General features: G+C 73.6%; 108 protein-coding genes (2 of these 108 running past the window's edge). 70 read left to right on the forward strand and 38 right to left on the reverse strand.

Annotated features, from left to right (window positions below):
- Positions 1–483 carry the final stretch of an ABC transporter ATP-binding protein gene (locus QWY29_RS02215; RefSeq protein WP_300959021.1) on the forward strand. It extends 597 nt beyond the left edge of the window, so the window shows 483 of its 1,080 coding nt (coding positions 598–1,080); its start codon lies beyond the left edge, outside the window; it ends in the stop codon at positions 481–483.
- Positions 484–506: 23 nt separating this feature from the next.
- A complete protein-coding gene (locus QWY29_RS02220) occupies positions 507–1,205 on the forward strand; it encodes a DUF1707 SHOCT-like domain-containing protein (RefSeq protein ID WP_300959022.1) in 699 nt (232 codons plus the stop codon).
- 99 nt (positions 1,206–1,304) lie between these two features.
- Here the strand turns inward: QWY29_RS02220 and QWY29_RS02225 are convergent, their stop codons facing one another.
- The 4 genes from QWY29_RS02225 to QWY29_RS02240 are packed head-to-tail and all read right to left on the reverse strand — an operon-like array spanning position 1,305 to position 5,672.
- The gene (locus QWY29_RS02225; protein ID WP_300959023.1) at positions 1,305–2,552 is read right to left on the reverse strand and encodes an ABC transporter ATP-binding protein; all 1,248 of its coding nucleotides are present in this window, start codon (positions 2,550–2,552) and stop codon (positions 1,305–1,307) included.
- Positions 2,553–2,558: 6 nt separating this feature from the next.
- Entirely contained in the window at positions 2,559–3,392 is an 834-nt protein-coding gene (locus QWY29_RS02230) for a carbohydrate ABC transporter permease (RefSeq protein WP_300959024.1), read from the reverse strand.
- Positions 3,393–3,396: 4 nt separating this feature from the next.
- Positions 3,397–4,347: a carbohydrate ABC transporter permease gene (locus QWY29_RS02235; protein ID WP_300959025.1), complete on the reverse strand. Its 951-nt coding sequence runs from the start codon at positions 4,345–4,347 to the stop codon at positions 3,397–3,399.
- Complete coding sequence (locus QWY29_RS02240) at positions 4,344–5,672, reverse strand: extracellular solute-binding protein (protein WP_300959026.1); 1,329 nt, start codon at positions 5,670–5,672, stop codon at positions 4,344–4,346. Before QWY29_RS02240 ends, QWY29_RS02235 begins: the two co-directional genes overlap by 4 nt.
- A 248-nt stretch (positions 5,673–5,920) precedes the next feature.
- Between QWY29_RS02240 and QWY29_RS02245 the strand changes: the two genes are divergently transcribed.
- A complete protein-coding gene (locus tag QWY29_RS02245) occupies positions 5,921–7,003 on the forward strand; it encodes an ABC transporter ATP-binding protein (RefSeq protein WP_300959027.1) in 1,083 nt (360 codons plus the stop codon).
- A gap of 152 nt (positions 7,004–7,155) precedes the next feature.
- Here the strand turns inward: QWY29_RS02245 and QWY29_RS02250 are convergent, their stop codons facing one another.
- Complete coding sequence (locus QWY29_RS02250) at positions 7,156–8,091, reverse strand: alpha/beta fold hydrolase (RefSeq protein ID WP_300959028.1); 936 nt, start codon at positions 8,089–8,091, stop codon at positions 7,156–7,158.
- A gap of 84 nt (positions 8,092–8,175) precedes the next feature.
- Here QWY29_RS02250 and QWY29_RS02255 point away from each other — a divergent pair, with 84 nt between their 5' ends.
- On the forward strand, positions 8,176–9,012 hold the full coding sequence (locus tag QWY29_RS02255) for an alpha/beta hydrolase (protein ID WP_300959029.1): 837 nt from the start codon (positions 8,176–8,178) through the stop codon (positions 9,010–9,012).
- Here the strand turns inward: QWY29_RS02255 and glpX are convergent.
- Genes glpX through QWY29_RS02280 form a run of 5 tightly spaced genes read right to left on the reverse strand, consistent with a single transcriptional unit; the run spans position 8,977 to position 13,011 of the window.
- Complete coding sequence (glpX, locus tag QWY29_RS02260) at positions 8,977–9,981, reverse strand: class II fructose-bisphosphatase (RefSeq protein ID WP_300959030.1); 1,005 nt, start codon at positions 9,979–9,981, stop codon at positions 8,977–8,979. The two genes, QWY29_RS02255 and glpX, sit on opposite strands and share 36 nt — an antisense overlap.
- A 52-nt stretch (positions 9,982–10,033) precedes the next feature.
- On the reverse strand, positions 10,034–11,071 hold the full coding sequence (locus tag QWY29_RS02265; protein WP_300959031.1) for a sulfate/molybdate ABC transporter ATP-binding protein: 1,038 nt from the start codon (positions 11,069–11,071) through the stop codon (positions 10,034–10,036).
- Positions 11,068–11,856, reverse strand: coding sequence for an ABC transporter permease (locus tag QWY29_RS02270; protein WP_300959032.1), 789 nt, complete (start codon positions 11,854–11,856; stop codon positions 11,068–11,070). Before QWY29_RS02270 ends, QWY29_RS02265 begins: the two co-directional genes overlap by 4 nt.
- Positions 11,857–11,863: 7 nt before the next feature.
- Complete coding sequence (gene modA, locus QWY29_RS02275) at positions 11,864–12,619, reverse strand: molybdate ABC transporter substrate-binding protein (protein WP_300959033.1); 756 nt, start codon at positions 12,617–12,619, stop codon at positions 11,864–11,866.
- Positions 12,616–13,011: a TOBE domain-containing protein gene (locus QWY29_RS02280; RefSeq protein WP_300959034.1), complete on the reverse strand. Its 396-nt coding sequence runs from the start codon at positions 13,009–13,011 to the stop codon at positions 12,616–12,618. The genes modA and QWY29_RS02280 overlap by 4 nt, the downstream gene beginning before the upstream one ends.
- A gap of 121 nt (positions 13,012–13,132) precedes the next feature.
- Between QWY29_RS02280 and QWY29_RS02285 the strand changes: the two genes are divergently transcribed.
- A complete protein-coding gene (locus QWY29_RS02285; RefSeq protein WP_300959035.1) occupies positions 13,133–13,708 on the forward strand; it encodes a DUF4245 family protein in 576 nt (191 codons plus the stop codon).
- On the opposite strand, the gene QWY29_RS02290 is transcribed toward QWY29_RS02285, so the two are convergent.
- Both QWY29_RS02290 and xseA read right to left on the reverse strand, forming a co-directional pair.
- Complete coding sequence (locus QWY29_RS02290) at positions 13,705–13,938, reverse strand: exodeoxyribonuclease VII small subunit (RefSeq protein ID WP_300959036.1); 234 nt, start codon at positions 13,936–13,938, stop codon at positions 13,705–13,707. The genes QWY29_RS02285 and QWY29_RS02290 overlap by 4 nt on opposite strands.
- A complete protein-coding gene (gene xseA / locus QWY29_RS02295) occupies positions 13,931–15,181 on the reverse strand; it encodes an exodeoxyribonuclease VII large subunit (protein WP_300959037.1) in 1,251 nt (416 codons plus the stop codon). The genes QWY29_RS02290 and xseA overlap by 8 nt, the downstream gene beginning before the upstream one ends.
- A gap of 46 nt (positions 15,182–15,227) precedes the next feature.
- Here xseA and QWY29_RS02300 point away from each other — a divergent pair, with 46 nt between their 5' ends.
- Positions 15,228–16,232 carry a 4-hydroxy-3-methylbut-2-enyl diphosphate reductase gene (locus QWY29_RS02300; protein WP_300959038.1) on the forward strand — a complete coding sequence of 335 codons (1,005 nt, stop codon included), beginning with the start codon at positions 15,228–15,230 and terminating at the stop codon, positions 16,230–16,232.
- Here QWY29_RS02300 and QWY29_RS02305 read toward each other — a convergent pair.
- The gene (locus QWY29_RS02305) at positions 16,207–18,105 is read right to left on the reverse strand and encodes a cellulose biosynthesis cyclic di-GMP-binding regulatory protein BcsB (RefSeq protein WP_300959039.1); all 1,899 of its coding nucleotides are present in this window, start codon (positions 18,103–18,105) and stop codon (positions 16,207–16,209) included. The two genes, QWY29_RS02300 and QWY29_RS02305, sit on opposite strands and share 26 nt — an antisense overlap.
- A gap of 141 nt (positions 18,106–18,246) precedes the next feature.
- On the opposite strand from QWY29_RS02305, the gene QWY29_RS02310 reads away from it, so the two are divergent.
- The gene (locus QWY29_RS02310; protein WP_300959040.1) at positions 18,247–18,870 is read left to right on the forward strand and encodes an L-threonylcarbamoyladenylate synthase; all 624 of its coding nucleotides are present in this window, start codon (positions 18,247–18,249) and stop codon (positions 18,868–18,870) included.
- A gap of 10 nt (positions 18,871–18,880) precedes the next feature.
- Here QWY29_RS02310 and QWY29_RS02315 read toward each other — a convergent pair whose 3' ends face one another.
- Together QWY29_RS02315 and QWY29_RS02320 are read right to left on the reverse strand one after the other, a co-directional pair.
- Positions 18,881–19,309, reverse strand: a complete 429-nt coding sequence (locus QWY29_RS02315) for a DUF6542 domain-containing protein (RefSeq protein WP_300959041.1) — start codon at positions 19,307–19,309, stop codon at positions 18,881–18,883.
- 42 nt (positions 19,310–19,351) lie between these two features.
- Entirely contained in the window at positions 19,352–20,380 is a 1,029-nt protein-coding gene (locus tag QWY29_RS02320; RefSeq protein ID WP_300959042.1) for a DNA recombination protein RmuC, read from the reverse strand.
- 107 nt (positions 20,381–20,487) lie between these two features.
- On the opposite strand from QWY29_RS02320, the gene QWY29_RS02325 reads away from it, so the two are divergent.
- Entirely contained in the window at positions 20,488–21,330 is an 843-nt protein-coding gene (locus QWY29_RS02325; RefSeq protein ID WP_300959043.1) for a formate/nitrite transporter family protein, read from the forward strand.
- An 82-nt stretch (positions 21,331–21,412) separates the two neighbouring features.
- Positions 21,413–21,904, forward strand: coding sequence for a hypothetical protein (locus tag QWY29_RS02330; protein WP_300959044.1), 492 nt, complete (start codon positions 21,413–21,415; stop codon positions 21,902–21,904).
- A 12-nt stretch (positions 21,905–21,916) separates the two neighbouring features.
- Here the strand turns inward: QWY29_RS02330 and QWY29_RS02335 are convergent, their stop codons facing one another.
- Complete coding sequence (locus QWY29_RS02335; protein ID WP_300959045.1) at positions 21,917–22,693, reverse strand: exodeoxyribonuclease III; 777 nt, start codon at positions 22,691–22,693, stop codon at positions 21,917–21,919.
- A gap of 34 nt (positions 22,694–22,727) precedes the next feature.
- Here QWY29_RS02335 and QWY29_RS02340 point away from each other — a divergent pair, with 34 nt between their 5' ends.
- Both QWY29_RS02340 and QWY29_RS02345 read left to right on the forward strand, forming a co-directional pair.
- Positions 22,728–23,444: a CDP-alcohol phosphatidyltransferase family protein gene (locus tag QWY29_RS02340; RefSeq protein WP_300959046.1), complete on the forward strand. Its 717-nt coding sequence runs from the start codon at positions 22,728–22,730 to the stop codon at positions 23,442–23,444.
- The gene (locus tag QWY29_RS02345; RefSeq protein ID WP_300959047.1) at positions 23,441–24,106 is read left to right on the forward strand and encodes an HAD-IA family hydrolase; all 666 of its coding nucleotides are present in this window, start codon (positions 23,441–23,443) and stop codon (positions 24,104–24,106) included. The genes QWY29_RS02340 and QWY29_RS02345 overlap by 4 nt, the downstream gene beginning before the upstream one ends.
- A gap of 16 nt (positions 24,107–24,122) precedes the next feature.
- Here the strand turns inward: QWY29_RS02345 and QWY29_RS02350 are convergent, their stop codons facing one another.
- Positions 24,123–25,478 (reverse strand): SLC13 family permease, encoded by a 1,356-nt coding sequence (locus QWY29_RS02350; protein WP_300959048.1) that lies wholly within the window; start codon positions 25,476–25,478, stop codon positions 24,123–24,125.
- Positions 25,479–25,585: 107 nt separating this feature from the next.
- Between QWY29_RS02350 and QWY29_RS02355 the strand changes: the two genes are divergently transcribed.
- Together QWY29_RS02355 and QWY29_RS02360 are read left to right on the forward strand one after the other, a co-directional pair.
- The gene (locus QWY29_RS02355) at positions 25,586–26,206 is read left to right on the forward strand and encodes a FadR/GntR family transcriptional regulator (protein WP_300959049.1); all 621 of its coding nucleotides are present in this window, start codon (positions 25,586–25,588) and stop codon (positions 26,204–26,206) included.
- Between the two features lie 46 nt (positions 26,207–26,252).
- Positions 26,253–27,020, forward strand: coding sequence for a sulfite exporter TauE/SafE family protein (locus tag QWY29_RS02360; protein ID WP_300959050.1), 768 nt, complete (start codon positions 26,253–26,255; stop codon positions 27,018–27,020).
- Between the two features lie 30 nt (positions 27,021–27,050).
- Here the strand turns inward: QWY29_RS02360 and QWY29_RS02365 are convergent, their stop codons facing one another.
- Entirely contained in the window at positions 27,051–28,241 is a 1,191-nt protein-coding gene (locus QWY29_RS02365) for a cysteine desulfurase-like protein (protein WP_300959051.1), read from the reverse strand.
- Between the two features lie 93 nt (positions 28,242–28,334).
- On the opposite strand from QWY29_RS02365, the gene QWY29_RS02370 reads away from it, so the two are divergent.
- From QWY29_RS02370 to sucB, 5 genes are all read left to right on the forward strand, one after another.
- Positions 28,335–28,517, forward strand: a complete 183-nt coding sequence (locus QWY29_RS02370; RefSeq protein ID WP_300959052.1) for a hypothetical protein — start codon at positions 28,335–28,337, stop codon at positions 28,515–28,517.
- An 83-nt stretch (positions 28,518–28,600) separates the two neighbouring features.
- Complete coding sequence (gene ychF, locus QWY29_RS02375) at positions 28,601–29,677, forward strand: redox-regulated ATPase YchF (protein ID WP_300959053.1); 1,077 nt, start codon at positions 28,601–28,603, stop codon at positions 29,675–29,677.
- A 352-nt stretch (positions 29,678–30,029) separates the two neighbouring features.
- On the forward strand, positions 30,030–30,989 hold the full coding sequence (locus tag QWY29_RS02380; RefSeq protein ID WP_300959054.1) for a thiamine pyrophosphate-dependent dehydrogenase E1 component subunit alpha: 960 nt from the start codon (positions 30,030–30,032) through the stop codon (positions 30,987–30,989).
- On the forward strand, positions 30,986–32,008 hold the full coding sequence (locus QWY29_RS02385) for an alpha-ketoacid dehydrogenase subunit beta (protein ID WP_300959055.1): 1,023 nt from the start codon (positions 30,986–30,988) through the stop codon (positions 32,006–32,008). The genes QWY29_RS02380 and QWY29_RS02385 overlap by 4 nt, the downstream gene beginning before the upstream one ends.
- Positions 32,009–32,018: 10 nt before the next feature.
- Positions 32,019–33,857 (forward strand): 2-oxoglutarate dehydrogenase, E2 component, dihydrolipoamide succinyltransferase, encoded by a 1,839-nt coding sequence (sucB, locus tag QWY29_RS02390; protein WP_300959056.1) that lies wholly within the window; start codon positions 32,019–32,021, stop codon positions 33,855–33,857.
- A 96-nt stretch (positions 33,858–33,953) separates the two neighbouring features.
- Here the strand turns inward: sucB and QWY29_RS02395 are convergent, their stop codons facing one another.
- A complete protein-coding gene (locus QWY29_RS02395) occupies positions 33,954–34,568 on the reverse strand; it encodes a TetR/AcrR family transcriptional regulator (protein WP_300959057.1) in 615 nt (204 codons plus the stop codon).
- Positions 34,569–34,888: 320 nt separating this feature from the next.
- Here QWY29_RS02395 and QWY29_RS02400 point away from each other — a divergent pair, with 320 nt between their 5' ends.
- The 16 genes from QWY29_RS02400 (at position 34,889) to QWY29_RS02475 (ending at position 51,869) form a co-directional block, all read left to right on the forward strand.
- Positions 34,889–35,485, forward strand: coding sequence for a lysophospholipid acyltransferase family protein (locus QWY29_RS02400; protein WP_300959058.1), 597 nt, complete (start codon positions 34,889–34,891; stop codon positions 35,483–35,485).
- 97 nt (positions 35,486–35,582) lie between these two features.
- Positions 35,583–36,596, forward strand: coding sequence for a cyclase family protein (locus tag QWY29_RS02405; protein ID WP_186345662.1), 1,014 nt, complete (start codon positions 35,583–35,585; stop codon positions 36,594–36,596).
- A 99-nt stretch (positions 36,597–36,695) separates the two neighbouring features.
- The gene (locus QWY29_RS02410) at positions 36,696–38,288 is read left to right on the forward strand and encodes an acyl-CoA synthetase (RefSeq protein ID WP_300959059.1); all 1,593 of its coding nucleotides are present in this window, start codon (positions 36,696–36,698) and stop codon (positions 38,286–38,288) included.
- Between the two features lie 8 nt (positions 38,289–38,296).
- Entirely contained in the window at positions 38,297–39,856 is a 1,560-nt protein-coding gene (locus tag QWY29_RS02415; RefSeq protein ID WP_300959060.1) for a class I adenylate-forming enzyme family protein, read from the forward strand.
- 125 nt (positions 39,857–39,981) lie between these two features.
- Entirely contained in the window at positions 39,982–41,022 is a 1,041-nt protein-coding gene (locus tag QWY29_RS02420) for a sugar ABC transporter substrate-binding protein (protein WP_300959061.1), read from the forward strand.
- A 54-nt stretch (positions 41,023–41,076) separates the two neighbouring features.
- Complete coding sequence (locus QWY29_RS02425; protein ID WP_300959062.1) at positions 41,077–42,630, forward strand: sugar ABC transporter ATP-binding protein; 1,554 nt, start codon at positions 41,077–41,079, stop codon at positions 42,628–42,630.
- A 10-nt stretch (positions 42,631–42,640) separates the two neighbouring features.
- On the forward strand, positions 42,641–43,642 hold the full coding sequence (locus QWY29_RS02430) for an ABC transporter permease (RefSeq protein ID WP_300959063.1): 1,002 nt from the start codon (positions 42,641–42,643) through the stop codon (positions 43,640–43,642).
- Positions 43,639–44,472, forward strand: coding sequence for an SDR family NAD(P)-dependent oxidoreductase (locus QWY29_RS02435; RefSeq protein ID WP_300959064.1), 834 nt, complete (start codon positions 43,639–43,641; stop codon positions 44,470–44,472). The genes QWY29_RS02430 and QWY29_RS02435 overlap by 4 nt, the downstream gene beginning before the upstream one ends.
- Position 44,473: 1 nt before the next feature.
- Positions 44,474–45,496, forward strand: coding sequence for a zinc-dependent alcohol dehydrogenase (locus tag QWY29_RS02440; protein ID WP_300959065.1), 1,023 nt, complete (start codon positions 44,474–44,476; stop codon positions 45,494–45,496).
- A 93-nt stretch (positions 45,497–45,589) separates the two neighbouring features.
- On the forward strand, positions 45,590–46,396 hold the full coding sequence (locus QWY29_RS02445; RefSeq protein ID WP_300959066.1) for an SDR family NAD(P)-dependent oxidoreductase: 807 nt from the start codon (positions 45,590–45,592) through the stop codon (positions 46,394–46,396).
- Positions 46,393–47,076: a nitroreductase family protein gene (locus QWY29_RS02450; RefSeq protein ID WP_300959067.1), complete on the forward strand. Its 684-nt coding sequence runs from the start codon at positions 46,393–46,395 to the stop codon at positions 47,074–47,076. The genes QWY29_RS02445 and QWY29_RS02450 overlap by 4 nt, the downstream gene beginning before the upstream one ends.
- Positions 47,073–47,867 (forward strand): acetoacetate decarboxylase family protein, encoded by a 795-nt coding sequence (locus QWY29_RS02455; protein ID WP_300959068.1) that lies wholly within the window; start codon positions 47,073–47,075, stop codon positions 47,865–47,867. Before QWY29_RS02450 ends, QWY29_RS02455 begins: the two co-directional genes overlap by 4 nt.
- A 78-nt stretch (positions 47,868–47,945) precedes the next feature.
- Positions 47,946–48,725, forward strand: coding sequence for an acetoacetate decarboxylase family protein (locus QWY29_RS02460; RefSeq protein WP_300959069.1), 780 nt, complete (start codon positions 47,946–47,948; stop codon positions 48,723–48,725).
- Positions 48,726–48,780: 55 nt separating this feature from the next.
- Entirely contained in the window at positions 48,781–49,386 is a 606-nt protein-coding gene (locus QWY29_RS02465; protein WP_300959070.1) for a TetR/AcrR family transcriptional regulator, read from the forward strand.
- Between the two features lie 246 nt (positions 49,387–49,632).
- Positions 49,633–50,817 (forward strand): acyl-CoA dehydrogenase family protein, encoded by a 1,185-nt coding sequence (locus QWY29_RS02470; protein WP_300959071.1) that lies wholly within the window; start codon positions 49,633–49,635, stop codon positions 50,815–50,817.
- Positions 50,814–51,869, forward strand: a complete 1,056-nt coding sequence (locus QWY29_RS02475) for a phosphotransferase family protein (RefSeq protein WP_300959072.1) — start codon at positions 50,814–50,816, stop codon at positions 51,867–51,869. The genes QWY29_RS02470 and QWY29_RS02475 overlap by 4 nt, the downstream gene beginning before the upstream one ends.
- An 8-nt stretch (positions 51,870–51,877) precedes the next feature.
- Here QWY29_RS02475 and QWY29_RS02480 read toward each other — a convergent pair whose 3' ends face one another.
- On the reverse strand, positions 51,878–53,296 hold the full coding sequence (locus QWY29_RS02480; protein ID WP_300959073.1) for a sensor histidine kinase: 1,419 nt from the start codon (positions 53,294–53,296) through the stop codon (positions 51,878–51,880).
- Positions 53,297–53,500: 204 nt separating this feature from the next.
- Between QWY29_RS02480 and QWY29_RS02485 the strand changes: the two genes are divergently transcribed.
- Both QWY29_RS02485 and QWY29_RS02490 read left to right on the forward strand, forming a co-directional pair.
- Positions 53,501–55,039: a serine/threonine-protein kinase gene (locus tag QWY29_RS02485; protein WP_300959074.1), complete on the forward strand. Its 1,539-nt coding sequence runs from the start codon at positions 53,501–53,503 to the stop codon at positions 55,037–55,039.
- A gap of 56 nt (positions 55,040–55,095) precedes the next feature.
- Positions 55,096–56,352, forward strand: a complete 1,257-nt coding sequence (locus QWY29_RS02490) for a PAS domain-containing sensor histidine kinase (protein ID WP_300959075.1) — start codon at positions 55,096–55,098, stop codon at positions 56,350–56,352.
- A gap of 52 nt (positions 56,353–56,404) precedes the next feature.
- On the opposite strand, the gene QWY29_RS02495 is transcribed toward QWY29_RS02490, so the two are convergent.
- A complete protein-coding gene (locus QWY29_RS02495) occupies positions 56,405–58,915 on the reverse strand; it encodes a hybrid sensor histidine kinase/response regulator (protein ID WP_300959076.1) in 2,511 nt (836 codons plus the stop codon).
- A 322-nt stretch (positions 58,916–59,237) separates the two neighbouring features.
- Between QWY29_RS02495 and QWY29_RS02500 the strand changes: the two genes are divergently transcribed.
- From QWY29_RS02500 to QWY29_RS02515, 4 genes are read left to right on the forward strand one after another with little or no spacing between them, the layout of a single operon-like run.
- On the forward strand, positions 59,238–61,049 hold the full coding sequence (locus QWY29_RS02500; RefSeq protein ID WP_300959077.1) for a molybdopterin-dependent oxidoreductase: 1,812 nt from the start codon (positions 59,238–59,240) through the stop codon (positions 61,047–61,049).
- Between the two features lie 60 nt (positions 61,050–61,109).
- Positions 61,110–61,724: a molybdopterin oxidoreductase family protein gene (locus QWY29_RS02505; protein ID WP_300959078.1), complete on the forward strand. Its 615-nt coding sequence runs from the start codon at positions 61,110–61,112 to the stop codon at positions 61,722–61,724.
- On the forward strand, positions 61,721–62,245 hold the full coding sequence (locus tag QWY29_RS02510; protein WP_300959079.1) for a hypothetical protein: 525 nt from the start codon (positions 61,721–61,723) through the stop codon (positions 62,243–62,245). Before QWY29_RS02505 ends, QWY29_RS02510 begins: the two co-directional genes overlap by 4 nt.
- 10 nt (positions 62,246–62,255) lie before the next feature.
- On the forward strand, positions 62,256–62,924 hold the full coding sequence (locus tag QWY29_RS02515) for an acetate uptake transporter family protein (protein ID WP_300959080.1): 669 nt from the start codon (positions 62,256–62,258) through the stop codon (positions 62,922–62,924).
- Between the two features lie 61 nt (positions 62,925–62,985).
- Here the strand turns inward: QWY29_RS02515 and QWY29_RS02520 are convergent, their stop codons facing one another.
- Positions 62,986–63,327, reverse strand: a complete 342-nt coding sequence (locus QWY29_RS02520; RefSeq protein WP_300959081.1) for a YidH family protein — start codon at positions 63,325–63,327, stop codon at positions 62,986–62,988.
- Positions 63,328–63,385: 58 nt separating this feature from the next.
- Here QWY29_RS02520 and QWY29_RS02525 point away from each other — a divergent pair, with 58 nt between their 5' ends.
- A complete protein-coding gene (locus QWY29_RS02525; protein ID WP_300959082.1) occupies positions 63,386–64,186 on the forward strand; it encodes a thioesterase family protein in 801 nt (266 codons plus the stop codon).
- Between the two features lie 166 nt (positions 64,187–64,352).
- Here the strand turns inward: QWY29_RS02525 and QWY29_RS02530 are convergent, their stop codons facing one another.
- Complete coding sequence (locus tag QWY29_RS02530) at positions 64,353–65,906, reverse strand: amino acid adenylation domain-containing protein (RefSeq protein ID WP_300959083.1); 1,554 nt, start codon at positions 65,904–65,906, stop codon at positions 64,353–64,355.
- A gap of 298 nt (positions 65,907–66,204) precedes the next feature.
- On the opposite strand from QWY29_RS02530, the gene QWY29_RS02535 reads away from it, so the two are divergent.
- The 3 genes from QWY29_RS02535 to QWY29_RS02545 all read left to right on the forward strand — a co-directional run bounded on the left by QWY29_RS02535 (position 66,205) and on the right by QWY29_RS02545 (position 73,884).
- Positions 66,205–68,889, forward strand: coding sequence for a beta strand repeat-containing protein (locus QWY29_RS02535; protein ID WP_300959084.1), 2,685 nt, complete (start codon positions 66,205–66,207; stop codon positions 68,887–68,889).
- 457 nt (positions 68,890–69,346) lie between these two features.
- On the forward strand, positions 69,347–72,268 hold the full coding sequence (locus tag QWY29_RS02540; protein WP_300959085.1) for an Ig-like domain-containing protein: 2,922 nt from the start codon (positions 69,347–69,349) through the stop codon (positions 72,266–72,268).
- A 356-nt stretch (positions 72,269–72,624) separates the two neighbouring features.
- The gene (locus QWY29_RS02545; RefSeq protein WP_300959086.1) at positions 72,625–73,884 is read left to right on the forward strand and encodes an HNH endonuclease signature motif containing protein; all 1,260 of its coding nucleotides are present in this window, start codon (positions 72,625–72,627) and stop codon (positions 73,882–73,884) included.
- A gap of 286 nt (positions 73,885–74,170) precedes the next feature.
- Here QWY29_RS02545 and QWY29_RS02550 read toward each other — a convergent pair whose 3' ends face one another.
- Positions 74,171–75,358: a hypothetical protein gene (locus QWY29_RS02550; protein ID WP_300959087.1), complete on the reverse strand. Its 1,188-nt coding sequence runs from the start codon at positions 75,356–75,358 to the stop codon at positions 74,171–74,173.
- Positions 75,359–75,381: 23 nt separating this feature from the next.
- On the opposite strand from QWY29_RS02550, the gene QWY29_RS02555 reads away from it, so the two are divergent.
- The 6 genes from QWY29_RS02555 to QWY29_RS02580 are packed head-to-tail and all read left to right on the forward strand — an operon-like array spanning position 75,382 to position 80,863.
- Positions 75,382–76,068 (forward strand): (deoxy)nucleoside triphosphate pyrophosphohydrolase, encoded by a 687-nt coding sequence (locus tag QWY29_RS02555; RefSeq protein WP_300959088.1) that lies wholly within the window; start codon positions 75,382–75,384, stop codon positions 76,066–76,068.
- A gap of 25 nt (positions 76,069–76,093) precedes the next feature.
- Positions 76,094–77,026: an N-acetyl-1-D-myo-inositol-2-amino-2-deoxy-alpha-D-glucopyranoside deacetylase gene (gene mshB / locus QWY29_RS02560; RefSeq protein WP_300959089.1), complete on the forward strand. Its 933-nt coding sequence runs from the start codon at positions 76,094–76,096 to the stop codon at positions 77,024–77,026.
- A gap of 13 nt (positions 77,027–77,039) precedes the next feature.
- Positions 77,040–77,396: a hypothetical protein gene (locus QWY29_RS02565; protein ID WP_300959090.1), complete on the forward strand. Its 357-nt coding sequence runs from the start codon at positions 77,040–77,042 to the stop codon at positions 77,394–77,396.
- 25 nt (positions 77,397–77,421) lie between these two features.
- A complete protein-coding gene (locus QWY29_RS02570; RefSeq protein ID WP_300959091.1) occupies positions 77,422–79,143 on the forward strand; it encodes a VanW family protein in 1,722 nt (573 codons plus the stop codon).
- A 47-nt stretch (positions 79,144–79,190) separates the two neighbouring features.
- A complete protein-coding gene (locus QWY29_RS02575) occupies positions 79,191–80,051 on the forward strand; it encodes an esterase/lipase family protein (protein ID WP_300959092.1) in 861 nt (286 codons plus the stop codon).
- Positions 80,045–80,863 carry an esterase/lipase family protein gene (locus QWY29_RS02580; RefSeq protein WP_300959093.1) on the forward strand — a complete coding sequence of 273 codons (819 nt, stop codon included), beginning with the start codon at positions 80,045–80,047 and terminating at the stop codon, positions 80,861–80,863. The genes QWY29_RS02575 and QWY29_RS02580 overlap by 7 nt, the downstream gene beginning before the upstream one ends.
- Here QWY29_RS02580 and QWY29_RS02585 read toward each other — a convergent pair.
- Entirely contained in the window at positions 80,860–81,840 is a 981-nt protein-coding gene (locus tag QWY29_RS02585; RefSeq protein ID WP_300959094.1) for a GNAT family N-acetyltransferase, read from the reverse strand. The genes QWY29_RS02580 and QWY29_RS02585 overlap by 4 nt on opposite strands.
- Before the next feature lie 57 nt (positions 81,841–81,897).
- On the opposite strand from QWY29_RS02585, the gene fdxA reads away from it, so the two are divergent.
- Positions 81,898–82,224 carry a ferredoxin gene (fdxA, locus tag QWY29_RS02590; protein ID WP_300959095.1) on the forward strand — a complete coding sequence of 109 codons (327 nt, stop codon included), beginning with the start codon at positions 81,898–81,900 and terminating at the stop codon, positions 82,222–82,224.
- 8 nt (positions 82,225–82,232) lie between these two features.
- On the forward strand, positions 82,233–83,339 hold the full coding sequence (gene dapC / locus QWY29_RS02595; protein ID WP_300959096.1) for a succinyldiaminopimelate transaminase: 1,107 nt from the start codon (positions 82,233–82,235) through the stop codon (positions 83,337–83,339).
- Here the strand turns inward: dapC and QWY29_RS02600 are convergent.
- Positions 83,336–84,574, reverse strand: a complete 1,239-nt coding sequence (locus tag QWY29_RS02600) for a calcium-binding protein (RefSeq protein WP_300959097.1) — start codon at positions 84,572–84,574, stop codon at positions 83,336–83,338. The two genes, dapC and QWY29_RS02600, sit on opposite strands and share 4 nt — an antisense overlap.
- A 25-nt stretch (positions 84,575–84,599) precedes the next feature.
- Positions 84,600–85,808, reverse strand: a complete 1,209-nt coding sequence (locus tag QWY29_RS02605) for an AI-2E family transporter (RefSeq protein WP_300959098.1) — start codon at positions 85,806–85,808, stop codon at positions 84,600–84,602.
- Positions 85,809–85,933: 125 nt separating this feature from the next.
- Between QWY29_RS02605 and QWY29_RS02610 the strand changes: the two genes are divergently transcribed.
- Positions 85,934–86,671 carry a hypothetical protein gene (locus QWY29_RS02610; protein WP_300959099.1) on the forward strand — a complete coding sequence of 246 codons (738 nt, stop codon included), beginning with the start codon at positions 85,934–85,936 and terminating at the stop codon, positions 86,669–86,671.
- 106 nt (positions 86,672–86,777) lie between these two features.
- Here QWY29_RS02610 and QWY29_RS02615 read toward each other — a convergent pair whose 3' ends face one another.
- The 3 genes from QWY29_RS02615 to QWY29_RS02625 form a co-directional block, all read right to left on the reverse strand.
- Positions 86,778–87,740 carry a VldE C-terminal domain-containing protein gene (locus tag QWY29_RS02615; protein ID WP_300959100.1) on the reverse strand — a complete coding sequence of 321 codons (963 nt, stop codon included), beginning with the start codon at positions 87,738–87,740 and terminating at the stop codon, positions 86,778–86,780.
- 61 nt (positions 87,741–87,801) lie between these two features.
- Positions 87,802–88,743 (reverse strand): 2,3,4,5-tetrahydropyridine-2,6-dicarboxylate N-succinyltransferase, encoded by a 942-nt coding sequence (gene dapD / locus QWY29_RS02620; protein ID WP_300959101.1) that lies wholly within the window; start codon positions 88,741–88,743, stop codon positions 87,802–87,804.
- 33 nt (positions 88,744–88,776) lie between these two features.
- Positions 88,777–89,310 carry a DinB family protein gene (locus QWY29_RS02625; protein WP_300959102.1) on the reverse strand — a complete coding sequence of 178 codons (534 nt, stop codon included), beginning with the start codon at positions 89,308–89,310 and terminating at the stop codon, positions 88,777–88,779.
- 105 nt (positions 89,311–89,415) lie between these two features.
- On the opposite strand from QWY29_RS02625, the gene QWY29_RS02630 reads away from it, so the two are divergent.
- Together QWY29_RS02630 and ileS are read left to right on the forward strand one after the other, a co-directional pair.
- Positions 89,416–90,297: a DUF559 domain-containing protein gene (locus QWY29_RS02630; RefSeq protein WP_300959103.1), complete on the forward strand. Its 882-nt coding sequence runs from the start codon at positions 89,416–89,418 to the stop codon at positions 90,295–90,297.
- 293 nt (positions 90,298–90,590) lie between these two features.
- Positions 90,591–93,812 (forward strand): isoleucine--tRNA ligase, encoded by a 3,222-nt coding sequence (gene ileS / locus QWY29_RS02635; RefSeq protein ID WP_300959104.1) that lies wholly within the window; start codon positions 90,591–90,593, stop codon positions 93,810–93,812.
- Between the two features lie 118 nt (positions 93,813–93,930).
- Here the strand turns inward: ileS and QWY29_RS02640 are convergent, their stop codons facing one another.
- A complete protein-coding gene (locus tag QWY29_RS02640) occupies positions 93,931–94,788 on the reverse strand; it encodes an LLM class F420-dependent oxidoreductase (protein WP_300959105.1) in 858 nt (285 codons plus the stop codon).
- A gap of 97 nt (positions 94,789–94,885) precedes the next feature.
- Between QWY29_RS02640 and dapE the strand changes: the two genes are divergently transcribed.
- The 5 genes from dapE to QWY29_RS02665 are packed head-to-tail and all read left to right on the forward strand — an operon-like array spanning position 94,886 to position 98,223.
- Positions 94,886–95,959 (forward strand): succinyl-diaminopimelate desuccinylase, encoded by a 1,074-nt coding sequence (gene dapE / locus QWY29_RS02645; RefSeq protein ID WP_300959106.1) that lies wholly within the window; start codon positions 94,886–94,888, stop codon positions 95,957–95,959.
- Positions 95,956–96,687: an LOG family protein gene (locus QWY29_RS02650; protein WP_300959107.1), complete on the forward strand. Its 732-nt coding sequence runs from the start codon at positions 95,956–95,958 to the stop codon at positions 96,685–96,687. Before dapE ends, QWY29_RS02650 begins: the two co-directional genes overlap by 4 nt.
- Positions 96,687–96,968, forward strand: coding sequence for a DivIVA domain-containing protein (locus tag QWY29_RS02655; RefSeq protein ID WP_300959590.1), 282 nt, complete (start codon positions 96,687–96,689; stop codon positions 96,966–96,968). The genes QWY29_RS02650 and QWY29_RS02655 overlap by 1 nt, the downstream gene beginning before the upstream one ends.
- Positions 96,969–96,983: 15 nt before the next feature.
- The gene (locus tag QWY29_RS02660) at positions 96,984–97,406 is read left to right on the forward strand and encodes a hypothetical protein (RefSeq protein ID WP_300959108.1); all 423 of its coding nucleotides are present in this window, start codon (positions 96,984–96,986) and stop codon (positions 97,404–97,406) included.
- 19 nt (positions 97,407–97,425) lie between these two features.
- Complete coding sequence (locus QWY29_RS02665; RefSeq protein WP_300959109.1) at positions 97,426–98,223, forward strand: M14 family zinc carboxypeptidase; 798 nt, start codon at positions 97,426–97,428, stop codon at positions 98,221–98,223.
- Positions 98,224–98,275: 52 nt separating this feature from the next.
- On the opposite strand, the gene QWY29_RS02670 is transcribed toward QWY29_RS02665, so the two are convergent.
- On the reverse strand, positions 98,276–99,097 hold the full coding sequence (locus QWY29_RS02670; protein ID WP_300959110.1) for an enoyl-CoA hydratase-related protein: 822 nt from the start codon (positions 99,095–99,097) through the stop codon (positions 98,276–98,278).
- On the reverse strand, positions 99,094–99,888 hold the full coding sequence (locus QWY29_RS02675; protein WP_300959111.1) for a PaaX family transcriptional regulator: 795 nt from the start codon (positions 99,886–99,888) through the stop codon (positions 99,094–99,096). Before QWY29_RS02675 ends, QWY29_RS02670 begins: the two co-directional genes overlap by 4 nt.
- Positions 99,889–100,058: 170 nt before the next feature.
- On the opposite strand from QWY29_RS02675, the gene QWY29_RS02680 reads away from it, so the two are divergent.
- From QWY29_RS02680 to QWY29_RS02690, 3 genes are read left to right on the forward strand one after another with little or no spacing between them, the layout of a single operon-like run.
- Positions 100,059–100,226, forward strand: a complete 168-nt coding sequence (locus QWY29_RS02680; protein WP_194503637.1) for a DUF3117 domain-containing protein — start codon at positions 100,059–100,061, stop codon at positions 100,224–100,226.
- Between the two features lie 31 nt (positions 100,227–100,257).
- Complete coding sequence (locus QWY29_RS02685) at positions 100,258–101,829, forward strand: leucyl aminopeptidase family protein (RefSeq protein ID WP_300959112.1); 1,572 nt, start codon at positions 100,258–100,260, stop codon at positions 101,827–101,829.
- 19 nt (positions 101,830–101,848) lie between these two features.
- Complete coding sequence (locus QWY29_RS02690; protein WP_300959113.1) at positions 101,849–102,187, forward strand: hypothetical protein; 339 nt, start codon at positions 101,849–101,851, stop codon at positions 102,185–102,187.
- Here the strand turns inward: QWY29_RS02690 and QWY29_RS02695 are convergent.
- Positions 102,117–102,605: a MarR family winged helix-turn-helix transcriptional regulator gene (locus QWY29_RS02695; protein ID WP_300959114.1), complete on the reverse strand. Its 489-nt coding sequence runs from the start codon at positions 102,603–102,605 to the stop codon at positions 102,117–102,119. The two genes, QWY29_RS02690 and QWY29_RS02695, sit on opposite strands and share 71 nt — an antisense overlap.
- A gap of 62 nt (positions 102,606–102,667) precedes the next feature.
- Between QWY29_RS02695 and QWY29_RS02700 the strand changes: the two genes are divergently transcribed.
- Positions 102,668–104,710, forward strand: coding sequence for an MMPL family transporter (locus tag QWY29_RS02700; RefSeq protein WP_300959115.1), 2,043 nt, complete (start codon positions 102,668–102,670; stop codon positions 104,708–104,710).
- A gap of 117 nt (positions 104,711–104,827) precedes the next feature.
- Here QWY29_RS02700 and QWY29_RS02705 read toward each other — a convergent pair whose 3' ends face one another.
- On the reverse strand, positions 104,828–105,484 hold the full coding sequence (locus QWY29_RS02705; protein WP_300959116.1) for an O-methyltransferase: 657 nt from the start codon (positions 105,482–105,484) through the stop codon (positions 104,828–104,830).
- A 165-nt stretch (positions 105,485–105,649) separates the two neighbouring features.
- Here QWY29_RS02705 and sigE point away from each other — a divergent pair, with 165 nt between their 5' ends.
- Genes sigE through QWY29_RS02720 form a run of 3 tightly spaced genes read left to right on the forward strand, consistent with a single transcriptional unit; the run spans position 105,650 to position 108,192 of the window.
- Positions 105,650–106,267: an RNA polymerase sigma factor SigE gene (gene sigE / locus QWY29_RS02710; RefSeq protein ID WP_300959117.1), complete on the forward strand. Its 618-nt coding sequence runs from the start codon at positions 105,650–105,652 to the stop codon at positions 106,265–106,267.
- A gap of 11 nt (positions 106,268–106,278) precedes the next feature.
- On the forward strand, positions 106,279–106,770 hold the full coding sequence (locus QWY29_RS02715; protein WP_300959118.1) for an anti-sigma factor: 492 nt from the start codon (positions 106,279–106,281) through the stop codon (positions 106,768–106,770).
- Between the two features lie 42 nt (positions 106,771–106,812).
- Positions 106,813–108,192: a S1C family serine protease gene (locus tag QWY29_RS02720; protein ID WP_300959119.1), complete on the forward strand. Its 1,380-nt coding sequence runs from the start codon at positions 106,813–106,815 to the stop codon at positions 108,190–108,192.
- Between the two features lie 25 nt (positions 108,193–108,217).
- On the opposite strand, the gene QWY29_RS02725 is transcribed toward QWY29_RS02720, so the two are convergent.
- Positions 108,218–108,457 carry a helix-turn-helix domain-containing protein gene (locus QWY29_RS02725; RefSeq protein WP_300959120.1) on the reverse strand — a complete coding sequence of 80 codons (240 nt, stop codon included), beginning with the start codon at positions 108,455–108,457 and terminating at the stop codon, positions 108,218–108,220.
- Positions 108,458–108,573: 116 nt separating this feature from the next.
- On the opposite strand from QWY29_RS02725, the gene QWY29_RS02730 reads away from it, so the two are divergent.
- On the forward strand, positions 108,574–109,209 hold the full coding sequence (locus tag QWY29_RS02730) for a hypothetical protein (RefSeq protein ID WP_300959121.1): 636 nt from the start codon (positions 108,574–108,576) through the stop codon (positions 109,207–109,209).
- Positions 109,206–110,561: a CpaE/TadZ family protein gene (locus QWY29_RS02735; RefSeq protein ID WP_300959122.1), complete on the forward strand. Its 1,356-nt coding sequence runs from the start codon at positions 109,206–109,208 to the stop codon at positions 110,559–110,561. The genes QWY29_RS02730 and QWY29_RS02735 overlap by 4 nt, the downstream gene beginning before the upstream one ends.
- Here QWY29_RS02735 and QWY29_RS02740 read toward each other — a convergent pair.
- On the reverse strand, positions 110,524–111,849 hold the full coding sequence (locus tag QWY29_RS02740) for a hypothetical protein (RefSeq protein ID WP_300959123.1): 1,326 nt from the start codon (positions 111,847–111,849) through the stop codon (positions 110,524–110,526). The genes QWY29_RS02735 and QWY29_RS02740 overlap by 38 nt on opposite strands.
- Positions 111,846–112,211, reverse strand: a complete 366-nt coding sequence (locus QWY29_RS02745) for a hypothetical protein (protein WP_300959124.1) — start codon at positions 112,209–112,211, stop codon at positions 111,846–111,848. Before QWY29_RS02745 ends, QWY29_RS02740 begins: the two co-directional genes overlap by 4 nt.
- Positions 112,212–112,342: 131 nt before the next feature.
- Between QWY29_RS02745 and QWY29_RS02750 the strand changes: the two genes are divergently transcribed.
- Positions 112,343–113,117: the 5' portion of a WS/DGAT/MGAT family O-acyltransferase gene (locus QWY29_RS02750; RefSeq protein ID WP_300959125.1), read on the forward strand. The gene runs 725 nt beyond the window's last position; 775 of the gene's 1,500 nt are visible here — the first part of the coding sequence; the start codon lies at positions 112,343–112,345; the stop codon falls past the right edge of the window.

Consider the following 113,117-nt stretch of genomic DNA (forward strand, 5'->3'; position numbering starts at 1 on the left):
GTCGGCACGACCACGCTGTTCGTCACCCACGACCAGGAGGAGGCGCTCGCCGTCGCCGACCGGGTCGGCGTGATGAACGCCGGTCGGCTCGAGCAGATCGCCCCGCCCGCCGAGCTGTACGACGCCCCGGCCACACCCTTCGTCGGCTCGTTCGTCGGGCTGAGCAACCGGCTGCCGGCGCAGGTCGTCGACGGCCGGGCGCGGGTGCTCGAGGCCACCGTCGACGTGCTGCCCGGCTCCGCCACCGGCAACGGCACCGCGCTCGTGCGGCCCGAGGCCGTCCGCCTGGTCGCCGATCCCGCGGGCACGGCCACGGTCGCCTCCGTCGCGTTCCTCGGACCGGTCTCGCGCGCCAGCGTCACCCTGACCGACGGCACGCTGGTCACCGCCCAGCTGCCGAGCTCGGAGGCCGTCGCCCTCCGGGTCGGCGAGCGGGTGCGGGTCGACGTCGAGCAGGTGCCGGTCCTGGTGGTCGCGGACTGACCTCGCGGCCTAGGGTGGCGCCCATGGAGGGCAGCCACACACCCGGGACGCCGGACCCCACGCGGCTGCGCGTCTCCGACGCCGACCGCCACCGCACCGCCGAGGTGCTGCGCGAGGCGGCGGGGGAGGGCCGGCTGGACCTCGACGAGCTCTCGGAGCGGCTCGAGGCCGCCTACGCCGCCAAGGTGTACGCCGACCTCGTCCCGCTCGTCAGCGACCTGCCCGCCACGCCCGGCGCGGCCCCCGGCCTGCCGACCCCGGTCGCGCACGCCTCGACGCCCGCCCCGGCGCCGGCCCCCGGCGGGCCGCCCGTGGCCGGTCGCCGGCACGACACCTCGATCGCGATCATGAGCGGCTGCGACCGCAAGGGCGTGTGGGAGGTCGGGCCCAGCCACGCGGCGTACGCGCTCATGGGTGGGATCGTCATCGACCTGCGCCAGGCCGTCTTCACCAGCCGCGAGGTCGTCATCACCTGCGCCGCCTTCTGGGCCGGCATCGACGTCATCGTCGACGAGCGCACCCAGGTCGTCCTCGAGGGCATCGGGATCATGGGCGCCTTCGAGCAGGGCCGCGACAAGGTCGAGGCCCGCATCGACGCCGACTCCCCGGTGGTCCGGGTCAAGGGCGTCGCGATCATGGCCGGTGTCACCGTCATCCGGAAGGGCCCGGACAAGCCCCGCCGGGGCCTGCGCCGCGGCCCGGACCGCCCGCAGCTGCCCTGACCTGACCCGCTGGTCGAGCAGCGAGCGCCGCCCTGCGCCCCTCACCGGGTTTCGACACGTTCGGCGCCGGGGCGCCTCACGGCTCAACCAGCGATGTCGTCAGTGGGCGGCGGCGTCCTCGGCGGCGTGCTCGGCGGCGGCTGCGGCTTCCGGGTCCTCCTTGGCGGGGACCCGGCCGGCGCGGTCGAGGTCGATGGTGAGGTTGTCGCCGGTCTCGGGGTCGAAGAGGTGCATGGCACGGGCGTCGACCCAGATCTCGGCGTCGTCGCCCTCGGCGATCTGGCTGGAGCCGTCGAGGGAGACGACGAGCTGGCTGCGCATCGTGTCGCCGTCCAGGTCGCGCTCGAGCTGGGTGAGCTGCTCGCGGACCGCGTCGTCGGCCTCGAACGGGATGTAGGCGTAGGCCTCGTTGCCGAGCCACTCCACGACGTCGACCTTGGTGGTGAAGGTCGAGCCGAGGTCGCGCTTGGCGTCGTCGACGACGGCGGCGTCCTCGAAGTGCTCGGGACGGATGCCGGCGATCAGCAGCTTGCCCTCCGGCACCCGGCCGGCCTTGTCCTCGGGCAGCCGCACGGTGCCGAAGGGCAGCTCGACCGAGCCGCCTTGGACCGTGGCGGGCAAGAAGTTCATCGGCGGCGAGCCGATGAAGCCGGCGACGAAGAGGTTGGCGGGGTTGGTGTAGAGCTCGCGGGGCGAGGCGAGCTGCTGGAGCACGCCGCGCTTGAGCACCGCGACGCGGTCGCCGAGCGTCATCGCCTCGGTCTGGTCGTGGGTGACGTAGACGGTGGTGATGCCCAGCCGCTTCTGCAGGCGGGCGATCTCGGTGCGCATCTGGCCGCGCAGCTTGGCGTCGAGGTTCGACAGCGGCTCGTCGAAGAGGAACGCGTCGGCGTCCCGGACGATCGCGCGGCCCATGGCGACGCGCTGGCGCTGGCCGCCGGAGAGGTTGCCGGGCTTGCGCTCGAGGTGCTCGTCGAGCTCGAGGGTCTTCGAGGCGTCGCGGACCTTCTGGTCGACCTCCTCGTCGGAGGCGCCGGCCAGGCGGAGCGGGAAGGCGATGTTCTCGTAGACGGTCAGGTGCGGGTAGAGCGCGTAGTTCTGGAAGACCATCGCCAGGTTGCGCTCGCGCGGGGCGAGGTCGTTGACCCGGCGCTCACCGATGACCATGTCGCCGTCGGTGATGTCCTCCAGGCCGACGATCATCCGCAGCAGCGTGGACTTCCCGCAGCCCGACGGGCCGACGAGGATCATGAACTCGCCGTCCTGCACGTCGATGGAGACGTCGTTGACGGCCGGGAACCCGTCGCCGTACTTCTTGACGATGTTCTTCATGGTGATGGCAGCCATGGCGGGTCAACCCTTCACTGCGCCGGAGGTGAGGCCGGCGACGATCTTGCGCTGGAACAGCAGGACGATGATCACGATCGGGATGGTGGCGACGACGGCCCCGGCGGCCAGCAGGGACGCGGGCCGGCTGAACGGGTCGGGGCCGACGAAGAACGACAGCGCCGCGGGGATCGGCCGGGCGGTCTCGGTCGAGGTGAGCGAGATGCCGAAGACGAAGTCGTTCCACGCGAAGAAGAAGGTCAGGATCGCCGCGGTGAAGACGCCCGGCGCGGCGAGCGGCACGATCACCTTGCGGAACGCCTGCCAGGAGGTCGCGCCGTCGACCTGCGCGGCCTGCTCCATCTCCCACGGGATCTCACGGAAGAACGCCGACAGCGTCCAGATCGCCAGCGGGAGCGTGAAGGACATGTAGGGGATGATCAGGCCGAGCCAGGTGTCGTAGATCCCGATCGTGCGCCACATGTCGAACAGCGGGCCCACCAGCGAGACGACGGGGAACATCGCGATCACCAGCGCGGTGGTGAGCACGAAGCGCTTGCCGCGGAACTCCAGGCGGGCGATGGCGTACGCCGCCAGCGTGGCGATCACGACCGAGAGCAGCGTCGCGATGAGCGAGATGCCGATCGAGTTGAGGATCGCGCGGCGGAACTGGTCGTCCCCGATGACGTCGGAGTAGTTCTGCCAGCCCGCGCCACCGCCGGGCTGTGGGAGGAACCCCTCGCTGCCGTTGCTGACGGCGTCCTGGGACTTGAAGGACAGCGAGATGATCCACGCGACCGGCAGCAGGCACCAGACGAGGATCGCGGCGAGCCCGACGCCGAGGCCGATCTTCTGCTTCATGGGCTCATCCCTCCTGCCGGGCCGAGGCCAGGTCGACGCGGAAGATCTTCACGATCAGGTAGGCCACGACCAGCACCGAGAGGAACAGCAGCACCGAGAGCGCGGAGCCGATGCCGAGCTGGAACTGCTCGATCACCTGCCGGTAGGTCAGGAACGAGATCGACTCGGTGCCGTTGGCGCCGGCGGTCATCACGTAGATGTTGTCGAAGATCCGGTAGGCGTCCAGGGCACGGAAGAGCACCGCGACCATGATCGCCGCCCGCATGTTCGGCAGGATCACCTTGAACAGCCGCTGGAACCAGGTCGCCCCGTCGACCTTCGCGGCCTCGATCATGTCCTCGGAGACCTGGGCCAGGCCGGCCAGCAGGAGCAGGGACATGAAGGGCGTGGTCTTCCAGATCTCGGAGACCATGATCGCGACGATCGAGGAGTCGTAGGCCCCGAACCAGTCGAAGGTGTCGTCGAGGAACGGCAGCCAGCCGTTGACGAAGCCGTTGTCGCTGGAGAACGCGAACTGCCAGGCGAAGCCCGAGACGACGGTGATGATGCCGTAGGGGATGAGGATCGAGGTGCGGATCACGCCGCGGGCGAAGATCACGCGGTGCATCACCATCGCGAAGGCGAAGCCGATGACCAGCTCGACGGCGACCGTGACGAGCATGATCATCACGGTGTTCGCGGTGTCCCGCCAGAACAGGCTGTCGGTCAGCGCCGTCACGTAGTTCTGCAGCCCGACGAAGCTGCGCTCGTCGGGGTCGGTGAGGCTGTAGTCGAACAGCGAGAGGTAGAGCGCCCGGATCATCGGGAACGCCGTCACGACCAGCATCAGCACGATCGCCGGGGCCACGAGCTTGCGGCCGAGGCTGTTCTCGGCGCGGGCCCGGTCGGAGTCCGGCGCCTTGGGCGTGGAGCGCGGCTTCTTCGCCGTGGCGGTCTGCACCGTCGAGGTGGTCACAGCAGTGCCTTCCCGTCGAGGACGGCGCGGAGGAAGTCCGCCGACTCCTGCGGGGTGGAATCGGGGTCGACCCCCGTCGGGGAGTGCCAGACCGACTGCACGGCGCTGGAGATCTGGCTGTAGTAGGCGCTCTTGGGGCGCGGCCCGCCGCTGTCGATGCTGTCGCGGTAGAGCTCGAGCAGGTCCGGCGGGTAGGCCTCCTGGAGCTCGGGGGAGTCGTAGACCGAGCCGCGCGAGGGCATCAGCCCGTCGGTGACGGCGAGCTGGGTCTGCGCCTCGGGAGAGGTGATGCAGACCGCGGCCTCCTGGGCGGCGTCGATGTCCGGGGTGAAGGCGCCGACGCCGATGTCGATGCCGCCGATCGGGGGCTTGGACTCCTCGCCCTCGACGGTCTGGGGGTAGCGGGCCCAGCCGAGGTCCTTCAGGGCCTCCTCGTCGGGCGGGCCACCGGGCTTGCCGACGGTGCTCTCGTAGTTCTTGTAGACGAAGGTCCAGTTGGTCATGAACTCGCCCGGTCCCTCGTCGGGGTACATCACGCCGAGGCTGCTGCCCTCGTTGGAGGTCGACAGGCCCGGGATCGTGGCGTCGGAGTCCACGAGCTTCTTGATCACCGCCGCGGCCGCCTCGCCGGCATCGGAGTCGATCGTGACCTCCGCGTCGCGCCCGGCCTCGGTCTTCTCCACGATCGTGCCGCCGGCGCCCTGGATCATCGCGTTGATCCACACGACGTACGCCTCGTAGCGGTCGGCCTGCACGCCGACCTTGCCGCCCTCGGCGTCCGCGGCCTCGATGACCTGGTCCCAGGTCACCGGCTTGCTCATGTCGAGCCCGGCGGCCTCCGCCAGCGACTTGCGGAACCACAGCACCTGGGTGTTGGCCCACTGCGGGGCAGCGACGACCTCGTCCTCCCAGGAGACGGTCTCCGCGGCGCCGGCCAGCACGTCGTCGTCGACCACCTCGTCCGCCAGGTCACCCTCGAAGGGCGCCAGCCAGCCGGCGTTGGCGAACTCCGGCACGAAGACCGGGTCGAGGCTCATCAGGTTCGTCGAGGAGTCCTTGGCCGCGAGCCGGCGCGCGAGCTGCGTGCGCTGGTCGGTCGCGCTGGTGGGCAGCAGCTGGATCTCGATCTTGTAGTCGTCGGTGCTGCACTCCTCGGCGATCTTCGCCAGCGTGGCCTGACCGTCGGGGTTGATGTACCAGTTCAGGGTCGACCTGCCGTCGCCGTCGCCCGAGCAACCCGCCAGCAGCGCCGAGGCGCAGGCCAGCGAGACGAGCCCCGCGGACGCCCGTCGGCGTCGGGACCTCAGTGGTCTCCTCGCATCCATCGTGCCCTCGCTCCCTCGTGATGGGGGTCACGTGCCCGCTTCGGGCGGTGCTGACACACCTGGTGGCACACGTCTGACATTCCCCCTGGCATTCCCCCTGGCATTCCCCTTGGCATTCGCCTTGCGTTCCGGGTGTCTGCTGCGCGGTCCACGGCCCCGCGGGGGCGGCCAGGCACTACTGTGAACGCCGTCACTTCACGACGGATCGTCCGGCACGTACCTGCCGGTGAAGGAACGAGGAAAATTCAATGGCAACAGTGACGTTCGAGGGTGCCCAGCGCTGGTACCCCGGCGCGGACAAGCCCGCTGTCCCGGGCATCGACCTCCACATCGAGGACGGCGAGTTCATGGTGCTCGTCGGTCCCTCCGGCTGCGGCAAGTCCACGACCCTGCGCATGCTCGCGGGGCTCGAGGAGGTCAACGCCGGCAAGATCTTCATCGGGGACCGGGAGATCACCGACACCCCGCCGAAGGACCGGGACATCGCGATGGTGTTCCAGAACTACGCGCTCTACCCGCACATGAGCGTGGCCGACAACATGGGTTTCGCGCTCAAGATGGCCAAGGTGCCGACCGAGGAGCGCCGCAAGCGCGTCGAGGAGGCGGCCCGGATCCTCGGGCTCACCGACTACCTCGACCGCAAGCCCAAGGCCCTGTCCGGCGGCCAGCGCCAGCGCGTCGCGATGGGCCGCGCGATCGTGCGCAGCCCGCAGGTCTTCTGCATGGACGAGCCGCTGTCGAACCTCGACGCCAAGATGCGCGTCCAGACCCGCACCGACATCGCCAAGCTCCAGGCCGACCTCGGCGTCACCACCGTCTACGTCACCCACGACCAGGTCGAGGCGATGACGATGGGCGACCGCGTCGCGGTGATGAAGGAGGGCATCCTCCAGCAGGTCGACAGCCCGCTGCGGCTCTACGACAAGCCGGTCAACCTGTTCGTGGCCGGCTTCATCGGCTCCCCGCAGATGAACCTGATCGAGGCGACCGCCGCCGAGGGCCGGGCCCGGATCGGGGAGTACCTCGTCCCGGTCGACCCGACCGCCGCCAAGACGATGCAGGGCCGGATCACCGTCGGTGTCCGACCCGAGGCGTGGCGCGTGGTCTCCGCGGCCGAGGGTGGCCTGCCGGTGCAGGTGACGGTCGTCGAGGAGCTCGGCGCCGACGCGTTCGTCTACGGCACCAGCGGCGTCGAGGGCACCCCGCACAACATCATCGTGCGGGTCTCCGGGCGCGACAAGGTGCACAAGGGCGACACCATCCACGTCACCACCGACCCCGAGAACGTGCACGTGTTCGACACCGACACCGGTGAGCGACTCTCGGACTGAGCGAGCAGTGCCGCGCGAGGAACGAGCGCGGCGCGTGGGCTCGCGAAGGTCGAGCAAGCCCCGCGGCTGAGGGACGAGGCCGCGGCGGGCGGGTCGAGACCCGGTGGGACGAGGCAGGGCGGTGACCGGAGCGGTCACCGCCCTGCTGCGTCTCAGGAGCGCGGAGCGCCGACCCGGTCCGCCGTACGCCGGATGGCGGCCGCGAACGTCTGGTGCAGCGCGGGCGGCATGTCGTGGCCCATCCCGTCGACGAGCAGCAGCTCGGCGCCCGGGATCGCGCGGGCGGTGGCGCGGCCGCCGGAGACGTGGACCATCCGGTCGGCGAGGCCGTGCACGACGGTGGTCGGGACCCGCACGCTGCGCAGCCGCGCGCTGCGGTCGGGCTGGGTGAGGATCGCCAGCATCTGGCGCATGGTGCCGGCGGCGCTGACGCCGCGGTCCCACGTCTCCTCCGCGCGCCGGCGGGTCTCCTCCTCGGTCTCGGGGTAGCCCGGCGAGCCGATGAGGCGCCACATCTGCCGGCTGCCCTTGACGTAGGCCTCCCGCGAGGCGCGCTTGTTGCCGATGAGCGCGGGCAGCAGGGAGGGGTGCTGCCAGCCGACGGTGCGCCGCCCGGTCGTCGACATGATGCTCGTCATCGACAGGACCCGGCGCGGGTCGGCGATCGCCATGGTCTGGACGATCATCCCGCCCATGGACACACCCGCCACGTGGGCGGCGTCGATGCCGAGGTGGTCGAGCAGGCCGAAGGCGTCGCCGGCGAGGTCGCCGAGGGAGTACGGCGCCCGAACTCGCTGGCGGCTGAAGGCGCGCACCAGCGACGCGCGGGTCACCCGGCCCTCCATCCGCGAGGAGCGGCCGGTGTCGCGGTTGTCGTAGCGCACGACGAAGAAGCCGCGGCCCGCCAGCATCCGGCACAGGCCCTCGTCCCACCAGGTCATCGGCCCGCCGAGGCCCATCACCAGCAGGAGCGGCTCGTCGTCGGGGTCGCCGAAGGTCTGGTAGCACAGCTCGACGTCCGGCCGGACCGGCGCGAACAGCTCGGCCGAGGCGGCCGGCTCGGAGGTCTCGGACGATCGGGCAGACATGCCTGTCAGTCAAGCAGACGGCCCGTGGCCGCGCGTCGTCCGGAAACGACGGTGAGCCAGGTCACTTGTGGGTAACGTCGAGACGTGAGCCAGTCGACCATGGGGGCGTTCCTGCTCCCCGAAGGATTCGCGCCCCCGCCGCTCGTCGCCCTCGTGCGCGAGGGCAGCATCGTGGGCGAGGCCGGCCGCTACGCGCTCCGCAGCCGTGCCGACCGCCGCGCGCGCCGCGCCACGCCGTACGTCGGTCGCGTGCCCGCCCGGCTCGCCGACCCCGTCCTGCTGGTGCCGGGCTTCCTGGCCGGCGACACGTCCCTGTCGTTCATGGGCCGCGCGCTGCGGGCCCAGGGCTTCCGCACCTACCGCTCCACGATCCGCGCCAACATCGGCTGCACCCTGAGCGCGGCCGACCAGCTCGAGGCACGCCTGGAGTCGATCGCGGCCCGCCGCGGGACCCGCGTGCAGGTCGTGGGCCACAGCCTCGGCGGCATGCTCGCCCGCGGCGTCGCCGTCCGCCGCCCCGACCTGGTCTCGGGGATCATCACGATGGGCAGCCCGATGATGGCGCCCGGCGCCCACCACGGCGTCCTGACCCGCAGCGTCGACGTGCTCATCCGCCTCTCCCGGGCCGGCGTGCCCGGGATGATGTCGGAGGACTGCGTGGCAGGCGACTGCGCCCGCCAGTCGTTCGAGGAGAGCCGGCTGCCGCTGGCCGACGACATCGGGTTCACCGCGATCTACTCCCAGCGCGACGGCATCGTCGACTGGCGCGCCTGCGTCGACCCGCTCGCCGAGGCGGTCGAGGTGACCGCCTCCCACGTCGGCATGGCCGTGGACCCGCGGGTCATCGACCACGTCACCGCCGCGCTGCGGCGGCGGACGCTGGGCTCAGCGGTCGAAGTCGATCGCGGAGTAAGCGCGTAGCTTCTCCAGGCGGTGCTCGCTCGTGATCGAGCGGATCGTGCCGCTGCGCGAGCGCATCACCAGCGAGTGGGTGGTCGCGCCGCCGGAGCGGTAGCGCACGCCGCGCAGCAGCTCGCCGTCGGTGATGCCGGTGGCGACGAAGAAGCAGTCGTCGCCGGTGACCAGCTCGTCGGTGGTGAGCACCGCGTCGAGGTCGAGCCCGGCGTCGACCGCCCGCTGCCGCTCGGCGTCGTCGGTCGGCCAGAGCCGGCCCTGGATCGTGCCGCCCAGGCACTTCATCGCGCAGGCGGTGATGATGCCCTCGGGGGTGCCGCCCACGCCGAGGAGCAGGTCGACCCCGGTGTCGGGACGGGCGGCCATGATCGCGCCCGCCACGTCGCCGTCGCTGATGAACTTGATGCGCGCACCCGTCGCCCGGATCTCCTCGACCAGGTCCGCGTGGCGCGGCCGGTCGAGCACGACGACCGTGACGTCGCTGGCGCTGCTGCCCTTGGCCTTCGCGACGGCGTGGACGTTGTCGGCGACCGACTGGCGGATGTCGACCACGCCGGCGGCCTCGGGGCCTGCGACGAGCTTGTCCATGTAGAAGACGGCCGAGGGGTCGTACATCGTGCCGCGCGGCGCCACCGCGAGCACCGACACCGCGTTGGTCATGCCCTTGGCGGTCAGCGTCGTGCCGTCGATCGGGTCGACCGCGACGTCGCACTCCGGCCCGGTGCCGTCGCCGACCTCCTCGCCGTTGTAGAGCATCGGGGCGTTGTCCTTCTCGCCCTCGCCGATGACGACGGTGCCCTGCATGCCGATGGTCGAGATCATCACCCGCATCGCGTTGACCGCGACGCCGTCGGCGCCGTTCTTGTCGCCGCGGCCGACCCAGCGGCCCGCCGCCATCGCGGCCGCCTCCGTCACACGGACCAGCTCGAGGGCGAGGTTGCGGTCGGGCGACTCCGGTGCGACGTCCAGGCTCATGCCCCGAACCCTAGTGGTCCGCTCCACTCCGTCGGCACCCCCGCTCACGCGGTCAGCGGGGGTAGACGTCGACCTCGGTGGCCTTGATGGAGAAGATGACCGGGCTGCCGGGGGCGAGGTCGAGCTCGGCGGCGGCGTGGGCGGTGACGTCGGCGGCCAGGTCCCCGGCGCGCACGCGGACCTGGTCGCCGTGCGGCTCGAGGTCGGTGACGACGACCGGGAGGGCGGTGCGGGGGCTGCCGCCCGGGGCCTCGCGGAAGACCGAGACGGCCCGCGGCCGGAAGACCGCGACGGCCGGGTCGCCCTCGCGCAGGGCGGGGCCCGACGGGGTCCCCGCGACCGCGCGGCCCCCGCCGGAGCGGACGGCCCCGTCGGACCAGCGCCCGGAGACCATGTTCAGCCCCGCGACCCGGGCCGCGAACGGGCTGCGCGGGCGGGCCAGCACCTCCGCGGCGGGCCCCTGCTCCACGACCCGCCCGCGGTCGAGCACCACCACGCGGTCGGCCAGGAGCAGCGCGTCCAGCACGTCGTGGGTCACCACGACGGTGGTGCGGCCCTCGAGCACCCGCCGCAACGTCTGCCGCAGGGCCGGGGTGACCGCGACGTCCAGCGCCGCCATCGGCTCGTCGAGCAGCAGCAGCCGCGGCTCGGCGGCCAGCGCCCGGGCGATCGCCACCCGCTGGGCCTGCCCGCCGCTCAGCTCGCCGGGGCGCCGCCCGGCCAGGTCGGTCGCGTCGACCTCGGCGAGCCAGCCGCGGGCGCGGTCGCGGGCCGCCCCGCGGCGTACTCCTGCGGAGCGGGGACCGAAGGCCACGTTGTCGAGGGCGGTCAGGTGCGGGAAGAGGAGGGGGTCCTGGGCGAGCAGGGCGGTACGCCGTGCGTGCGGCGGCACCACGCGGCGCCCGGTGAGCTCGTGGTCGTCGAGGGTGACCCGGCCGGTGTCGGGCCGCAGCAGGCCCGCGGCGACGCCGAGGACGGTCGACTTGCCGGCCCCGTTGGGCCCGAGCAGCGCGACGGTCTCGCCGTCGGCGACCTCGAGGGAGACGTCGAGACCGCGGGCGGCCACCGTGGCCTCGAGCCGGAGGGTCACGACGGCCCCCGCAGCGGGGCGCGGCGCCGGGTGGCCAGGCCGATGACGAGGACGGCCACGACGACGAGCACGAGGGAGAGCGCCACCGCGCCGTCGACGTCGGTCTCGCGGAGCAGGTAGATCTCGGTCGGCAGCGTGCGCGTGACGCCCTGGAGGCTGCCGGCGAAGGTGACGGTGGCGCCGAACTCCCCGAGGGCCCGGGCGAAGGCGAGGACCGCGCCGGACAGCAGGCCGGGCAGCACCAGCGGGAGCGTGACCCGGCGCAGGACGGTCGTGGGCCGGGCGCCGAGGGTGGCGGCGACCAGCTCGTACCGCTCGCCGGCGGTCCGCAGGGCGCCCTCGAGGCTGACGACGAGGAACGGCAGCGCGACGAAGGTCTGCGCCATCACGACGGCCGCGGTGGAGAAGGCGACCTGCACGCCCAGCACGTCGAGCGTCTCGCCGAGCAGGCCGCGGCGGCCGAAGGTGTAGAGGAGGGCCAGGCCGCCGACGACCGGCGGGAGCACGAGCGGCAGCAGCACCAGGGACCGGACGACCCCCTGGCCGGGGAACGACGTGCGCGCCAGCACCGCCGCCATCGGCACGCCGAGCAGGACGCAGAGCACCGTGCTCGTCGCCGAGGTCCGCAGGCTCAGCAGCAGCGCGTCGCGCGAGGCCTCGGAGGTGACCAGCGCGCCGAGGTCCGACCACGGCACGCGCGCCACGATCGCGACGAGCGGCAGCAGCACGAACGCGGCGCCGAGGGCGGCGGGCGCCAGCAGCCAGCGCGGGACGCCGGGGGTCACGGGTCGCTCACGGGGCGCCGAAGCCCGCGTCGCGGAGCACCTGCCGGCCGAGGTCGCCGAGGACCAGGTCGACGAGCTCCTGGGCGAGGTCCGGCTCGTCGGCGTCGGCGAGCGCCGCGACGGGGTAGTCGTTGACGACGTCGGCGGCCTCCGGGAGCTCGATGCCCTCGACCGCGTCGCCGGCGGCGCGGACATCGGTGACGTAGACCAGCCCGGCGTCGGCCTCGCCGGAGACGACCTTGCCGAGCACGTCGCCGACCGACCGCTCCTCGCTGACCGGTGCCAGCGTCACGCCCTCGGCGCCCGCGACCCGCTGCGCGGCGGCGCCGCACGGCACCTCGGGTGCGCACACGACCAGGGCGACGTCGCGGGCCGGGTCGGCCAGGTCGGCCAGGCCGGTGACGCCCGCCGGGTTGCCCGGCGGGACGGCCAGCTGGAGGACGTTGGTCGCGAAGGTGCGGGGCTCGCCGTCGGTCAGCCCGTCCGCGACGGCGACCTCCATCGTGGTGGTGTCGGCGGTGGCGAGCACGTCGGCGGGCGCGCCCTCCTGGACCTGGGCGACGAGGTCGGTCGAGCCGCCCGTCGACAGCTGCACGTCGACGCCCTCGTGGGTGCGCTCGAATTCCTCGGCGATCTGCTCGAAGGGGCCGGCCAGCGACGACGCCGCCAGCACCCGCAGCACGGTGCCGTCGTCGGCGCCGCCGCACCCGGAGGTGAGCACGGCCGGCAGGAGCACGGCGGCCGCCAGCACGGCGCGTCTCACGGGCGCTCCACGACGACGTTGGTCGACTTCACCGAGGCGATCGCCCGCACGCCCGGCTCGAGCCCGAGCTCGTCGGCGGCCTCGGCGCTCATCAGCGACACCATCCGGTAGGGGCCGCAGACCATCTCGACCTGCGCCATGACCCGGTCGCGGACCACCCGGGTGACGATGCCCGCCAGCCGGTTGCGGGCGCTGACCGACGACGCCCGGGTCTGCTCGCGGTCGGGGTGGTCGGCCAGGGACTCGGCCAGGGCGGCCAGCTCGGGGCCGGGCACCACAGTGCGCCCGCCCTCGCTGGTGGCGGTGAGCCGACCGGCCTCGACCCAGCGCCGCAGCGTGTCGTCGCTGACGCCGAGCAGGGCGGCGGCCTCGGCCACGCGGTACGTCGTCACGCCGATGATCATGCCGCACCTGCGGCTGTTAGCGCCAGGTTCATGCCGCACGTGCGGCGCGCTCGGCTGTCCGGGGCCGCGGGGTGCGGACCGCGCGGGGGTGGCTGAGAGGATGGGCGGCGTGAGTGAGACGGGCACCCCGGGCCGCTACCAGCGCACGACCAACGGCCTCATCGGGTCGATGATCGTCGCGGTGGTCGTCGTCATCGGCGTCGTGGTGTTCCGGTCGGTCTTCCGCAACGACCTCGAGGTCGAGCCCGAGCCGATCGACTACCTCGACCTCGTCGCCGCGGTGCAGACCACCGACCGCGAGGTCGCCTACCCGCCTGCCCTGCCGGCCGGCTGGATCGCCACCAACGTCGAGGCCTCGCAGGCGGGGCAGCCGCCCCGCTTCTTCCTCGCCGTCCTGACCGACGACGGCCGGTTCATCGGGCTGCGCCAGGAGGGCGACAGCGTCGAGGACCTGCTCGAGGAGCACGTCGACGGCAGCACCGACGAGAAGGGCACGGCCGAGGTCGACAGCGAGGTCAGCGGCTCCTGGGACGTCTACACCGACGACGGCGGTGACCGGGCGTACGCCGCCCAGGTCGGCGAGGAGAACCTCCTCGTCTACGGCTCGGCGCCGGCGGAGGACCTCGAGCTGTTCCTCGGCCTGCTCAGCACCGAGCCGGTCGGCGCGACCGCCGCCGGTCGCTAGTCGTCCTGCTCCTGGTCGCCCTCGAGCGCGGCGTCCAGCCGCTCCCGGGCCCCGTCGAGCCACCGCTGGCAGGCGGTCGCGAGCAGCTCGCCGCGCTCCCACAGCGCCAGCGACTCCTCCAGCGTGGTGCCGCCGGCCTCCAGGCGGCGGACGACCTCGACCAGCTCCTCGCGGGCGGCCTCGTAGGACAGCTCCTGCACGTCGGTCGTCCCAGCTGTGGGCTCAGCCATCGTGGCCTCCATCGGTCTCGAGGGGGTCGGCGTCGACCCCGGTGGTCGTGGCGTGCACCCGGCCGTCGGCGACCCGCACGCTGACGGTCGCCCCGGCCGCGACGCCCGCGACCGAGGTCAGGACGTGGCCGTCGGTGTCCTGCAGCACGGCGTAGCCCCGCTGCAGGGTCGCCAGGGGCGAGAGCGCCCGGGCGCGGGCCCGCTGGTGGCCGATGTCGTCGGCGGCGCGGTCGAGCCGGTGACCCAGCGATCGGCGGGCCCGCGCGCGCAGGCCGGCGACCTCCTCGACGCGGGCGTGCACGAGCGAGCGCGGGTCGGCCAGCGCCGGGCGGGACCGGAGCGCGTCGAGCCCCGCCTGCTCGCGGTCGACGCGGCCGGCGACCGCCGCGCGCAGCCGGTCGCGCGCGGCGGCGACGCCGCGGAGCTCGTCGGTGACGTCCGGGACGACGAGCTTGGCGGCGTCGGTCGGGGTCGAGGCGCGGACGTCGGCGACCAGGTCGAGCAGGGGCTGGTCGGGCTCGTGGCCGATCGCGGAGACGACCGGGGTGCGGGTGGCGGCCACGGCGCGGACGAGGGCCTCGTCGGAGAACGGCAGCAGGTCCTCGACCGAGCCGCCCCCGCGGGCCACGACGATCACGTCGACCTCGGGGTGCCGGTCGAGCCGGGCGATCGCCTCCATGACCTCCGCGCACGAGCGGGTGCCCTGCATGGCGGCGTACGCCACCTCGAAGCGGACCGCGGGCCAGCGGCGCCGCGCGTTCTCCAGCACGTCGCGCTCGGCGGCGCTGCCCGGCGCGGTGACCAGGCCGACGCGGGTGGGCAGGAACGGCAGCGGCCGCTTGAGGCTCCGCTCGAAGAGCCCCTCGGCGGCGAGCAGCTGGCGGCGCCGCTCCAGCCGGGCGAGCAGCTCGCCGAGCCCGACCATGCGGATCTCGCGGGCCTGCAGCGAGATGGTGCCGCGGGTGGGGTAGTAGGACGGCTTCGCGTGCACGACGATGCTCGCGCCCTCGACGAGCGGGGCGTCGAGGGAGTCGTAGAGCGAGCGCGCGCAGGTGACCGTCACCGAGATGTCGGCGACCGCGTCGCGCAGCGTCATGAACACCGTGGCCATGCCGGTGCGCCGGGTCACCTGCGTGACCTGGCCCTCCACCCACACCGCGCCGAGGCGGTCGACCCAGCCCGCGATCGCGTTGGCGATCTGCCGCACCGGGGCCGGGGCGGCGGGTGAGGTCTCCAGGGCCATGGCGGCGAGATTAGGGGATGCCACCGACGCCCCTATCCTGGGAAGCATGAGCACCGACATCGGCATGCCCCCGATCCTGTCGCCGGAGGACGCCGAGAAGGCGGTCCTCCTCGCGGCGCCCCGGGGCTACTGCGCCGGTGTCGACCGTGCGGTCGTCACCGTCGAGCAGGCCCTGGACCTGTACGGCGCGCCCGTCTACGTCCGCAAGCAGATCGTCCACAACAAGCACGTGGTGGCCGACCTCGAGCAGCGCGGCGCGATCTTCGTCGAGGAGCTCGACGAGGTCCCGGCCGGCGAGACCGTCGTCTTCTCCGCCCACGGCGTGAGCCCCGAGGTGCACCGCCAGGCGGCCGAGCGCGAGCTGAAGACGATCGACGCGACCTGCCCGCTGGTGACCAAGGTCCACCACGAGGCGAAGCGGTTCGCCGCCGAGGACTACGACATCCTGCTCATCGGCCACGAGGGCCACGAGGAGGTCGAGGGCACCGCCGGCGAGGCCCCCGAGCACATCCAGCTCGTGCAGAGCCCCGCCGACGTCGCGGGCATCGTCGTCCGCGACCCGGCCCGGGTCGCCTGGCTCTCCCAGACCACGCTCAGCGTCGACGAGACGCTGGAGACCGTCGCCGCGATCCGCGAGCGCTTCCCGCTGCTGCTCGACCCGCCGAGCGACGACATCTGCTACGCCACGCAGAACCGCCAGCTCGCGGTCAAGGAGATCGCGCAGGGCGCCGACCTGGTCATCGTGGTCGGCTCCGGCAACTCCTCGAACTCCGTGCGCCTCGTCGAGGTCGCGCTCGAGGCCGGCGCCAAGACCTCCTACCGCGTCGACGACGCCTCCGAGATCGACGAGGCGTGGCTCGAGGGCGTCCGCACGGTCAGCGTCACCTCCGGCGCGAGCGTGCCGGAGTCGCTGGTCGACGGCGTGCTCGCCTACCTCGCTGAGCGCGGCTACCCCGACGCCAAGGCCGTGCACACCGCCGAGGAGAGCCTGATCTTCGCGCTGCCCAAGGAGCTGCGGCGCGACCTCAAGGCCGCGGCGCAGGCCCGCTGACGCCGGTCCCCGCCGACCGGCGGCGGCGCAGCACGAGCAGCGACCGGGCGCCGACCACGAGGACCAGCAGGCCGGCGCCGGCGACCGCCACGGCGGTGTAGGAGCGCTGCTCGGGGTCCTTGTCCGCGGTGGCGGACGGGGTTGCGTCGGCGGACGTGCCGGGCACCGTGGCCGGGTCGAGGCCCGCGAGCGGACGTGCCGCCCCGCCGCTGCTGACCAGCACGTCGCCGGTCAGCGCCTGCCAGCCGTCGCGGACGACCTGGTCGGCGGCCCAGGTGCGCAGCCGGCCGGAGCCCGGGCCGAGCGTGCCGAGCACGAGCAGCGGCCGTCCCGGGCCGCGGGCGGTCTGCAGGGCGGCGCCGGGCGCGCCCTCGGGGTCGGGCCGCAGCCGGGCGTCGGCGGCGTCGAGGTCCTCCGCGCCGGCGCCGACGAGCAGGCCGTGCCCGTCGGCGAGCAGCTCGTCGGGGTCGACCACCCCCACCTCGAGGGGGTACGCCGCGGCGCGCTGCAGGCCCGCGACGACCAGCGCCGCGTCGGCGGCGGCGAGGGTCCGGTCCGGCCCCTCCCCGCGCAGGCCCACCGGCAGCCGGCCCGCGAGGGCCTGGGGCAGCTCGGTGAACCCGCGGCCGTCGGCCCGCGCGTCGAGCTCGGCGGTCAGCACGGACGCGTCGGGGTCGAGCTCGACGGACAGGGGGAGGAGCGTGCCGGACGCGCAGCCGCCCTCGGGCACCGCGGTGAGCACCAGCTCGAGCCGGGTGCTCGCCGCGAGCCGGGAGCCGGGGACCGTCGTGGTGACGGCGAGGTCGCCGCCCTCGTCGAGGGTGGCCGAGTCGACCAGGCGGCCGTCGAGGTAGGTGTCCAGCCGCGCCTGCGTGCCGGCGGGGACGTCGGTGGTGGTCCCGGTCAGCTGCAGGTCGAGCCGGTCGACCGGCCCACCGAAGGCGTCCTGGGGGACCTCGAGCACCGAGGCGGAGCGGCCGTAGCCGCTGAGCACCGTGTCGCGGCCGGTGGCGCCGAGCTCGCGCAGCGTGCGGGTGACCGGCGCTGGGGCGCCGGCGCCGGAGTCGGCTGCGGGTCGTGGGGTGGTGTCACCGGCGGGGGCGAGCACGTCGAGGACCGCCCGCCGCAGGTCGTCGCCCGAGCCGGTGATGCTGAGGTTCGGCAGGCCGAAGCGGACCGCGGCGGTCGTCGTCGGCGCGCTCCCCGCCTCGCCGGGGCCGATGCGCACGACCCGCTGGCCCGCCCCGGTGCGGGGCAGGACCACGTCGGCGGTGGTCAGGGCGACCGGGACGCCGGCGCGGTAGCGCGCCGCCAGCGCACCGACGGCCGCCAGCGCGGCGTCGAGCACGTCGTCGGAGGCGTTGCGGGGGACGACCACGTCGACCCGTGAGGCCGCGGCCGGCAGGAAGCCCGCGGGGTCGAGGTCCACCGCCTCCGCGCCCTGGTGCAGCAGCGCCAGGTTGGTCAGGCGCACCTCGTGCTCCTCGACCGGGCGGCAGCCGGAGCGGTCGCCCTCGGGCCGGAAGCGCACGCCGAGGCTGATCGTCCCGTCGGGTCGCACGTCGTCGCGGCCGACCGGCAGCGCCACCCGCTGCCACGGCCGCGCCGGCACGGAGCGCACGACTCGGCCGTCGACGAGGAGGTTGACGGTTCCCCGGGAACCCTCACCGACCGTCAGCGCGCCGGTCACCCAGCGCGGGTCGACGCCCGCGGGCACCGGCACGGACACCGTCGCCGTCTGCAGCGAGGTCGTGTCCAGGCCGCCCGGCAGGGTCGTGCGCGCGGCGGCGGCCGGCTCGGCCAGCGGGCCCACCAGCGGCCCGGCCAGCGGCACGGCGAGCCCCATCAGCACGGCGGCGACCGACGTCGCCACGGCGTACCCGCTCCTGCGCAGGCTGGTCCCCACGAGCACACACCCCCCAGTCCTGGCTCACGGACCCGCGCAGCCTCCCCGGGGCGGGCGCGGCCCAAACGCCGGAGCGGGTCGAGGTCTGGACGGGTCTAGGCTCGAGGGGTGGCCCGCTTCGTCGACATCCATCCCGACAACCCGCAGCCCCGGCTGCTCCAGCAGGTGGTCGCGGCGCTCAACGACGACGCGCTCATCGCCTACCCGACCGACTCCGGCTACGCCCTGGGCTGCCGGGTCGGCAACCGCGACGGCCGCGACCGGATCCTGAAGATCCGCGGGCTCGACGACCGCCACCACTTCACGCTGGTGTGCCGCGACTTCTCCCAGCTCGGCCAGCTCGTGCACGTCGACAACGCGGCCTTCCGTGCGATCCGTGCGGCGACCCCCGGGCCCTACACGTTCATCCTGCCGGGGATGCCGGAGGTGCCGCGGCGGCTGCTGCACCCGAAGAAGAAGACCGTCGGCGTACGCATCCCCGACCACGTCTTCGTCCAGGCGCTGCTCGCCGAGCTCGGCGAGCCCCTGCTGTCGAGCACGCTGATCCTCCCCGGCGAGACCGAGGCCCGGACGATGGGCTGGGAGATCAAGGAGGACCTCGACCACGAGGTCGACCTCGTCGTCGAGTGCGGGGAGACCCCGTCGGAGCCGACGACGGTCGTCGACTGGTCCGACGGTGTGCCGGAGGTCGTACGCCGCGGTGCCGGCGACCCGGACCGGTTCGAGGCCTGAGCGGCCCGCCTCAGGAACCGAGCAGGTCGGTGGGCCGACCGGCCGCGGTGAGCACGCGCTGGCGCACGAACAGGCAGGCCAGGCAGAGCAGGTAGCCGACCACGAGGGCGGCGCTGTGGGTGGACAGCCCGGAGACGACCGCCTGGACCGCGCCGTCGTGCGGCTGCGCGATCGTGTCGGGGCGGGTGCTGCCGAGCATGGCGAAGACGACCAGCATGAGCAGCGGGGGCAGCACGCCGACGACGAAGAAGTCCGACGGCCGCACCCGCAGGGCCAACGCCACGCACAGGCCGACGAAGCACAGGTCGAAGAGCAACCCGACGTCGCCGAGCAGCCAGACGTCGAGGACCACCGCGGTCAGGGTGACGGCGAGCCCGAGCGCGACGACCTGGAAGGCCGGCTCGCGGCCTTCCTCCCACAGCGTCCTGGCTCGCTCCACGACTCTCCCTCGCCGCACCGGTCCTCGCAGGACCGAGGCCCCTCAGGCCACGGTAGGGCCGCGGTCGGCGTCGTCGGGCGCGGCACGCCGGTCCACCGCCCGCAGCTCGACGGCCCGTGGGGCGGGCAGCTCGGCGTCGGTGACGGCCAGGTCCTGGAACCGGCGGGCCGAGGGCAGCACCCGCGACTCCAGCGACCCGACGGCGGAGTTGTAGTGGCCGACGGCCGCGTTGAGCGAGCGGCCGACCGAGTCGAGGTGGCCCCCGAAGGTGCCGAGCCGGGTGTGCAGGTCGCGCCCGAGCCGGTGGATCTCGCGGGCCTGGTCGGCCAGCGCCTCGTGCGTCCAGCCGTGCGCGACGGTGCGGAGCAGCGCGATGAGCGTGGTCGGTGAGGCGAGCACGACCTGCTTGGCGGCCGCGTGCTCCAGCAGACCGCCGTCGGTCTCCAGCGCCGCGGCCAGGAACGACTCGGCCGGCACGAACAGCACGACGAACTCGGGCGTCTCCGGCAGCGAGCGCCAGTAGGCCTTGGACCCCAGCTGGTCGACGTGGGTGCGCAGCTGCCGGGCGTGCCGGACGAGGTGGTGGCCGCGCTGGGTGTCGTCGTCGGCGGAGGTCGCGTCGAGGTAGGCGTCCAGCGGCACCTTCGCGTCGACGACGACGCGCCGCCCGCCGACCAGGTTCACCACCAGGTCGGGTCGCAGCGCGCCGTCGTCGAGGCGGACCTGCTCGGCGAAGTCGCAGCGGTCGACCAGGCCGGCCAGCTCGACCGCGCGACGCAGGTGCAGCTCGCCCCACCGGCCCCGCACCTGCGGCTTGCGCAGGGCGGTCGCCAGCGACTGGGTCTCGCGGCGCAGGTCGTCGACCTGCTGGTGGAGCCGGCCGGTCCAGCCCTCGCGCTGGAGGTCGAGGTGGCGCAGCTGGTCGCTGAGCCGGTCCAGCCCCTGCATCACCTCGGCGGACTCCAGCGCGCCCTCGACCGCCGCCGGCCGCGAGCGCACCCACAGCACCCCCAGCACGGCACCGAGGGCGAGGCCGATCGCGAGGGCGAGGAGGAACGTCACCGTCTGCATGCGCGACAGCATGACGCCGCCCGCCGACAGTGCGGTTCGGCCCGCGCCGGAGCGGGCACCGTCCGGCGACCCGCACCACCCCCGCACCCCGGAAGGGACGAGGCCCCGTGAGCGAGGAGCCGGACAAGGCCACCGACGAGCGCCACGAGCTCGGCGACACCGACGGGCCGATGGAGGACGCCCTCGAGGAGTCCTTCACCCGCCAGGTCGAGGAGGGGACGCAGCGGCTGAGCCGACCCTGGCGCGAGGTGCTCGTCACCGGCTTCGTCGGCGGCACCGAGGTGGCGCTCGGCGTGCTGGCGCTGCTCGTGGTGCTGCACGAGACCGGCAACCAGCTGCTCGCCGGGCTGGCGTTCTCGATCGGGTTCGTCGCCCTGCTGCTGGGCCGCTCGGAGCTGTTCACCGAGGGCTTCCTCGTCCCGGTGGTCACGGTGGCGGCCAAGCGGGCCAAGCTGCGGCAGCTCGCCAAGCTGTGGTCCGGCACGCTCGTGGCCAACCTCGCCGGTGGCTGGGTCATCATGTGGCTCGTCGTGTGGGGGTTCCCGTCCCTGCACGGCCAGCTGGTCGAGTCGGCGACCCACTTCGCCACCGCACCGGTCAACGCGGAGACCATCTCGCTGTCGGTCCTCGGCGGCGCGGTCATGACGCTGCTGACCCGCATGCAGCACGGCACCGAGGACATGCCGGCGAAGATCGTCGCGGCCGTCGCCGCGGCCTTCCTGCTGGCCGGGACCGAGATGTTCCACTCGATCCTCGACTCGCTGCTGATCTTCGGCGCCCTGCACACCGGCGACGCGACGTTCGGGTACGGCGACTGGGCGGGCTTCCTCGCGCTGAGCGTGGTCGGCAACATGGTCGGCGGCCTGGGGCTGGTGACGTTGCTGCGGCTGCTGCGCAGCAAGGAGCGGCTGGAGGACGAGCGCCAGACCCGCGACGAGCACGGCGGGTGAGCACCCGGACGATTGGCCGGGGCGGGCCGTGGCTACTGGCGGGGGAGACCCGTTCCCCGCGCACCACCACCGAGGAGTCCCCGTGCACCTGACCCATGTCCCGCTCCGTGTCGCCACCGGCGCCTTCATCCTCAACTCCGGCATCGGGAAGCTCGGCGCCGACGAGGGGACCGCCCAGTTCCTGCACGGCGCCGCGGCCTCGACGTACCCCGGTGCGTTCAAGGACATGAAGCCCACGACCTTCACCAAGGTCCTCGCCTGCAGCGAGATCGCCGTGGGCGCCGCCCTGCTCACCCCCAAGGTGTCGGCGACCGTCGCCGGCGGCGCACTGACCGCGTTCGGCGCCGGCCTGATGGGGATGTACCTCAAGACCCCGTCGATGACGCTGGACGACGGCATCCGCCCCAGCCAGGAGGGCACGGCGGTCGCCAAGGACGTCTGGCTCGTCGGCGCCGGCCTCACCCTCCTGACCCAGGGCATCACCGGCGCGGCGAAGTCCGGGGTCAAGTCCGGCCGCAAGGCGGCCCGGAAGGCGACGAAGAAGGCGGCGAAGGCCTCCCCGATCGGTCGCTGACGCCCCTCGGCCTCAGTCGAGGTCGACGACCACCGGAGCGTGGTCGGAGGCGCCCTGGCCGGCGCGTTCGTCGCGGTCGATGAACGCGCCGGTCACCCGCTCGGCGAACGGCGCCGAGCCGAGCACGAAGTCGATCCGCAGCCCGCGGTTCCGCTCGAACCGCTGCCGGTAGTAGTCCCAGTAGGTGTAGACCTCCGGCCCCGGCGTGTGCGGCCGCACCACCTCGACGTACCCGTCGTCCAGGAAGGCCTGGAACGCCGCGCGCTCCCGCGGCGTCACGTGCGTCGACGTGGCGAACTGCTTCGGGTCGAAGACGTCCTCGTCGGTCGGCGCGATGTTCCAGTCGCCCACCAGCGCGGTCGGCGTCGACCGCCACTCCTGGGCGGCCTCCCGCAGCCGGGCCAGCCAGTCGAGCTTGTAGACGTAGTGCGGGTCGTCGACCTTGCGGCCGTTGGGCACGTAGAGCGACCAGACACGCACCCCGCCGCAGGTCGCACCCACGGCGCGGGCCTCGGACTCCGCCGGGTCGCCCCAGCCGGGCTGGCCGGGGAAGCCGACCTCGACGTCCTCGAGGCCCACGCGGCTGAGCACCGCGACGCCGTTCCACTGGTTGGTGCCGGCGTACGCCACCTCGTAGCCCATCGACTGCAGCCCCATCAGCGGGACCTGCTCCTCGCGGGCCTTGGTCTCCTGCAGCGCGAGCACGTCGACGTCGTGCCGCTCGAGGAAGGCCTCGACGCGAGCGATGCGGGAGCGGAGGGAATTGACGTTCCACGTGGCGATGCGCACGCGCTCCACCCTAGGCAGCGCCTAGGGTCACGGCATGGCCCGGGCTGCTGCGTGGATGGTGCACGCCTACACGATGACCGGGGCCGTGCTGGGCCTGCTGATGGTGCACCTGTCCTACCAGGGTGAGGTCGAGGCGGTGCTGTGGCTGTTCCTGGCCGCGATGCTCGTCGACGGCACCGACGGGTTCCTGGCCCGGCGGTTCCGCGTCAAGGAGGTCGTGCCCGAGCTCGACGGGGCGCTGCTGGACAACATCGTCGACTACCTGACCTACGCGTTCGCGCCGATGGTGCTGCTGTGGGCCAGCGGGCGGCTGCCCGACGGCGCCTGGGGCGGCGTGGTCGCGGCCGTGCCGCTGGTGGCCTCCTGCTACCAGTTCTGCCGCAGCGACGCGAAGACCGAGGACCACTTCTTCCTCGGCTTCCCGAGCTACTGGAACATCGTCGCCTTCCACGTCTTCGTGCTCGACCTGTCGGCGGCCGCGACCGTCGTGCTGCTGCTCGTGCTCGCCGTGCTGGTCTTCGTGCCGGTCCGCTACGTCTACCCCTCGCGCACCGAGGCGCTGTGGGGGCTGAACATGACGTTCGCGACCGCCTGGCTCGGCGTCTACGCGCTGCTCGTCGTCGACCTGCCCGACCCCTCGCCGCTGCTGGTGGCCGCCTCGCTGGCCTACGTGGCCTACTACACGGCCGTCAGCGGCTGGCTGACGGTCTCCGGGCGGCGTCGGACCGCGGCGGTAGCGTCGACGGCGTGATCGTCACCTTCGACCTGTTCAGCGCCCTGACCGACAGCCGCACCGGCGCCTCGCGGGTGCTGGGCGACCTGGCCGGCACGCGCGGCTGGTCCCAGTCGGGCGAGGAGCTCTACGACCGCTGGGACGGCCACAACAAGGCGCTCCAGCGCACCGCCACCACGCCCACGACCTTCCACGACGTCTCGCTCGAGGCGCTGCACCGCGCCTGGCGCGACCTCGGCCACGACGAGTCGTACGCCGCCGGCGACCTGAGCCTGCTCGAGGAGTCGGTCGCCGACTGGCCGCTGTGGCCGGACGTCGCCGCGGGGATCGCCGACGTGGCCGCGGACCACCGCGTCGGGCTGCTGTCCAACGTCGACGACGACCTGGCCCGGCGCACCCGTGCGCACGCGCTGGTCGACCCCGCGCTGGTGCTGACCAGCCAGCGGCTCGGCGCCTACAAGCCCAGCCGCGAGATCTACGCCCGCGCCGCGGCCGAGGTCGCCCCGGAGCGGCTGGTCCACGTGGCGGCGTCCGCACGCGACGTACGCGGGGCGCTCGAGGCGGGCCTGGCGACGGTGCGCCTGGTGCGGCCCGGCCACGTGCTGGACGAGACAGGGCCGCGGTCGTCGGTCGAGGTGACCGACGCCGCGACCCTGGCCGAGGCGGTCGCCGGGGTCTGACCCCGGCCGGTGGGGGTCAGGCGGTGGTGACCACCAGCAGGCCCCACGCGACGATCGGCGCGACCACGACGATCGACATGCCCCACTGCATGAGCCGCTTGAAGACCAGCTCGCGGTCGGCGGCGTCGGCGTTGGCGACGACGAGCGCGCCGTTGGTGGAGAACGGGCTGCAGTCGACGACCGAGCTGGAGATCGCGAGCGCGGCGATCAGGCCGACCGCGTTGACCTGGTCGGTCAGCAGGAACGGCACGGCCAGCGGGATGAGCGCGCCGATGATGCCGGTGGTGGAGGCGAAGGCCGACACGACGGCGGCGATGAAGCAGATGAGCAGCGCGGCGACGAGCGGCGCGCCGACCTCGGCGACCTGCTCGCCGACCCAGTCGACGACGCCCTGGTCCTGGAGCAGGTTGACGTAGGTGACGATGCCGCCGATGAGCAGCACGGTGCCCCAGCTGATCTTCTCCACGGCGCCCTTGGCGGAGTCGGGGAAGGCCAGGGTGAGCACGACCGCAATGGTCAGCGCGGTGAAGCCCACGTCGAGGTCGAAGCCGAGCGCGCCGACCATGAGGGCGGCGAGGCCGACGAGCGTGACGATGCGCTGGGCGTCGAGGGTGTGGTGCGGCTCGGGGTCGCCGGCCGGGGCGGTGCTGCGCGAGGCCTCGACGGCGGAGTGCGGCGTGCTCGTGCCACCGGAGCGCATGACGGCGTGGCTGGCGGCCTCCGCCTCGGCGCCCATCGCGGTGACGGTCTCGGTCTCCTTGCCGCGGGCCAGCAGCGCCCGGCCGCCGAAGGCGACGTAGGTGATCGCGGCGATGAGCGCGGCGGCGGTGAAGGTGGTGAGGAAGAGGACCAGCTGGTTGCCCGGCAGGTCGTTCTGGTCGACCACGCCGTTGGTGATCGAGCCGAAGATGCCGATGGGGGAGAAGGAGCCGGCGGTCGCGCCCTGCACGACCATCATCCCCATCATCATCGGGTTGATGGAGTAGCGCAGCGCGAAGCCCATCGCCACCGGCGCGACGATCGCGACCGCGGCCGGGCTGACCGCGCCGATCGAGGTCACGGCCGCGCAGACGAGGAACATCGCCCACGGCACGAGCGCCACGCGGCCGCCCACCGCACGCACGGCGGCGTGGACGATCCAGTCGACGGTGCCGTTGTTCTTCGCCAGCGCGAAGAGGTAGGTGACCCCGACGAGGATGACGAACAGGTCGCTGGGGAAGCCCGCGAGCACCCCGTCGACCTCGAGGTCGTAGACGGTCAGGCCGACGACGAACGCGGCCACCAGCGCGAGCGCGCCCATGTTGACGCCGCGGACGGTCGCCACGAGGAACACGACCACGAGGACCGCGAGCGAGATGAGTTCGGTGGACACAGGAGCTTTCCCATCGGTTGTGATGCGCGTCATGCGCCGAGGGCACGACAGTAATCAGTGGCTAGGCCACCTGACAACCGGGCCACCGGGTCACTAGGATCTGTGGCATGTCCGAGGAGCCGTCCCCGCGCCGCCTGACGCCCCTGCGGCGCGAGCGGCTGTACGAGAGCCTCGCCGCCCACATCTCCGACTTCATCGAGGCCCAGGGGCTCGTCGGCGGCGATCGGCTGCCCCCCGAGCGGCAGCTCGCCGCCGAGCTCGGCGTCAGCCGCGCGACGCTCTCCCGCGCACTCGCCTCGCTCGAGACGCGGGGCCGCATCGAGGTGCGCCACGGGGTCGGGGCCCTCGTCCGCGAGCCGCAGCCCGCCGGCGGCGTACCCACCTGGGAGGCGGGGCTGGCGCAGCGCCCGCGCTCGGAGGTGCTCGTCGCCCGCGAGGCCGTGCTCGCCGGTCTCGCCCGGACCGCGGCCGGCGCCGACAGCTCCCTGCGGGTGGCGATGCTGGCGCCCGACGGACGGCCACGCACGTTCGACCACACCTGGCGGTGCGTGCGCCGCCTGGCCGGCGACGGGCTCCTGGCCGAGCTCGACGACGCCCTCGCCGAGCACGCGCCGGGCCCGGGGGACACGGCCGGCGTGCGCGAGCGGCTCGACGCCCTCGCCGACGCCGTGCTCCGCGGGGACGCGGCCGCCGCGGCGACGACGTGCCAAGGCATGCTGGGCGGCTGACCGCTCGACGACACGGCCCGGGAGGGCCAGGAGAGGGACGCACGTGGTGGACGGCCTGCTCGAGCACGTCTGGGTGGTGCTCGCCGGCTTCGGCGCGGGGCTGCTGACCTCGACGGTCGGGGTCGCCAGCCTGCTGAGCTTCCCGGTGCTGCTGGCCGTCGGGCTGCCGCCGGTCGTCGCGAACGTGTCCAACACCCTTGGCCTCATCCCCGCCGGCGCCGGCGGCGCGGTGGGCTTCCGCGACGAGCTGCGCGTCGAGCCGCGCCTCACGCGCCAGGTCATCGCGCTGTCGGCCGTCGGCGGCCTGGGCGGTGCGGCGCTCCTCCTCGCGCTGCCCTCCAGCGTCTTCGAGGCGGTCGTGCCCTGGCTCATCCTCGGCACGTGCGTCCTGGTCGCCGCCCAGCCACGGATCTCCGCCGCGCTGCGCTCGCGCCACGGCTCCGACGACCGGCCGCCGCGGCTGCGGCTGACCCCGGTCGCGACGCTCTTCGTGGTGCTGACCGGCGTCTACGGCGGCTACTTCGGCGCCGGCGCGGGCGTCATGATGATCGCCGTCCTCGCGCTCAGCCTCGACCTCGACTTCGGCGTGGTCGCCGGCATCCGCACCACCTCGCTGATGGCCTCCAACATCGTCGCCGGTGTCGTCTTCACCCTCGTCGCCGACGTGGACTGGACGGTCGTGGGGCTGATGGCCCTCAGCTCGGTCGCCGGCGGCTACCTCGGCGCGCGGATCGCCCGCCGGCTGCCCGCGGCCGTGCTGCGCACCGGCGTGCTGGTCGCCGGCGTCGTCACCGTCGTGACCATGCTGGCCTGATGCTGCCCCTCTTACGGCTCGCCTGACGGCTCAGCCGCGGGCGAGGCTCCCGACCGCCTCGACGAGCCGGTCGACGTCCTCGACGGTGGTGTACGCCGCCAGGCCGGCCCGCACGCCGCCGGTGTCCCCGAGCCCGATGTGCCGCGAGGCCTCGATCGCGTAGAAGTGGCCCGCCGGGGCGTTGACGCCCTCCGCGGCCAGGTGCCGGGCGACCTCGACCGGCGTGCGGCCGGCGAGGGTGAACAGCACGGTCGGCGTCCGGTGCGTCGGCGCCCCGTGCAGCGTCACGCCGTCGACCTCGCGCAGACCCTCGACGAGGTGCGCGAGCAGGTCGTCCTCCTGCTGCGCGGCCGCCGCCATCGACCGCTCCAGCCGCTCGCGGCGCGTGCCCGGCCCGGGCTCGAGGCCGGCCATGAAGTCGACGGCCGCGGTCACGCCCGCCAGGAGCTCGTGGGGGAGCGTGCCGAGCTCGAAGCGCTCCGGCACCACGTCGGTCGAGGGCAGCAGCTTGTCCGGGTGCAGGGTCTCCAGGAACGCCGGGTCGCCGGCGAGCACCCCGAGGTGCGGGCCGAAGAACTTGTACGGCGAGCACGCGACCAGGTCCGCCCCCAGCGCCGACCGGTCGACAGGGGCGTGCGGGGCCAGGTGCACCGCGTCGACGTACACCAGGGCGCCGGCGGCGTGGGCCGCGTCCGCCACGCGGCGTACGTCCGGGCGGGTGCCGAGCAGGTTGGACGCCGCCGTCAGCGCCACGACCCGGGTGCGGTCGGTCAGCAGCGGCTCGACGTCGTCGAGCTCGGCGGTCGCCGGGTCGAAGTCCAGCCAGCGCACGGTCGCGCCGGCGCGCTCGGCGGCGATCACCCACGGGCGGATGTTGGCGTCGTGGTCGAGCCGGGTCACCACGACCTCGTCGCCGGGGTCCCAGCCCTGCGCCAGCGTCCGGGCCATGTCCATCGTCAGCTGCGTCATCGAGCGTCCGAGGACGACGCCACGCGGGTCGGTGGCGAGCAGGTCGCCGGCCGCGGCCCGGGCCTCGGACACGACGCGCTCGGTGCGCGCCTCGGCCTCGGTGGTGGTGCCGCGGTTGCCGAGGCCGGCGGTCATCGCGGCCGCGACGGCGTCGGCGACCTGCCGGGGAGTCTGCGAGCCACCCGGCCCGTCGAAGTGGGCGACCCCGAGGTCGAGGGCGGGGAAGCAGGCACGGATGCGTTCGACGTCCACGCGGCGATGCTGCCACCCCGGGCGTGCCGCGGGTTGCGGTGGCCCGCCGACGGGCACCGGGAAACCTCCAGCACCTCGAGGGAGGAGAACGAGATGGGCATGTTGAGCCAGGTCGTGGGCAAGGTCGCCGGCGGAGCACGTCGTACGCCGCGGACGGGCGGGGTCGGAGGCGGCGGCCTCGGCGCCGGACGGGCCACGCCGGGCGGCACCGGACGCCGTACGCAGGACGAGGCGATCGGCCGCGGCGTCCGCGGGCTGCTGCGCCGCTTCCGCTGAGCCGCCGCTCGGGCGGCCCCGAGCATCGAGGGACCCGGTCGTGATTCGGCCGGGTCCCTCGCCGCTCCGTAGAGTGGCCGCCCGTGGCTCTCACCATCGGCATCGTCGGGCTCCCCAACGCGGGCAAGTCCACCCTCTTCAACGCCCTGACCAAGAACGACGTCCTCGCGGCGAACTACCCGTTCGCCACCATCGAGCCCAACGTCGGCGTCGTGGGCGTGCCGGACGAGCGGCTGCCGGTGCTCGCGGAGATCTTCGGCAGCGCCAAGATCCTCCCCGCGACCGTGGAGTTCGTCGACATCGCCGGCATCGTGCGGGGTGCGTCGGAGGGCGAGGGCCTGGGCAACAAGTTCCTCTCCCACATCCGCGAGTCCGCCGCGATCTGCCAGGTCACCCGCGTCTTCCGCGACGAGGACGTCACCCACGTCGACGGCGAGGTCAACCCCGCCAACGACATCTCCACCATCCAGACCGAGCTGATCCTGGCCGACCTGCAGACCGTCGAGAAGGCGATCCCGCGGCTGGAGAAGGAGGCGCGCGGCAACAAGTCGCTCGTCGCCAACCTCGACGCCGCCAAGGAGGCCCTCGGCCACCTCGAGGCCGGCACCCCGGTCATCGCGACCTCCGTCGACCGCGAGCTGGTCCGTGAGCTGTCGCTGCTGACCGCCAAGCCGTTCATCTACGTCTTCAACTGCGACGCCGACGAGCTCGCCGACGAGGCGCTCAAGGACCGGATGCGCGAGATCGTCGCCCCCTCGGAGGCGATCTTCCTCGACGCGAAGTTCGAGTCCGAGCTGGTCGAGCTCGGCGACGACGACGAGGCCCGCGCGATGCTCGCCGAGATGGGCGTCGAGGAGCCCGGCCTGGACGTGCTCGCCCGCGTCGGCTTCGACACCCTCGGCCTGCAGACCTACCTGACCGCCGGCCCCAAGGAGACGCGGGCCTGGACGATCAAGAAGGGCGCCACCGCCCCCGAGGCCGCCGGCGTCATCCACACCGACTTCCAGCGCGGCTTCATCAAGGCCGAGATCGTCTCCTTCGCCGACCTCGTCGAGGCCGGCTCCATGCAGAAGGCCAAGGAGGCCGGCAAGGTCCGCATGGAGGGCAAGGACTACGTCATGGCCGACGGCGACGTGGTGGAGTTCCGCTTCAACGTCTGACCCCGCCCGCCTCGTGCTGCCCAGCGTGCGCTGGGGCGCACGCCCAGCAGCACGAGGCCGGCGCGGGCACGGTCCGGTCCGCGCCCGCGGCGGAGCTCCGCGCTTGACCCCTCCGCCTCGTGCTGCTCAGCGTGCGCTGGGCCGCACGCCCAGCAGCACGAGGCGGACGGCGGGCTGCTGCCACCTCGGTCGCCCCCCATGCCCACCCGACCACCAGGTCGGACGGCGTCGCGCGAGGACCAGGCAGAACTTTCCCCGCCATCCGTTGTCACGACGGTCACGTTGTGGCACGCTGCTCGAAGCGAACCGACCGAGCGGTCGGTCTGTAACCGCCGAGCCGAGGAGCCGCGCCGTGACGAACGATCCCGGGCCCGACCGCGAGCAGCTGGAGCGGGAGGTCTACCGCAAGGTCGTGACCATCCGCTTCGCCGAGCTGCGCATCCGCGACCACGTGGAGAAGGAGGGGTTCGGCGGATTCTGGCACCCCGGGATCGGCCAGGAGGGCCTGCAGGTCGGCGCGGTCAGCGCCATGCAGGACGACGACTACCTCTACTACGCCCACCGCGGCCTGGGCTACGCCTTCGCCAAGGGCATGCCCCTCGAGCCGCTCTTCGGCGACCTCCTGGGCCGCGCCAGCGGCAGCACCCGCGGCAAGGGCGGCGGCACGGTGCACTTCGCCGACGCCTCGCGCCACGTGCTCGGCCAGGGCGGGACGCTCGGCTCGAGCTTCGTCATGGGCGCCGGGACGGCAGCCGCCTCCCAGCTGCTCGGCGACGGCCGGGTGACCGTGGTGTTCTTCGGCGACGGCGCCTCCGGTCGCGGCACGTGGCACGAGGCCGCGCTGCAGGCGTCGGTCTGGAAGCTGCCGGTCGTGTGGATCTGCGAGAACAACGGCTGGGCCCTCTCGGCGCGGTTCACCGAGCAGAGCCCGACCGAGCACGTCGCCGACCGCGCCCCGGCGTACGGCATGCCCGGCGTCATCGTCGACGGCCAGGACGCCATGGCGGTGCACGACGCCACCGCCGAGGCGATCGACCGCGCCCGTCGCGGCGAGGGCCCGACCCTGATCGAGGCCAAGACGCTGCGCATCCGCGGCCACTACGAGGGGGACCGCCAGCCCTACCGGGACGACCCGGTCCTGGGCGACGAGATCCCCAACGACCCGGTGCACCGCCTCGGCGAGAGCATCCCCGACGACGTGCGCCGCGGCATCGACGCCGAGGCGCGCACCCAGGTCGAGCAGGCCTTCGACGCAGCGCTGGCCGCGCCGCGTGCAGACCGCTCGGTGATCTTCGAGGACGTGTGGGCATGACGACGACACCTGTGACGACCGGGACGACGGGCGCGACGGACCGCGTCATCGGCTACTCCCGTGCCATCAACGAGGCGCTGGCCGAGGAGATGCGGCGCGACGAGCGGGTCTGGATGATGGGCCAGGACATCGGCCGCCTCGGCGGCGTGTTCGGCCTGACCCGCGGCCTCCAGGAGGAGTTCGGGCCGATGCGGGTCCGCGACACCGCCATCAACGAGACCTTCATCGTCGGCGGCGCCGCCGGCGCGGCGCTGGCCGGCACCATCCCCGTGGTCGAGCTGCAGTTCGCGGACTTCCTCTTCACCGCGGCCGACGAGATCTTCCACAAGCTCGCGAAGTGGCGCTACATGCACGGCGGGCAGTTCACCCTGCCGGTCGTCGTCCGGCTGCCCAGCGGTGTGGTGGGCGGCGCCGGCGCCGAGCACTCCCAGAGCCTCGAGACCATCGCCATGCACGTCCCCGGCCTCAAGGTCGCGGTCCCGGCGACCCCCTCGGACGCGAAGGGTCTGCTCAAGGCGGCGATCCGCGACCCCGACCCGGTGCTGTTCTTCGAGCACAAGGGCCTCTACCGGGTCAAGGGCCCGGTGCCGGAGTCCGACGAGCACGTGGTGCCGTTCGGCTCCGCGCGCGTCGCCCGCGCCGGCAACGACCTCACGGTCGTCGCCACCGGCCTCATGGTGGACCGGGCCCTGGCCGCGGCCGAGCAGCTCGCCCCGCAGGGGATCGACGTCGAGGTGATCGACCCGCGCACGCTGGTCCCCCTCGACATCGACACCATCGTGGCCTCCGTCGAGCGCACCCACCGGCTGATGGTCGTCCACGAGGCGTCGCGCACGGCCGGCTTCGGGGCCGAGATCGCCACCCAGGTGCAGGAGCGCGCGTTCTTCTCCCTCGACGCGCCGGTCTGGCGGGTGTGCGGCACCGACACCCCGCTGCCCCAGGACCCCGAGCTCGAGCAGGCCTGCATCCCTTCCACGGACGAGATCGTCGCCGCGGCGCGTGCGCTCGCGGCCATCTAGGAGTCACGCAATGGCGCACGTCCTGATGCCCCGGCTGGGCGTCTCGGTCACCGAGGGCACGGTCTCGGCGTGGCTGAAGCAGGTCGGTGACCCGGTCGAGGTCGGCGAGCCGATCTGCGAGGTCGCCACCGACAAGGTGGACACCGAGATCGAGAGCACGGTCGCCGGCGTGCTGACCGAGCAGCTGTACGCCGTCGACGAGGTCGTCGAGGTCGGCGCACCGCTCGCGACGGTCGCCACCGCCGACGACGCAGCGGCTCCCGCAGCCCCGGCCGCTCCCGCAGCCCCGGCCGCACCTGCTCCACCCGCCGCACCGGAGCCGACGCCCTCGATCGTGCCGGACCCGGCGAGCTACGGCGACGAGCCCGACGCGGCACCGGCGGCCCCGCCCGCCGACGCGGCCCCGCCTGCCGACGACGGCCGGTACGCCGTCGTCATGCCGCGCCTGGGCGTCTCGGTCACCGAGGGCACGGTCTCGACCTGGCTCAAGCAGGTCGGCGACCCGGTCGAGCTGGGTGAGCCGATCTGCGAGGTCGCCACCGACAAGGTGGACACCGAGATCGAGAGCACCGTCGCGGGCGTCCTCGCCGAGCAGCGCCACGCCGAGGGCGACGTCGTCCTGGTGGGGGAGCCGCTCGCGCTGGTGACGCCGGACGGCGCGCTGCCGAGCGCGAGCGCCGCCGCGCCTCCGCCGCCGGTCGCGCAACCCGCTCCGACGTCGACCGCCGTCCCGGTGGCAGCTGCGCCGGCACCCTCGGCACCCCCCGCGGTGCCGGCGGGTCCGACGGTCCCCGGCGCCCCGGCCGAGCTGCGGCCCGGACCGTTCGACCACACCGCCGCCGTCGAGCGGCTCCTCGCGACCGTGGCCCGCGCCGGACGCCCGGTGGCCGCGCCCTCGGCGCGCCGCCTCGCCGCCGACCTCGGCGTCGACCTGGCGGGCCTGACCGGCACCGGCGGAGGTGGGCACGTCACGCGCGCCGACGTCCAGCGGGCTGCCGAGAGGCCACCCGCGGCAGCGGCAGCGCCTGCCGCTCCGGCAGCGTCCGTGGCGCCTCCGGCCCCGGCGGCAGCGCCCGCCGCGCCGGAGCCGACCGGTCACCCCATGGGCTCCGACGGGCTGCCGCTGGGCTACGAGGACGTGCCGTACGACGCCGTCCCCACCAGCCGCATCCGGCGGGTGACGGCCGAGCACATGACGCGCTCGCGCCGCACGGCGGCGCACATGACGACCGAGGTCGACGTCGACCTCGGGCTGCTCACCGACGTGCGTGCCCGGCTCAACGCCCACCGGGCGACCCAGGGACGCGGCAAGCTGTCGTTCCTGCCGTTCGTCGCGCGGGCGACCTGCGCCGCCCTGCTCGAGCACCCGGACCTCAACGCGACCTTCGAGACCGAGCGGCTGCTGCGGTGGGGCGAGATCAACCTCGGCATCGCCGTCGACACGCCCCGGGGCCTCATGGTGCCGGTGCTGCGCGGCGCCGAGCGGATGACCGTCGAGACCCTGGGCGAGGGCATCACCGACCTCGCCGCGCGGCTGCGCGACGGCAAGCCAGGCCCGGACGACTTCCGGGCCGGGACGTTCACGATCTCCAACCCCGGCTCGGTCGGCGCGGTCTCGGCGCCGGCGATCATCAACCAGCCGCAGGTGGCGATCCTGGGCATGCCGACCATCCAGCGGCGTCCTTGGGTCGTGCGGCTGGCCGACGGACAGGAGACCATCGCGATCCGGCCGATCCTCCGGCTCGCGCTGACCTTCGACCACCGTGCGCTCGACGGCGCGGACGCGACCCGCTGCCTGGTCGACATCGGCCGACGGCTCGAGACCTGGGACGTCGACGACTACCGCTGAGCGCCGTCCGGGAACGACGACGCCCCACCGTCCGCGGACGGTGGGGCGTCGTCGTGCTGAGTGGGCCGGCGGGGCCGGCGGGGCCGTGGCGCCCGGTCAGGCCGGGGGGACGGCGCGCGCGGTCGCGGGCGTCAGCTGGTCGGTGCCGAGCCCGTAGACGAGGTAGTTCCAGAACTGGTAGGCGAGCTCCCGCGACCGCAGGGCGCCGCCCGGGCGGTACCACTGGTAGGCCCAGTTGCACATGCCGAAGGTCGCCAGTGCGGCCAGGTGCGGGTCCGCCTGGCGGAAGACCCCGGACTCGACGCCGGCGGCGATGAGGTCCTCGACGATGCGCTCGTAGCGGTCGCGCTTGGCCTTGATCGGTCCGCGCGCCTCCGCCGGCAGCTCCCGGTGGTGCTCGAAGAACACCCGGACGTGCCCGCGGTGGGTCTCCATCAGCTCGAGGATGTCCGCCATGACCTCGAGGAGCAGCTGCTCGGCACGCAGGCCGGTCTCGCTCCGTGCCTCGTGGCGGTCGATCAGCAGGTCGATGAACTCCTCGTGGATGGCGTGGAGGATGTCGTCCTTGCTCGGGAAGTAGTGGTACAGGGTCGGTTTGGCGACCCCGACCTCCTTGGCGATGTCGTCCATCGTCGTGCTCGAGTAGCCGGTCTTGTCGAAGAGCCCGGCGGCCCGGCTGACGATCTGCTGACGCCGTTCGGTCGACGACATCCGACGTCGTGCTGCTCTGTCCACTGTCTTCACGTGCAGGCGTCCTTCCATGGCTGACGGGGGGACTCTAGTGCCCGAACCCGAGAAAACCGACCCACTGGTCGGGAAATTCCTCGACGAGTTGCGACGTCGGCCGACCGGTCGGCCGGTCTAGAACCGCGCCCTGGCCCCGGAACAGCCCAGCGATGGCGCGGTTTACCAGGCGAAAGATGGTGAAATGTGAGGGCAGTCACCGCGAACCCCTTGACACTGTGACCGGGGTTACCTAGCGTCCTCGCCATGCGAACCGACCGACGAGTCGGGTGGAAGGAGGCCTGCAGATGACCGAGCTCACGAGCTCGTTCGGCGTTGACACCGTCGGCACCGAGGCGCTGCTGGCCGACCGCTCGTGCGGCACCTGCGAGCCCTGCGCCGCCGGCGCCTCGCTGTGGTGCCGGAGCCCGCGCAGCACCGCCCGGACCTCGAGCCCCGCGCTTCCCGGCGACGTCGCGCCGGCGCTGCGGTCGGCCGTGCTCGCCGTGGCCGCCCTGCTCGACGCGCCGGCCGCCCGCACCACGCTCGTGGTCGGTCACGAGGGGTCCGCGACGCTCGTGCTGGCGCGGCTGCTCGTCGACGGCGCGGTCCTCGCAGCCCCGTCCCTGACCGACCCCGCCCTCAAGGCGCAGGTCGCCGCTCGCGAGGCCTCCGGCCGCGCCGCGGTGGTCGTGGCCGGTGACGACGTCCGCTCGGCCGTGCGGGCCGTCCGCCGCGGCGGGCACGTCTGCGTGCCCGGCCAGGGCGCCGAGATGCCGAGCGTGACCGAGCTGGTCCAGCGCGAGGTCACCCTGCTCGCACCGCAGGACGTGAGCCGCGTCCTGGAGCGACTGACCGACGAGGACTGGGCGGCGGCCGTGGCCGCGGCCCGACCAGCCGCCTGAGCCCGGGTCCCACCGGACCGCAGCCAGGCCACAGCCGGCAGCAACCCCAGACCGACCTGACACCCCCCAGACCCCGCAAGCAACCAGGAGGAAGCACATGGGCCGCACAGCAGATGGCAAGTGGTCGGACGAGTGGACGCCGCCGGTGTTCTCCGTCGACGCCAACGGCAAGGTCATCGGCTACGTCAACGACCGCACCCCCAACAACTGGGGACGCTGGGGCGACCTCGACGAGAAGGGCACGGCCAACCTGCTCACCCCGGAGCGCGTGGCCGCGGCTGCGAAGCTCATCGAGACCGGCAAGGTCGTCAGCTGCGCGATCCCGCTGGACAGCACCGGCCCGGTGCACCCGACCCGCACCGGCGTCGTGCACCTCTATGGCTACACCGGCTCGGACTTCGTCGCCGGCACCAAGGCCGGTCAGGACTACCCGAACTTCCAGGGCACCGACGACTACATCTTCATGCCGCTCCAGGGCAGCACGCAGTGGGACGGCCTGTCCCACTTCTTCTACAAGGACACGATGTTCAACGGCTTCTGGATCGGCAACGTCGAGTCCTACGCCGGTGCCCGCCGCGGCTCGATCCACCAGATGAAGGACACGCTGGTGGGCCGCGGCGTCCTGCTCGACCTGCCGAAGTTCAAGGGCGTCGACCGCCTCCAGCCGCAGTACGGCATCACCCCCGACGACCTCGACGCGTGCGCCGAGGCCCAGGGCGTGACGGTCGGCGAGGGCGACATGCTCGTCATCCGCACCGGGCACGTGCCGTGGTACTACCAGCTCGAGGACAAGATGGAGTACTGGAAGGTCGGTGCTCCGGGCATCACCCGTGCCGTCGTCGACTGGCTCGCGGAGAAGGACGTCGCCTCGCTGGCGATGGACAACATCGCGGTCGAGGTCGAGCCCCACGAGGAGCCCTTCGAGCACGTCTACCCGCTGCACGCCCGCCTGATCCGCGACCTGGGCCTGACGCTCGGCGAGGTCTGGTGGCTCGAGGACCTCTCGGCCACCTGCGAGGAGCTCGGCCGCTACGAGTTCTTCCTCTCGGCGCCGCCGCTGAACGTGACGAACGCGTCCGGCTCGCCGGCGAACCCCGTCGCGGTCTTCTGAGCCGACCCGCCCGCACCTGACGCCCGGGCCGGCCCGCCCCACGGGCCGGCCCGCGCGTCGCGCACCACCCACCGCCACGAACCACGAGGACACCCACGCATGCACACCACGCAGCACGACAGCGAGCTGGCCCGGAGCCGCCGGCTCGTCCTGGGCGAGATCCTGGCGCGCAACGCCCGCCGTGCGCCCGAGCGGACCGCCGTCGTCTTCGAGGACGCCTCCCTGACCTTCGCCGAGCTCGACGAGCGGACCAACCGCCTCGCCAACGCCCTGGCCGACCGCGGCGTGCAGCACGGCGACAAGGTCGCGGTGCTGATGTACAACCGGCTCGAGGTCGTGGAGTCGTTCTTCGCCTGCCAGAAGCTCGGCGCCTGCCCGGTGCCCGTCAACTTCCGCCTCGCCCCGACCGAGCTGGCCTACATCCTCGACGACTCCGACGCCGTCGCGGTCCTCACCGACGACGAGCTGACGGCCGTCGCGCTGGAGTCGACCGACGGCCTCGGCGCGGTGCGCCTCGTCGCCACGACGGGTACGCCGCAGGGCCGGGCCGAGTCCTACGAGGAGCTGCTGGCCGCCGGCTCGGCCGAGGCGCCCGGCGCCGACGTGGACGAGGACGACCTCGCGTTCCTCATGTACACCTCGGGCACGACCGGCCGCCCGAAGGGCGCGATGCTCACCCACCAGAACCTGGTGTGCAACACCATCAACTGGATCCTGGAGATGGAGGCACGGCCGGGCGACACCTGGCTCTCGGGCCTGCCGCTGTTCCACATCGGTGGCGTCAACGGCCTGCTCCCGTTCATCTACCTCGCGGGCACCTGCATCATCACCCCGTCGACCGGGTTCGACCCGGAGGAGTCGCTGCGGCTGCTGGACAAGCACCAGCCGGACATGTGCTACTTCGTGCCGACCCAGTGGCAGCAGATCTGCGAGCACCCGCTGGCCGCGCAGATCGACACCTCCAACCTGCGCCGCGCGCTGTGGGGTGCCTCCCAGGCGCCGCCGAGCACGCTCGAGCTGCTCGTCAGGACCTTCCCGAACGTCGGCATCGTCAACGCCTTCGGCCAGACCGAGATGTCGTCGAACACCTGCTTCCTCAAGGCCGGTGACGCGGTGCGCAAGATGGGCTCGGTCGGCCTGCCGGCCGTCAACGTCGAGGTGCGCATCGTCGACGACGAGGGCCGCGACGTGGCCCCGGGCGAGGTCGGCGAGATCGTCTACCGCGGCCCGACGGTGATGAAGGGCTACTACAAGCTGCCCGAGGCCACCGCGGACGCGTTCCGCGGCGGCTGGTTCCACAGCGGCGACCTGGTCCGCCAGGACGACGAGGGCTTCATCTACGTCGTGGACCGGGTCAAGGACATGATCATCAGCGGCGGGGAGAACATCTACCCCGCCGAGGTCGAGCGCGCCGTCGAGCGGCACCCGGCCGTCCGCGAGGTCGCGGTCGTCGGCGTCCCGCACCCGCGCTGGGTGGAGACCCCCGTCGCGGTCGTCGTGGCCGCCGGCGACGAGCGGCCCAGCTCCGAGGACGTCCTGGCGTTCCTCAAGAGCGACCTGGCGTCGTACAAGAAGCCCTCCGCCGTCGTCTACGTCGACGAGCTGCCGCGCAACGCCTCGGGGAAGATCCTCAAGCGCGACCTGCGCGACAGCTACTGGGAGCTCTTCGCGCAGACGGGGCAGACCGAGTGAACGCCGCCGTGCCCACCCGCACCGACGAGCGCGGGATCCGCCACTACGACGTGCCGCTGCCGGTCGACCTGGTCGACATGCTGCGCCGCACCGTCGCGGCGCGCGGTGACCACCCGGCGTTCGTCACCCCGACCGGTCGGGCCACCTGGGCCGAGGTCGGGGGAGAGGTGGACGGGCTCGCCCGCCGCCTGCGGGGGGCCGGCGTCACCGAGGGCGACCGCGTGGCGGTGCTCGCCGGCAACGGCCTGCCCTTCACCACCGCCGTGCTCGCCACCTGGGCGGCCGGGGCGGTCGTCGTCCCGCTCAACCACCGGCTGACCGCCGCCGACCTCGCGGTCCTCGTGGGCGACAGCGGCCCGGGCCTGCTCCTGGTGGGGCCGGGCATGGAGGAGGCCGCCACCGCCACCGCCACCTGCGCCGCGCTGGACGCGGCCGCGCCCCGGGTGGAGGTCGCCGACGCCGACGGCCGGTTCCTCGCCGGGGGCCCGGAGGCCGACCTGCCCGCCGCCACGCCGGGCACGGACGCACCCGCGGCGATCATGTACACCTCCGGCACGACCGGACGCCCCAAGGGCGTGGTGGTCAGCCACGGCAACGCGCTGCAGAACGCCGTCACCTGCACCACCGTGATCGGTCGGCGGCCCGACGACGTCGAGCTCGTGATGGTCCCGCAGTTCAACATCACCGGCCTGTGCTCGCAGACCGTGCCGGTCGTCCTGCTCGGCGCCACGGCGTACCTCCTCGACGGCTTCGAGGCCGGCCGCGCCCTGGCCGCCGTGCGCGAGCACGGCTGCACCTCCACCGTCGGTGCGCCGACCATGTGGTGGCGGCTGCTCGGGCACGCCGAGGAGACCGGCGACGACGCCCTGGCCGGCTTCCGGCTGGCGCTCTTCGGCGGTGCGCCGATGCCGACCGCGCTGCTGGAGCGGATGCGGGCGGCGATGCCGCAGGCGACGCTCGGCAACGGCTTCGGGATGACCGAGACCTGCTCGATGATCACCTACGTCGGCGGCGAGGACGCCGTGCGGATGCCGCACACCGTCGGCCGCCCGCTGCCGCTGACCGAGCTGCGGCTGCGCCGGCCCGGCACCGACGACCAGGACGCCGCCCCGGACGAGGTCGGCGAGATCGTCGTCCGGGGCGGCCAGGTCGCCCTCGGCTACTGGACCCCCGACGGCATCGCGCCCCTGACCGACCCCGACGGCTGGATCGCGACCGGCGACGCCGCCGTCCTCGAGGACGGCTTCGTGGTCCTGCGCGACCGGCTCAAGGACGTCATCAAGCGCGGCGGCGAGTCCGTCTTCAGCTTCGAGGTCGAGAACGTCCTGCACCAGCACTCGGGAGTCCTGGACGCCGCGGTCGTCGGCGTGCCGGACGAGCAGTACGGCGAGCGCGTGGTCGCCCACGTGGTCGCCACACCGGGGTCCGGCCTCACACCCGACGAGGTCCGTGCCTTCTGCCGCGAGCACCTCGCCCACTACAAGGTCCCCTCCGTGGTCGAGATCCGGGACGAGCTACCGCGCAATCCCGGCGGCAAGGTGGTCAAGGCCCTCCTCCGCGACGGCTGACCGCCACCCGCACCACCCACCGCGACACCAGCGCGGACACCACCGCCACACCACCGCAGCCACACCCACCACCCGTCACACACCACCCGGACACCCGGTTCCACCCTGCCCTGAAGGAGCACGGAATGAAGCGCACCATCCGCCTGACGGCGGCCGCCCTGGCGGTCTCCCTCTCGCTCGTCGGTTGTTCCATGAGCGACGACGACAAGCCGTCGAGCAACAGCGGCGACGACAGCAGCAACAGCGACTCCGGCAAGGCCGCAGGCCCGGTCGAGGACCTGTCCATCGGCTTCGTCGCGGTCAACCTCAACTCGCCCAGCATCAACGGCATCAAGGACCAGTTCGTCAAGGCCGCCGAGGAGAAGGGCTGGAAGGTCGAGGTCTTCGACGGCCAGGGCGACCAGGCGGCCACCAACAACGCCGCCAGCGACTTCATCAGCCGCGGCGTGGACGTCATCGTCAACAACTCCTCGCCCAACGCCCAGATGACCGGCGTGATGAAGGAGGCCGACGCGGCCGACATCCCCTTCGTCTCCATCTACGGCGGCTTCGTCGAGGGCGTGGACGCCGAGATCGGCACCAACGAGTTCATCAACAGCACGCTGATGACCGCCGAGATGGCCAACCGCCTCGAGGGCAAGGGCCGCGTGGTCAAGCTCAACTGGACCGTGCTGCAGGCGCTGCGCGACCGCGACGCCGGCTTCAAGGCCGTCATGAGCGAGAACCCCGACATCGAGGTCGTCCGCGAGATCGAGGTCAAGGTCCCCGGCCAGGTCGAGGACTCCTACGACCAGCTGACCAACCTGCTGCAGTCGGACAAGAACATCGACGCGATCTGGCTCGGCTGGGACGAGCTGGCCCCCTCGGCCGTCCGCGCCATCGAGGAGGCCGGCCTGGAGGACAAGGTCTTCGCGGTCGGCTTCGACGGCAACTCCTTCGCCTGGGACCTCATCCGCGAGGGCTCGCCGTACAAGATGGAGCCGGCCAACCCGTTCCCGCTCATGGGTGACAAGGCCATCGAGACCATCGAGACGATCGTCGGCGGCGGCACGCTGCCCAGCAAGGTCGTCTACATGAAGCCCTGCCTCATCAACGAGCAGACCGTCCCCGCCGAGGGCGAGGAGCCGGACTGGGAGAACTGCGCGTTCTTCCCCGGCGAGGTCTGAGCCGGTCCGTCCGACCCGGTCCGACCATCCACCACCGAGCGACAGGCAGCTGACGTGACGACGACACAGAACGAGCCGGGGCGGGAGTCCGCCGCCCGCCCCGGCCCGCTCCTGAGGGTCCGTGAGGCGGTCAAGGACTACCCGGGCACCCGGGCCCTGGACCACATGGACTTCTCCTTGGAGGCCGGGGAGGTCCACGCGCTCCTCGGCGAGAACGGCGCGGGCAAGTCCACCCTCATCAAGGCCCTGGCGGGCGCGATCGCGCTGACGTCGGGGACCGTCGAGATCGACGGCTCGAAGGTGGAGGTGCGCAACCCGCAGCAGGCCCAGGCGCTGGGGATCTCGGTCGTCCACCAGCACGGCAACCTCGTCCCCGAGCTCTCGGTGGCCGAGAACGTGCTGATGGTCGAGGGCCTCGGCCGGCGCATCGGCGTCCTGGTCGACTGGCGCTCCGCGCACCGCCGCACCCGGGCGCTGCTCGACCGGATCGGCCTGCCGGACCTGGACCCGCGCCGCGAGGTCTCGAGCCTCGGTGCTCACGAGCAGGCGATGGTGGCCGTCGCCAAGGCGCTGGCCAGCAACGCGCGGGTGATCATCCTCGACGAGCCGACCACCTCGCTCCAGCCCGCCGAGGTCGACACGCTGTTCTCCCAGATGCGTCGCCTGGCGGAGGAGGGCATCGGCTTCGTCTTCGTCACCCACCGGCTCAACGAGGTGTTCAAGGTCTGCGACCGGATCACCGTCATGCGCGACGGCGGGCTGGTCGGGACCTGGCAGGCCGGCGAGCTCGACCACGACAGCCTGGTCGACCAGCTCGTCGGCGCGGAGAAGGCGATCGCCCACGAGGCGTTCACCGCGACCGCGCCGCCGCGCGAGGTCGTGCTGGAGGCCCGGGGCCTGCGGGGAGACGTCCTGCGGGGCGTCGACCTGCAGGCCCGGGCGGGGGAGGTCGTCGGCATCGCCAGCCTCCCCGGCGAGGGCGCCGGCGAGGTCGTCGAGTCGTTGTACGGCATGCGCCGGGTCCACGGCGAGGTGCTCATCGAGGGCACCCCGCGGCGGATCCGCAACCCGCAGCAGGCGGTCGCGGCCGGCATGGCCCTCGTCCCGCGGGACCGGCTCGGGCAGGGCCTGGTCAGCGACCTCTCCATCCGGGAGAACGCCACCCTCGCCTCCACGAAGTCCTACCGGACCGACCCGGTGCTGCGCCTCATGCGGCGGGGCCGGGAGCGCAGCGAGGTCGCCGAGGTCATGGCGCAGCTGAGCCTGAAGAGCGGCGGCCTCGAGAAGGAGGTCCGCACGCTCTCCGGCGGCAACGCGCAGAAGGTCGTCATCGGCCGGTGGCTGCTGCGCCAGGCCAAGGTCTACCTCCTCGACTCGCCCACCGCGGCGGTCGACGTCCACACCAAGGCCGAGATCTACGGCCTCGCCCGCAGCCTCGCCGACAACGGCGCCGCTGTCGTCTTCACCTCCACCGAGCTCGAGGAGTTCGTCCGGGTCTGCGACCGGGTCCTCGTCCTGCACGACGGAGCGGTCGTCGGCGAGCTCGCCGGCGACGACATCACCGTCAACTCGATCATGCGACTGTCCTTCGGGAGGAAGAGTGTCTAGCTCGACAGCAGTGGCCGAGTCGCCCCGCGCGACCGGCCCGCGGCGCGAGACGTCGACGAGCGACAAGCTCATCGACGTCGTCAGCCGCTACGGAACCATCGCCAGCCTGGTCGCGTGCGTCGCGATCTTCAGCCTGCTGAAGCCCGACGTCTTCGCGACCAGCCAGAACTTCTTCAACATCCTCAACCAGGTCTCGATCCTCGGCATCATCGCGCTCGGCCTGACCGTCGCGCTGGTGCAGGGGCTCTTCGACCTGAGCCTCGCCGGCATGGCCACCCTCGGTGGCTACCTCGCCTGCAAGTGGCTCGCGGAGGGCACCTTCGGCAGCCCCGCGGTCGCCGTGCTCGTCGTCCTCGCGCTCGCCCTGGTGATCGGCGCCTTCAACGGCGTCGTGGTCGCCTACGGCGGTGTGTCGGCGTTCATCGTCACCCTCGCCGTCGGCTCGATCCTCACCGGCGTCGTGCTCGGCGTCTCGGACTCCCAGACGATCCTGTCCGGGATCCCCGACGGCTTCCTGATCATGGGCCAGGGCGAGATCGGCCCGATCCCGATGCCGGTGGTCTTCCTGGCCATCGTCGCCGTCGTGCTCTACGTCTTCCTCGAGCAGACCCAGCTGGGCCGGCACATGTACGCCATCGGCGGCAACGCCGAGACCGCCCGCCTGTCCGGCATCCCGGTCAAGCGCTACGCCCTGATCGCGCTCGGCATCTCCGCGGCGTGCGCCGCCCTCGGCGGCATGATCGTGGCCGCCAACCTCGGCGTCGGTCGCCCGCAGGGCGTGGGCGACACCTACCTGCTCGATGCCTTCGCCGCGGCGTTCATCGGTGCCTCGACCCTGCGACCGGGCCGGTTCCACATCCTCGGCACGGTCATCGGCGTGCTGCTCATCGGCGTCATCAACAACGGCCTGTCGATCATGGGCGTCGAGACGTTCTGGCAGTACGCCGTGCGCGGCATCATCCTGCTGCTGGCCGTCTTCGCGGCGAGCTTCCTGGTGATGAGGCGGCGATGAGCGCCGAGCAGCCCCGGGTCGTCGTCGTCGCCGGCGGCGCCCGGGCCGGCGGGATGGGCCGGGCCATCGCGGAGTCGTTCCTGCGGCTCGGGGACACCCTGGTGCTCTCCGACGTGGGGGCCCCGCTGGCCAGCCACCCCGACTACGAGGTGGCGCCGCCGGACCACCTGGCGACCGCCGCGCAGGAGCTGTCGACGCTCGGCACGGTCACCGCCGTCCCGTGCGACGTCACGGACGAGGAGCAGGTCGCCGCCCTCTTCGGCGCCGCCGTCGCCGAGCACGGCCGGGTCGACGTGGTCGTCAACTGCGCGGGCCTGGCGATCGGGCTCTCCCCGGTCACCGAGCTCTCCCTCGCGGACTGGCAGGTCAACATCGACGTGATGGCGACCGGGGCCTTCCTGGTCGCCCGCGAGGCCGCCCGCCGGATGGTGCCGCAGGGGAGCGGGCGCATCATCACGATCGCCTCCCAGGCCGGCAAGACCGGCCAGCCGCTCCTCGCGGCGTACTCCGCCGCGAAGTTCGCGGTCGTCGGCCTCACCCAGTCGATGGCCGGCGAGCTCGGCCAGCACGGGGTCACCGTCAACGCGATCTGCCCCGGCACCATCGACACCCCGCTCCTGGCGGTCAAGGGGGGCGTCTACGAGACGTTCTCCGGGGCCGCCGGCCGCACCGAGGAGGACTACCGCAAGCGGCTGGCCCGGCAGATCCCCGCCCGCCGCTTCGGCACCCCCGAGGACGTCGCCGCCGCCGCGGTCTACCTCGCCTCCGAGGGCGCGTCCTTCGTCACCGGCGAGGCGCTCAACGTCACCGGTGGACAGGAGATGCACTGACATGTCCCACCCGTTGGGGGCCGTGCTGCACGCCCCGCAGGACCTCCGCACCGAGCCGCTGGAGCAGCCCCCGGTCGGCCCGACCGACGTGCTCCTCGACGTCGAGGCGTGCGGGGTCTGCGGGTCGGACCTCGCCTCCTACGCCCACGGGCACTACGTCGAGCCGGGACAGGTGATGGGCCACGAGCTGTCCGCGACCGTCGCCGAGGCCGGCTCGGCGCTCGTGGGGCTCGAGCCGGGCACCCGGGTCGCAGTGCGACCCATGCGCTCGTGCGGGGAGTGCGCGTACTGCCGCGAGGGCGACACGCACCTGTGCGGGTCCACCGCGGGCCGCTCCCTCGGCTACGGCGCGCAGGGCGCCTTCGCCGAGCAGCTGCACCTGCCGGACGTGGTCGTCGGCCGCGACGTCGTGCCCGTCCCGGCGGGGACCGACCCCTTCGACCTGCTCTGGGCCGAGCCGCTCGCGGTCGCGCTCCACGCCGTCGGGCTGGCCGCCGTCGGGCCGGGCGGGCACGTGCTCGTCACCGGCGCCGGGGCGGTCGGGCTCACCGTCACCGCGGCCGCGCTCGCCCGGGACCTCACCGTCCACGTGGTCGAGCCGGTCGAGCACCGCCGCGACGCGGCCGCCCGGCTCGGCGCGAGCGTCTCCGCCCCCGGTGAGGCGACCGGTGAGGCGACCGGTGAGGCGACCGGCGCCGCGGCGTACGACGCCCTGCTGGACGCCTCGGGCGCGCCCGCCGCGGTGACCGCCGCCCTGCCGCTGCTCGCCCCGGCGGCCCCCGTCGTCCTGGTCGGGCTCAACGACGCCCCGGTCCCGTGGCCAGTCGGCGCCCACCGCGTCACGGGGTCCTTCGGCTACGTCGACGGTGACTTCGCCGCCGCGGTCGACCTCATCGTCTCCGGCCGGGTCTCCCTGGCCGGGCTCGTCACCCACCGCTACCCCCTGGACCAGGCCGACCGCGCGCTCGCGGCGCCCCGGCCCGAGGACCACGTCGTCAAGGCGGCCGTCGTGCCCCGCGCCTGAGTCCACCCGTCCTCGCACGCCCCCCACCACCACGCCCGACCGGGCGCGGTGCCGCGGCCCCATGCCCGCGGCGCCCGCAGCAAGGAGCTCCCCATGACCATCTCCGCCTCCGTCCCGCAGCCAGGAACGCACCGCTCCTCGGCCACCTTCGACCTCACCGACGAGCGCGTGTGGGTCACCGGTGCCAGCCGTGGCCTCGGTCGGGCGATGGCCCTGGGCTTCGCGGCCGCCGGCGCCCGCGTGGCGCTGACCGCGCGGTCAGCGGACGCCGTCCGCCAGGTCGCCGACGAGATCGAGGAGCTGGGCGGCAAGCCGCTGGTGCTGGTCGGCTCGGTCTCCGACGGCGCGGCCGTCGACGCCGCGGCCGCCACGATCGCCGAGGCTTGGGGCGGGCTGGACGCGCTCGTGAACTCCGCCGGCGTCAGCCCGATCTTCAAGCGGGCCGAGCAGGTCGACGAGGACGAGTGGCGCCACGTGCTCGACGTCAACGTCACCGGCTCGTTCCTCTGCGCCCGCGAGGCCGGCAAGCTGATGCTCGCCGGCGGGCGGGGCGCGGTCGTCAACATCTCCAGCATCCACGGCCAGGTCGGGATGGAGCGGATGGCGCCGTACGCCGCCAGCAAGGGCGCCGTCGACGCGCTCACCCGCACCCTCGCGCTGGAGTGGGCCGAGCGCGGCGTGCGGGTCAACACCCTCTCGCCGGGTTACTTCGAGACCGACATGACCGAGGGGCTGCGCGGCCACGACAAGTGGCGCGCCCACCTGCTCGGCAAGATCCCGCTCGGCCGCTTCGGCGTCCCCGAGGAGCTCGTCTCCGCGGCCCTGTTCCTCGCCTCGGACGCCTCCGGCTTCATGACCGGCGCCAACCTGGTCGTCGACGGCGGCTGGACCGCGGCATGAGCGAGGCCGAGGCCGGCGTCTGGGAGACGCTCTACACGACCCGTGCGATGCGCCGGATGCGCCCCGACCCCGTGCCGGTGGAGGTGCAGGCGCGGATCATGGACGCCGCCGTGCGCGCGCCCAGCGGCGGCGACACGCAGGCCTGGCGGTTCCTCCTGGTCGACGACCGCGAGGTCGTCGGGCGGCTGGCCGATCCCTACCGCGAGGCGGTGGCGCTGCTGTGGCGCGGCCACTACGCCGCCCAGGTCGCGGCCGCCGAGGCCGACCCGGACGCGCCGTCCTCGATCCGGTTCCGCAAGCTACGGGCGAGCGTCCAGCACCTCGCCGACCACTTCGAGCAGGTGCCGCTGCTGTTCTTCGCCTTCTCCCGCGGCGACCGCGACGGCAGCTCGACCTACCCCGCGGTGTGGTCGGCGATGCTGGCCGCCCGGGCGCAGGGTGTCGGCAGCGCGATGACCAACGTGCTCGACGTCTTCCGGCCCGACACCACCAAGGCCGTGCTCGGCGTGCCGCCCGACCGGGGCTGGACGCTCGCGGCGACCGTCGCCATGGGCTACCCGATGGGGCGCTGGGGCGTCGCGCCCCGGCGGCCCGCCCACGAGGTCACCTACCGCAACCAGTGGGGGAGCCCGGCCGGGTTCGAGACCCCCGAGCCGCTGTGGACCACGAGGACGTCGTGACCGGGCCGGTCCCGATGCCGGTCGGCGACCCGGTCTCGATGCCCTTCGCCGCACCGCTCTACCCGCCGCCGCCCTACGAGTTCCGCGCGGCCCGGCAGACGTGGGTGGTCTACGAGGCCGACCCGGCCGGCCTGGCGGCGTACCTCCCCGCCGGCGTGGAGCCCGACAGCGACCCGGCCGTCTGCGCCGCCTGGGCCTGTCACTACCCGACCTCGACCTTCGGGCCCTACCTCGAGGCCTACCTCGTCGTGCGGGTGCGGGTGGGGGAGGAGCGGTTCTGGTACCAGCCCGTGATCGTCACCGACGCCGAGGCGCCGATGGCCGCGGGCCGTGAGCTGTGGGGGTACGGCAAGAAGCTCGCGCACCTGACCTGGTCGGGCCGCGACGTAGGCGGGCCCGGCACCGAGCAGCTCGCGATGACCGTCGAGCGGCCCCGCGGCGTCCGGCTGATGACGCTGACCATGCAGCCCGAGCGGCTGCTCCCTCCCGAGGAGCTGCTCTCGCTCGAGACGGCGGAGATGCTCCCGACGCTCAGCCACCGGCTCGTACCCGCCTCCGAGGCCGGCCGGCCGCCGCTGGTCGACGAGCTCGTCGCGGTCGACGTCCGCGCCCGATCGCACCGCGGTGCCGACGGCCGGCTCGAGCTGTGGCGCGGCCGCGGCGCCGTCGAGCTCGGCTCGGCGAGCGCCGCCGACCCGTGGCACGTGTTCGCGCCCCTGCGGGTGCTCGACGCGTTCACCTCGACCACCGACTTCACGCTGCCGCTGGGCCGGGTCGTCCCGCGCCCCTGACCACCTCGTCCCACCCGGACCCACACCCGCACCCGCACCCGCACCCGCACCACCCGAACCCACCACCGAGGAGAACCCATGGGCTTCCGCAGGTCACCCGAGGAGGTCGCCGCCGTGCAGGCGACCCTGGCCGACGTCGAGTTCGTCGGCGGGGAGTCGCTGAGCGTCGACTTCCTGACCCGTCCCGAGACGATCCGCGACATCCTGCCGGCCGAGCTGGACCCGGGTGCGGAGCCGCGGATCACGGTGCAGGTGAGCCGGTGGCGCAGCAACTGCGTGGGCGACTTCGCCGCGTCGGCCGTCTACGTCAGTGCCAGCCACGACGGGGTCGCGGGCGACTACGTGCTCACGATGTTCATGGACAACGACGTGCCCATGCTCTTCGGGCGCGACCTCTACGGCGAGCCGAAGAAGATCGGCACCTCCACCCTGTGGCGCAACGACGGTCACATGACCGGCGTCCTCGAGCGGCGGGGGACCCCGCTGGTGCGGATCGAGGCCGACCTCGGTCCCGACCGTGGCCCGACCGAGGTCGTGGGCCGCAACTTCAACGTCAAGTACGCGCTCGAGCCCGGTGCGCAGGCGCTCGCCGGGCCGCCGACGCTGATGATGGCCGAGTTCGCCCAGCGCACCACCGTGGTCCGCAAGGGTCCGGCCACCCTGGAGCTCGGCGGCACCGTCCACGACCCGCTCGACAGCCTCGAGGTCGTCGAGCTGCGCGACGCCGTCTACGTCGAGACCGGCATGAAGGCGACCTGCGTGCCGCTCGGCCCGATGGACGCCGACGCCTTCCTGCCGCTCGCGCTGGGCCGCTCGGACCACTGGCCGGCGCTCAGCACCGCCCGCCTGCCCGTCTGAGCGCCACGTCGGTGGTGTCCGCGGGGCCGGGGGTCGGCGTCCCTAGAGTGGACGCATGACGGCTCCCGACCTCGCGGACTGGCGGACGTACGACGCCCCCACGCTGCCGCGCGTGCTCGACGCGGCGCTGGAGCGGTTCGCGGAGCAGGGCTACCACGGCACGAGCATCCGTGACCTGGCCGCGGAGGCGGGGCTGTCGGTGCCCGGCGTCTACCACCACTACAAGTCCAAGCAGGAGATCCTGCTCGCGCTGATGATGGCCGTCATGGACGAGCTGCTCGAGCGCAGCGAGGCCGCCCTGGCCGGGGCCCCGGACGACCCGTCGGCGCAGTTCGACGCGCTCGTGGAGTCGCTGCTGCGCTTCCACATGTTCCGCCGCCGCCAGGCCTTCGTGGGGTCCAGCGAGATCCGCAGCCTGCTGCCCGACAACCGGCAGCGGTACGTCGAGCGCCGCGACGAGCAGCAGCGGATGCTCGACCGCGTGGTCGAGGCCGGCGCGGCGTCCGGCGTGTTCGGCACGCCCTACCCGGCCGACGCCGCCCGGGCGGTCGCCTCGCTCTGCGTCGGCGTCGCGTCGTGGTACCGCGAGGACGGGCCGCTCGCCCCCGACGAGCTCGTCGCCCGCCACCTCGTCCTCGCCCGGGGCCTCGTCCAGGCCTGAGCGGCGGGCTGCGCGGAGATTGCGCGAACCGTGTGCAGGGGTCACCGGTTAACCGGTGACCCCTGCACATATCGGGGCAGATCTGCCCCGATATGTGCAGGACTGCCCCGAGATGTCCGGTTGGTCGGCGCGAATCGTGCCCCGCGCACCACCTGGCCGCGGGCCGGTTGACGGGTGCGGACCCGCGCTGCCAGACTGACCGAGCGAGCGATCGGTCGGTCGTTCGGCAACGAGGAGGACAGACGCATGAGTGACCTGGTCAGCCGCACGCGGGAGTTCATCCGGACGAGCGTGCTCCCGCTGGACGACGAGCACGACGGCGACATCGAGGCGGCCGGCGGCGACGCGCTGCGGGTGCGGCTGCAGGAGCAGGCCCGGGCCGCCGGTGTCTTCGCCCCGCACGCCCCCGTGGACTGCGGCGGCCTCGGCCTCGGCATGGTCGAGCGGTCCGCCGCGTTCGAGGAGGCCGGCTACTCGCTCTTCGGGCCGCTGGCGACCGGCGTCGCGGCCCCCGACGAGGGCAACGTGCACCTGCTCGCCCACGTCGCCACCGACGCCCAGCGGGCGACGTACCTCCAGCCGCTGGCGCGGGGCGAGGTGCGCTCGGCGTTCGCGATGACGGAGCCGGCCCCGGGCGCGGGCAGCGACCCGTCGGCGCTGACGACCCGGGCGACCAAGGTCGACGGCGGGTGGGTCGTCAACGGCCGCAAGTGGTTCATCACCGGCGCGGACGGCGCGTCGTTCTTCATCACGATGGCGCGCACCAGCGGCGAGCCCGGCGGTGCCGGGTCCGCGGGCTCGGGCGGCGCCACCATGTTCCTGATGCCCGCCGACACCGAGGGCCTGCAGGTCGTGCGGCACGTCGGCACCGTCGACCGCTCGATGGTGGGCGGCCACTGCGAGGTCACCTTCACCGACGCGTTCGTCCCGGACTCCGAGGTGCTCGGCGGGGTCGACGAGGGCTTCCGCTACGCGCAGGTGCGGCTCGGCCCCGCTCGCATGACGCACGTGATGCGGTGGACCGGTGCCGCCCGGCGCGCCCACGAGGTGGCCGTGGCCCACGTCGCCGGCCGCCAGGCCTTCGGCTCGCGGCTCGCCGACCTCGGGATGATCCAGCAGATGATCGCCGACAACGAGATCGACCTCGCGGCGACGCGGGCGCTGCTGCGCACGGCCTGCGAGGAGCTCGACGCGGGGGAGCGGGCCTCGGCCTCCACCTCGATCGCCAAGACCTTCGCCGGCGAGGCGCTGCACCGCGTCGTCGACCGGGCCACCCAGATGTGCGGCGGCCTCGGTGTCTCCACCGATCTGCCGGTCGCCAAGATCGCCCGCGAGATCCGGCCCTTCCGCATCTACGACGGCCCCTCCGAGGTGCACCGCTGGTCGATCGCCAAGCGCGCGGTGCGCCGGATCGAGAAGGAGCTCGGATGAGCGAGGTGCAGGTCGACCCCTCGGCCCTCTCGGCCGAGGAGCTCGTGGCGGTCGCGGAGGAGATGTCCCGCGCCGGCGCCGAGCTCGCCGGCCCGCTCAGGGCGCGTCTCATCGCCGGTGGCCGCTCGAACCTGACCTACCGGCTCGACGACGGCAGCGCCGAGCCCGGGCACGCCTGGGTGCTGCGGATGCCGCCCCGGGTCGGCCGCACCCCCTCCGCCCACGACGTCGGCCGCGAGGCCCGGGTGACCGGTGCTCTCGCAGCCGCCGGGTTCCCCGTCGCCCGGCCGGTCGTGGTGGCCGAGGAGGGCGCGACGGCGGTCGGCCTGCCGTTCGCGGTCGCGGAGTTCGTCACCGGCCGCACCGTCCAGTCCCGCGCCGACCTCGACACCCTCGACGACGCCACGCTCGAGGCCACGCTCGCCCGCCTCGTCGAGACGCTCGCCGCGCTGCACGCGGTCGACCACGTCGCCGTCGGGCTGGAGCGGTTCGGCCGCCCCGACGGGTACGCCGCGCGGCAGGTGCGCCGCTGGTCGGGCCAGTGGGAGCTGGTTGGCGACCCCGCGCTCGCCCCGCTGGCCACCGACCTGGGCGCCCGGCTCGCCGCGGCCCCCTTCGAGCAGCGCTCGACCGGCGTGGTGCACGGCGACTACCGCATCGACAACACCCTGCTCGCGCTCGACGAGCCGACGGGGCCGCGGGTCGCGGCGGTCGTGGACTGGGAGCTGTCGACGATCGGCGACCCGGTCGCCGACGTGGCGATGATGTGCGTCTACCGGCACGCCGCGCTCGACCTCGTGCTCGGGTCGCCCAGCGCGTGGACCAGCGACCGGCTGCCGGCCGCGGACGACCTCGCGGCGGCGTACGAACGCGCCGGCGGGGTGGCCCTCGTCGACTGGGACGCCCACATGGCGCTGGGCTACTACAAGCTCGCCGTCATCGCCGCCGGCATCGACCACCGGCACCGCGCGGGCGCCACCCACGGCGAGGGCTTCGACACCGCGGCGCAGGCCGTCGAGCCGCTGCTGGAGGCGGGGCTCGCGCGCCTCTGACGGGCTGGCTACTCCCGGACCTCGCCGGGCAGCACGGCCACGAACGTGGCGCCCTGCCCGGGAGGGGAGGGCGCGAGGTGGAGGTCACCGCCCTGCTCGACCATGAGCCGGTGGGCGATGTGCAGGCCGATGCCCTGCCCCGTGGACCCGGACCCGCGGCGCCCCCAGTCGAAGATGCCGCCGGCCAGGTCGGCAGGGACGCCGGGGCCGTCGTCGGCCACCCGGATCACGACCGCGTCGGCGGCGTGGTCGACCTCGAGGGTGCAGGCGGTGCGGGCGTGCTGCGCCGCGTTCTCCAGCAGGATGTTGACCACCTCGGCCACGTCGTCCGGCCGGCCGAGGGCCCTGACGCGGCCGGGGCCCCAGACGACCCGGCGGCCGCGGGCCCGGTGGGCGGTCACGATCGGCTCGAGGACGGCGTCGAGGTCGACCTGCTCGAAGCGGGCCGTGCGCCGCCCGTCCATCAACCGCTGGAGGCGGGCCGCCTCGGCGTCGATCGCCTGCTCGAGGTGGCGTCGTCGGTCGTCCGGCAGGGCCGGTTGGGTGTGGAGGATCTGCGAGACGTTGGCGATGCCCGCGATGGTCGCCCCGATCTCGTGGAGCCGCTCCCGGTTGACCCGGGCGTCCGCCTCCAGGTGCTCCATGCGCTGGCGCAGGCTCCGCACCGTGCTGCCGTGCCGGTGCGTCTTCACCTGCAGGAGCGCCAGGGAGGTGTGGATGAGGACGGCGGCGCCGCCGATCCGCAGGACGGTCGCGACCGCTGCCACGACGTCGTCGAACAGGCCGGGCGCCAGGACCAGGTGGCTGAACCCGAGCGCGACGGACGCGAGCCCGATCCGCAGCCGCACCCACCCCGGCGAGCCGACGAGACGCGTCAGCAGCAGCGCCGCGCAGACCTGACCGGCGAAGAGCAGGACCGCGAGTCCCTGGAGGGCCGCCCCGGACAGGCTCAGGGCGGGCAGGTCGAGGGCGGCCGCGCGCAGCGCGGTGGCGGCCGCGCCGACCGCCAGGCCGGCGAGGAACGGGTCGGCACGCAGCGGCCGCCGCGCGGCGAGGACCGTGCCGGCGACGACGAGCGCCTGCAGGGCCAGGTCGATCCCCGTCATCCAGGTCGCGTGCGCGGCGGAATCCGCCGGCCGGGCGAGGTGGACGGCGGCCAGGCCGACGCCCTGGGTGCCCACGACCGTCACCCCGGCCGCCAGCCACGCGGTCGTCGGGTTCGCCGACATCCGCCAGCAGACGTAGAACAGCAGGCCCGCCACGGAGACCGACGGGTAGACGAGCAACTCGTAGGCCAGCGCCGCGCGGTCGAGCTCACGGGCCCCGGGCACCAGCCACCCGAGGAGCAGCAGCGGCACCGTCAGGACCAGCACGAGGGCGAGCATCGTCCGCCCGTCACCGGTGCCACGGTCCCGTGTACGTCGCATGCTCGGTCCCCACGTCGTCATCCCGCCGGCCTCGGCCGAGCCCGCTGACGGCGTCTGGACAGGGTAGAGGGCTTCGTGCCCGGTTGTCGTCCGGCGACCCCCGCCAGGTGCGGGCCACCAGCACCGGGACGCGATCCGTGCGCTTGCCCGGACCCGCCCGCGGGTAGGGGATAGCGACCGCGACGGAACCAGGCAGGAGAACAGATGCCCCCCGAGACCATCGCCGGCCGCTACGACGTCGTGCGCGAGGTCGGCCGCGGCGGGATGGGTGCCGTCTGGCTCTGCCAGGACCGCACCCTCGGCCGCGAGGTCGCCGTCAAGCAGGTCGGCGGCCTGCCCGGTGAGTCCACGCCGCACCTGGCGCGGGCACTGCGCGAGGCCCGGTCGTCCGCGGCGCTGAACCACCCCAACGTGGTCTCGATCTTCGACGCGATCGAGGACGGCGGCCACGTGTGGCTGGTGATGGAGTACCTCCCCTCCCGCAACCTCTCCGAGGTGCTCAAGGAGGGCCCGGTCGAGGTACGCCGCGCGGCGCGGCTCGGCGCGCAGGTCGCCGACGGCCTGGCTGCTGCGCACGCCCGCGGGGTGGTGCACCGCGACGTGAAGCCCGGCAACATCCTGGTCACCGACGACGACGTCGCGAAGATCTCCGACTTCGGCATCGCCCGCACGCTGGGCGAGGAGCAGCTGACCCAGACCGGCATGGTCGCCGGCACGCCGCTCTACTTCTCGCCGGCGCTGGCCCGCGGCGGGGCGCCGACGCCGGCCGACGACGTGTGGGCGCTCGGCGCGAGCCTGTTCGCCGCCGTCGAGGGCGAGCCGCCGTGGCCCTCGCAGGAGAACTCGATCGCGATGCTCATGCACATCGTCGGCCACGAGCCGCCGGTGCCGCGTCGCGCGGGCGCGCTGACCGAGCCGATCCGCCGGATGATGGACGTCGACGCGGACGCCCGACCGAGCATGAACGAGGCCGCCGCCGCCCTGCGCACGGTGGCCGAGGGCGGGGACGCCTCGACCGTGCTGCTCCCGGCCGGCGGCGCCGCGACGACCGTCCCGGAGGCGGTCCCCGCACCCGAGCCGACCCCGGACCCCACTCCTGCGCCCACGCCCGCCCCGGCACCCACGCCGGCACCCACCCCCGCCCCGGCGCCGGTGGCCGCGGCCGCCGCGGGGGAGCCCACCGACCCGCGCCGACGGCGTACCGCCCTCGCGCTGCTGGCTGCCGCCGCCGTCATCGTCGTCGCGCTGGGCGCCGCGCTGCTGAGCGGCGTCCTCGGCGGCGACGACGACCCCGGCACCGCGACGGACCGCCCGGGCGGCGACCGGTCGCGCTCCGCCCCGCCGGCCTCCGACGACGCCGACGAGGACCCGGCCCCCGAGACCTCCGAGCCCGCCGGGGAGACCTCCGAGCCCAGCCCGGAGGAGACGACGGAGACGACGGAGGAGGACCCGACCCCGGTGAGCAGCGGCGACGGCGCGCAGGTCGTCGAGGACTACTACGGGCAGCTGCCGGACGACACCCGCGCCGCCTGGGACACCCTCTCGCCGGAGTCGCAGGAGGCGGTGGGGAGCTACGGCAGCTTCCGCTCCTTCTGGAACACCGTCGACTCGGTCGCCGTCGAGGGCGTCACCGAGGAGGACGACGGCTCGCTGCTGGTCGAGCTGGTCTACAACGGCTCGGACCGGGAGACCCGCCGGCTGACTGTGGCCGACGGCCTGATCACGGACGGTGGGGTCGTCTGAGGCCTGCCCTGGCGAGGATCCACACGGCGCGGTCAGGAGGCGCGAGCCGCACGACGGTGCTGCTGGCCGGCACGTCCGCGGGCGGCCACGCGCTCGCGGCGTACCTGTGGTGGCGCTGGCGCGGCACCCGGGCCGAGCTGCGCGACGTCGGCCGGAGCGCCGCCGCGAGGAGGCGGGCGGCGGCGGAGGCCACCGAGCGCTACCGGTCGCTGTTCGACTACCACCCCAGCGCCGTCTTCTCCCTCGACCTCGAGGGGCGCTTCGTCGAGGTCAACCCGGCCGCCGAGCGGGTCAGCGGCTACGACGCCGAGCAGCTGCGCACGATGTCGTTCCCCCAGATCCTCCCGGACGGGGAGGTCGAGCGGGTGGTCGCGGCGTTCACGGAGGTCGTGGACCGCCGGCCGCAGCTGTTCGAGACCGCCGTGTCCCGGCCCGACGGCTCCCTGGCCGAGGTCAGCGTGACCGGCCTGCCGATCGTCGTCGACGACGAGGTCGTCGGCGTCTACGGCATCGCCGAGGACGTGACGGTCCGCAACGCGCTGCAGCGCGAGCTCGAGCGCACGCGCCGCAGCGCCGAGCAGGCGAGCGAGGCCAAGTCGCTCTTCCTCGCCAACGTCAGCCACGAGATCCGCACCCCGCTCACCGCGGTCATGGCGACCACCGAGCTGCTGGTCGACAGCGGCCTCGACGCCGACCAGGAGCGGCTCGCCGAGGCCGTCCAGCGCTCGAGCCGGCGGCTGCTGCGGCTGGTCGACGACATCCTCGACTTCTCCTCCATCGAGGCCGGCCGCACCTCGGTGCACCGCGTCGACCTCGACCTGCGCACGGTCGTGGCCGACACGGTCGCGCTGGTCCGCCCCGTCGCCGAGGAGCGTGGTCTCGAGGTCTCCCTCGAGCTCGACCCCGAGCTCCCGAGCCGGCTGACCGGCGACCCCGGGCGGATCTCGCAGGTGCTGGGCAACCTGCTCGACAACGCGGTCAAGTTCACCTCCACCGGCGCGATCCACGTCGGGGTCGAGGTCGCCGAGCGGCAGCCCGGCTCGACCAAGGTGCTCGTCCGCGTCGAGGACACCGGCATCGGGATCACCCAGGACCAGCACGGCAAGCTGTTCCAGTCCTTCAGCCAGGGGGACTCCTCGATCACCCGGCGGTACGGCGGCACCGGCCTCGGCCTGGCCATCTGCAAGCAGCTCGTCACGCTCATGGGCGGCTCGATCTGGGTGACCAGCACCCCCGGCCGCGGCAGCACCTTCGCGTTCGTGGTGCCGTTGGGACGGCCCGTGGCGTCGCCGCCGACTCCCTCGGCCGGCTGAGGAGGGTCGCGCATCGGCCGTCCCGAGACCCGACGCGTGGGGCTGCCGCCCGTCAGGCGGGCGCGCCCGCCCAGCGCTGCAGGACCGACTGCAGCTCGTCGGGACGGACCGGCTTGGGGACGAAGTCGTCCATCCCGGCGGCCAGGCACCGGTCCCGCTCCGCCACGGTGACGCCGGCGGTCATCGCGATCACCGGCGTGTGCCGCCCGCCGGCCTCCCGCCGCCGCAGCTCGGCCGTCGCGGCGAACCCGTCGAGCACCGGCATGTGGCAGTCCATGAGCACGGCGTCGTACTCCCGCTCGGCGAGCATCGTCAATGCCTCGGCGCCGTCGGCGGCCACGTCGGCGGTCCAGCCGCGCGCGCCGAGGATGCCGACCGCGACCAGCTGGTTGATCTCGCTGTCCTCGACGACCAGGACGTGCCCGGCCCCGGTGCGTGCGCCGTGTGGTGCGGCGGGGCGGGCGCCGAGCGGGGCCGTGAGACGTTCGCACGCGACGGCGCGCAGGCGAGCCATGTGCAGCGGCTTGGTGAGGATGGCGCCGATGCCGGCGGCGGCGGTGTCGCCGAGGTCGACCTCCGGCTCGGAGGTCAGCAGCACCATCGGCGGCGCCTCGCCACCGGCCGTGATGCGCCGCGCCAGCTCGAGCCCGTCGGTGCCGGGCATGCACAGGTCGAGCAGCACCAGGGCCGGCCGCAGGCCGCCGTCGAGGAACGCGAGCGCCGCCTCGGCCCCGTCGGCGAGGGTGACCTCCATGCCCCAGGCGCCGAGCTGACCCTCGAGCACGAGGCGGTTGGTGGCGTTGTCGTCGACGACGAGCACCCGCCGTCCGGCGAGCACGTCGCGGCGGCCAGCGCCCGTGGCGGTGACCGCCGGGGCGTCGTGCGCGAGCGCCATCGGCACGCGGAACCAGAACGTGCTGCCCACCCCGGGCTCGCTCGTCACGCCGAGGGTGCCGCCCATCGCGTCCACCAGCCGGCGGCAGATCGCCAGGCCGAGGCCGGTCCCGCCGTACTGGCGGGTGGTCGAGGAGTCGGCCTGGGAGAAGGGCTCGAAGACACGGTCGCGCTGCTCCTCGGTCAGACCGATGCCGGTGTCCCGCACCTCGAACCGCACGAGGACCTCGTCCTCGGTCCGGCCGTCGAGGTGCGCCGAGACGACGACCTCGCCCTCGTGGGTGAACTTCACCGCGTTGCCGACCAGGTTGAGCAGCACCTGCCGCAGCCGGGCGGGGTCGCCGCGCAGTGCGGTCGGCAGGTCGGGGGAGCAGTAGGCGAGCAGCTCCAGGCCGCGCTCGCGTGCCTGGCCGGCGACCAGCTCGGCGGCGCCCTCGACGACGGGGACGAGGTCCAGGTCGACGACCTCGAGCTCGAGCCTCCCGGCCTCGACCTTGGAGAAGTCGAGGATGTCGTCGATGACCGTGCGCAGCGCCTCGCCTGCGTCGCGCGCCCCCTCGGCGTACTGCCGCTGACGGTCGGTGAGCTCGGTGCCCAGCAGCAGGCCGCTGAGGCCGATGACGCCGTTCAGCGGCGTGCGGATCTCGTGCGACATCGTCGCCAGGAAGTCCGACTTCGCAGCGGACGCGGCCTGCGCAGCGGCCAGTGCGTCAGCCTCCCAGCGCAGCTGCCGAGCCGTGCGCACGACCGCGATCGCCGCGAGCACCACGGCGGCGGCGCCGGCGGCGAGCACGTTCCCCTCGCGCCCGACCAGGTCGTCGACCACCAGCACGCCGATCGGCGCGAGGAGCGGCAGGATCGTGACGGCCATCCGGGTGCCGGCGTGCTCGCCGGCCGTGACGCCGACCGACTCCGCTGGAGCCGCGGGTCGCGGACACGCCGAGCGGGCGAGCAGGACCGCGCCGACCAGCCAGCCCAGGTCGAGCCACGCCTCTACGGGGCCGGAGAGCGAGAACAGCAGGTAACCGAGGTCGGAGAGCAGCCAGCACCCCATGCCGAGCGCGAACTCGAGCCCGATCCGGTCGCGCGTCGCCCGGGTGGCGAGCGTGCGCAGCACCAGGCCGAGGAGCACGGCGTCGGCGACCGGGTACGCCGCGAAGACCGCCCGCTCGGCGGCGCTGGCCGTCTCGTCACCGACGATGGCACCGATCGAGACGTCCCAGAGCAGCAGCACGCAGAGGGTCACGATCGTGAGCGCGTCGAGCAGCACCTCCGCGTCGCGGCGTCCACGCGGACGCACCTGCCACAGCGCCGCGAGGAGCGCGGCGCCCAACCCGAGGTAGCTGGCGAAGTACGGCACGTCGGCCCACGACACGTCCGGTTCCGGGCCGGTCCAGGCGTAGAGGTACCAGATGACGTCGGCGAGCGCGTTCGCCGCCAGCCCGCCCGCGACCAGGGCCGGCACGAGGCGCCGTCCCGGTTCGGCCGCGCGTGCTCCGAGGGCGGCCACCACGGCCGTGCCGACGATGACGACGACGTACGTCGCGTCGTAGAGCCAGCTGGCGGCGCCGGTCAGGTTGAGGACCAGGGCTGTCGCGGCCAGCGCCAGCAGGCCCGCCGGCAGCACCGTCCGCACCACCCCTCGGAAGGACCACGGCGCCGCGAGCATGGCGCCAGTCTCGCCGGTTCGCGGTCACCGGGTGGCATTTCGGGCGGTTCCACGGCGCGAGGTGCCCGTCCGGCCACCGGGGTACCCGGCTAGCGGGCTCGGCTACCTCGGCCGCGTCGCCGCGGTGGTCCTCGAGACCGACGGCACGCTCAGCGTCGTCCCGCGGGACTCGGCCGGGGACCGGTCCGCCCTCGCCGACCTGCGGCTCGCGGGACGGCGGGTGAGGCGACGGCGCACCCGGACGGATCGAGTCCCGCACGAGCGGGCACCGGCCGGCCCGGGCGACGTCCCGACCGGGTGCGCCCTGTCGTGAGGAGGACGGATGGACGAGCAGGCCCCGAGCGCGTCGTCGCGCGTCGACCGGATCGCGGAGCCGTGGGGCACGCGTACGCCGTACGGTCCCGGCGAGCGGTGGCCGGTGCGGGTCGACACCCATCTCGCCGAGGGGGTCGGCGATGAGGACGTGGACCGCTGGGTCCCGACGGCGTCGATCCTGCACTCGAACGGCGACGGGCTGGACATCGCGGTCAGGGACGGCCGGATCGTGGGCGTCCGCGGCCGCGCGGAGGACCGCGTCAACCACGGCCGGCTGGGCCCGAAGGACCTCTACGGCTGGCAGGCCAACAACTCGGCCGACCGGCTGACCAAGCCACTGATCCGCAGGGACGGTGCGCTCGTCGAGACCGACTGGGACACCGCCATGGAGGCGGTGGCGGGGCGCACGAAGGCGCTGCTGGCCGAGCGCGGGCCGAGCTCGATCGGGTTCTACACGACCGGACAGCTGTTCCTGGAGGAGTACTACACGCTCGGCCTGATCGCCCACGGCGGCATCGGGACCAGCCACGTCGACGGCAACACCCGGCTGTGCACCGCGACGGCAGCGGCCGCGTTGAAGGAGTCCTTCGCCTCCGACGGCCAGCCCGGGTCGTACACCGACATCGACCACGCCGACGTCATCTGCCTCTACGGCCACAACATGGCCGAGACCCAGACGGTGCTGTGGACACGGATCCTCGACCGGCTCGCCGGGCCGAACCCGCCCCAGGTCCTCTGCGTCGACCCTCGCGAGACGCCGGTCGCCCGGCACGCCACCGTGCACCTCGCGCCTCGCCCCGGCACCAACGTGATGCTCATGAACGCCCTGCTGCGCGAGATCCTCGAGCACAACTGGGTCGACGAGGCGTACGTCGAGGCGCACGCGGTCGGGTACGCCGAGCTGGAGATGATGCTCGACGGCTACACGGTCGAGCGGGCCGCCGAGGTCTGCGGCGTACCGCCTGCGGACCTGCGCGAGGCGGCCCGCATCATCGGCGGCGCCGAGCGACTGCTCTCGACCGTCCTGCAGGGCTTCTACCAGTCCCACCAGGCGACCGCCGCAGCCGTGCAGGTCAACAACATCCACATCGTCCGCGGCATGCTCGGCAGGCCCGGCTGCAGCGTCCTGCAGATGAACGGCCAGCCGACCGCGCAGAACACCCGGGAGTGCGGCGCCGACGGCGACCTCCCGGCGTTCCGCAACTGGTCGAACGACGCGCACATCGAGGACCTCGCGCGGGTCTGGAACGTCGACCCGATGGACATCCCGCACTACACCGCGCCCACCCACGCGATGCAGATGATGCGGTACGTCGAGGACGGCTCCATCCGGTTCCTCTACGTCACCGCGACCAACCCTGCGGTGTCCATGCCCGAGCTGCGCCGGATGCGCCGCATCCTGTCCCAGGAGCGGCTGTTCCTGGTCGTGCAGGATATCTTCCTCTCCGAGACCGCGCAGCTGGCCGACGTCGTCCTGCCCGCCGCGACCTGGGGCGAGAAGACCGGGACGTTCACCAACGTCGACCGCACCGTCCACCTCTCGGAGAAGGCCGTCGACCCGCCCGGCGAGGCGCGGTCCGACCTCGACATCCTGCTCGACTACGCCCGCCGGCTCGACCTGCGCGACCAGGACGGGGCTCCGCTGGTGAAGTGGTCGACCGCCGAGGAGGCTTTCGAGGGGTGGAAGGAGTGCACCCGCGGCCGTCCCTGCGACTACACCGGGATGAGCTACGACAAGCTCCGTGGCAGCGGCGGCATCCAGTGGCCGTGCAACGACGAGCACCCGGACGGCACCGAGCGGATCTACGTGGACGGCTAGTTCTGGTCCGACCCCGACTACTGCGAGAGCTACGGCCGCGACCTGGTGACGGGGGCGCCCGTGTCGCCAACGGAGTACCGCGCGCTCAACCCCGGCGGCAAGGCCGTGATCAAGGCCGCGGAGTACCTCCCGCCCCACGAGCTCCCGTCGCCGGAGTTCCCCTTCCAGCTGATCACCGGGCGCACGCTCTACCACTTCCACACCCGCACCAAGACCGGCCGCGCTCCACAGCTGCAGCGGGCGGCGCCCGAGGTCTGGGTCGAGGCGTCCGCCGCCGACGCGGCGCGGGAGGGCTGGTCCGAAGGTGACCTGCTCCGCGTGACGACGCCGCGCGGTGAGGTGACCGCCCGGCTGCGGATCAGCGGGATCCGTGAGGGCGTGCTCTTCCTGCCCTTCCACTACGGCTACTGGGACGCCGACGGCGGCCACGAGCCGGACGGTCATGCTCGGGCGGCGAACGAGCTGACCCTCACCGACTGGGACCCCGCCTCGAAGCAGCCGATCTTCAAGACGGCCGCCGCCGCCGCCGCCCGGGTGGCGACCGGCGACGGCGCGCCGTCCCCGGCGCCGACGACGACCGGCTCCCGGCCGGTCGCCAGCGGCGTACCGCCCACGCACGGCGACCGCTCGGCGCTGGTCGACGAGCGGCTGCCCGTCCCCGGAGGTGCCCGATGAGCAAGCTCGCCCAGACCCTGCGCAGCCTGCACGGCAACAAGGTCGGCGCCGCCATCGAGGAGCTGCACCGATCAGAGAACGGCCTCGCGGAGACGCTGCTGGGCGTCGCCGACCACCACAAGGTCGACCACGAGGTCTTCCACGTCGCCCGCGACATCGCCCGCTGGTCCCAGGAGCACGTCGCCGAGCTGGCACGGGTGGGCCGCGACTACGGGCTCGAGCTCGACGCCGAGCCCGAGGACGAGGCCACGCTGCTGGCCCGGCTCAAGCAGAAGGGGGCCGAGCTGACCGGCCGCTTCCACGAGCCGGCCCTGCTGCTGCTCGCCGACCTCCGCCACGTCCACCGCCAGGCCGCCGGCGTCTCGCTGGACTGGGAGGTCCTCGCCCAGACCGCCCAGGCGATGGGAGACCGCGAGCTGCTGCGCGTCGCCGAGGACTGCCACCCGCAGACCCTTCGGCAGATGCGCTGGGCGAATGCCAAGGTCAAGGAGACCGCCGCGCAGGTGCTCGTCACCGGATGAGGGGAGCACGATGACCGACCACACCCCGGCCCGCGTGGTGCTGCGGCCGCTCGCCACCCCGCTGCCCCTCGGCTTCCTCGCCTTGGGCGTGGCGACGCTCGCGTTCGCGTCCTTCCAGCTCCGTTGGATCGCCGCCTCGGAGGCCCACACCGTCGCCCTGGCGGTCCTGGTGCTGACCGTCCCGCTGCAGCTCGTCGCGTGCGTCATGGGGTTCCTCGCGCGCGATCCCGTCGCGGCGACCGGGATGGGCATCCTCTCGGGCACCTGGGCGGCGGCCTGCTTCGCGACCCTCACCTCCCCGCCCGGGACGAGCAGCGCCGGTCTCGGCGTCGTGCTGCTCTGCTCCGCCGCCTGCCTCCTCGTCCCGGCGGTCGGCGCGCGCGCCAAGGCCGTGCCCGCGGCGGTGATCGCCGTGAGCGCCGCGCGGTTCGCGCTCACCGGGATCGCCGAGATCGACGGTGGCCGGGTCTGGATGGACCTCGCCGGCTGGGTCGGCGTCGTGCTGGCGGCGATCGCCTTCTACGCCGCCCTCGCGCTCGAGCTGGAGGGGACGGAGTCCCGCACCGTGCTCCCGCTCGGACGCACCGGCGCCGCCCGCCGCGCGGTCGACGATGCGACCAGGTCGCCGACCTCGCGCACGAGCCCGGCGTCCGCCGCCAGCTCTGACCCGGCCGGGTGAGGAGGACCTCGGCTGGTCGAGGAGCGCGCGCTGGCGCGCGTCTCGAGACCCGCCGCGGACGTCAGCTGATGCTCAGCGTGACCGCCAGCAGCACCGCGGCGACGAGCACCGCGCCGGTCATCACCGCGCCGAGCCCGAAGCGAGGGAGCGGTCGGCCGGTCCGCATCGCCCGCTCGACGAGCGCCCACCGGCGGTAGGCCAGCGCCGTGGTGCCGCCGCCGAGCAGCACCAGCACGACGACGAGCACGATCCGCAGCCCGTCCTGCTCCGGCACCTCCAGGGAGTGCAGCGCGACGCCGCCCGCCATCACCGCCAGCGCCGTGCGGACCCACGCGAGGAAGGTGCGTTCGTTGGCCAGCGTGTACCGCGGGTCCGGCTCGTCCCCGACGTCGTAGGCGCCCATGTCGCCATCCTGGCACCGGCCCGTCGGCCACGGGCCGGCGCTCGGTACGGTCCGGGTCATGCACGAGTACGACGCCCAGACCGCCGTCACGCCGACCGGGGACGCGGTCTACGCCGCCGAGCTCTCCGACGGCTGGCACGTCGGCGGCGGCATCAACGGCGGCTACCTGCTGGCGATCATCGGCCGCGCGATCAGCACCCACCTGCCGGCCAAGCCGCACCCGCTGGCGGTCAGCGCCTACTACCTGTCGGCCTCCGTCGCCGGCCCGGCCGAGGTGGCGCTGGACGTTCGCCGTGACGGGGGCTCGGTCAGCACGGTCGCGGCCGACCTCCGGCAGGGCGACCAGACGCGGATCACCGCGCTGGCGACGTACGGCGACCTGACGCGGCTCGGCGACGACGTCCGCACCACCGCCGAGGAGCCGCACCTGCCGCCGGTCGAGGAGTGCGTGCCGTCGTCGATGGCGCCGGAGGAGGTACGCCGCGTGGCGCCGCTGATGCAGCGCTTCGACATGCGCTTCCACCCCGACCACGTCGGCTGGGCGGTCGGCGAGCCCGGCCGCACCGGGGTGATCTCCGCGTGGTTCCGGTTCGCGGACGGCCGCGAGCCCGACCCGGTGTCGCTGCTGCTCGCCGTCGACGCGCTGCCGCCGGTCACCTTCGACCTCGGCATGCCCGGCTGGGCGCCCACCCTCGAGCTGACCGCCCACGTCCGCGCCGTCCCTGCCCCCGGCTGGCTCAAGGTGCGCCACGCGACCCGCAACATGGCGGGCGGGATGTTCGAGGAGGACTGCGAGGTCTGGGACTCCGCCGGCCGGCTCGTCGCCCAGTCGCGCCAGCTCGCCCGCCAGCCCCGCTGATCCTCCGCTGGTCGAGGACGTCTCGCAGCGCCGTCCTGCGGTTGGTTGAGGAGGTCGCGCAGCGACCGTCTCGAAACCCGCCCCGCGCTGGTCGAGCAGGGAGAGCCGCCAGGCCCGAGCGGTGACGAGACCCGGTGACGTGCCCGCGGCCTGACGTCGACGGGTGCTAGGACGCCCCGACCACGTCGGCGTCGTGGATCGCCGGCCCCCGCTCGAGCCACCACGAGGCGGCCCGCCGCAGGTCCTCCTGGTCGTGCTCGGCGATCGCCTTGAGCTCGGTGGCGCCCTGCATGCCGAGGGCGAAGAGGGTGGCGTGCCGGTCGGCCGGCCGCTGCTGCTCGGCGACGGCGTGGGCCAGCGCGGTGGCGTCCTCCTCCGGCAGCCCGGCGCGCGCCATGCCGACGTTGACCAGCGCGCGGGCGCGCAGCGAGGGCCGTTCCTCGGTGCGGGAGCGCCGGACGACCTTGTCCTCCCGGTTGCCGTGCCCGATGCGCATCAGCACCGTCCACGCCCGGGCCGCGAGGAGGTCGTTGGGGTGCGCGGTCAGCCGCAGGCACTGGTCGGCGACGGCCGGCGCGTAGGGGCTGGCCGCGATGACCAGGGCCGCGTGGTGCCGGCGCGGCTTGTGCACGTGGAGCAGGGCCTCGCGCAGCAGCCGGCGGAGCATGGGGTCGGGCTCGCGCGAGTGCTGGGTCGGCGTCTGCGCCTGCGCGGTCGCGGCCAGCTCGGCGACGATCGCCACGGTGCGCGCGGGCGGGACCAGCTCGGCGGTCGTCCGGGCCTGGGTGACCATGCCGAAGGCCCGTCGCGTCCGCAGCCCGCCGCTCACCCGCTCCCACGACTCGTCGGGCAGGTGCACGGCCAGGTCGAAGAAGTCCAAGCGCCCGTCGAGCGGGTCCGCGCGCCGCAGCGCACCGACGACCGCGCTCTCCAGCTGCCCGAGGGCGTCGCCCCGCAGGTGCCCGCGAGCGACCTTGTACGCCGCCACCGACGCCGCCGCGCGCCGCAGGTTGCCGTCCTCGCTGCCGAGCAGGCGCAGCACGAGGTCGCCGGCCGGCGCGTCGGGCAGCTCGGTCAGCAGGTTCAGCACCGGCGCCACCACCTGGGTGTCGGGGTGCACGACGAAGGTGCCGATCGCGCGGAGCATCGGGCGCTGCGCCGCGCGGTGCCGCAGCATCGTCGCGGCGGCCTCGTAGCGGCGTACGTAGGCCGGCCCGACCGCCACCCCCAGCTCCTGCACGAGCTGGCCGCACAGCTTGGTCCACTCGTCCTTGCGCAGGAAGACGCGGTCGAAGCGGTGGAGCTGCTCAGCCAGCCGCAACCACAGCGCGCCGCCGGCGTCCCCGCGCTCGGCGGCGTCGAGCATCCCCTCGAAGGACCCCGTCGTCATGTCCTCGTCGCGCAGCGACGTCTCGCGCGGGGCGGGGGCGCTGCCGAACCCGCGGCGCAGCCCGGCCGCCACCGACACCAAGGAACCCTCGGGGATGCCCAGGACGCGTTCGTACGTCGCCACGACCCGCCCCGGCACGGCCTGCAGGCCCGACTCCCACCGCGAGACGCGGCTGTTGTCGACCTGGACGCCCTGCTCCTTGAGCACCTTCAAGAACCCCTCGCGCCGCGCGAGCTCGGGGTCGGGCCCGAGGAGCCGGTTGGTGCTCAGCACCCAGGCGACCCGCTGGTCCACGCCCACGCCGAGCTCGGTGACCGGGGTGGTGTCCACCGGCAGCTTCTGCGGCCTGCCTCGTCGCCGCGCCGCGCCCGAGCCTTCGCCGGTGCTGGTCATGGGGTCCTTCCGGGCAGGTGAGTCGAGGCGACTCCATGACCCGGTTCACGTCGTCGGGGCCTATTTATTGCAGAAGTAAAGACGGACTGCAACAACCCGGGGTGGATCGAGCCACCTACCTAATGTTCGGGATGGCCCAGGAATCCGTGTCCGGGGCCACAGGGGCCCTCATCGGTGGTTCCCTGCCGGCGAGCCCAGCTCGCCACCTTTAATCATTCCGGAAGGAAACACACGCATGAACAGCAGCGGCATCAAGCGGGGTCTCGCGGTTTCCGCGATCTCCGCTCTCGCGGTCGCCGGTATCCCGGCGCTCGCCTCCCCCGCCTCCGCCGACACCGGCGACGTTCTCACCGTCGCCTCCGTCGGCCCTGCCCGCAATGGCGGCACCGAGGGTGCGCTTGTGCGCCTCAACACGAGCGGGATCATCCCCAGCAACCTCGAGGTCATCGGCACTAACCTGACGAGCCCGGCGACTAACGGCACCCAGGCCGTCGCGATCGTCGGACGTTCCGCCGTCATCGCCAGCGGTAGCGCTCAGGACACCACCCCCGGCGACGGTCTGGCGCAGATCGTCCTCGAGGTCACGGTCACCACGCCGACCGCCGGCGACACGGCGAACTTCGTTGTGTTTGAGGATGAGGCCGACACTGACCTGCCGAACGACAACCCGGACGCCGGTCCGACCGTGCGAAATGGTGCGGTCGACGCGGACGAGGCTCGCACCGCGGTCGCCGTCCAGACCTCCGGCCCGGTTGCGTCGGTCGACATCACGCCGGCGAACCAGACCTCCCCGGCGGGCGTCGCCAGCGCGCCGTACACGGTCACGGTGCGCGACTCGGCGAACCGTCTGACCCAGCTCACCGGCCTGGAGGACCTGGACCTCACTGTCCCGGCCGGAAGTGGCGTCACGTTCTCCGGTGTTGCCGCTGACAACGCCATCACCGCGGAGGAGCTGCAGGCTGGCACTGTCCAGTTCCGTGCGACGGGCACCGGCTTCAACGACAACAACACGCCGAACGTACCGGGCGACGACACGGACGGACGCGGTCTCCAGACCATCACCGTCCGGGCGAACTCCGCTGCCGGCGAGGACCCGCTCATCAGTGGCTCTGACACCGCCACGCTCGACGTCGTCGACGCGGCCGCTGGTCTGACTCGGGCCAACATTGATGTCCAGACCGAGGCTGACAGCTTCGACGGCTTCGGTGACAACGGGCAGGTCGACAACCCGATCGCTGTTCGGGTCGACCAGAGCACGGTCCGCATCGCGATCAACTCTCCGGCCAACGCCGGCGCGACCGTCGTTCTCGCCGTCAATGGCGCGGACCAGACGCCTAACGCCAACCCGAACAACGACGGCAACGGCCTCACCTTCGGCGGGGAGACCGAGACGACTGTCTCCACGACCCTGGACGAGAACGGTCGCGGCTCGGTCACGATCGCTCCCGACGCTGGTTCTATCCAGGTGAGCGATGACTTCACCGTCGCCGGCGCTGGTCTGAACCTGACGTTCGAGTACCAGCGTGCGGAGCTCTCGCGTGTCGTTGCCCCTGCCGACGTTTACGTCTCGGCGATCGATGGATCGGTCGACATCACCGTGACCGCCACCGACCAGTTCGGTGACCCGGTCGCCGGGGCGCAGGTCGACGCGCGTCGTACGTCTCAGCCGAACCTTGACGCGGCAGCTCAGCCCCGGAAGACGACTGACGCCAACGGCCAGGCGACGTTCACGTTCACCGACGTGAACGCGAACCCGGGTCAGACGACTGAGGTTACGTTCCGTGCGTTCGCGGACCAGTTCGACGCGATCGCCAACGCGACGGACACCACCGACATCCGGTACACGCAGTCGGGTCAGGGCGCCGAGTTCACGCTGTCGCTCGATGGCGTGAACACCGGCGGGGCCTCCTACAGCCCCGATGATGTCGTCATCCAGCCGCTCACCGACACGGCGGCGCAGGACACGAACACCGCTGCGGACGAGATCGCTCGCCTGGCACTCATCGGTGGCGAGGCTGGCGCGCCGGTGACCGTCTCCGTTGACAACGGTGCGCGCATCCTCACCGCCAACGACGACAACCGCCTCGCTTCCGGCTCTGCCTCGGAGACTGGCGTCGTCGGTGACACGTTCCGAATCATCGGTACGGAGTCCGGCGTCGTGACTGTCACGGTGACTTCCGCCGGTCGCACCGAGACCGCGCAGTTTACGGTCGCGGCCCAGAGTGACGTTGACGCTGCCCGCAACGTCTCCGTCAGCGGTCCCGCCACGGCTGTCACGGGCGACGAGCAGGTCACCTACACGGCGGTCGTCACTGACGCGTTCGGCAACCCGATCGAGGGCTTCGACGCCGACGACCTGAACATTCAGGTCACCGGTCCCGGCGCCTTCCAGGACAGCGACTCGGAGTCCAACGCCAACGGCGAGATTCAGATCAACGTCCGCCTCGATGACGACGCCAACGGCACGGTCACTATCCGCGTCCGCGGCCTCGACGCTCAGTTCGGCGCCGACGCCAACCGCATCGACGAGGACAGCAACACCGACGACGCTGAGGGCCTTCCGGCGTCGATCGAGGTCGCGACTGCGTCGACGAACGTGCAGCCCGGCGAGCCGGAGCCGACGGTCCGTGAGCCCATCACGGCGACGGCCGCCGGCTCTAACCGCGCCTCGGACGGCTTCGACCGCGTCCGCATCTCGGTCGACAAGCCGGAAGCCGCTGCTGACGCTGCTGTCGAGCTCTGGAAGATCAACAAGCAGGGCAAGGCTCGCCGCGTCAAGACCAAGTCGCTCAACGCCAAGGGCATGGCGACCTGGATCCGCGTCGACAACAACGGCAAGAACGTCAGCCGCTACTTCGCCAAGGTCCGCCCCACGGACACCTCGAAGTCGGCTCGCTCGAACACCGTCCGCATCAAGTGACTCGTTGATCCTCGGATCGACTCACGAGTGACCCCCCGGGCCTTCGGGCCCGGGGGGGAGCTCCCACCGGGGGCCTAGCTCCCGCAGCCCCCGGGGCTGCACCCCACCGATAGTCGGGACACACAGACGCGGTCCGGGCCATTCTCTGTTTGCCGCTGCGCGAGAATGGTCCGGACCGCCTGTCTCACCCTAGGGCACGCGATCCGCGTGACCCTGACAAGGACGCCGTGCCACGCACGGCGTCCTTTGCATTGGGGTTCCTGGACCAGACCGCCGGGCCAACAGACGCTCACGACAGCGACACGCGCGCATGCCCCTTGGTCGTAGTACCCCGAATGCCGTCGCGCGCCGTGGGTAACGTGCCCGTGGCGCTGGTCCAGACCAGCGTGCGGCCGGGACACGTCCCGGTCGAGTCGGTCGGGAACGTCTCGACCAACCGACACGGAGGTTGAAACGCATGCGAAGCAGCGGCATCAGGAAGGGCCTGGCGGGCTCCGCCATCACGGCCCTGGCAGTGACCGGCGTACCGCTCATGGCGGGCACCGCGAACGCCGTACCTCTCGACAACCAGGTGCAGGCACTGACCTTGCTCACCGGCGACGGTGACGAGACCCTGTCCTTCGCCAACGACGGCACCAACACCACCGAGTCGCTCGTGGCGGTCGCGCCCAGCGGCGTCACCTCGGTCACCTTCCAGTACCGCCGTGGCACCACCGGCGACTGGCAGAACATCGGCGGCGCGGTCACCCGCAACGCCGACGGCGCCTTCGTCACGGAGTGGACCCAGCCGAACGACGTCCGGGCAGGTGACACCGTCGAGCTCCGCGCCGTGCCGAACACCGGTGAGGCCAACGCGGTCACGGAATCCGCGACGGTGGCCGCCGCGGGCCAGCCGTCCGTCGAGCTCGGCACCGAGGGGAACCTCGGCTACTACCGCGACCAGATCGACGGCGACGGCAACGTGGCGGTGCGCGGCACCACCTCGGGTCCGACGACCGGTATCTCGGTGACCGACGAGTTCAACGGCGGCACGGTGGCCGACCTCGCGTCCACCCAGCCCCAGGGTGGCGGCACCTCCACCTTCTCTGGCGTGCTCAAGTACGCCGGGGACGACTACCCGTTCTCCTCGGGCACCGAGGCCAACCAGGTGGCGCTGACCGCGGCCGCCGGGACGGACGAGGACACCGAGGCCTCGACGTACTACCTGCAGACGGTCCGCACGGTGACCGCGACGCCGGCGCGCACCAACATCCCGACCGGCGGTACGACGTCCGCGACCGTGACCGTGGTCGACCAGAACAACAACCCGGTCGCCGGCGCCAACGTCGGGTTCACCCGCGACGAGAACACCACCGACACCACCCCCGCCCAGGACAACCAGCGGGCCGGCGAGACCGACGCCAACGGACAGGTCACCTTGACCGGGCTCGGCGCCGGGACCTACGTCGTGTACGCCGACACCAACGGCACCGCAGGCCTCCAGGACGCTGACGTCAAGGCGTCCTTGTTCACCCTCGGTGCCTACCAGCAGCAGCCGACCACCGTGAGCGTCGCCGCCGAGCCCAACCGCAACGCGTACGACCTCGACGAGCTGGAGGACACGACGTTCACCGCGTCGGTCGACGACCAGCAGGGCAACGGCGTGCAGAACCAGCCGGTGCAGTACCGCTGGACGGTCGACCCGGCCGGGCCGGGCGCCAACCAGTCGACGGAGTGGACCAGCACCACGGGGCAGACGAACGCTGAGGGCGAGGTGACGATCCCGTTCGCCAACCCGGCCGGCAGCACGCAGGTGCCCGGCGCCTACACCCTCGAGGTGCGCCGCCCGAACGTCGGCGGCACCGGCCTCATCAACGGCACGCCGCTGACCTTCCAGGCCGCCGAGTCCGAGATCACCTTCGCCGAGGGGGCGAGCGCGAACGCTCCGGTCAACGGCACCTACACGGTGGTCGGCCGCCTCGCGCTGACCGGGACCGGCGGCGCCAACCTCGCCGGCCGCACCGTGACGATCACCGAGACCGGCACGGGCGACGTGTCGTTCGCCCCGAGCGCGCAGCAGCCGAACGGCACCACGGTGACCGGCACGACCGCGACGGCGACCACGGACGCGAACGGCGAGTTCCGCGTGGTGCTCAACGACCCGACGGTGGCGCCGAACGTGCCGCCGACCCCCGAGTCGACCGTCGTCAACGCCGTGGCCCAGGACCTCCAGGGCACCGGCGACGCCGCCACCGCGGACGCCGCCGGCCAGCTCACGGTCAACTTCGCGCAGCAGGCGCAGGTCGGCTCGATCGACGTCGCGGTGGACTCGCTGTTCGAGGGCAACCCCGCCCCCGGCAAGCCGGTCGACCTGGACATCACCGTCCGCGGCCAGGGCCAGAACGGCCAGCCGGGCGCCGCGCTCGGCGACGTACCGGTCACCGTCTCGGTCGACAAGGGCTTCCTCAGCCCGAACGCCGAGACCCAGGACGACCTGGCGCTCGACCCGGAGAACGACGACGCCGGCGACCTGTTCGGCGTCTACCAGGACCTCGGGCAGCAGGAGGAGGTCTCGACGGCCGACGCCGGTGACGCCACCGGTACGACGGGCGTCGTGGCCACCATCGGCCGCGACGAGGGCTTCGACGACGACGGTCGCGTGACGGCGACGATCACCGTCACCGCGGGCGGCGTCACGGAGACCGAGACGGTCACGTTCGACTCGCGCAACGCGCTGAACATCGAGGAGGTCGAGCTCGCCCGCCGCGGCGGCGACGGCGCCGCGACCATCGGCCAGGACGTGCGGTTCAACCTGTTCGCCCGCGACCAGTTCGGCAACCTCGTCGGTGACCGCGAGGCCACCATCAGCGACGACACGGCCGAGGCCGAGATCCGCACCGACGGCGAGTTCAACCGGACGACCACGGACTTCACCGCGTCCAACGCGGCCGTGATCGCCACCTCGCAGAACGAGGTCGTGCAGACCCTCACCGCCGCGATCAGCGGGGCGCCGCGCACGACGGTCAACGCCACCGGCGACCCGGTGACCGAGACCCGCACGGCGACCGCCGACTCCGAGCCGATCACCTGGCAGAAGAGCGCTCCGGTCGACCCGGAGAAGCAGACGATCATCGCCAAGCTCACCGGCCAGAACAACGGTGGCAAGCGCGACGTCGTCAAGGTCAAGACCCGGAAGATCGCGGCCGGTGCCAAGGTCAAGCTCTTCCGCATCCAGAACGGCAAGCGCAAGCTGATGCAGACCGCGACGCTCAACAAGAACGGCGCCAAGACGTTCCGCATCGGCGACAAGAACGGCAAGGGCTTCACGACGTACGTCGCGAAGGTCCAGCCGCAGAAGGCCCACAAGGGCGACCTGACGAACAAGAAGCGCGTGCGCTGACCCGTTCGCCAGCCGGTCCCTGACGTCGCTGCCAGGGGCCACACCGACCGGCCGTCCTCCCTCGGGAGGGCGGCCGGTCGTCGTTCACGCCGGCCGACCGGGCCTGTGGCAGCCGACCTCCGGCCTGCGGGCCGCAGGTCATCGCGGTGGAGCAACTAGGGGGAGAGGTACGCCGTGGGTCGCGGCTGCTTCCCGGCTCCCGGCTAGCGCTTCCCGGCCCATCTCGGCTGGTTGAGGAGGGCCGCCAGGCCCGTCTCGAAACCCGCCGAGAAATTGGTCGACGTTGTTGTCCGAATTGTGGTCTGACCTGGGGAAACAGGCCCGTGACTGTCGGTGGTCGCTGCTTGAGTAGACCCATGGCCAAGGACTCCCGACACAGTGCGCACCCGGTGTGCCGTGCGGTCGCGAAGTCCCGCAAGCAGGCCCGCTCGGCGTGCGGCACGCACTTGTGGCAGATGTCCGACGACGAGGTCTCGACCGCTCTGCTGGAGGCGACCCGGCTCCGTGCCCAGGTCGAGGCGCTCGAGCTGCGCCTGGCAGCGGAGGCCGACCGTCGGTCGGTCGGGGACAAGGTCGGCGCGACCGACACGGCGTCGTGGTGGGGACACGAGACCCGCCAGGACCGACCCGCGGCGAAGCGGCGCATGCGGCTGGCCGACTCCCTGGACCGCCACACCCCTACGTCCGCTGCGTTGGCGGAGGGCGCGATCAGCGTCGACCACGCCAGGGTCATCACCGAGTGCGTCGACAAGTTCCCCGACGACCTGGCCGACCCGACCATCCCCGAGCGCGCCGAGAAGCACCTGCTCAACGAGGCGCTCGACCGCGACCCCAAGTCGCTCGCCATCCTTGCCAAGCACGTCCTCACCGTCGTCGCCCCGGAGATCGGCGAGGAACGCGACGCCCGCGCGCTGGAGCGCGAGGAACGCGAAGCGCGCGCGAATTCGTGGCTGACGATGTGCCCCGACGGCAAGGGCTCGGTGCGCGGGAAGTTCTCCATCCCCACGCTGCACGGCGAGATGCTCAAGAAGATGCTGCTCGCGTTCGCCGCCCCCAAGCACCAGAACGCCACCAAGGAGAAGTCGGAGCCTGAGGTAGAGCGTCGGCCGTCACCGGAGCGGATGGGGGACGCGTTCTGCGAGCTCCTCGAACGCCTCCCCGCCGACAAGCTCCCCCAGCTCGGCGGCCTCAACGCCTCCGTCGTCGTCCTCCTCGACTACTCAGGCCTCCGGAGCGACGTCGGTCGCGCCACGCTCGAGTCCGGCGAACCAATCTCGGCAGCCATGGCGCGGCGGACGGCCTGCGAAGCAGGGCTCGTCCCCGCCGTGCTGGGCACCCGCAACGAGCTCCTCGACCTCGGCCGCACGGCCAGGCTGTTCTCCGGCGCGCAACGCCGCGGCATGGCGATCACCCAACGCACGTGCACCGCCACCGGCTGCGACTGGCCGGCGCACCTGTGCCACGCCCACCACGACGACAGCTGGCTCCGCGGCGGCCGGACGGATCTCGCCAACGGCCGGCTGCTGTGTCCGAGGCACCACGCCCGCATCCACGACCCGAGGTTCGAGACCACGATCCACCCTGACAACCAGGTGTCGTTCCACATGCGGACGTAGGCGGCACCACTCGTCCTTCCTCCCGACGCCCTGCGCACCTCACCGGGTTTCGAGACGCGCGCCAGCGCGCGCTCCTCAACCAGCAGGAAGCGCTCGACCAGCGCGCGCTCCTCAACCAGCAGGAGACGCGCCAGCGCGCGCTCCTCAACCAGCTGGAGACGCGCCAGCGCGCGCTCCTCAACCAGCAGGAGGCGCTCGACCAGCGCGCGCTCCTCAACCAGCAGGAGGCGCTCGACCAGGCGCGCGCTCCTCAACCAGCAGGAGGCGCTCGACCAGCGCGCGCTCCTCAGATACCAGGTGGGGCGACGGCCGAGCGGGGGACGGCGACGACCCACCGGCGGCGGGGGTGCTCGGTGACGGTCCACACCAGGTCGTCCGGGGGTGACCAGGTGATGTCCTCCGGGCCCATGGGCAGCGCGCGGCGGTGGCGGCGGAACGAGCCGGGGCGGCCGGCGTACAGGGAGCCGGACGCCCACGGCCCGTGCGAGGTCGTCACCAGGTACGACCCGGCGGCCGTGACCGCGCCCTGCATGCCGGCGAGGCCGGCGTCGTCGATGGCGGCCGGGCGGGCGAAGCCGTCCTCGTCGAGCGCGGGCAGGCCGCCCTCGTCGAGCGGGTAGTGGGCGAAGCGGCGGGTCTGCTTGCGACGGCCGTACTCGCCGGCCAGCAGGCCGGGCGGGTCGACGGACCGGTCGAGGGAGAGGAAGGAGTAGCGCAACCGCTCGACGCCCTCCTCGGCCGCAGCGCGGTAGGCGAACCGGACCGGCAGCACCCAGCGGTAGCCGTACAGCGAGTCGCCCTCCACCGGCGCCCACATCAGGTCGTCGAGGCGGACGGTGACGAAGCCGCGCGCGGTGGCAGCGACGTGGACGTAGGGACCGCGCCAGACGATCCCGCCGGCGTGCACCCGCAGCGGCTCGAGGTGCACCTCGCCGTCGCGCAGGCGCGGGACGACGAGGAGCACGTGGCGGTAGCGGCGGGTGGCGAGGTCGACGAAGGTCAGCCGCGAGCCCTGGCCGCCGTCGTGCCCGGCGGGTTTCGAGACAGGCGCTTGCGCGCCTTCCTCAACCAGCCGATCGGGCGCTTGCGCGCCTTCCTCAACCAGCCGATCGGGCGCTTGCGCGCCTTCCTCAACCAGCCGGGCGGCGGGGGCCTTGGCGTACCAGGACGCGAGGAGCACCCGCCGTCCGTGCACGAGCCCGGTGCCGTCGGTGGCGTCGGCGGAGGTGGTGACGCCCTGCGGCCACCAGAGCGGGTCGCGCCGGTCGGCGGCGTCCCAGGTGAACGAGCGGCGGACCTTGCGGCCCAGCACGCGGCCGAGCGGTCCACGTCGGCCGCGGCGGCCGGTCGCGGGCAGGTCGGCGAGGAAGTCGGCGAGGTCGACCCGCCCGCCGCCGCTGCGGGCGAGCCGGGCGGCGAGGGCGTCGATCTCGGCGACGTTCTCCGCCGTCCGGGTCAGGTGCACTCCGGTCATGGGTCGACCTTAGGGTTCGACGGGTGAGGCAACTGGTGGTCGCAGGCGCGGTCGTGCGCGGGGGACGGGTGCTCGCCGCCCGGCGCACGCGGCCCCCCGAGGCGGCCGGCCGGTGGGAGCTCCCCGGCGGCAAGGTCGAGCCGGGGGAGCGGCCCGACGACGCGCTCGCGCGGGAGCTGCGCGAGGAGCTCGCCGTCGACGTCGAGGTGGTCCGCTGGCTCGCCGGCGTCGTACCCGTCGGCGAGGCCCACGAGCTGCGCGCCGCCCTGGTCCGCCTCACCGGCGAGGTCGACCAGCTCGAGCCCGACGGCGACACCCACGACCGGCTGCGCTGGCTGGGCCCCGACGAGCTGGACGAGGTGGACTGGCTCGAGCCGGACCGGCCCTTCCTGGCCGAGGTCGCCCACGAGCTGCACCAGGCTGCGCCGACGCTGCGCGGGGTGTTCTTCGACGAGGACGACGCGGCGCAGGCCGCGCGGCGGCTGCGCGGCGACGGGTACGACGCCCACGTCGAGCGGGAGCGGCTGGCCGGCGAGGACGACGACGAGGACCACCCCTGGGCGGTGCTCACCGACGCGCCGGCCGTCGCCCTGGAGCTGCTCGTCGACGAGCTCGACGGCTGGCTCGACCTCGAGGAGGAACAGGACACGACGGCCGTCGGTTCACCCCTCGAGCTCCCGACGACCCCTCGCCGGATCAAGCGTCCCTGACCTCCGACTACCTAGGATCACCTCCATGCCCGAGCGCCCCGAGCAGCCCCAGCACCGCCTGCTCCTCGTCCACGCCCACCCCGACGACGAGACGATCGGGCAGGGCGCGACGATGGCCAAGTACGTCGCCGAGGGCCGCGGCGTCACGCTGGTGACCTGCACGGCCGGCGAGATGGGCGAGATCCTCGTCCCGGACCTCGAGCACCTGGCCGCCGACAAGGAGGACCGCCTCGGCGAGCACCGCCGCGGCGAGATCGCCGACGCGATGGCCGAGCTCGGTGTCACCGACCACCGCTGGCTCGGCGGGTTCGGCACCTACCGCGACTCCGGCATGGCCTGGCACCCCGACGGCCACGCGATCGGCGACCCCGAGGTCATCGCCAAGCACCCCAACGCCTTCTGGAACGCCGACCTCACCGAGGCCGCCGACCACCTCGTCCGGGTCATCCGCGAGGTGCGCCCGCAGGTGCTCGTCACCTACGACCAGTTCGGCGGCTACGGCCACCCCGACCACATCCAGGCCCACCGGGTCGCGATGTACGCCGCGCAGCTCGCCGCCGTGCCGTCGTACAAGTCGGACCTCGGCGAGCCGTGGGACATCGCCAAGATCTACTGGGGCGCGATGTCGGAGAGCCGGATGCGCCAGGGGCTGCGGATGCTCCGCGAGGCCGGCGACACCACGTCGTTCGAGGGCATGGACCCCGACGGCCCGCTGCCGCACTTCGTCACCCCCGATGAGAACCTCGCCGCCGGCGTGGACGCCACCGACTTCGTCGACCGCAAGATGGCCGCGCTCAAGGCCTACCCGACGCAGGTGACGACCGACGGGCCCTTCTTCGCGCTCAGCAACAACGTCGGCGCGACCGCGTGGGGCCTGGAGTTCTACCGGATCGCGAAGGGCCAGCTGGGCCCCGTCGGCGACGACGGGCTCGAGACCGACCTGTTCGCCGGGCTCTGACCCGCCGGCCGACGTGAGGGTCGTGGTCGCGGTCGGCCTGCTGCTGGGCTCCGTCGTCCTCTCGGCGCTCCTGGGAGCCGCGGTCGCCGTCGCGTCGGTGGCCCTCCACCAGCTGTGGTGGGGGTTGCTGCTCGGGGTCGCCGCGTCGGCCGCCGCCGTGGTCGCGCTGCCGGCGCGCTGGACCACCCGGCCCCCCTACGCCCTGGGGTACGCCGCCGTGCTGGCGACCACCCTGCAGGAGCGGCCCGAGGGCGACTTCCTGGTGCCGGCCGGCGGCGCGGGCTACCTGCTGCTCGGCCTGGCGCTGGTGCTGCTCGTGGTCGCGGTCGCGACGCTGCCGCGCCCGGGCCGGTCGGCTCCCGCCGGCTGAGACACCTCTTCCTACACTGGGCGCCGTGACCGAGCCGCAGACCGCCCCGTCCCGCGAGAAGGCCGGCGGCCGCGCCGTCCTCCTCGTCCTGCTGGGGCTGGTGGTGCTCGTCGGTGCCGGCTGGGTCGCGGCCTACGCCTTCGCGGGGGACAAGGTGCCCCGCGGCACGACCGTCGCCGGGGTCGCGATCGGCGGGAAGACGCCCGACGACGCGGTCGCCACCCTGCGCGACGGGCTGGCCGACCGCGCGGCCGAGCCGTTCACGCTGACCGCGGACGGGCGGACGTTCGAGCTGGACCCGGCCACGGCCGGCTTCGAGGTCGACCACGAGGAGTCGGTCGCCGAGGCCGGTGGCGGCCGGTCGTGGGACCCGCGCCGGCTGTGGGCCTACTACACCGACGGCGACGACCTCGACGCCGTGGTCGACGTCGACGAGGACGCGCTCGCCGACGCGATCGCCCCCGTCGAGGAGGAGGTCGGCCGGCCCGCCCGCGACGGCCGGGTCGCCTTCGAGGGCAGCCGCGTGGTGACGCGCGAGCCCCGCACGGGCGAGGCGGTCGACACCGACGCGCTCCGCGACGCCCTCGCCGCGGCGTACCTCTCTGACGAGCCGGCTGTCGAGCTGCCGCTCGTCGAGGTGGAGCCCGAGGTCGACGAGGCGGCCCTGCGCGCGGCGGTCGAGGAGTTCGCGAACCCGGCCATGTCCGGACCGGTGACGCTCGTCTTCGGCGACTCGCCGGTGCGGCTGCTTCCGCGCCAGTTCGGACCGTTGCTGTCCATGACCGCCGAGGACGGCGCGCTCGTGCCGCAGGTCGACGAGGCGGCGCTCGAGGACCTGGTCGGCGACGCGGTCGGCGAGGACGGTGCGCCGGTCGACGCCACCGTGCGGCTCGTCAACGGCAAGCCCAAGGTGGTGCCCGCCAAGCCGGGCGTCAGCTACGACCCGCAGGACGTCAGCACGACCTTCCTCGACCTGGTCACCCGGAAGGAGGGCGACCGCGAGCTCGGGGTGGAGGCGCAGGTCGCCGAGCCGGAATTCACGACCGCGGACGCCAAGAAGCTGCGGATCAAGGAACAGGTCTCGACGTTCACGACCTACTACCCCCACGCCGACTACCGCAACGTCAACCTCGGTCGCGCGGCCGAGCTCATCGACGGCACGGTGCTGAAGCCGGGGGAGACGTTCTCGCTCAACGACACGGTCGGCGAGCGGACGGCCGAGAACGGCTTCACCGAGGGCTTCGTCATCAACGACGGCATCCTCGTCGAGGACCTCGGCGGCGGCGTCTCGCAGATGGCGACCACGCTGTTCAACGCGATGTTCTTCGCCGGTCTCGAGGACGTCGAGCACAAGCCGCACTCGTTCTACATCGACCGCTACCCGGTCGGCCGCGAGGCCACCGTCGCCTGGGGCGCGCTCGACCTGCGCTTCAAGAACGACACCGACCACGGCGTCCTCATCGACGCGAAGGTCGCCCCGAGCGGCCCTGGCGGGCAGGGGTCGGTGACCGTCTCGATGTGGTCGACCAAGGTCTGGGACATCGAGACCACCACCTCCGACCGCTACGCCTACACCCCGCCGAAGACCCGCACGCTGACCACCGACGACTGCTACCCCAACACCGGCTACTCCGGCTTCCAGGTCGACGTCGTGCGGTACTTCAAGCGGCCCGGGCAGGACGAGGTCGTCAAGCAGGAGAAGTTCCACACGACGTACACCCCGTCCGACACGGTCGTCTGCAAGTAGCGCCGCGCGGTCGGTAACCGCAGCGGAGGGGCGTCGTTGGTCTAGACGTGCGTGCCCTCGTCTCGGTCCTGACCTTCGTCCTGCTCGCTGTGCTCGGCCCGGCCTCGGCGGCCGGCACGACCGGGACGGCCGCAGCGGCGCCGTCCGGGTTCCCGCTGCCGTTGCCGGGCGGGCTCGGCGAGCCCACGGGGGCCAACGACTGGGACTGCCAGCCGCCGAGGAAGCGGCCGACGCCGGTGGTGATCGTCCACGGCACCATCGGCGACCGGAAGTCGCTGCTCGACCCGCTGTCGGCGGCGATCAAGGCGAAGGGCTTCTGCGTCTTCTCCCTCGACTACGGCAATCGCGGCACGGGCGACATCGTCGCCTCGGCCAGGCAGCTGAAGAAGTTCACGAAGCGCGTCCTCAAGGCCACGGGTGCCGCCAAGGTGTCGATGGTCGGGCACTCGCAGGGCGGGATGATGCCGCGGCACTACATCAAGTTCCTCGGTGGCGCGAAGGTCGTCGACGACCTGGTCGGGCTGGCCCCGTCCAACCACGGCACGGTCCTCACCGGCGGCACGGCGCTGTCGATCCTCACCGGCCCGCTCTTCGAGGGCATCTGCCGCGCCTGCAACCAGCAGGCGATCGGGTCGCCCTTCCTCGAGCGGCTCAACGCCGGGGACGAGACGCCCGGCCGGGTCAGCTACACGCAGGTGACGACGGCGTACGACGAGGTCGTGGTGCCGCACCTGTCCGGCTACCTCCGTCCGGGCCCGCGCACCACGAACACCACCCTCCAGGACTCCTGCCCCGGCGACCCGGCCGAGCACCTGCTCATCCCGATGAGCCGCACCGCGATCGCCTGGACCCTCGAGGCGCTGACCCGCCCCGGCCCGGCGCGCAAGGACTTCCGGCCGCCGTGCTGATCGCGGTGCGGTGCCTCGCCGTCGCCCTCCTGGTCGGGGCGACCTGGCTGAGCTGCGCCGTCCTCGTGCTCGCGCCGGTCCCGGCCGGCGCCGCCACCCCTGTGCTCGACCCGGACCCGCCGGGCGCCAACGACTGGTCGTGCCGGCCGACCGCCCAGCACCCGACGCCGGTGGTGCTGGTCCACGGCACCTTCGGCGACCGCAGCTACGGCTGGGAACGGATGTCCTCGGCGCTGACGAGGGCGGGCTGGTGCGTGTGGTCGCTCGAGTACGGCCAGCAGGGCACCCAGGACATCGCCGCCTCGGCGGTCGAGCTGCGCGCCTACGTGCGGCGGGTGCTGCGCGCGACGGGCGCGGCGAAGGTGTCGTTGGTCGGCCACTCGCAGGGCGGCCTGCTCGCCCGCCACTACGTCGCTCGGCTCGGTGGAGGCAAGGTCGTCGACGACGTGGTCAGCATCGCCGCGACGCACCACGGGTCGCGGTTCCCGCTGGTCGGCTCGGGCGCCTCCTGCCCGGCCTGCCGCCAGCAGGCCGCCGGGTCCTCGTTCCTCGCCGACCTCAACGCCGGCGACGAGACCCCCGGCCGGGTGAGCTGGACGCAGGTGACGACCCGCCACGACCTGGTCGTGCTGCCGCACACCTCGGGGCACCTCGCGCCCGGCCCGCGCACCACCAACGTCACCGTGCAGGACCTGTGCCGCAGCGACCTGTCCGAGCACCTGCTCCTGCCCTCGAGCAGCACCACCATCGCGGTCACCCTCGACGCGCTCGGCCGCCGTGGGCCGGCCCGCACCACCGGGCTCGGCTGCTAGCGCGCGAGGTAGCAGTACCGGTGGTGCTCCACGAACCCCAGCCGCTCGTAGAGCGCCAGCGCCGGCACGTTGTCGCCGAGCACCTGCAGGTACGCCGTCGTCGCGCCCAGCTCCGCACCCCACTCCAGCAGCGCGGCCATGACCTGCAACCCCAGGCCCTGCCGACGCCGGTCGGGGTCGACCTCGACGCTGCGGAACCCCACCCAGTCCCGGTCGTACGCCGCCACGCCGCTCGCCCCCGGCAGGCCGGCCCGCACCACCCCGGGAGCCAGCGCGACCAGCTCGACCTCGGGGCCGGCGGCAGCACCTCCCGCGCCGCCCGCCGACCGCAGCGCCCGCCGCGCGGCGGCCACCCCGGCGACGGAGTAGACGGTGTCCGCCTCGCCGCTCTCGGCGACCCATCCGCGCTCCCGGAGCGCGGCCTCCTCGGCGCTGTCGGTGAGCACCGCGGCGACCGGTCGCCCGGTGGTGGCCGCGTAGAAGTCGAGGACCCGCTGCTCGGCCGCATCGAGCCCCACCGGGCCGGGCGGGCCGACGGCGAGCACGGAGTTGGCGCGGCGGTTGGGGGAGGTGGGGGAGTGCCGCAGCAGCCAGCCGCCGGGTCCCAGCTCCTCGGTGACCAGGTCCGGCCACAGCGCGAGCGCCCGCAGCTGGGCCTCCCGCGGCTCGACCCGCAGCCGGTGGCTGGGCCGGGGCGGCACGGGCTTGCCGGAGACGATGTCGGCCAGCGGGATCCGCACCGGGTCGGGCAGCGGCTGGTCGGCGCGCGGGTCGGGCTGGACCAGGCAGCTCCCGTCGGGGCCGTCGGTCCAGCCCAGGCAGGTGCCGAGCAGGTCGGTGAGCGCCGGCCCGCCGGTGGGGCCGCGCTCGCCGCGCACCACGCGGCGTACGACCACGCGCTGGCCGACGACGTGCGCCCCGAGCAGGTGGCGGCCCACCTGGTTGCCCGGATCGTGGGGTTCTGACGGATCGGCCACGAGCGGATACTAGAGTTGGTCCGTACGTGCCATCCCTTTGCGTCCCAGGAGGATCCGGTGACCTACGTCATCTCGCAGCCGTGTGTCGACCTCAAGGACCGCGCGTGCGTCGACGAGTGTCCCGTCGACTGCATCTACGAGGGCAAGCGGATGCTGTACATCCACCCCGACGAGTGCGTGGACTGCGGTGCGTGCGAGCCGGTCTGCCCGGTCGAGGCGATCTTCTACGAGGACGACGTGCCGGAGGCGTGGAAGGACTACTACACCGCCAACGTCGGCTTCTTCGACGACCTGGGCTCCCCGGGCGGCGCGGCCAAGATGGGTGAGATCGACAAGGACCACCCGTTCATCGCCGGCCTCGACCCGCAGAACCAGGACCACTGAGCCACTCCTTGGGCACCTCCTCCCGCGTCTCCTCGCGGCTGCCGGACTTCCCCTGGGACCACCTGGTCCGGTACGCCGAGCAGGCTCGCCAGCACCCCGACGGCATCGTCGACCTCTCGGTCGGCACCCCGGTCGACCCCACGCCCGAGGTCGTCCAGCAGGCGCTGCGGGCCGGTGCGGACGCGCCGGGCTACCCGCTGACCGTCGGCCGTCCGGAGACCCGCCAGGCCGCGATCGACTGGCTCGCGCGGCGGCACGGCGTGACCGGCCTCGGTCTGGACCAGGTGCTGCCGGTCATCGGCTCCAAGGAGCTGATCGGCTCGATGGCGGTGCACCTCGGCATCGGGGCCGGTGACCTCATCGGCTACCCGGCGCTGGCGTACCCGACCTACGAGGTCGGCGCCGCGCTGGCCGGCGCCCGCTCCCTGGCGACCGACTCGCTGACGGCCTTCGGTCCCGAGGTGCCCAAGCTGCTGTGGCTCAACAGCCCGTCGAACCCGACCGGGCGCGTGCTGCCCGTCGACCACCTGCGCAAGGTCGTCGAGTGGTGCCGCGAGCGCGGCACGATCCTCGTCTCCGACGAGTGCTACCTCGAGTGCGCGTGGGAGGCCGAACCGGTCTCGGTGCTCCACCCCGACGTCTGCGGCGGCTCGACCGAGGGCATCCTCGCGGTCCACTCGCTCTCCAAGCGCTCCAACCTCGCCGGCTACCGCTGCGCCTTCGTCGCCGGCGACGCCGCGCTCGTCGGTGAGCTGCTCGCCGTCCGCAAGAACCTCGGCCTCCAGATGCCCGCCCCCCAGCAGCGCGCGATGGCCGTCGCCCTCGACGACGACGTCCACGTCGGCGAGCAGCAGGCCCGGTACGCCGCGCGGCGGCGGGTGCTGCGCGAGGCGCTGGAGGGTGCGGGGTTCCGCATCGACCACTCCGAGGCCTCGCTCTACCTCTGGTCGACCCGCGACGAGGACTGCTGGGACACCGTCGCCGCCCTCGCGGAGCGCGGCATCCTCGTGGCGCCCGGCTCGTTCTACGGAGCGGCTGGTCGTCGCCACGTGCGCGTGGCCTTCACCGCCACCGACGAGCGCGTCGCCGCCGCGGCCGAGCGCCTCAGCGCCTAGTCGGCGCCGGCGCGGAACCCGCCGATCCGCTTCTCGATCGAGATGATCCGGTCGCGGCCGCCCCACCCGGTGCCGGTGTCGCGCCCCGGCCCGCCGTCGAGGACGTCGTCGGCGTCCGAGCCGAAGATCCGGTCGTCCCCTCCCCGCCCGCGGATGCGGACCGGTCGGTCGAGCGTGCCGGCGCTCAGCCGGTCGGCGCCCTCGGTCCCGAGGAGCGTCCAGAGGTCGCCGACCGGGGTGGAGACCTCCTCGAAGCCGCTGAGCACCAGCCGCCAGCGCAGCGTCCGGAAGCGCGCGGTGAGCAGCTCGGTGCTGAGGTCGATCCGGCCCCGCGTGTGCCCGCGGAAGCGGTTGCGGTCGTCGACCAGCACGAGGTCGGCGACGTAGTCGTCGCCGGGCCCGCCGGCGAACACCTGGCCGGGGGCGGGGGTCACCTCGTCGTTGATCCCGTCGCTGCCGCTCCCACCGTAGGAGCGGTCCGCCCCGCCGAGGGCCTGGACCAGGTCGCCGCCGGGCCCGCCGCGCAGGAGGTCGTCGCCGGCGTCGCCGTTGACGACGTCGTCACCCGAGCCGCCGAGGACGACGTTCGGCCGACGGTCGCCCACGGCGCCGGCGAGCGCTCCGTCCACCCAGTCGTCGCCGCCCCGGCCGTCGACGCGGTCGGCGCCGCGGCCTCCGGTCAGGCTCTCGCCCTCGTCGGAGCCGAGGAGGACGTCGTCGTGGCGGCTGCCGGTCACGTTCACCCGGGTCGCGACGACGGTGTCTGCGCCCTCGCCGGTCGCGGCGCCGGCCGCGAGGTCGACGGTCACCGGCCCCGTCGCGGCCTCGAACGAGATCGAGTCGACGGTGTCGCCGTGGCGCGCGTCGGACCCCGGCTCGAACCGGTCGTCGCCGGCCCCGCCGGAGAGCAGGTCGCCCTCGTACTCGTAGTAGTCGGTGTCGGCAGTCACCTTCTTGTCGGTGCCGCCCACCAGCCGGTCGTCGCCGGGTCCGCCGCGCAGCACGTCGGCGCCCGGCCCCCCGCACAGCACGTCGTCGCCGCCGCGACCGACCAGCCGGTCGTCGCCGAGGCCGCCGTCGATCACGTCGGGCCCGGGCGTCCCGCGCAGCACGTCGTCGCCGTCGGTGCCGGTGATCGTGGGGGTCGCGCACGGCTCCGTGCCGGCGGCCGACGCGGAGACACCGGTGAGGCCGGAGACGACGAGCACGGCGGCGGCCAGCAGGCGGTTCCTCATGCGCGCCAGCGTAGGTCGGCCAGGCTCAGTCGGCCGCGGGCGGCGCGGGGGTGCCGTGACCGGCCTCCGGAGGCGGCGTGCCGTCGTGGGGCAGCACGGTGTGGGGGTCGGCCAGCGCCGAGAGGTAGCGCAGCACGACGGCGGCCACCGCGGCCACCGGCACGGCCAGGAACGCGCCCGCGATGCCGAAGAGCGTCGAGCCCACCGTGACGGCCAGGATGACGACGGCCGCGTGCAGCTGCATCGCCTTGGACTGCAGCCACGGCGAGAGCACGTTGCCCTCCAGCTGCTGGACCAGCACGACCGCCGCGAGGATGATCAGCGCCCCGTCGAAGCCGACCGAGACCAGGGCGACCAGCACCGCGACCGCGCCGGCGACGAACGCGCCGAGGATCGGCACGAAGCCGCCGAAGAACGTCAGCACCGCCAGCGGCACCGCCAGCGGCACGCCGACCACCGCCAGCGCGATGCCGATGAGGACGGCGTCGATGAGGCTGACCAGCGCCTGCGTGCGGACGAAGCCGCCGAGCGTGGTCCACACCTGGTCCAGCACGGCGTCGACATGGCGGCCGACGCGCGGGCCGGTCATCCGCGACGCCCAGGGCCGGAACCGGTGGCCGTCCTTGAGGAAGAGGAACGTCAGCACCAGGGTCAGCACCAGCGTGACCAGCCCGGAGGTCACGGCGTTGACGCCGGACAGCAGGCCGTTGGCGATGGAGCCGGCGCTGTCGCGCAGCTTGTCGCGGGCGTCGCCGACCGCGTCGTCGACCTGCTCCTGGGAGACCAGCTCGCGGTCGATCGCCCACTCCTGGAGCCGGTCGATGCCCTCGTTGGCGTCGGACACTATCCGGTCGCCCTGGCCCACCACCGATGGTGCGATGGCCGCGACCCCGACCCCCAGGACCACCAGCGACCCGACCAGCACCAGGCCGGCGGCCAGCGAGCGCGGAGCCCGCACGCGGCGTACGAAGAAGTTGCTGGCGGGTTGGAGCACGGAGGCCAGGACGAGGGCCAGGAACACCGGGAAGATCGCCACCCACAGGATGCCGACCAGCCACCCGACGAGCGCGGCGGCGATCGCGACCCCGATCCAGCGCCAGGACCAGGTGGCCAGCCAGCCGAGCCCGGCGCCGATGCGCTGCTGGCGCTCGCGCGGGTCGAGGGTGACGGCGCCGGCGGTGTCGGGAGCGGCCGCAGCGGCGGACAGGTCGGGGACGTCGGGGAAGTCGGGCACGCGGAACGGTACCCGGACCCGGCGGTCCCGAGCGGGGGTGTGTGCGCCAGGTCACGACGGGGCACAGACCGGCTGGCACGCGAGCCCGCGCGCCCCGCCGACCTGCACATCTCCAGGAGCACTTCATGATCCGTTCCCTCCTCCGGCCGGCGGCGGTGGTCCTCGTGGCCGTCGCGCTCGTGCTGGGCTTCACGAGCGGCGCCGGTGCCGGCGTCGCTCGCACCTCGAGCGCCTCGACCGCCGCCGCACCCGCGGCTGCCGCCGCCGACTGCTCGGCCCAGAGGTCGGCCGTCAACCAGGCCACCAAGCAGGCCAACAAGAAGCAGGCCCGGCTGAAGGCGGCCAAGAAGCAGCTCACGAAGGCGAAGAAGTCGGGGAAGAAGGCCGCGATCAAGAAGGCGAAGGCCAAGAAGAACCGGGCCGCCAAGCAGCTGAACCGGGCCAAGGAGCGCAAGGCCCGCGCCCAGCGCGACCTGCGCACCTGCCAGCGCGCCAGCACCCCGGAGCCGCCCGCGAGCAACCCGCTCCAGCCCGCGTGCGACGCCGGACTGCCCCAGGAGATCTGCGACGCCTTCGGCAGCCTGCCGATCCCGACCCCCGGTGGCGGTGGCGGCGCGAGCCCGATCCAGGCGCTGTGCGACGCCGGCCTGCCCCAGCCGATCTGCGACGCCGCCGGCGGCGCCCCGAGCCCCGACGGTGCGAGCCCGATCCAGCCGCTGTGCGACGCCGGCCTGCCCCAGGCCATCTGCGACGCCGCCGCGGGTGGCGGTGACGGGAACCCGCTCGACGCGATCTGCGACGCGCTGCCCTTCCCGCTCCCGATCTGCGACCTGCCGCTGCCGTTCCCGCGCCAGGCCGCCTGAGCCGCCGGCACCACCCCGAGCAGCGAACGGCGCCGCCGTCCCGGTCCTCGGGGCGGTGGCGCCGTCGTGTGCCGGGCCTGGTTAGTCGGCCGGTCGGTCGGGCCGGTCAGTCGGGGACGTCGACGTGCACGTGGTCGCGGTGCTCGAGGATCGCCCGGTCACCGGAGCGGGACGGCGGGTCGTAGTCGCGCCACCCGGAGCCGGAGCGCCAGCCGGTGCGCCAGATGCGGTCGTCGAAGATCACGGTCTGCACGTCGAGCCGGTCGGCCATGGCCACCAGGTAGTGGGCCACGGCCCAGCCGCGCGTCTTGTTCGCGTCGTTGACCGGGCGGAAGAAGATGTCGACCGCGCGGCCGTCGTAGTGCGTCGAGCCCTCCATGTGCCCGTCGCGCACCCCGCCCGGGGCGAACCCGCCGAGGGACTGCTCGCCGAAGACGCTGACGACCTCGCGGCGGACCTTGTCCGCGCGGGGCACCAGGCCCGAGGCGGTCAGCTCGTCCGGGCCCTCGTCCACGTCGCCGTCCAGCTCGCAGGAGAACGCCGCCCGCGAGTTGCCCGTCAGCGCGGAGGCCAGCACCCGGGCGTCGGCCTCGTGGTCGGCGTACGCGTCGGGGAAGCCCGAGCGCTGCACGCGCTGCGCGGCCACGGTGACCTCCATCGACTCGTAACCGTCGACGTCGACGAGCTCGTCGTAGAAGGCGTTGGTCGCGTAGACCGGGTCCAGCACCTGCGCGGGCGTGCCCCACCCCTGGGAGGGCCGCTGCTGGAAGAGGCCGAGGGAGTCCCGGTCGCCGTAGTCGATGTTGTAGAGCTCCGACTCCTGGTACGCCGTCGCCAGCGCGATCGTCGCGGCGCGAGCCGGCATCCCGCGGCCGACGCCGATGGCGGTGATCAGCGCGGCGTTCTCCGCCTGCTCGACGTCGAGCTCGACCGTGCGGCCGTCGACCGTCGCGGTGCACTGCTCTCCGCCGGAGAACGGCGTCGACTCGCGCAGCACGTCCCAGCCGAGGTACGCCGTCACGCCCAGCGCCGCCGCGCCGAGCAGCGCGACGCCCGTCCCGACCCTCATGCAGCGCGCCCCATGGCTCCAGTGTCCGGGGCGGCCGAAACCGTGCCCGGGGCCGGCGCGCTCAGTTGGCGTGCAGCGCGGCGTTCAGCTCGACGCCCTCGCTGCGCCACGGCACGGCCTCGATCGCACCGGTGACGGAGTTGCGCCGGAAGAGCACGTTGCTGGTGCCGGACAGCTCGATCGCCTTGACCACGCGCGGCTTGCCGTCCATGTCCGCGACGGTGACCTTGGTGCCGGCGGTGACGTAGCAGCCGGCCTCGACCACGCAGTCGTCGCCGAGCGAGATGCCCAGGCCGGCGTTGGCGCCGAGCAGGCAGCGCTTGCCGATCGAGATGACCTGCTTGCCGCCGCCCGACAGGGTGCCCATGATCGACGCGCCGCCGCCGACGTCGGAGCCGTCGTCGACGAGCACGCCGGCGGAGATCCGGCCCTCGACCATCGAGGCGCCGAGCGTGCCGGCGTTGAAGTTCACGAAGCCCTCGTGCATCACGGTCGTGCCCTCGGCGAGGTGCGCCCCGAGGCGGACGCGGTCGGCGTCGCCGATGCGCACGCCGCTCGGCACGACGTAGTCGACCATCCGCGGGAACTTGTCGATGCCGTAGACCGAGACGTGCTGGCCGCTGGCGCGCAGCCGCGCCCGCGTCAGCTCGAAGCCCTCGACCGCGCACGGGCCGGCCGAGGTCCACACGACATTGGTGAGCAGGCCGAACTGGCCCTCCAGCGAGACCGTGTGCGGCACGACCAGGCGGCTGCTGAGCAGGTGCAGGCGCAGCCAGACGTCCTCGGTCGAGGCGGGCGCGGCCTGGAGGTCGTCGATCTCGACGGTGCGGACCTCGCGGACCACGCGGCGTACGTCGTCGCGGCCCTCGAGCTCGCGCAGCTCCACCGGCACTCCGGCGCCGTCGCGCTCGCCGAGCGCGGGCTGCGGGAACCACACGTCGAGCACGGTGCCGTCGTCGGTCACGGTCGCGAGGCCATGGCCCCAGGCTGAGGTCGCAGTCACGAGGTCGGAGTCTAGGTGGGCCGCGGGCGGTCGCTACTCGCCGGTGCGACCGTCGACGCACTCGCGGAGCAGGTCGGCGTGGCCGACGTGCCGCGCGTGCTCCTCCAGCACGTGCACGACCACGTCGCGCACCTCGTACTGCTCGCCGTCGGGCGCCCCGAGCAGCCGGCCCCAGTCGTCCGACGTCCACCACTCGTCCGCGGCCGTCGACTCCCGCTGCCAGGTCTCCCACGCCTCGGCGACGACGGCGGGGTCGGCGACCGCCCCGGTGAAGTCGCCGTCCCAGTCCTCGGGGGTCTTGTAGAGCTGCGGCTCGTCGAACCGGCCCTGGCAGACCCGCCGCGACCAGTGGTGGTCGACCTGCGCGAGGTGGCGCAGCAGCCCCAGCAGGGACAGGCCGGACGGTGGCACGGACCGACGGGCCAGCTGCTCGGGGTCGAGGCCCTCGCACTTCATCGCGATCGTCGTCCGGTGGTTGCGCAGGTACTGCAGCACCGTCCCCTTCTCGCCGCGGGTCGGTCCCTGCTCGCGCGGGTCCTGGTCGGGCGGCAGCCACCGGTCGCTCATGGCCCCACCCGACCAGCCCGGGGCTTGCCCCGCAAGGGGTCCGGCCGCTCCCGGCCCTGTGGACAGCCGGGTGCGCGACGGTCGGTCCTGGGCCACGGTGGACGGGTGGCGACGTCGGTGGTGGAGGTGCTCGAGCGCCTGGGTGGCACGGCCACCCGGGCCCAGCTCGTCGCGCTCACCTCCCGCACCGCCGTCGACCGGGCCGTCGCCGCCGGCGACCTCTCCCGCCTCGCCCGCGGCCGCTGGGCGCTCCCGCAGGTCGACGAGGCCCGCGCCGCCGCCCACCGCGCCACCGGCGTCGTCTCCCACACCAGCGCCGCGCTGCTCCACGGCTGGTCGGTCGCCACCGCGCCGGACCGGCCGCACGTCACCGTCCCGCGCGGCCGCCGACCCGGGCCGGACACGGTCCACCTCCACCGCGTCGACCTCGCGAGCCACGAGCGCGACGGGCTGGTGACCAGCGATACACGCACGCTGCTCGACTGCGCCCGGACGCTGCCGTTCGCCGATGCCCTGGCCGTCGCCGACTCGGCTCTCCGCAACGGCTTCGGCGCCCAGGAGCTGCAGGCGCTGGCGGACTCGGCGCGAGGAGCCGGTGCGGCCCGGGTGAGGCGGGTGGCCGAGCACGCCAGCCGCCTGGCCGCCAACCCCTTCGAGTCCGTCCTCCGGGCGATCGCGCTCGACGTCGACGGGCTGAGCGTCGAGCCGCAGGTCGAGATCTGGGGAGACGGGTTCATCGCGCGCGTCGACCTCGCCGACCGGCGCCGGCGCATCGTGGCGGAGGCCGACTCGTTCGCCTGGCACGGCGGTCGCGACCAGCTCGCCAGCGACTGCCGTCGCTACAACGCGCTGGTCATCCACGGCTGGCTGGTCCTGCGGTTCTCGTGGGAGGACGTGATGTTCCACCCCGACGAGGTGCGCCGCGTCCTGCAGGCAGCCGTCGACCGACTACCAGAAGTCCGCTGCGGCCCCTGCCGCGCCGCGTGAGACCGGGACGGCGCCCGACTTCTGGTAGTCCGTCGACGACAACGCAACCGATTGGCGGGCGCGGAGCACCCGGCCGTACCCTGGCACCACAGGCGTTCGAGCCGTCATCAGCGGCGAGCCTCCGGAAGAACGGGACGCGAGTCCTCAGTAGAACCGGACGGGTAGGCCCGTCACAGCCCGGTTGAGCGGTCGGCCCAGCAGCACCGGGCCGGCAAGCAGGGTGGTACCGCGGTCCGGCCGGATCGTCCCTGTGGTTTCGAGAAGGACTCACCCCGAAGCTGCAGGAGCAACCGATGACGTACCCGAAGGTCTCCACCTCCGAGAGCGGCGTGCCGTCCACCCCGCGGTTCCCCGCGATCGAGGAGCGGGTGCTGGCCTACTGGGACGCCGACGGCACCTTCCAGGCGAGCATCGACCAGCGCGACCCGGGCGCGGACGCCGGCAACGAGTTCGTCTTCTACGACGGCCCGCCCTTCGCCAACGGCCTGCCGCACTACGGCCACCTGCTCACCGGCTACGTCAAGGACATCGTCCCGCGCTACCAGACGATGCGCGGCAAGCGCGTCGAGCGCCGCTTCGGTTGGGACACCCACGGCCTGCCCGCCGAGCTCGAGGCGATGCGCCTCAACGGCATCAAGACCACCGACGAGATCGTCGAGATGGGCATCGACCGGTTCAACGAGGCCTGCCGCGACTCGGTCATGAAGTACACCGGCGAGTGGCGCGAGTACGTCACCCGCCAGGCGCGCTGGGTCGACTTCGACCGCGACTACCGGACCATGAACCCCGAGTACATGGAGTCGGTCATCTGGGCGTTCAAGCGCCTGCACGACAAGGGCCTGGTCTACGAGGGCTTCCGCGTGCTGCCCTACTGCTGGAACGACGAGACGCCGCTGTCCAACCACGAGCTGCGCATGGACGACGACGTCTACCAGAACCGCCAGGACCCGGCCGTCACCGTCGGCTACGACATCACCTCCGACCACGAGCTCAAGGGCGCCAAGCTCCTCGTCTGGACGACCACGCCGTGGACACTTCCGAGCAACCTCGCGGTCATGGTCGGCTCCGACATCGAGTACGTCGCGGTCGAGTCCGACGGCGTCCGTTACGTGCTCGCGGAGGCCCGCCTCGGCGCCTACGCCCGTGAGCTGGGCGACGAGCCGCAGGTCGTCTGGCGCGGGACGGGCACCGACCTGCTCGGGCTGACCTACACCCCGCCGTTCTCCTACTACGTCGGCCACGAGGGCGCGTTCCGCGTGGTGCCCGCCGACGACGCCGTCACGACCACCGACGGCACCGGGCTGGTCCACACCGCCGGCGCGTTCGGTGAGGTCGACAAGGAGGTCACCGACCGCGAGGGCATCGAGCCGGTCATGCCGGTCGGCAAGGACGGGCGGTTCACCCACCCGGTCGCGGAGTACGCCGGCATGCAGGTCTTCGACGCGAACCTGCCGATCATCGACCACCTGAAGGCCGCCACCCGTGGCGAGACCGGCGAGGCCGTCGGCGCGGTCACCCCCGGCACGGTGCTGCTGCGCCGCGAGACCTACGACCACTCCTACCCGCACTGCTGGCGCTGCCGCGAGCCGCTCATCTACAAGGGCGTCTCGTCGTGGTTCGTCGAGGTCACGGCGATCAAGGACCGGATGCTCGAGCTGAACCAGCAGATCCGCTGGGTGCCCGACCACATCCAGGACGGCCAGTTCGGCAAGTGGCTGGCCAACGCCCGCGACTGGTCGATCACCCGCAACCGGTTCTGGGGCAGCCCGGTCCCGGTGTGGAAGAGCGACGACCCGGCGTACCCCCGCCTCGACGTCTACGGCTCCTTCGAGGAGCTCGAGCGCGACTTCGGCACCCTGCCGCGCAACAAGGACGGCCAGCCCGACCTGCACCGGCCGTACGTCGACGAGCTGGTGCGCCCGAACCCCGACGACCCGACCGGCACGTCGATGATGCGCCGCGTGCCCGACGTGCTCGACGTGTGGTTCGACTCGGGCTCGATGAGCTTCGCGCAGAACCACTACCCGTTCGAGAACGCCGACTGGTTCGACGGCACGGCCGAGAAGAAGGGCCACTTCCCGGGCGACTTCATCGTCGAGTACATCGGCCAGACCCGCGGCTGGTTCTACACCCTGCACGTGCTCGCGACGGCGCTGTTCGACAAGCCGGCGTTCCAGTCGTGCATCAGCCACGGCATCGTGCTGGGCAGCGACGGCAACAAGATGAGCAAGTCGCTGCGCAACTACCCCGACGTGCGCGAGGTCTTCGAGCGCGACGGCGCTGACGCGATGCGTTGGTTCCTCATGTCGAGCCCGATCCTGCGCGGCGGCAACCTGGTCGTCACCGAGCAGGGCATCCGCGACTCGGTGCGCCAGGTGATGATCCCGCTGTGGAACAGCTGGTACTTCTTCCAGCTCTACGCCAACGCCGCCAATGACGGCCAGGGGCACGACGCGCAGTGGTCGACGGACTCCGAGGACCCGCTCGACCGCTACCTGCTCGCCAAGCTGCGGCAGTACGTCGAGACGATGACCACCCAGCTCGACGAGTACGCCGTCGCCGACGCGTGCGAGACGACCCGGTCGTTCCTCGACGTGCTGACCAACTGGTACATCCGTCGCTCCCGCGACCGCTTCTGGGGTGACTCCACCGAGGCCTTCGACACCCTCTACACGGTGCTCGAGGTGGTCTGCCGGACCGTCGCCCCGCTGCTGCCGCTGACCACCGAGGAGGTCTGGCGCGGGCTGACCGGCGAGCGCTCGGTGCACCTGGCCGACTGGCCGGACGCGTCCGCGCTGCCGGCCGACGACGCGCTCGTCGCCGCGATGGACCAGGTCCGCGAGGTCTGCTCGGCCACGTCGGCGCTGCGCAAGGCGGGCAACCTGCGCAACCGGCTCCCGCTCTCGACGCTGACCGTCGTGGTCGAGGACCCGGCCGCGCTCGGCGGCTTCGAGGGGATCGTGGCCGACGAGGTCAACGTCAAGCAGGTGCGCCTGCTCGCCGCGGACTCCGACGAGGCCGCGTCGTACGGCGTGGAGCAGAAGCTGACCGTCAACGCCCGCGCCGCCGGCCCCCGGCTCGGCAAGGACGTGCAGGTCGCCATCAAGGGCTCGAAGTCCGGCGACTGGTCGGTGGCCGAGGACGGCACCGTGACCTCGGGCGGCCTGGCGCTGCAGGAGGGGGAGTACACCCTCGAGACCGTCGCCGGCTCGGCCGACGCCGACTCCGCGACCGGGGTGCTGCGCAGCGGCGGCTTCGTCGTGCTCGACACCGCGGTCACCCCGGAGCTCGCCGCCGAGGGTCTTGCCCGCGACCTGGTCCGCCAGGTGCAGCAGGCTCGTCGCGACGCCGGGCTGGAGGTCTCCGACCGGATCGCGCTGACCGTCACCGGCCCCGCCGACGTCGTCGCCGCCGCCGAGACCCACCGCGAGCTGCTCACCTCCGAGACGCTCGCGACCTCGCTCGACCTGGTCGCTGGCGACGGCGAGCCGCAGGTGGCGGTCGCCAAGGCCTGACCCATCGCTGGTTGAGCCGGCGAGCGTCGGCGAGCCGTGTCGAAACCCGGTGACCGTGGCTGCGGCCGTGGGTGCCTCACCGGGTTTCGACTCGTTCAGGCCTGGCGGCCTTCACGGCTCAACCAGCGGGTGACAGTCCGAGGCGGCCCGCCATCCGGTCGAGGCTGGCGAGCACCTCGTCCTCGGACTTGTCGGGGACGCCCCAGATGAGGTCGGTGCAGCCGGCCTCGGCCCAGGCGGCGAGGTCGGCGGGGTCGGGCTTGAAGGCGATGAGCACGTGGATCTCCGGCTGGCCGTCGCGGCCGGCCTCGGCCCACGCCTTCTTCAGCGCCTTGATGTTGCCGAGGACGTCCTGCTGGGTCGGCGTGGTCATCCAGCCGTCGGCGTGCTCGGCGATCCAGCGGAACGTCTTGGGCCCGCCGCCGGCGCCGATGACGAGGGGGACGTGCGGCTGGGCCGGCTTGGGGTAGGCCCAGGAGGGTCCGAACGACACGAACTCGCCGTCGTACGACGCCTCCTCCTGCGTCCACAGCGCGCGCATCGCCTCGACGTACTCCTTGAGCACGGTGCGGCGCCTGCCGGGCGGGACGTGGTGGTCCTCGAGCTCGTCGGTGTTCCAGCCGAAGCCGGCGCCGATGGTGACCCGGCCGCCGGAGAGGTGGTCGAGGGTGGCGACCTGCTTGGCGAGGGTGATCGGGTCGGACTCGACCGGCAGGGCGACGGCGGTCGCGAGGCGGATGCGCGTGGTGACGGCCGCCGCGGTGGCCAGCGAGATCCACGGGTCGAGGGTGCGCAGGTAGCGGTCGTCGGGAAGCGTCTCGTCGCCGGTGCCGGGGTGGGCGGCGGTCCGCTTGACCGGGATGTGGGTGTGCTCGGGGACGTAGATGCTGTCGAACCCGCGCTCCTCCCCGGCCTTCGCGAGGGCCGCCGGGGTGATCCCGCGGTCGGAGGTGAAGAGGACGAGTCCGTTGCGCATGGACCCGAGACTAGAACGTGTTCCACCTGCGGCGGAAGGGCGAACCGGACAGGTGTCCAGCACGGGGCCTGTCGGGGTCGGCTGCTTGGATGGGGCCATGGCCACCCTCGACCTCTCGCAGGACGTCGTCTCGCTGACCGCGGCCCTCGTCGACATCGAGTCGGTGAGCCGCGCCGAGGCCGAGATCGCCGACGCCGTCGAGGCAGCGCTCCGGCCGCTGCCGCACCTCGAGGTGGTCCGCCACGGGCACACCGTCGTCGCGCGGACCGACCTCGGCCGCAGCGAGCGGGTGGTCATCGCCGGCCACCTCGACACCGTGCCGCTCAACGACAACCTGCCGAGCCGGCTCGAGGGCGGCGTCCTCCACGGGCTCGGCACCTGCGACATGAAGGGCGGCGACGCGGTCATCCTCAAGCTGGCCGCGACCGTGCCGGAGCCGGTGCGCGACGTCACCTACATCCTCTACGAGGCCGAGGAGATCGAGGCCGTGCACAACGGCCTGCGGCTGCTCGCCGAGGCGCGGCCGGACCTGATGGAGGCCGACTTCGCGATCCTGATGGAGCCCTCGAACGCCTCGGTCGAGGCCGGCTGCCAGGGCACGCTGCGCGTCGAGGTCCGCACCACCGGCGAGCGCGCGCACTCCGCCCGCTCCTGGCGCGGGGTCAACGCGATCCACGGCGCCGCCGAGGTGCTCGACCGGCTCAACGCGCACGAGCCGCGGCGGCCGGTGATCGACGGGCTGGAGTACCGCGAGGGACTCAACGCCGTCGGCATCTCCGGCGGGGTCGCCGGCAACGTCGTCCCCGACGAGTGCGTCGTCACCGTCAACTACCGCTTCGCGCCGGACCGCTCGGAGGCGGAGGCCGAGGCGTTCGTCCGTGAGCTCTTCGCGGGGTACGACGTCCGGCTGACCGACACCTCGCCGGGTGCGCTGCCGGGGCTCGACCGGCCGGCCGCGCGCGCGTTCGTCGACGCGGTCGGCGGCGAGGTCGCGCCGAAGTTCGGCTGGACCGACGTCGCCCGCTTCACCGCGCTCGGCGTGCCGGCGGTCAACTACGGGCCGGGCGACCCGCTCTACGCCCACAAGCAGGACGAGCACGTCCCCGTGGCGGACATCGAGCGGTGCGAGCAGCGGCTGCGGACGTGGCTGACCGGGGAGGCGGGCGCGTGAGGTCGAAGGCGAAGGGGCCGATCGTCCAGCGTCGCGGCCAGGTCGACGGCAGCACCACCGACCAACGGCTGCTGGACTCCCGCGGCGACAGCGGCTGGGTGCACACCGACCCGTGGCGCGTGATGCGGATCCAGGCCGAGTTCGTCGAGGGGTTCGGCGCGCTCGCCGAGCTCGGGCCGGCGATCGCGGTCTTCGGCTCGGCCCGCACGCCGGCCGACCACCCGACGTACGCCGCCGCCGAGGAGCTGGGCAAGCGGCTCGCCGAGGCCGGGTTCGCGGTGATCACCGGGGGCGGCCCGGGTGCGATGGAGGCCGCCAACAAGGGCGCGAGCGAGGCCGGCGGCGTCAGCGTCGGGCTCGGCATCGAGCTGCCCTTCGAGACCGGGCTGAACGAGTGGTCCGACGTCGGCATCAACTTCCGCTACTTCTTCGCCCGCAAGACGATGTTCGTGAAGTACTCCCAGGGCTTCGCCGTGCTGCCCGGCGGCGTCGGCACCCTCGACGAGCTGTTCGAAGCGATGACCTTGGTGCAGACGCGCAAGGTCACCAGCTTCCCGATCGTGCTGATCGGCACCGATTACTGGCGCGGGCTGCTCGACTGGCTGCGCGACACGGTCGCCGCCGAGGGCAAGATCGCGGTCGAGGACCTCGACATGCTGACCCTCACCGACGACCTCGACGAGGTCGTCGCGCTGATGCAGGCCGCCCGGGAGGACGACGCGTCGTGATGTGGTTCTTCGCGGTCCTTGTCGTGCTGCTCATGGGCGGCATCGCCGCGGTGGCCGCCGGCCGGGGCACGCCGATGGGCGAGGCCGAGCCGGACCGGCTGGCGGTGGACCTGCCCACGGACCGGCCGCTCACGGCCGAGGACCTGCGGCGGGTGCGGTTCCCGCTCGCGCTGCGCGGCTACCGGATGGCGGACGTCGACGCGCTGCTGGACCGGCTGGCCCGGGAGCAGGAGCCGACCGACGTCCGTGGCGACGTCCGTGGCGACGACCACACGGCGTAGGGCAGACTGCGCCGCGTGTCCAGCGAGGTGGTCGTCTACGTCCTGACCGCGCTCGGGGTGGTCGTGGTCGCGCTGACGCGGCTGAGGCTGCGTGGCGAGGGCGGTGGTGGGCGGCTGCGGGTCGGCCGCCGGCTGCTCGACCTGCACACCGGCGCCGGCGTCGCCGCCGTCGTGGTCTGGACGGTCTTCCTCGTCGCCCCGCCGGACTCGCCGCTCGGTGGCGACACCGTCGGCATCGTCGGCCTGGCCTGCTGGTGGCTGCTCGTGGTGGCCGGCATCGGCATCCTCGTCCGCTGGCTGCCCAGCCGCGGGCGGCACGCGTCGGCCGGTGCGGACGACTCCTGGTCCGAGGGGCCGGGCCTCTCGCTGCTGGCCCACCTCGGCACGCTCGCCGGTGTCTGCGTGCTGACCTGGGCCTACCTGACCTCCGTCGTCTGACCCGACCCCAGGAGCCGCCGTGCGCCGATCCCGCCTGCTGACCGCCGCCGCCGGCCTCGCACTGGTCCTCGCCGGCGCCCCGACGGCACCCGCCCCGGCCTCACCGACCTCGGCTGCCTCCGCCGCGGCCCCCGAGCGGCCCGCCGTCGTCGGCAAGCGCGTCCTCGGCACGTCGGCGCAGGACCGCGACATCGTCGCCTGGCACCTCGGCGAGCCCGGACGTCCCGGTGTGCCGACCGTCGTGCTCATCTCGACCATGCACGGCGACGAGCCGGCCACCCGGCACCTGCTGACCGCGCTGCGCGACGGCCCGCCGGTGGTGGGCCTCGACCTGTGGGTCGTGCCGACCTACAACCCCGACGGCCTCGCCGCCGGCACCCGCCGCAGCGCCCGCGGGGTCGACCTCAACCGCAACTACCCCTTCAAGTGGGCCGACCTCGACGGACGTTACGAGTCGGGGCCGAAGGCGGCCTCCGAGCCCGAGACCAAGGCGATGATGGGCTTCCTCGCCGACGTCCGGCCCGACCACCTGCTGAGCTTCCACCAGCCGCTGCACGGCGTCGACACCGACACCAAGCGCCCGCGCTTCGCGCGCAAGGTCGCCCGCCACCTGGGCCTGCCGCGCAAGACCTTCGACTGCGGCGGCGTCTGCCACGGCACGATGACCGGCTGGTTCAACCACCGGTTCGCCGGCACCGCGCTCACGGTCGAGTACGCCGCGAAGCCGTCGCGCCGCCGGCTGCGCACGGTCGTCCCCGACCAGGTGCTGTCGATCTTCGGCGCCTACCGCGGGCACCTGGACTGGGCGCAGCGCTAGGACGGCCGGGCGCGATCGTCGACGCCCGCCCAGGACCCGCCGGCCCCGACCCTCACCGCCCCTCGAACACCGGCTTCTGCTTGGCGACGAACGCGTCGACGGCGGCGCGGTGGTCCTCGGTGGCGCCGGTGAGCTGCATCATCGAGGACTCGAAGGCGACGGCCTCGGCGAAGGTGTGGCCGGCGGCGTACGCCACCGACCGGCGGATCGACCCGAGCGCGACCGTCGGGCCGGCGGCGAGGCGGACGGCCAGGGCACGCGCCTCCTCGGCGAGCGTGTCGGGGGAGTGCAGCGAGGTCGCGAGGCCGAGCTCGAGCGCCTCGGCGGCAGGCACGGTGCGCGGCAGGTAGAGCAGCTCGAGCGCCTTGGCCCGGCCGACCAGCAGCGGCAGGTGGTAGCTGGCGCCGGTGTCGCAGGAGAGGCCGACGTTGGCGAAGGCCAGGTTGAAGCCGGCGGTGTCGGCGACCAGGCGCAGGTCGCAGGCGAAGGCGAGGCTGGCGCCCGCACCGGCGGCGACGCCGTTGACCGCGGCGACGACCGGCTTGGCCATGCCGGCGAGCGCGGTGACGATCGGGTTGTAGTGCTCGTCGACGGTGGAGAACAGCGCCTCGCTGCCGCCGCTGTGCAGCAGCTGCACGTGCTCCTTGAGGTCCTGGCCGGTGCAGAACGCCCGGCCGGTGCCGGTCAGCAGCACAGCCCGTACGGCGGCGTCCTCGGCCACCGTCTGGACGATCTCGCGCAGCAGCACCTTGGTCGCCACGTCGAGGCTGTTCATCGCGTCGGGACGGTTGAGCGTGATGGTCGCGACGCCCTCGGAGACGTCGAGGAGCACGGGCGCCTGGGACGCGTCGGGCGTGGTGGTCGTGGAGGTCATGCGGGGCAGTCTGCCGGGCCGGGCAGGCAGCGGGCGACGAACCGGTCCGCCCCGGCCTTGAGCCGGTCGGCCTCGGCCGCGAAGTGCCGCGCCGCCACGTCGCGCGGCCAGTCGTCCGGCAGCACCTCCGCAGGCAGCCCCGGGTCGGCGAAGAGGAACTTGCGCCACTCGTGGACGAGGTGGAAGCGGGCCGCGAAGGCCGCCTCGTCCGGGTCGTCGTGCGCGGCGAGGTGGCCGGCGACCAGCTCGCCCGCCACGGCCGACCACCCGGCGTACGACGCGTGGAGCGCCGCCAGTTCCCACGCCTCGACCGGGGAGGGCTCGAGGTCGCGGGCGCGGCCGGTCCGCGCGGTCGCACCGGCCCGGGTGAGCACGCCGGCGAGCTCGGGGCTCGCGACCGGCCCGACCCACACGGTGTCGGCCAGCTCGGCGTACCCGAGGTAGGCGAGGTCGGCGCGCAGCCGGCCCCGGGCGCTGCGGTCGGCGGGCGGCGTGACCAGCACGAGGTGCCAGTGTCCGTCCCAGGGCTCGTCGCGGCGCCGGTAGATCCGGGCCCGCGCCTCGTCGAGGCGACGGGTGGCCTGGTCGGTGGCGCGGTAGCCGCGGCCGTCGGGCAGCCCGACGGGCTCGAGCCAGCCCTGGATGACCATCCGCGAGATCGCGGTGCGAACGGCCGGTGCGGCGATCCCGACCGGTGCGAGCAGGCGCACGAGCGCGGCGACCGGCGCCTGCGAGCCACGCGCGCGCAGGTGGTCGCCGTACAGGTCGAAGAGGGCCGACCGCGCGTGCATGACCGCAGTCTCCCAGCCCGGCCGGGGCCCGCGCCGGGGCGTCCCACGGGCCGAGGTGTGGGGACCGGTCACGCTCGCGCCACCGATGGGGGATAATGGAGGTCACACGGCTGGCGGGGCGCCTGGACCTCGTCGGTCTCGAGGACTGCAACACGAGAAGAGGTGCCGGGATGGCGGCAATGAAGCCACGAACGGGTGACGGTCCGCTCGAGGTCACCAAGGAGGGCCGCGGCATCGTCATGCGCGTCCCCCTCGAGGGCGGCGGTCGTCTGGTCGTCGAGCTCAACGCCGAGGAGGCCGGTGACCTCGGCGACGCCCTCAAGGCCGTCGTCGGCTGACGCCGGCCACGAGATCGCCCCGCGCCGCGTCGTGCCCCCCACCTCGTCCGACCGTCCTCGCGCCACCCCCACCCTCCCGTCCCAGGTCTCGCCGCCCCGGCTCGCGCTGAGCGCGGCCAGGCCGCTCGCGGTCGACGGCGTGGAGGTGGTGGCGCTCCCGGTCGTCCCGGGTGAGGGGGAGGGCGCGGCGCCGGTCCTCGGCCCGGGTGCCGAGGAGGTCACCGAGCAGCTCGGCATCGACCTGCTCGCGCTGCTCGAGGCCGAGCGGTCCAGTGGCGAGGCCGGTCGGGTCGTCGCCAGCCCGGTGCCGCTCGGCGGCCCCGACCAGGCGTCGCTGCGGCGGGTGCTGCTGGTCGGCGTCGGTGCGCAGCGCCCCGCGGACTTCCGCAAGGCCGGTGCCGCCCTCGCGCGGGCCGTCAAGGACGTCGGCGCGGTCGCGACCACGATCCCGGCGCTGGACCCCGACACCGGCCTCGAGCCGTTCGTGGTCGGGCTGGTGCTGGGCTCCTTCGGGTTCTCCTGGCGCTCGCGGCCGCCGGAGCACGTGCCGGTCGAGCAGGTCGTGCTGGCCGCGCTCGACCCGAAGCCGTACGACGCCGCGCTGCGCCGCGCGCTGGCCGTGGCCGGCGCGGGCTGGCGCTCGCGCACGCTCGCGACCGTCCCCTCCAACCTGAAAAGCCCCGCCTGGCTCGCCGAAGAGGCCCGTCGCCTCGCCGACGAGGCCGGCCTGGGCTACCGCGTCTGGGACGAGCAGCAGCTCGCGGCCGAGGGCTTCGGCGGCATCCTGGGCGTCGGTCAGGGGTCCGCGACCCCGCCGCGCCTGGTGCAGCTGGACTACGCGCCGCGCCGCGCCGGGCGGCGTACGCCGACGGTCGTGCTGGTCGGCAAGGGCATCACCTTCGACACCGGCGGGCTGTCGATCAAGCCCGCCCAGGCGATGGCCAACATGAAGCGCGACATGACCGGCGGTGCCGTCGTGCTCGCCACCATGGCCGCGCTGGCCGACGTGGGCTGCCCGGTCCGTGTCGTGGGCCTGGTGCCGATGGCCGAGAACGCCGTCTCCGGCGACGCCCTGCGCCCGGGTGACGTCGTGCGCCACTGGGGCGGGCGGACCACCGAGGTCACCAACACCGACGCCGAGGGGCGTGTGGTGCTGGCCGACGCGCTGGCGTACGCCGTCTCCGAGCTCGACCCGACCGTGGTCGTCGACGTCGCCACGCTCACCGGCGCGATGAAGGTCGCGCTCGGCCAGCAGGTGGGCGGCTTCTTCGCCAACCGCGAGACCCTGGCCGCCGCGATCGCCGCCGCCGGTGAGGCGTCCGGCGAGCCGCTGTGGCGGATGCCGCTGGCCGAGGTCTACGAGGACAAGCTGGCCTCGAAGGTCGCCGACGCCGACAACGCCGCGGGCGGCCCCGGCGCGATCACCGCCGCGCTCTTCCTCCAGCACTTCGTCGGCGACGTCCCGTGGGCGCACCTCGACGTGGCCTCGGTCGGCGACGCGCCGGCCGACCAGGACGAGTGGACCGAGGGGCCGACCGGCTTCGGCGCCCGCGCCCTGCTGGCCTGGCTCGGCGGGGACGCCCCGCTGGACGGCATCGCATGACCTGCCCCGAGGCCGGCGCGTGAAGGGGCTGAGCATCCGCTGGTCGCTCGCGGACGCGCCCGACGGCGTCGAGGAGCAGCTGGCGTCGTACGTCGCGGAGACCTCCCACGCCCGCTTCACCGGCATGGCCGGGCTGCGGTTCAAGACCTGGCGGGTGCGGCCGGGCGAGTGGTTCGAGGGGCTCTACCTGTTCGCGACCGACGAGGCGCGAGCGGCGTTCCAGGAGGAGTTCACCGCCGGCGCGGCCGACGTGCCGGGCTCGCGGATGGTCGGCGCCCCGCCGGTGCTCATCGAGGCGTGGGACGTCGTGGCGGTCGCGGAGGGCTGGGAGGGCTTCCAGGCGACGCCGCGCGGCTGACCTCGCGCAGCGCGGCCGTCGCCCCGGCCAGGTAGCGCTCGACGACGGCCTTCTCGTCGTCGTCGAAGTCCTCGTCCAGCGCGCGCAGCGCGACGAGCATGGGGGAGAGGTGCGCGAGCACCTCCTGGCGGCCGGTGTCGGTCAGGTGCAACTCGGTGCGGCGGCGGTCGGCGTCGTGCGCGCGGCGTACGACGTGGCCGCGCGCCGCGAGCCGGTCGACGATGCCGGTGGACGCGGCCGTGGAGACACCCAGCAGGCGCGCGAGCTCGGCCGGGCCGACCGACCCGCGACCGAGGTGCTGGAGCGCGACCATCTCGTGCTCGCTGAGCCCGGCGGCGCGCGCGACGGTGTGCCGCATCCGCACCCCTGCTTCGACGAGGTCGCGGAGGGCACCGAGGAGGGAGCGTTGCTCCGGCACTTGTCTCACCTGCTTAGCATCTTCGTACCTGAACCAATCGTACGTCCCCGAGGAGAACCGCCGTGTCCGACCACCGAGCCCACCCCGTCACGTCAGTGATCGTGGCGCGGCGCACGGCCTGGCTCTTCGCCTTCCTCCCGCTGGTCGCCGCCCTGCTCGGCCTGGTGCTGCTCGGTGAGGGCGACCGCGAGCAGACCCCCCTCGACCAGCTCCCGCGCGACCTCGACTCCACGCTCGCCACCGAGCTCGAGCAGCGGCTGCCCGACGAGGGCTCCGACACCGCCGTCGTGCTCTGGACCGCCGACGAGGGCGAGCTCGACCAGGACGCCCTCGGCGAGCTCCGCGCGACCGCCGAGGAGCTCGGCGCGGTCGGCGGCGGCCCGGACGGGCCGGTCTCGGTCGCCGAGGACGGCACCGCCGCGATCGCGATCGTGCAGGTCGCCTCGGGGTCGGCCACCGACGTCGCCGACGAGGTCGAGGACCTCCGCACGCAGCTCGACGAGTCCGCACCCGACGGCGTGACCGCGCAGGCCACGGGCCCGGCGGCCGTCCAGGCCGACCTGGCCGCGGTCTTCGACGGAGCGAACTTCCGCCTGCTGGCCGTGACCGCGACCGTCGTGGCGTTCCTGCTGGTCATCACCTACCGCAGCCCCGTGCTGTGGATCATCCCGCTGCTCGTCGTCGGCGTCGCCGACCGCTTCGCCGCGATCGCCGCGACCCAGGTGATGGCCGCCCTCGACGTCGCGTGGGACGAGTCGACGGTCGGGATCCTGTCCGTGCTGGTCTTCGGTGCCGGCACCAACTACGCCCTGCTGCTGATCTCCCGCTACCGCGACGAGCTGCGGCACGTCGAGGACCGGTACGCCGCCATGACCACCGCCCTCGCCCGGACCGCCGAGGCGGTGCTGGCCAGCGCCACCACCGTGGTGCTCGGCCTGCTCACGCTGCTGCTCTCGGTCATCCCGACCACCCGCGGCCTCGGCCTGGCCTGCGCCGTCGGCGTCGTGGTCGCGGCGTTCTTCGCGCTCGTCGTGCTGCCGGCGCTCCTCGTGCTCTTCGGCCGCTGGGTCTTCTGGCCGAAGGTGCCCCGCACCGGCCAGGCCGCGCTCGTCGACATGGACTCCTTCTGGCACCGCGTCGGCGACCGGGTGGCCCGTCGCCCCGCCGTCTTCGCCACTGCGACCGTCGCGGTGATCGCCGCCCTCTCCATCGGCCTGCTCGGCGTGAGCACCGGCCTGGACCAGGACGAGCAGTTCCTCGACGAGCCCGAGGCGATCTCCGCCTCCAACCGGCTCGCCGAGTCCTTCCCCGCCGGCCTCACCGACCCCACGCGTGTCGTCACCACCGCCGACCCGCGCGAGGTGGGCAAGGCGCTGGAAGGTGTCGAGGGCGTCTCGCAGGTGCAGCCCGGCCCCGAGGGCGACGGCGTCGCCCAGCTCAACGTGGTGCTCGCCGGCGACCCCGGCTCCGACGAGGCCGAGGACACCATCGCCGCCATGCGCGCGGCGGTCGAGGACCTCGACGAGACCCACGTCGGCGGCACCGAGGCCACCGCGATCGACGCCCGCGAGGGTGCCGCGCGCGACCGGCTGCTGATCCTGCCGCTGATCCTCGCGCTGGTGCTCGGTGCGCTGCTGCTGCTCCTGCGCTCCGTCGTCGCCCCGCTGGTGCTGGTCGCCACGGTGCTCGGCACGTACGCCGCATCGATGGGCGCCGCCTGGTGGCTCTTCACCGGACCGCTCGGCTTCTCCGCGCTCGACGAGTCGGTGCCGCTGCTGGCGTTCCTGTTCCTCGTCGCGCTCGGCGTCGACTACAACATCTTCCTCGTCACCCGGGCCCGCGAGGAGGCCGCCGCCCACGGCTCCCGGCAGGGGATGCTCCGCGCGCTGGCCGCCACCGGTGGCGTCATCACCAGCGCCGGTGTGCTCCTCGCCGCCGTCTTCGCGGTCCTCGGCGTGCTGCCGCTGGTCGTCCTCGCCCAGGTCGGCACGGTCATCTGCATCGGTGTCCTGCTCGACACCCTGCTCGTCCGCACCGTGCTCGTCCCCGCCGCCGCCCTGCTCCTCGGCGACCGGTTCTGGTGGCCGCGGAAGGTGCGCGCCTGAGGGGTCGGCGTACGACGTCTCGTGCTGCTGAGCGTGCGCTCTGGCGCTCGCTGGGCAGCACGAGGCCGGATCGGGCCGGCAGGATCCGACCGATGGGTCAGACGGTCGGTCAGCAGGTCAGTCGGACTCGGGGTTCCAGGTCTTCTTCGCGACGAGCAGCCCGTCACCGACGGGGAGCATCAGGCTCACCAGGTCGGGGTGCTCGACGACGGCGCGGCCGAGGTCGCGGATGGCGACGGTCTCCTCGTCGCGCTGGGCCGGGTCGGCCACGCGGTCGTGCCACAGCGCGTTGTCGAAGGCCACCACGCCGCCGGGGCGCAGCAGGCGCAGTGCCTCGGTGAGGTAGGCGGCGTACTCGCGCTTGTCGCCGTCGCAGAAGACCAGGTCGTAGTGGCCGTCGGTGAGCCGGGGGAGCACGTCGAGAGCGGCGCCGGAGATGGTGCGGGCGCGCTGGCTGGCGATGCCGGCCTCGGTGTAGGACTGACGCGCGAGGCGCTGGTGCTCGGTCTCGATGTCGACGGTGGTGAGCACGCCGTCGCCGCGCATGCCGCGCAGCATCCACAGGCCGGAGACGCCGGTGCCGGTGCCGATCTCGACCACCGCGCGGGCGTCGAGGACGGAGGCGAGGAAGCGCAAGGCTGCGCCGGCGCCGGGGCCGACCGGGACCACCCCCACCTCCTGGGCGCGGGCGCGCGCCGCGGCGAGGACCTCGTCCTCGGCCACGAACTCCTCGGCATAGCTCCAGCTGGCAGCACTCACCGGCGTCGTCGTCACCGGGCGAACCTACCGCGCCGCGAGCCCGGGCATCACCCGGCGCACCCGGGAACGTCGAGACGTGCCCGCGCGTTGGCAGGGACGTGGGCGACCGGCTCACAGGGATCTCTCAGCGAACGCACCTACGGTGAGGGGGACGCAGTGGTCAGGTGGAGAGGGACCGTCATGGACGAGCGGGGCGCAGCACCCGGTCCGGAGCAGGCCAGCACCCCCGGGGTGCCCACGTGGGACGAGGTCGTCGAGCAGCACTCTGACCGCGTCTACCGCCTGGCCTACCGGCTGACCGGCAACCGCCACGACGCCGAGGACCTCACCCAGGAGGTCTTCGTGCGGGTCTTCCGCTCGCTGTCGGGCTACACGCCGGGCACGTTCGAGGGCTGGCTGCACCGCATCACGACCAACCTCTTCCTCGACCAGGCCCGCCGCAAGCAGCGCATCCGCTTCGACGCGCTCTCCGACGAGCGGGCCGACCGGCTGACGAGCGCGTCGCCGGCACCCGAGGCGGCGTACGCCGACCAGCGCTTCGACGACGACGTGGAGCGCGCCCTGGCCACCCTGCCGCCCGACTTCCGCGCCGCGGTCGTGCTGTGCGACGTCGAGGGCCTCTCCTACGAGGAGATCGCCGAGATCCTCGGCGCCAAGCTCGGCACGGTCCGCTCCCGCATCCACCGCGGCCGCGCGATGCTGCGCAAGGCGCTCGCGCACCGGGCGCCCGCCGACGGCCGGCAGCGGTACTCCGGCCCCGTCGGCCACGACGCCCTCGTCCCCGGCGGCGAGCGGTGATGGGCCCGCTGATGGGTCCGCTGAGCGGCCACCTCGGCGCCAAGGTCAGCGCGCTCCTGGACGGCCAGCTGCCGGCCGACGAGGCCGAGCGCGCCTGGGCGCACGTGCACACCTGCCACGCCTGCCGCGACCTCGTCGAGCGCGAGGGCTGGGTCAAGACCCGCCTGGTCGGCCTCTCGATGGGCGACTGCGGCGGGGCCCCCGACTCGCTCAAGGGCGCCCTGCGCTGCGGTCCGGCCGAGGCGGCGGGGATGCCGCCGGGCGACGTGTTCCTCGCGATGGCCGCGGAGCGCGAGCAGCACCGCGGACGACGTACGGCGGGCCTCGTGGCGATCGGCGGTGGCGCGGTCGGCGCCGCGGTCATGGGCGTCATCGCGCTCGGCGCCGCCCCGGCCGACGCCCCGCCGGCCGACCGCCGCGCGCCGGTCACCCAGATCGGCACGACCACCCCCGGTCCCACGTCGACGCCCACCCCGGGCCCGGCGTTCCTGCGCCGCCCCTGACCGCACGGTCGGGGCCGACCAGCAGCCCGTCATGATGGGCACGTGAACGACGAGCAGGCCGGTCCGGACGGCACCGAGGAGACCCGGCCGCTGGGTCCGGCGCCCGCCGGCGGCGACTCGTGGGTCCCGCCGACCGCGCAGCCGCGGCCGATGCAGTGGGACGCGCCGCGCCCAACGAGCGCGCCGACGCCCTACCCCCAGCCGTTCGGCCAGGCCCCCGGTTACGGCCAGGACCAGGGCTTCGGCCAGACCCAGCCGTACCCGCAGGCCGCGCCCTACGGCCAGCCCTACCCGGCCCCGCCGGCGGCCCCCCGCGGCCGCGTGCCGGGGTGGCTGTGGCCGCTGGTCACCGCGCTGGCGCTGGTCGTCGGCGTGGCCGGGGGCGTGCTGGGCAGCATCGTCCACGACGAGCTCCAGGAGGGCTCCGGCTCCTCGCTGGTCGGCTCCGGCCTCGGCGAGGACACGGTGCGCACCGAGCCGCCGCTGGAGGTCGACGACGGCACGGTCGCCGCGGTCGCCCAGGAGCTGCTGCCGAGCACCGTGCAGATCGCCGCGGAGTACGAGGGCGAGGCCAACGGCGCCACCGGCTCGGGCTTCGTGCTCGACAGCCGCGGCCACGTCGTCACCAACAACCACGTGGTGGCCGACGCCGCCTCCGACGACGGCGCGATCCAGATCGTCGACCAGGACGGCAACCGGTACGACGCGGAGGTGGTCGGGCGCAGCCCGGTCTACGACCTCGCCGTGCTCTACGCCGAGGAGGTCGAGGGGATGAAGCCCGCAGCGCTCGGCGCCTCCACCGAGCTGCTCGTGGGCGAGGGCGTGGTGGCGATCGGCTCGCCGCTCGGGCTGCGGGCGACCGTCACTGCCGGCATCGTCAGCGCGCTCCAGCGGCCGGTCACAACCGGCGACTCGGCCAACGACTCGTCCTACATCAATGCCGTCCAGACCGACGCGGCGATCAACCCCGGCAACTCCGGCGGCCCGCTGGTCAACCTCCGCGGCCAGGTCGTCGGCGTGAACTCCGCGATCGCCACGACCGGCGGCGGCATGCTCGGCGGCGAGTCGGGCAACATCGGCGTCGGCTTCGCGATCCCCATCGAGCAGGTCCGGGTGACCGCCGACCAGATCCTGCGGACCGGCAAGGCCAGCTACCCGGTCATCGGCGCCCAGGTGCAGACCGGTCGGCGCGACGGGTCGGGGGCGACGATCGAGGAGGTCCTCGACGACACCCCGGCCGCGGAGGCCGGCCTGGAGGCCGGCGACGTGGTCGTCGCCGTCGACGGCGAGCGGGTCACCGACGGCATCGCGCTGATCGTCTCGATCCGCACCCACCAGCCGGGCGAGACGATCGCCTTCACCGTGGTGCGCGACGGCGACGAGCGGAAGGTCGAGGTGACGCTCGGCTCCGAGACCGGCTGACGCCGGCTCGGCCGGGGCTCGGCGGCTACTCGCCGCGCGGCTCGGCGTCGACGTACGGGTGCTGGTCGACGAAGGTGCGCGTCTCGTCGTACATCCGCTGGATGAAGTCCTCCAGCTGGCTGGCCTCGACCCGCCACTGGCCGCGCCCGCCGATCTTGATGGCGGGCAGCTCGCCGCGGCGCACCAACGCGTACACCTGCGCGCTCGAGGTGTTGAGCACCTCGGCGACGTCGGCGAGCGTGAGGAAGCGGGGCGTACCTGCCATGGGCCCATCGTGGCACCTCCCACCCCCAGGACCCCGGAGCAGCCCCGCGGCCTGTGGACGGAGCTGCCTGTGGATGACGGGGTGACGGCCGGCCCGCCGATCTGCACACTGTCCGCGTGGCCTCGGAACCCGCTCCCTCCCCGCCGCCCGCGACGCGCACCGGCACGCCCGGCTGGCGCGACCCCCGCCTCTGGATCGGGGTGCTCGTCGTGGCGGCCTCCGTCGTGCTCGGGGCCCGCATCGTCGACGGCGCCGACGACACGGTGCAGGTCTGGGCGGTGGCCGCCGACCTCGGCGCCGGCGACCGGGTGGAGGAGGCGGACCTGGTGGCGCAGCGCGTGCGGTTCGCCGACCCGGAGACCCAGGGCCGCTACTTCGCGGTCGACGACCAGCTGCCGCCGGACCTGGCCCTGGTGCGTGGGGTCGGAGCCGGTGAGCTGCTGCCCCGCGCCGCGGTCGGCTCGACGGAGGACACCGGCACGGTCTCGGTGCCGCTCGCGGTCGACCTCGTCCCGCCGGCGGTGCGCGAGGGGTCGGTCGTCGACGTCTACCTGACCGGCTCGGCCGGCACCCCCGACGGGCCCGTGCTCGACGACGTGGTCGTGGTCGACGTGCCCGCCCTCGACGACGGTTTCGGGGCCTCCGGCCAGCGGCAGCTCGTGGTCGCGGTGCCGGAGGAGGACGCGGAGGAGTTCTTCGCCCGCCTGGCCCGGGTCGAGGCACCCGTCACGACCGTCACCCAGGTCTCGTGAGCGGTCCGATGAGCCCGGTCGTCGTCCTGGTCGTCGGTGGTGGCGCGGGCTGGGAGTCCGAGGCGCTGCGGCGCTTCGAGGAGCGGCGCGACGTCGTCGTGCTCAAGCGGTGCGTGGACGTCGACGACCTGCTGGCCGCCGCCTCGGCGGGCCGGGCCGACGCAGCCGTGGTCGGTGTCGACGCGCCGGGGCTGGACGCCGCCGCCGTCGAGCACCTGCGCCACCACGGTGTGCAGCCGGTCGCGGTGGTGCCCACCGACGCCGTCGACGCCGGCCGGTTGCGTGCCTCCCGCGTCGGCATCGGGCCGGTCGTCGACGAGGCGGCGCTCCACCTGCTCGCGGACGCGGTGGTCGCCGCGGTCCACACGCCGGACGCGCCACCCACGGTGCCGCGCCACGGCTCGGTCCCGATGACGGACGCCGGGCCGGCCGGGCGGTCGGGCACAGGCCTGGACGGAGCCCCGGACGACGCCGACGCCGGCGTCCCGAGGTCGCGGGGCCGGGTGATCGTGGTCTGGGGCCCGGCGGGCGCGCCGGGTCGCACGACGACCGCCTCGGCCGTGGCCGCCGAGCTCGCGCGGCGTCGCCGTCGCACGGTGCTCGTCGACGCCGACCCGTACGGCGGGACGGTGGCCCAGCAGCTCGGCATCCTCGACGAGGTCTCGGGGCTCCTCGCGGCGACCCGGCTGGCGACGGCGGGCACGCTGGCCGACGGCTTCACCTCGGTCCAGCGCGGCCTCGACCAGCACCTGAGCGTGGTCACCGGGCTGCCCCGGGCGGACCGGTGGTCGGAGGTGCGGGCCGGGACGCTGGAGCACCTGCTTGAGGTCGGCCGAGGTCACGGGGACGTCGTCGTCGACACCGGCGCCCACCTCGAGGAGGACGGCCTCGACCCCGGCCGGCCGGGCCGCAACCGGCTCACCCTCGAGGCGGTCGGGTCGGCCGACGAGCTGCTCGTCGTCGGCACCGCCGACCCGGTCGGCCTCTCCCGCCTGGCGCGCGGCCTGGTCGAGCTCGCCGAGGTGACCGGCGGGGCCCCGGTGCGCGTCGTGGTCAACCGCATGCGCCCGACGCTGGGCTGGTCGGAGAAGGACGTGGCCGCGATGGTGCGGGGCTTCGGCCGGGTGGCGTCGTTGCACTTCGTGCCGGAGGACCGCGCCGGGGTCGACCGCGCCCTGGTCGCCGGGCGCACCCTGCTGGAGTCCGGCGACTCTCCCGTGACCCGGGCCGTGGCGACGCTGGTCGACGCCCTCGCGCCGCCGGCCGCACCACCCGCCGGGGCGGGCGGCGCGGCCGGGTCCGGGCCCGGGTCGGTCAGGCGGCGAAGAGGAGGTAGAGACCGCCGGCGGTGAAGAAGACCATCGCCAGCAGCAGCGGCAGCTGGCCGGTGAGCTGGTGCCGCTTGGGCAGCAGCTTGATGGCCCGGTCGTGGGCGGCCACGACGCCGACGACGTGCCCGAGCACCACGGCGAGCACCTTGGTGTTGGCCAGCAGCGTCGGGTGGTAGGAGAGCCAGTAGTTGACGCTCCAGTCGCCCGTGCCGAGCAGGTCCTGCCCGGTGCCGAGCGGGTCGCTGGCCTGGATCAGCGTCAGCTGGCCGACCTCGACGAGGTAGGTCAGGTAGTGGGCGACCATGTAGCCGACGATGATCGGCACGACGGAGTGGGCGAACCGGTCGGGCAGGCTCCACCGCGGCGTGTCGGGCCCGACCCCGGTGGCGGCGGTGCCGACCGCGAAGACCAGCCCCACGCCGACGACGAAGCCGAGCAGCGCGAGGTTGTTGAGCAGCGCGACGGAGGTCTCGCTGGACTGGATGTGGCGCACCCAGAACGACGACTCCCGGAAGGAGTCGTAGGCCGTCGATCCGAAGAGCACCGCCATCACCGCGACCAGGCCGGGCCGGACGGTGACCGAGTCGAGGTTCGCCAGCGGGCTCCGGACGACCAGCTGCCCGTCGCGCCGGCCCCAGGGGGAGAGCTTGGCGATGAGCGAGGAGTAGACCTCGAACGGGTCGGCGCGCTCGTAGAAGGTGTTGCCGAACAGTGCGCCGCCGAGCAGCATCACGGCGACGTACGTCGCGACCCACAGCCGCACCGGGCCCAGCTCGGTGGAGAACTGGTAGACCAGCTCCATCCACACGAACGCGTAGAGGCCGATCGCCGCCGGCCACACGCCGAGCCGCTCGGGGTAAGTGAACACCCCGTGATCGGGGTCGCTGCCGGAGAGCTTGGCGAAGGCCAGGTTGATGGTGCGGACCGGGCTGATCGCCTTCCACACCGGGCCGAGCAGCAGCGAGAGCGGCACCAGGCCGACCCACCACCACACGTAGAACATCCCGAACACGGGATTGGTCAGCAGGTCCTGGCCCAGCACGGCGGCGTACGCGCCGTAGGCGAAGACCGCCATGCCGAGCACGCGCAGGACGACGCGGAACGCCGTGGAGTCCACGACCTCCTGGACGAACGCGAGCGCCGGTCGGCCGGAGGTGGCAGCGTCGTACCTCGGGGAGCGCCACGCGAGGGCCAGCACGGTGAAGGACACCGTCAGCGCGGCCACCGCGCCGGCGATCGCCAGCTCGGGGGAGATCGGCAGGTCCTTGGCGCCGCCGATCCCGTGGGCGAGGTACCGCCCGTCGCTCACCGGACCTCGAGCTGCACGATCACCTGGTCGAGGTCGTGCGACTCGACCTCGACGACACCCGGCTGGTCCAGGGTGATGGGCAGGGTCGTGGTGCCGGCGCCGTACTGCAGCGTCTGCTCGGGCGTGGCGTGGACGTGGATCTCGCCGCCCTCGTCGGCCTGCACGACCAGCTCGACCTCCTCGTCGACACCCACCTCGACACGCTCGCCGTTCGGCGTGACCGTGCCGCCCTCGAAGGTGACCTCGATGGTCTGCGTCTCGCCGGAGGTCTCGGGTGCGGGCTCGTCGTCGCCGCAGGCGGCGGTGCCGAGCGCGAGGGCCAGGACCGCGGCGCCGGCCGCGAGTCGTCGCGTGGTGTGCATGGTGTGGCAGTCCTCGTGGGTTCGGGGGGTGACGTCTGCCAGAATCGCACGTTGAGCAAGCCAGGACGGGTACGGGTCCTCCGACACCGCCTGACCGATGACCACCACCACGACGGGGGAGTGAGCGACCGATGAGCGAGCGGCTGCGGCCCCGCGACCTCGCCCTCCTCGCCGAGGAGACCCCGACCACGCCGGCGCACAACGCCACGGTCGAGATCTTCGAGTGCGCCGAGTCGGGCTTCGACCACGACCGGCTCGTCGAGCTCATCCGCGACCGCATCTCGTTCGTGCCGCGCTACCGCCAGCGCCTCCAGCAGGTGCCCGGCCGGGTCGCCAACCCGGTGTGGGTCGACGACGAGCACTTCGACATCGGCTACCACGTGCGGCGCTCGGCGCTGCCGCGTCCGGGCACCCAGGACCAGCTGCGGGAGCTGGTCGGCCGGATCGTCTCGCGGCCGCTGGACCGCAGCCGGCCGCTGTGGGAGATGTACCTCGTCGAGGGGCTCGCCGGCGGTCGCGTCGCGCTGCTCTCCAAGGCCCACCAAGTGCTCGTCGACGGCGTCGACACCGTCGACCTCGGCCAGCTGCTGCTCGACGTGACCGCCGAGCCGAAGGTGCTCGGCGGGGACGAGTGGATGCCGCGCCGCCGTCCCTCGACCGCCGCGATGCTGGCCGAGGCCGCCCGCGACTCCCTCACCGACCCGCGCACCGCGCTCGACACCGCCCGCGGGACCACCGGATCGCTGCTGCGCGCCGCCGAGACCACCGCCGGCACCGCCGGTCGCGTGGTCGGCGGGCTCGCCGGTCGTCGGCCCCAGCGCGCCGGCGCGCTCGGCGGTCCGCTGTCCCAGCAGCGCCGCGTGGTGACGGTCGAGACCCGCCTGCAGGACTACCGCAAGGTGCGCG

It is taken from the genome of Nocardioides abyssi, from assembly GCF_030412915.1.
Classification (GTDB): Bacteria; Actinomycetota; Actinomycetes; order Propionibacteriales; family Nocardioidaceae; genus Nocardioides; species Nocardioides abyssi.

What these genes read in the sequence shown, in the direction of transcription:
- QWY29_RS02445 (WP_300959066.1), top strand. Translation starts at nt 45,590, where the DNA reads ATGACCATCTCCGCCTCCGTCCCGCAGCCAGGAACGCACCGCTCCTCG.
- QWY29_RS02250 (WP_300959028.1), bottom strand. Translation starts at nt 8,091, where the DNA reads ATGTCTGCCCGATCGTCCGAGACCTCCGAGCCGGCCGCCTCGGCCGAG.
- QWY29_RS02245 (WP_300959027.1), top strand. Translation starts at nt 5,921, where the DNA reads ATGGCAACAGTGACGTTCGAGGGTGCCCAGCGCTGGTACCCCGGCGCG.
- QWY29_RS02725 (WP_300959120.1), bottom strand. Translation starts at nt 108,457, where the DNA reads ATGGCAGGTACGCCCCGCTTCCTCACGCTCGCCGACGTCGCCGAGGTG.
- QWY29_RS02460 (WP_300959069.1), top strand. Translation starts at nt 47,946, where the DNA reads ATGGGCTTCCGCAGGTCACCCGAGGAGGTCGCCGCCGTGCAGGCGACC.
- QWY29_RS02485 (WP_300959074.1), top strand. Translation starts at nt 53,501, where the DNA reads ATGCCCCCCGAGACCATCGCCGGCCGCTACGACGTCGTGCGCGAGGTC.
- QWY29_RS02675 (WP_300959111.1), bottom strand. Translation starts at nt 99,888, where the DNA reads ATGCACGCGCGGTCGGCCCTCTTCGACCTGTACGGCGACCACCTGCGC.
- QWY29_RS02625 (WP_300959102.1), bottom strand. Translation starts at nt 89,310, where the DNA reads ATGAGCGACCGGTGGCTGCCGCCCGACCAGGACCCGCGCGAGCAGGGA.
- QWY29_RS02525 (WP_300959082.1), top strand. Translation starts at nt 63,386, where the DNA reads ATGCACGAGTACGACGCCCAGACCGCCGTCACGCCGACCGGGGACGCG.
- QWY29_RS02395 (WP_300959057.1), bottom strand. Translation starts at nt 34,568, where the DNA reads ATGTCGTCGACCGAACGGCGTCAGCAGATCGTCAGCCGGGCCGCCGGG.
- QWY29_RS02655 (WP_300959590.1), top strand. Translation starts at nt 96,687, where the DNA reads ATGTGGTTCTTCGCGGTCCTTGTCGTGCTGCTCATGGGCGGCATCGCC.
- QWY29_RS02225 (WP_300959023.1), bottom strand. Translation starts at nt 2,552, where the DNA reads ATGGCTGCCATCACCATGAAGAACATCGTCAAGAAGTACGGCGACGGG.
- QWY29_RS02450 (WP_300959067.1), top strand. Translation starts at nt 46,393, where the DNA reads ATGAGCGAGGCCGAGGCCGGCGTCTGGGAGACGCTCTACACGACCCGT.
- dapE (WP_300959106.1), top strand. Translation starts at nt 94,886, where the DNA reads ATGGCCACCCTCGACCTCTCGCAGGACGTCGTCTCGCTGACCGCGGCC.
- ileS (WP_300959104.1), top strand. Translation starts at nt 90,591, where the DNA reads ATGACGTACCCGAAGGTCTCCACCTCCGAGAGCGGCGTGCCGTCCACC.
- QWY29_RS02610 (WP_300959099.1), top strand. Translation starts at nt 85,934, where the DNA reads ATGATCCGTTCCCTCCTCCGGCCGGCGGCGGTGGTCCTCGTGGCCGTC.
- QWY29_RS02385 (WP_300959055.1), top strand. Translation starts at nt 30,986, where the DNA reads ATGACGACGACACCTGTGACGACCGGGACGACGGGCGCGACGGACCGC.
- QWY29_RS02680 (WP_194503637.1), top strand. Translation starts at nt 100,059, where the DNA reads ATGGCGGCAATGAAGCCACGAACGGGTGACGGTCCGCTCGAGGTCACC.
- QWY29_RS02405 (WP_186345662.1), top strand. Translation starts at nt 35,583, where the DNA reads ATGGGCCGCACAGCAGATGGCAAGTGGTCGGACGAGTGGACGCCGCCG.
- QWY29_RS02495 (WP_300959076.1), bottom strand. Translation starts at nt 58,915, where the DNA reads ATGCTCGCGGCGCCGTGGTCCTTCCGAGGGGTGGTGCGGACGGTGCTG.
- QWY29_RS02545 (WP_300959086.1), top strand. Translation starts at nt 72,625, where the DNA reads ATGGCCAAGGACTCCCGACACAGTGCGCACCCGGTGTGCCGTGCGGTC.
- sucB (WP_300959056.1), top strand. Translation starts at nt 32,019, where the DNA reads ATGGCGCACGTCCTGATGCCCCGGCTGGGCGTCTCGGTCACCGAGGGC.
- QWY29_RS02480 (WP_300959073.1), bottom strand. Translation starts at nt 53,296, where the DNA reads ATGCGACGTACACGGGACCGTGGCACCGGTGACGGGCGGACGATGCTC.
- QWY29_RS02290 (WP_300959036.1), bottom strand. Translation starts at nt 13,938, where the DNA reads ATGGCTGAGCCCACAGCTGGGACGACCGACGTGCAGGAGCTGTCCTAC.
- sigE (WP_300959117.1), top strand. Translation starts at nt 105,650, where the DNA reads ATGGACGAGCGGGGCGCAGCACCCGGTCCGGAGCAGGCCAGCACCCCC.
- glpX (WP_300959030.1), bottom strand. Translation starts at nt 9,981, where the DNA reads ATGAGCCTGGACGTCGCACCGGAGTCGCCCGACCGCAACCTCGCCCTC.
- xseA (WP_300959037.1), bottom strand. Translation starts at nt 15,181, where the DNA reads ATGGCCCTGGAGACCTCACCCGCCGCCCCGGCCCCGGTGCGGCAGATC.
- QWY29_RS02670 (WP_300959110.1), bottom strand. Translation starts at nt 99,097, where the DNA reads ATGACCTCCACGACCACCACGCCCGACGCGTCCCAGGCGCCCGTGCTC.
- QWY29_RS02465 (WP_300959070.1), top strand. Translation starts at nt 48,781, where the DNA reads ATGACGGCTCCCGACCTCGCGGACTGGCGGACGTACGACGCCCCCACG.
- QWY29_RS02615 (WP_300959100.1), bottom strand. Translation starts at nt 87,740, where the DNA reads ATGAGGGTCGGGACGGGCGTCGCGCTGCTCGGCGCGGCGGCGCTGGGC.
- QWY29_RS02715 (WP_300959118.1), top strand. Translation starts at nt 106,279, where the DNA reads ATGGGTCCGCTGAGCGGCCACCTCGGCGCCAAGGTCAGCGCGCTCCTG.
- QWY29_RS02440 (WP_300959065.1), top strand. Translation starts at nt 44,474, where the DNA reads ATGTCCCACCCGTTGGGGGCCGTGCTGCACGCCCCGCAGGACCTCCGC.
- QWY29_RS02320 (WP_300959042.1), bottom strand. Translation starts at nt 20,380, where the DNA reads ATGCAGACGGTGACGTTCCTCCTCGCCCTCGCGATCGGCCTCGCCCTC.
- QWY29_RS02220 (WP_300959022.1), top strand. Translation starts at nt 507, where the DNA reads ATGGAGGGCAGCCACACACCCGGGACGCCGGACCCCACGCGGCTGCGC.
- QWY29_RS02435 (WP_300959064.1), top strand. Translation starts at nt 43,639, where the DNA reads ATGAGCGCCGAGCAGCCCCGGGTCGTCGTCGTCGCCGGCGGCGCCCGG.
- QWY29_RS02600 (WP_300959097.1), bottom strand. Translation starts at nt 84,574, where the DNA reads ATGAGGAACCGCCTGCTGGCCGCCGCCGTGCTCGTCGTCTCCGGCCTC.
- QWY29_RS02745 (WP_300959124.1), bottom strand. Translation starts at nt 112,211, where the DNA reads ATGCACACCACGCGACGACTCGCGGCCGGCGCCGCGGTCCTGGCCCTC.
- QWY29_RS02640 (WP_300959105.1), bottom strand. Translation starts at nt 94,788, where the DNA reads ATGCGCAACGGACTCGTCCTCTTCACCTCCGACCGCGGGATCACCCCG.
- QWY29_RS02400 (WP_300959058.1), top strand. Translation starts at nt 34,889, where the DNA reads ATGACCGAGCTCACGAGCTCGTTCGGCGTTGACACCGTCGGCACCGAG.
- QWY29_RS02550 (WP_300959087.1), bottom strand. Translation starts at nt 75,358, where the DNA reads ATGACCGGAGTGCACCTGACCCGGACGGCGGAGAACGTCGCCGAGATC.
- mshB (WP_300959089.1), top strand. Translation starts at nt 76,094, where the DNA reads ATGCCCGAGCGCCCCGAGCAGCCCCAGCACCGCCTGCTCCTCGTCCAC.
- QWY29_RS02535 (WP_300959084.1), top strand. Translation starts at nt 66,205, where the DNA reads ATGAACAGCAGCGGCATCAAGCGGGGTCTCGCGGTTTCCGCGATCTCC.
- QWY29_RS02540 (WP_300959085.1), top strand. Translation starts at nt 69,347, where the DNA reads ATGCGAAGCAGCGGCATCAGGAAGGGCCTGGCGGGCTCCGCCATCACG.
- QWY29_RS02475 (WP_300959072.1), top strand. Translation starts at nt 50,814, where the DNA reads ATGAGCGAGGTGCAGGTCGACCCCTCGGCCCTCTCGGCCGAGGAGCTC.
- QWY29_RS02420 (WP_300959061.1), top strand. Translation starts at nt 39,982, where the DNA reads ATGAAGCGCACCATCCGCCTGACGGCGGCCGCCCTGGCGGTCTCCCTC.
- QWY29_RS02370 (WP_300959052.1), top strand. Translation starts at nt 28,335, where the DNA reads ATGGGCATGTTGAGCCAGGTCGTGGGCAAGGTCGCCGGCGGAGCACGT.
- QWY29_RS02340 (WP_300959046.1), top strand. Translation starts at nt 22,728, where the DNA reads ATGGCCCGGGCTGCTGCGTGGATGGTGCACGCCTACACGATGACCGGG.
- QWY29_RS02500 (WP_300959077.1), top strand. Translation starts at nt 59,238, where the DNA reads ATGGACGAGCAGGCCCCGAGCGCGTCGTCGCGCGTCGACCGGATCGCG.
- QWY29_RS02410 (WP_300959059.1), top strand. Translation starts at nt 36,696, where the DNA reads ATGCACACCACGCAGCACGACAGCGAGCTGGCCCGGAGCCGCCGGCTC.
- QWY29_RS02355 (WP_300959049.1), top strand. Translation starts at nt 25,586, where the DNA reads ATGTCCGAGGAGCCGTCCCCGCGCCGCCTGACGCCCCTGCGGCGCGAG.
- QWY29_RS02510 (WP_300959079.1), top strand. Translation starts at nt 61,721, where the DNA reads ATGAGCAAGCTCGCCCAGACCCTGCGCAGCCTGCACGGCAACAAGGTC.
- QWY29_RS02240 (WP_300959026.1), bottom strand. Translation starts at nt 5,672, where the DNA reads ATGGATGCGAGGAGACCACTGAGGTCCCGACGCCGACGGGCGTCCGCG.
- QWY29_RS02520 (WP_300959081.1), bottom strand. Translation starts at nt 63,327, where the DNA reads ATGGGCGCCTACGACGTCGGGGACGAGCCGGACCCGCGGTACACGCTG.
- QWY29_RS02470 (WP_300959071.1), top strand. Translation starts at nt 49,633, where the DNA reads ATGAGTGACCTGGTCAGCCGCACGCGGGAGTTCATCCGGACGAGCGTG.
- QWY29_RS02230 (WP_300959024.1), bottom strand. Translation starts at nt 3,392, where the DNA reads ATGAAGCAGAAGATCGGCCTCGGCGTCGGGCTCGCCGCGATCCTCGTC.
- QWY29_RS02300 (WP_300959038.1), top strand. Translation starts at nt 15,228, where the DNA reads ATGAGCACCGACATCGGCATGCCCCCGATCCTGTCGCCGGAGGACGCC.
- QWY29_RS02515 (WP_300959080.1), top strand. Translation starts at nt 62,256, where the DNA reads ATGACCGACCACACCCCGGCCCGCGTGGTGCTGCGGCCGCTCGCCACC.